At 66.4% G+C, this 111,287-nt stretch carries 109 protein-coding genes and 5 tRNA genes (2 of these 114 cut by a window edge); 61 read left to right on the forward strand and 53 right to left on the reverse strand.

The window, feature by feature from the left end:
* Positions 1–379, forward strand: partial view of a universal stress protein gene (locus NFH66_RS08050; protein WP_349609698.1) — the 3' portion only. Its footprint begins 401 nt before the window's first position; the window shows 379 of its 780 coding nt (coding positions 402–780); its start codon lies off the left edge, out of view; its stop codon occupies positions 377–379.
* Positions 380–381: 2 nt separating this feature from the next.
* On the opposite strand, the gene NFH66_RS08055 is transcribed toward NFH66_RS08050, so the two are convergent.
* Positions 382–828, reverse strand: a complete 447-nt coding sequence (locus NFH66_RS08055) for a CopD family protein (protein ID WP_349609700.1) — start codon at positions 826–828, stop codon at positions 382–384.
* Between the two features lie 150 nt (positions 829–978).
* On the opposite strand from NFH66_RS08055, the gene NFH66_RS08060 reads away from it, so the two are divergent.
* From NFH66_RS08060 to NFH66_RS08075, 4 genes are all read left to right on the forward strand, one after another.
* Complete coding sequence (locus NFH66_RS08060) at positions 979–2,538, forward strand: PD-(D/E)XK nuclease domain-containing ATP-binding protein (protein ID WP_349609702.1); 1,560 nt, start codon at positions 979–981, stop codon at positions 2,536–2,538.
* A gap of 48 nt (positions 2,539–2,586) precedes the next feature.
* Positions 2,587–3,051, forward strand: a complete 465-nt coding sequence (locus tag NFH66_RS08065) for a hypothetical protein (RefSeq protein WP_349609704.1) — start codon at positions 2,587–2,589, stop codon at positions 3,049–3,051.
* A 78-nt stretch (positions 3,052–3,129) separates the two neighbouring features.
* Positions 3,130–3,600: a tellurite resistance TerB family protein gene (locus NFH66_RS08070; RefSeq protein ID WP_349609706.1), complete on the forward strand. Its 471-nt coding sequence runs from the start codon at positions 3,130–3,132 to the stop codon at positions 3,598–3,600.
* 322 nt (positions 3,601–3,922) lie between these two features.
* On the forward strand, positions 3,923–5,167 hold the full coding sequence (locus NFH66_RS08075) for an NAD(P)/FAD-dependent oxidoreductase (RefSeq protein WP_349609708.1): 1,245 nt from the start codon (positions 3,923–3,925) through the stop codon (positions 5,165–5,167).
* A 78-nt stretch (positions 5,168–5,245) separates the two neighbouring features.
* Here NFH66_RS08075 and NFH66_RS08080 read toward each other — a convergent pair whose 3' ends face one another.
* Positions 5,246–5,665 (reverse strand): hypothetical protein, encoded by a 420-nt coding sequence (locus NFH66_RS08080; RefSeq protein ID WP_349609710.1) that lies wholly within the window; start codon positions 5,663–5,665, stop codon positions 5,246–5,248.
* 263 nt (positions 5,666–5,928) lie between these two features.
* On the opposite strand from NFH66_RS08080, the gene pyrC reads away from it, so the two are divergent.
* The 3 genes from pyrC (at position 5,929) to NFH66_RS08095 (ending at position 8,644) form a co-directional block, all read left to right on the forward strand.
* Complete coding sequence (pyrC, locus tag NFH66_RS08085) at positions 5,929–6,969, forward strand: dihydroorotase (protein WP_349609712.1); 1,041 nt, start codon at positions 5,929–5,931, stop codon at positions 6,967–6,969.
* A 119-nt stretch (positions 6,970–7,088) separates the two neighbouring features.
* The gene (locus NFH66_RS08090; protein WP_349609714.1) at positions 7,089–7,376 is read left to right on the forward strand and encodes a helix-turn-helix transcriptional regulator; all 288 of its coding nucleotides are present in this window, start codon (positions 7,089–7,091) and stop codon (positions 7,374–7,376) included.
* 2 nt (positions 7,377–7,378) lie between these two features.
* Positions 7,379–8,644, forward strand: coding sequence for a type II toxin-antitoxin system HipA family toxin (locus NFH66_RS08095; RefSeq protein WP_349609716.1), 1,266 nt, complete (start codon positions 7,379–7,381; stop codon positions 8,642–8,644).
* Here NFH66_RS08095 and mtnN read toward each other — a convergent pair.
* From mtnN to folD, 3 genes are all read right to left on the reverse strand, one after another.
* Positions 8,641–9,378, reverse strand: coding sequence for a 5'-methylthioadenosine/S-adenosylhomocysteine nucleosidase (gene mtnN, locus NFH66_RS08100; RefSeq protein WP_349611688.1), 738 nt, complete (start codon positions 9,376–9,378; stop codon positions 8,641–8,643). The two genes, NFH66_RS08095 and mtnN, sit on opposite strands and share 4 nt — an antisense overlap.
* Positions 9,378–9,842, reverse strand: a complete 465-nt coding sequence (locus NFH66_RS08105) for an S-ribosylhomocysteine lyase (protein ID WP_349609718.1) — start codon at positions 9,840–9,842, stop codon at positions 9,378–9,380. The genes mtnN and NFH66_RS08105 overlap by 1 nt, the downstream gene beginning before the upstream one ends.
* Positions 9,843–9,908: 66 nt before the next feature.
* Complete coding sequence (folD, locus tag NFH66_RS08110) at positions 9,909–10,766, reverse strand: bifunctional methylenetetrahydrofolate dehydrogenase/methenyltetrahydrofolate cyclohydrolase FolD (RefSeq protein WP_349609720.1); 858 nt, start codon at positions 10,764–10,766, stop codon at positions 9,909–9,911.
* Positions 10,767–10,946: 180 nt separating this feature from the next.
* Between folD and NFH66_RS08115 the strand changes: the two genes are divergently transcribed.
* From NFH66_RS08115 to NFH66_RS08165, 11 genes are all read left to right on the forward strand, one after another.
* A tRNA-Pro gene (locus NFH66_RS08115) sits at positions 10,947–11,023 on the forward strand.
* 69 nt (positions 11,024–11,092) lie between these two features.
* A tRNA-Arg gene (locus NFH66_RS08120) sits at positions 11,093–11,169 on the forward strand.
* Positions 11,170–11,214: 45 nt separating this feature from the next.
* Positions 11,215–11,289: transfer RNA gene (locus NFH66_RS08125), tRNA-His, on the forward strand.
* Positions 11,290–11,345: 56 nt separating this feature from the next.
* Positions 11,346–11,420: transfer RNA gene (locus NFH66_RS08130), tRNA-His, on the forward strand.
* 321 nt (positions 11,421–11,741) lie between these two features.
* Positions 11,742–13,103, forward strand: coding sequence for a trigger factor (gene tig, locus NFH66_RS08135; protein ID WP_349609722.1), 1,362 nt, complete (start codon positions 11,742–11,744; stop codon positions 13,101–13,103).
* Positions 13,104–13,199: 96 nt separating this feature from the next.
* Positions 13,200–13,820: an ATP-dependent Clp endopeptidase proteolytic subunit ClpP gene (gene clpP, locus NFH66_RS08140; protein ID WP_349609724.1), complete on the forward strand. Its 621-nt coding sequence runs from the start codon at positions 13,200–13,202 to the stop codon at positions 13,818–13,820.
* A 109-nt stretch (positions 13,821–13,929) separates the two neighbouring features.
* On the forward strand, positions 13,930–15,210 hold the full coding sequence (gene clpX / locus NFH66_RS08145) for an ATP-dependent Clp protease ATP-binding subunit ClpX (protein WP_349609726.1): 1,281 nt from the start codon (positions 13,930–13,932) through the stop codon (positions 15,208–15,210).
* A 264-nt stretch (positions 15,211–15,474) separates the two neighbouring features.
* Positions 15,475–17,880 (forward strand): endopeptidase La, encoded by a 2,406-nt coding sequence (gene lon, locus NFH66_RS08150; protein ID WP_349609728.1) that lies wholly within the window; start codon positions 15,475–15,477, stop codon positions 17,878–17,880.
* A gap of 177 nt (positions 17,881–18,057) precedes the next feature.
* Positions 18,058–18,330, forward strand: a complete 273-nt coding sequence (hbs, locus tag NFH66_RS08155) for a non-specific DNA-binding protein Hbs (RefSeq protein WP_349609730.1) — start codon at positions 18,058–18,060, stop codon at positions 18,328–18,330.
* A gap of 162 nt (positions 18,331–18,492) precedes the next feature.
* A complete protein-coding gene (locus tag NFH66_RS08160) occupies positions 18,493–20,307 on the forward strand; it encodes a SurA N-terminal domain-containing protein (RefSeq protein WP_349609732.1) in 1,815 nt (604 codons plus the stop codon).
* Between the two features lie 199 nt (positions 20,308–20,506).
* Positions 20,507–21,565, forward strand: coding sequence for a CobW family GTP-binding protein (locus NFH66_RS08165; RefSeq protein ID WP_349609734.1), 1,059 nt, complete (start codon positions 20,507–20,509; stop codon positions 21,563–21,565).
* On the opposite strand, the gene NFH66_RS08170 is transcribed toward NFH66_RS08165, so the two are convergent.
* Positions 21,540–22,301, reverse strand: coding sequence for a UDP-2,3-diacylglucosamine diphosphatase (locus NFH66_RS08170; protein WP_349609736.1), 762 nt, complete (start codon positions 22,299–22,301; stop codon positions 21,540–21,542). The two genes, NFH66_RS08165 and NFH66_RS08170, sit on opposite strands and share 26 nt — an antisense overlap.
* Positions 22,302–22,380: 79 nt before the next feature.
* Positions 22,381–22,878 (reverse strand): peptidylprolyl isomerase, encoded by a 498-nt coding sequence (locus NFH66_RS08175; RefSeq protein WP_349609738.1) that lies wholly within the window; start codon positions 22,876–22,878, stop codon positions 22,381–22,383.
* Between the two features lie 363 nt (positions 22,879–23,241).
* On the opposite strand from NFH66_RS08175, the gene NFH66_RS08180 reads away from it, so the two are divergent.
* The 4 genes from NFH66_RS08180 to NFH66_RS08195 all read left to right on the forward strand — a co-directional run bounded on the left by NFH66_RS08180 (position 23,242) and on the right by NFH66_RS08195 (position 28,293).
* Positions 23,242–24,954 carry a glutamine--tRNA ligase/YqeY domain fusion protein gene (locus NFH66_RS08180; protein WP_349609740.1) on the forward strand — a complete coding sequence of 571 codons (1,713 nt, stop codon included), beginning with the start codon at positions 23,242–23,244 and terminating at the stop codon, positions 24,952–24,954.
* 1 nt (position 24,955) lies between these two features.
* Positions 24,956–26,428, forward strand: coding sequence for a cysteine--tRNA ligase (gene cysS, locus NFH66_RS08185; RefSeq protein WP_349609742.1), 1,473 nt, complete (start codon positions 24,956–24,958; stop codon positions 26,426–26,428).
* A gap of 399 nt (positions 26,429–26,827) precedes the next feature.
* A complete protein-coding gene (locus NFH66_RS08190; RefSeq protein WP_349609744.1) occupies positions 26,828–27,991 on the forward strand; it encodes a type II toxin-antitoxin system HipA family toxin in 1,164 nt (387 codons plus the stop codon).
* A complete protein-coding gene (locus tag NFH66_RS08195; RefSeq protein ID WP_349609746.1) occupies positions 27,991–28,293 on the forward strand; it encodes a helix-turn-helix domain-containing protein in 303 nt (100 codons plus the stop codon). Before NFH66_RS08190 ends, NFH66_RS08195 begins: the two co-directional genes overlap by 1 nt.
* Positions 28,294–28,402: 109 nt before the next feature.
* Here the strand turns inward: NFH66_RS08195 and NFH66_RS08200 are convergent, their stop codons facing one another.
* A complete protein-coding gene (locus tag NFH66_RS08200; RefSeq protein ID WP_349609748.1) occupies positions 28,403–29,380 on the reverse strand; it encodes a DUF1853 family protein in 978 nt (325 codons plus the stop codon).
* Positions 29,381–29,474: 94 nt separating this feature from the next.
* On the opposite strand from NFH66_RS08200, the gene osmF reads away from it, so the two are divergent.
* The 8 genes from osmF (at position 29,475) to NFH66_RS08240 (ending at position 39,194) form a co-directional block, all read left to right on the forward strand.
* A complete protein-coding gene (osmF, locus tag NFH66_RS08205) occupies positions 29,475–30,386 on the forward strand; it encodes a glycine betaine ABC transporter substrate-binding protein OsmF (protein ID WP_349609750.1) in 912 nt (303 codons plus the stop codon).
* Between the two features lie 4 nt (positions 30,387–30,390).
* Entirely contained in the window at positions 30,391–31,572 is a 1,182-nt protein-coding gene (locus NFH66_RS08210; RefSeq protein ID WP_349609752.1) for an ABC transporter permease, read from the forward strand.
* The gene (locus tag NFH66_RS08215; protein WP_349609753.1) at positions 31,569–32,543 is read left to right on the forward strand and encodes an ABC transporter ATP-binding protein; all 975 of its coding nucleotides are present in this window, start codon (positions 31,569–31,571) and stop codon (positions 32,541–32,543) included. The genes NFH66_RS08210 and NFH66_RS08215 overlap by 4 nt, the downstream gene beginning before the upstream one ends.
* Positions 32,540–33,268 carry an ABC transporter permease gene (locus NFH66_RS08220; RefSeq protein ID WP_349609755.1) on the forward strand — a complete coding sequence of 243 codons (729 nt, stop codon included), beginning with the start codon at positions 32,540–32,542 and terminating at the stop codon, positions 33,266–33,268. The genes NFH66_RS08215 and NFH66_RS08220 overlap by 4 nt, the downstream gene beginning before the upstream one ends.
* A 168-nt stretch (positions 33,269–33,436) precedes the next feature.
* Entirely contained in the window at positions 33,437–34,660 is a 1,224-nt protein-coding gene (locus NFH66_RS08225) for a thiamine pyrophosphate-dependent dehydrogenase E1 component subunit alpha (RefSeq protein ID WP_349609758.1), read from the forward strand.
* A 1-nt stretch (position 34,661) separates the two neighbouring features.
* Positions 34,662–35,639: an alpha-ketoacid dehydrogenase subunit beta gene (locus NFH66_RS08230; protein ID WP_349609759.1), complete on the forward strand. Its 978-nt coding sequence runs from the start codon at positions 34,662–34,664 to the stop codon at positions 35,637–35,639.
* 37 nt (positions 35,640–35,676) lie between these two features.
* Entirely contained in the window at positions 35,677–37,356 is a 1,680-nt protein-coding gene (locus NFH66_RS08235; RefSeq protein WP_349609760.1) for a dihydrolipoyllysine-residue acetyltransferase, read from the forward strand.
* Between the two features lie 5 nt (positions 37,357–37,361).
* On the forward strand, positions 37,362–39,194 hold the full coding sequence (locus NFH66_RS08240; protein WP_349609761.1) for a protein kinase domain-containing protein: 1,833 nt from the start codon (positions 37,362–37,364) through the stop codon (positions 39,192–39,194).
* A gap of 89 nt (positions 39,195–39,283) precedes the next feature.
* On the opposite strand, the gene NFH66_RS08245 is transcribed toward NFH66_RS08240, so the two are convergent.
* From NFH66_RS08245 to NFH66_RS08260, 4 genes are all read right to left on the reverse strand, one after another.
* Complete coding sequence (locus NFH66_RS08245; RefSeq protein WP_349609762.1) at positions 39,284–39,820, reverse strand: winged helix DNA-binding protein; 537 nt, start codon at positions 39,818–39,820, stop codon at positions 39,284–39,286.
* Between the two features lie 2 nt (positions 39,821–39,822).
* The gene (locus NFH66_RS08250; protein WP_349609763.1) at positions 39,823–41,118 is read right to left on the reverse strand and encodes a TRAP transporter large permease; all 1,296 of its coding nucleotides are present in this window, start codon (positions 41,116–41,118) and stop codon (positions 39,823–39,825) included.
* 16 nt (positions 41,119–41,134) lie between these two features.
* On the reverse strand, positions 41,135–41,686 hold the full coding sequence (locus NFH66_RS08255; protein ID WP_349609764.1) for a TRAP transporter small permease: 552 nt from the start codon (positions 41,684–41,686) through the stop codon (positions 41,135–41,137).
* Between the two features lie 79 nt (positions 41,687–41,765).
* On the reverse strand, positions 41,766–42,770 hold the full coding sequence (locus tag NFH66_RS08260; RefSeq protein WP_349609766.1) for a TRAP transporter substrate-binding protein: 1,005 nt from the start codon (positions 42,768–42,770) through the stop codon (positions 41,766–41,768).
* Between the two features lie 202 nt (positions 42,771–42,972).
* Here NFH66_RS08260 and NFH66_RS08265 point away from each other — a divergent pair, with 202 nt between their 5' ends.
* The 3 genes from NFH66_RS08265 to NFH66_RS08275 are packed head-to-tail and all read left to right on the forward strand — an operon-like array spanning position 42,973 to position 45,406.
* Positions 42,973–43,734, forward strand: a complete 762-nt coding sequence (locus NFH66_RS08265) for a 5-oxoprolinase subunit PxpA (protein WP_349609768.1) — start codon at positions 42,973–42,975, stop codon at positions 43,732–43,734.
* Complete coding sequence (gene pxpB / locus NFH66_RS08270; protein WP_349609770.1) at positions 43,731–44,465, forward strand: 5-oxoprolinase subunit PxpB; 735 nt, start codon at positions 43,731–43,733, stop codon at positions 44,463–44,465. Before NFH66_RS08265 ends, pxpB begins: the two co-directional genes overlap by 4 nt.
* On the forward strand, positions 44,462–45,406 hold the full coding sequence (locus NFH66_RS08275; protein WP_349609772.1) for a 5-oxoprolinase subunit C family protein: 945 nt from the start codon (positions 44,462–44,464) through the stop codon (positions 45,404–45,406). Before pxpB ends, NFH66_RS08275 begins: the two co-directional genes overlap by 4 nt.
* A 6-nt stretch (positions 45,407–45,412) precedes the next feature.
* On the opposite strand, the gene NFH66_RS08280 is transcribed toward NFH66_RS08275, so the two are convergent.
* Complete coding sequence (locus NFH66_RS08280) at positions 45,413–45,625, reverse strand: YlcI/YnfO family protein (protein WP_349609773.1); 213 nt, start codon at positions 45,623–45,625, stop codon at positions 45,413–45,415.
* 164 nt (positions 45,626–45,789) lie between these two features.
* Here NFH66_RS08280 and sugE point away from each other — a divergent pair, with 164 nt between their 5' ends.
* Positions 45,790–46,110 carry a quaternary ammonium compound efflux SMR transporter SugE gene (sugE, locus tag NFH66_RS08285; protein WP_349609775.1) on the forward strand — a complete coding sequence of 107 codons (321 nt, stop codon included), beginning with the start codon at positions 45,790–45,792 and terminating at the stop codon, positions 46,108–46,110.
* A gap of 15 nt (positions 46,111–46,125) precedes the next feature.
* Here sugE and csiR read toward each other — a convergent pair whose 3' ends face one another.
* Both csiR and NFH66_RS08295 read right to left on the reverse strand, forming a co-directional pair.
* Positions 46,126–46,830, reverse strand: a complete 705-nt coding sequence (gene csiR / locus NFH66_RS08290) for a DNA-binding transcriptional regulator CsiR (RefSeq protein WP_502878645.1) — start codon at positions 46,828–46,830, stop codon at positions 46,126–46,128.
* A 122-nt stretch (positions 46,831–46,952) separates the two neighbouring features.
* Positions 46,953–48,686 carry a SulP family inorganic anion transporter gene (locus tag NFH66_RS08295; protein WP_349609776.1) on the reverse strand — a complete coding sequence of 578 codons (1,734 nt, stop codon included), beginning with the start codon at positions 48,684–48,686 and terminating at the stop codon, positions 46,953–46,955.
* Positions 48,687–48,846: 160 nt separating this feature from the next.
* On the opposite strand from NFH66_RS08295, the gene NFH66_RS08300 reads away from it, so the two are divergent.
* Positions 48,847–50,121, forward strand: a complete 1,275-nt coding sequence (locus NFH66_RS08300) for an O-acetylhomoserine aminocarboxypropyltransferase/cysteine synthase family protein (RefSeq protein ID WP_349609778.1) — start codon at positions 48,847–48,849, stop codon at positions 50,119–50,121.
* Between the two features lie 86 nt (positions 50,122–50,207).
* On the opposite strand, the gene rarD is transcribed toward NFH66_RS08300, so the two are convergent.
* Positions 50,208–51,131 (reverse strand): EamA family transporter RarD, encoded by a 924-nt coding sequence (gene rarD, locus NFH66_RS08305; RefSeq protein ID WP_349609779.1) that lies wholly within the window; start codon positions 51,129–51,131, stop codon positions 50,208–50,210.
* 130 nt (positions 51,132–51,261) lie between these two features.
* Here rarD and NFH66_RS08310 point away from each other — a divergent pair, with 130 nt between their 5' ends.
* Both NFH66_RS08310 and NFH66_RS08315 read left to right on the forward strand, forming a co-directional pair.
* Complete coding sequence (locus tag NFH66_RS08310; protein ID WP_349609780.1) at positions 51,262–52,077, forward strand: amidohydrolase; 816 nt, start codon at positions 51,262–51,264, stop codon at positions 52,075–52,077.
* Positions 52,077–52,775 (forward strand): pseudouridine synthase, encoded by a 699-nt coding sequence (locus NFH66_RS08315; RefSeq protein ID WP_349609782.1) that lies wholly within the window; start codon positions 52,077–52,079, stop codon positions 52,773–52,775. Before NFH66_RS08310 ends, NFH66_RS08315 begins: the two co-directional genes overlap by 1 nt.
* On the opposite strand, the gene NFH66_RS08320 is transcribed toward NFH66_RS08315, so the two are convergent.
* The 7 genes from NFH66_RS08320 to gloB form a co-directional block, all read right to left on the reverse strand.
* Positions 52,772–54,304 (reverse strand): GGDEF domain-containing protein, encoded by a 1,533-nt coding sequence (locus tag NFH66_RS08320; RefSeq protein WP_349609783.1) that lies wholly within the window; start codon positions 54,302–54,304, stop codon positions 52,772–52,774. The two genes, NFH66_RS08315 and NFH66_RS08320, sit on opposite strands and share 4 nt — an antisense overlap.
* A gap of 322 nt (positions 54,305–54,626) precedes the next feature.
* Positions 54,627–56,213, reverse strand: coding sequence for an ABC transporter ATP-binding protein (locus NFH66_RS08325; RefSeq protein WP_349609784.1), 1,587 nt, complete (start codon positions 56,211–56,213; stop codon positions 54,627–54,629).
* Positions 56,206–57,300 carry an ABC transporter permease gene (locus NFH66_RS08330; protein WP_349609786.1) on the reverse strand — a complete coding sequence of 365 codons (1,095 nt, stop codon included), beginning with the start codon at positions 57,298–57,300 and terminating at the stop codon, positions 56,206–56,208. Before NFH66_RS08330 ends, NFH66_RS08325 begins: the two co-directional genes overlap by 8 nt.
* A gap of 4 nt (positions 57,301–57,304) precedes the next feature.
* Positions 57,305–58,378 carry a microcin C ABC transporter permease YejB gene (locus NFH66_RS08335; protein WP_232911160.1) on the reverse strand — a complete coding sequence of 358 codons (1,074 nt, stop codon included), beginning with the start codon at positions 58,376–58,378 and terminating at the stop codon, positions 57,305–57,307.
* Positions 58,379–58,423: 45 nt separating this feature from the next.
* Entirely contained in the window at positions 58,424–60,301 is a 1,878-nt protein-coding gene (locus tag NFH66_RS08340; RefSeq protein ID WP_349609787.1) for an extracellular solute-binding protein, read from the reverse strand.
* A gap of 142 nt (positions 60,302–60,443) precedes the next feature.
* Positions 60,444–61,631 carry a transglycosylase SLT domain-containing protein gene (locus tag NFH66_RS08345; protein ID WP_349609788.1) on the reverse strand — a complete coding sequence of 396 codons (1,188 nt, stop codon included), beginning with the start codon at positions 61,629–61,631 and terminating at the stop codon, positions 60,444–60,446.
* Positions 61,632–61,704: 73 nt separating this feature from the next.
* Entirely contained in the window at positions 61,705–62,472 is a 768-nt protein-coding gene (gene gloB, locus NFH66_RS08350; protein ID WP_349609789.1) for a hydroxyacylglutathione hydrolase, read from the reverse strand.
* Between the two features lie 68 nt (positions 62,473–62,540).
* Between gloB and NFH66_RS08355 the strand changes: the two genes are divergently transcribed.
* Genes NFH66_RS08355 through nudC form a run of 3 tightly spaced genes read left to right on the forward strand, consistent with a single transcriptional unit; the run spans position 62,541 to position 64,904 of the window.
* Positions 62,541–63,383 (forward strand): class I SAM-dependent methyltransferase, encoded by an 843-nt coding sequence (locus tag NFH66_RS08355; protein ID WP_349609790.1) that lies wholly within the window; start codon positions 62,541–62,543, stop codon positions 63,381–63,383.
* 10 nt (positions 63,384–63,393) lie between these two features.
* Positions 63,394–64,134, forward strand: coding sequence for a DNA polymerase III subunit epsilon (gene dnaQ / locus NFH66_RS08360; protein WP_349609791.1), 741 nt, complete (start codon positions 63,394–63,396; stop codon positions 64,132–64,134).
* Positions 64,134–64,904 (forward strand): NAD(+) diphosphatase, encoded by a 771-nt coding sequence (nudC, locus tag NFH66_RS08365; RefSeq protein WP_349609792.1) that lies wholly within the window; start codon positions 64,134–64,136, stop codon positions 64,902–64,904. Before dnaQ ends, nudC begins: the two co-directional genes overlap by 1 nt.
* A gap of 47 nt (positions 64,905–64,951) precedes the next feature.
* Here the strand turns inward: nudC and NFH66_RS08370 are convergent, their stop codons facing one another.
* The gene (locus NFH66_RS08370; protein WP_349609794.1) at positions 64,952–65,263 is read right to left on the reverse strand and encodes an SCP2 sterol-binding domain-containing protein; all 312 of its coding nucleotides are present in this window, start codon (positions 65,261–65,263) and stop codon (positions 64,952–64,954) included.
* A gap of 144 nt (positions 65,264–65,407) precedes the next feature.
* Between NFH66_RS08370 and sohB the strand changes: the two genes are divergently transcribed.
* Positions 65,408–66,457: a protease SohB gene (gene sohB / locus NFH66_RS08375; RefSeq protein ID WP_349609795.1), complete on the forward strand. Its 1,050-nt coding sequence runs from the start codon at positions 65,408–65,410 to the stop codon at positions 66,455–66,457.
* 32 nt (positions 66,458–66,489) lie between these two features.
* Here sohB and NFH66_RS08380 read toward each other — a convergent pair whose 3' ends face one another.
* Positions 66,490–66,816, reverse strand: coding sequence for an ArsR/SmtB family transcription factor (locus tag NFH66_RS08380; RefSeq protein WP_349609796.1), 327 nt, complete (start codon positions 66,814–66,816; stop codon positions 66,490–66,492).
* Positions 66,817–67,069: 253 nt separating this feature from the next.
* On the opposite strand from NFH66_RS08380, the gene NFH66_RS08385 reads away from it, so the two are divergent.
* The 3 genes from NFH66_RS08385 (at position 67,070) to NFH66_RS08395 (ending at position 70,679) form a co-directional block, all read left to right on the forward strand.
* Positions 67,070–69,001 (forward strand): propionyl-CoA synthetase, encoded by a 1,932-nt coding sequence (locus NFH66_RS08385; protein WP_349611691.1) that lies wholly within the window; start codon positions 67,070–67,072, stop codon positions 68,999–69,001.
* Positions 69,002–69,171: 170 nt separating this feature from the next.
* Positions 69,172–69,855, forward strand: a complete 684-nt coding sequence (locus NFH66_RS08390; protein ID WP_349609797.1) for a 7-cyano-7-deazaguanine/7-aminomethyl-7-deazaguanine transporter — start codon at positions 69,172–69,174, stop codon at positions 69,853–69,855.
* Positions 69,856–69,890: 35 nt separating this feature from the next.
* Complete coding sequence (locus NFH66_RS08395) at positions 69,891–70,679, forward strand: alpha/beta fold hydrolase (RefSeq protein WP_349609799.1); 789 nt, start codon at positions 69,891–69,893, stop codon at positions 70,677–70,679.
* Positions 70,680–70,682: 3 nt separating this feature from the next.
* Here the strand turns inward: NFH66_RS08395 and NFH66_RS08400 are convergent, their stop codons facing one another.
* Positions 70,683–71,957 carry an ABC transporter substrate-binding protein gene (locus tag NFH66_RS08400; RefSeq protein WP_349609801.1) on the reverse strand — a complete coding sequence of 425 codons (1,275 nt, stop codon included), beginning with the start codon at positions 71,955–71,957 and terminating at the stop codon, positions 70,683–70,685.
* 145 nt (positions 71,958–72,102) lie between these two features.
* On the opposite strand from NFH66_RS08400, the gene NFH66_RS08405 reads away from it, so the two are divergent.
* The 10 genes from NFH66_RS08405 (at position 72,103) to NFH66_RS08450 (ending at position 78,077) form a co-directional block, all read left to right on the forward strand.
* Complete coding sequence (locus NFH66_RS08405) at positions 72,103–73,809, forward strand: potassium/proton antiporter (RefSeq protein WP_349609802.1); 1,707 nt, start codon at positions 72,103–72,105, stop codon at positions 73,807–73,809.
* Between the two features lie 74 nt (positions 73,810–73,883).
* Positions 73,884–73,973 (forward strand) — tRNA-Ser (locus NFH66_RS08410).
* Between the two features lie 103 nt (positions 73,974–74,076).
* Positions 74,077–74,631: a YaeQ family protein gene (locus tag NFH66_RS08415; protein WP_349609803.1), complete on the forward strand. Its 555-nt coding sequence runs from the start codon at positions 74,077–74,079 to the stop codon at positions 74,629–74,631.
* Between the two features lie 105 nt (positions 74,632–74,736).
* Entirely contained in the window at positions 74,737–75,261 is a 525-nt protein-coding gene (locus NFH66_RS08420; protein ID WP_349609804.1) for an NUDIX hydrolase, read from the forward strand.
* 41 nt (positions 75,262–75,302) lie between these two features.
* Entirely contained in the window at positions 75,303–75,977 is a 675-nt protein-coding gene (locus NFH66_RS08425) for a Bax inhibitor-1/YccA family protein (protein WP_349609805.1), read from the forward strand.
* 73 nt (positions 75,978–76,050) lie between these two features.
* Positions 76,051–76,443: a sulfurtransferase complex subunit TusD gene (gene tusD / locus NFH66_RS08430; RefSeq protein ID WP_349609806.1), complete on the forward strand. Its 393-nt coding sequence runs from the start codon at positions 76,051–76,053 to the stop codon at positions 76,441–76,443.
* 12 nt (positions 76,444–76,455) lie between these two features.
* Entirely contained in the window at positions 76,456–76,830 is a 375-nt protein-coding gene (gene tusC / locus NFH66_RS08435) for a sulfurtransferase complex subunit TusC (RefSeq protein ID WP_349609808.1), read from the forward strand.
* Positions 76,831–76,841: 11 nt separating this feature from the next.
* Positions 76,842–77,129: a sulfurtransferase complex subunit TusB gene (gene tusB / locus NFH66_RS08440; RefSeq protein WP_349609809.1), complete on the forward strand. Its 288-nt coding sequence runs from the start codon at positions 76,842–76,844 to the stop codon at positions 77,127–77,129.
* Positions 77,129–77,482, forward strand: a complete 354-nt coding sequence (locus NFH66_RS08445) for a TusE/DsrC/DsvC family sulfur relay protein (RefSeq protein WP_349609811.1) — start codon at positions 77,129–77,131, stop codon at positions 77,480–77,482. Before tusB ends, NFH66_RS08445 begins: the two co-directional genes overlap by 1 nt.
* Before the next feature lie 7 nt (positions 77,483–77,489).
* Positions 77,490–78,077 (forward strand): acyl carrier protein phosphodiesterase, encoded by a 588-nt coding sequence (locus tag NFH66_RS08450; protein ID WP_349609812.1) that lies wholly within the window; start codon positions 77,490–77,492, stop codon positions 78,075–78,077.
* Here NFH66_RS08450 and NFH66_RS08455 read toward each other — a convergent pair.
* From NFH66_RS08455 to NFH66_RS08505, 11 genes are all read right to left on the reverse strand, one after another.
* A complete protein-coding gene (locus NFH66_RS08455; RefSeq protein ID WP_349609813.1) occupies positions 78,061–79,272 on the reverse strand; it encodes a molybdopterin molybdotransferase MoeA in 1,212 nt (403 codons plus the stop codon). The two genes, NFH66_RS08450 and NFH66_RS08455, sit on opposite strands and share 17 nt — an antisense overlap.
* A gap of 77 nt (positions 79,273–79,349) precedes the next feature.
* On the reverse strand, positions 79,350–79,871 hold the full coding sequence (gene moaB / locus NFH66_RS08460; RefSeq protein WP_349609814.1) for a molybdenum cofactor biosynthesis protein B: 522 nt from the start codon (positions 79,869–79,871) through the stop codon (positions 79,350–79,352).
* Positions 79,864–80,202, reverse strand: a complete 339-nt coding sequence (locus NFH66_RS08465) for a DUF1244 domain-containing protein (RefSeq protein WP_349609815.1) — start codon at positions 80,200–80,202, stop codon at positions 79,864–79,866. Before NFH66_RS08465 ends, moaB begins: the two co-directional genes overlap by 8 nt.
* 86 nt (positions 80,203–80,288) lie before the next feature.
* Entirely contained in the window at positions 80,289–81,347 is a 1,059-nt protein-coding gene (locus tag NFH66_RS08470; protein ID WP_349609817.1) for a formate dehydrogenase subunit gamma, read from the reverse strand.
* Between the two features lie 12 nt (positions 81,348–81,359).
* A complete protein-coding gene (fdh3B, locus tag NFH66_RS08475; protein WP_349609818.1) occupies positions 81,360–82,013 on the reverse strand; it encodes a formate dehydrogenase FDH3 subunit beta in 654 nt (217 codons plus the stop codon).
* A gap of 55 nt (positions 82,014–82,068) precedes the next feature.
* Positions 82,069–84,921 carry a molybdopterin-dependent oxidoreductase gene (locus NFH66_RS08480; RefSeq protein WP_349609820.1) on the reverse strand — a complete coding sequence of 951 codons (2,853 nt, stop codon included), beginning with the start codon at positions 84,919–84,921 and terminating at the stop codon, positions 82,069–82,071.
* A gap of 26 nt (positions 84,922–84,947) precedes the next feature.
* Complete coding sequence (locus NFH66_RS08485; RefSeq protein ID WP_349609822.1) at positions 84,948–85,151, reverse strand: twin-arginine translocation signal domain-containing protein; 204 nt, start codon at positions 85,149–85,151, stop codon at positions 84,948–84,950.
* 107 nt (positions 85,152–85,258) lie between these two features.
* The gene (locus tag NFH66_RS08490; RefSeq protein WP_349609824.1) at positions 85,259–85,909 is read right to left on the reverse strand and encodes a TorD/DmsD family molecular chaperone; all 651 of its coding nucleotides are present in this window, start codon (positions 85,907–85,909) and stop codon (positions 85,259–85,261) included.
* Positions 85,910–85,913: 4 nt separating this feature from the next.
* Complete coding sequence (locus NFH66_RS08495; protein WP_349609826.1) at positions 85,914–87,632, reverse strand: 4Fe-4S dicluster domain-containing protein; 1,719 nt, start codon at positions 87,630–87,632, stop codon at positions 85,914–85,916.
* Positions 87,633–87,687: 55 nt separating this feature from the next.
* Positions 87,688–88,302, reverse strand: coding sequence for a DUF3306 domain-containing protein (locus tag NFH66_RS08500; RefSeq protein ID WP_349609828.1), 615 nt, complete (start codon positions 88,300–88,302; stop codon positions 87,688–87,690).
* The gene (locus NFH66_RS08505; protein WP_349609830.1) at positions 88,299–88,730 is read right to left on the reverse strand and encodes a DUF3305 domain-containing protein; all 432 of its coding nucleotides are present in this window, start codon (positions 88,728–88,730) and stop codon (positions 88,299–88,301) included. The genes NFH66_RS08500 and NFH66_RS08505 overlap by 4 nt, the downstream gene beginning before the upstream one ends.
* Positions 88,731–88,825: 95 nt before the next feature.
* Here NFH66_RS08505 and NFH66_RS08510 point away from each other — a divergent pair, with 95 nt between their 5' ends.
* Positions 88,826–89,677, forward strand: a complete 852-nt coding sequence (locus NFH66_RS08510) for a formate dehydrogenase accessory sulfurtransferase FdhD (protein WP_349609832.1) — start codon at positions 88,826–88,828, stop codon at positions 89,675–89,677.
* On the opposite strand, the gene NFH66_RS08515 is transcribed toward NFH66_RS08510, so the two are convergent.
* Positions 89,678–90,310 carry a helix-turn-helix domain-containing protein gene (locus NFH66_RS08515; protein ID WP_349609834.1) on the reverse strand — a complete coding sequence of 211 codons (633 nt, stop codon included), beginning with the start codon at positions 90,308–90,310 and terminating at the stop codon, positions 89,678–89,680.
* A 106-nt stretch (positions 90,311–90,416) separates the two neighbouring features.
* The gene (locus tag NFH66_RS08520; protein ID WP_349609836.1) at positions 90,417–91,406 is read right to left on the reverse strand and encodes a histone deacetylase family protein; all 990 of its coding nucleotides are present in this window, start codon (positions 91,404–91,406) and stop codon (positions 90,417–90,419) included.
* A gap of 114 nt (positions 91,407–91,520) precedes the next feature.
* Between NFH66_RS08520 and NFH66_RS08525 the strand changes: the two genes are divergently transcribed.
* Positions 91,521–94,268: a bifunctional acetate--CoA ligase family protein/GNAT family N-acetyltransferase gene (locus NFH66_RS08525; RefSeq protein ID WP_349609838.1), complete on the forward strand. Its 2,748-nt coding sequence runs from the start codon at positions 91,521–91,523 to the stop codon at positions 94,266–94,268.
* Between the two features lie 89 nt (positions 94,269–94,357).
* Here NFH66_RS08525 and pdxH read toward each other — a convergent pair whose 3' ends face one another.
* From pdxH to NFH66_RS08540, 3 genes are all read right to left on the reverse strand, one after another.
* On the reverse strand, positions 94,358–94,999 hold the full coding sequence (gene pdxH, locus NFH66_RS08530; protein WP_349609840.1) for a pyridoxamine 5'-phosphate oxidase: 642 nt from the start codon (positions 94,997–94,999) through the stop codon (positions 94,358–94,360).
* A gap of 122 nt (positions 95,000–95,121) precedes the next feature.
* Positions 95,122–95,469 carry a branched-chain amino acid transporter permease gene (locus NFH66_RS08535; RefSeq protein WP_349609842.1) on the reverse strand — a complete coding sequence of 116 codons (348 nt, stop codon included), beginning with the start codon at positions 95,467–95,469 and terminating at the stop codon, positions 95,122–95,124.
* Positions 95,466–96,161 (reverse strand): AzlC family ABC transporter permease, encoded by a 696-nt coding sequence (locus tag NFH66_RS08540; protein ID WP_349609844.1) that lies wholly within the window; start codon positions 96,159–96,161, stop codon positions 95,466–95,468. The genes NFH66_RS08535 and NFH66_RS08540 overlap by 4 nt, the downstream gene beginning before the upstream one ends.
* Before the next feature lie 124 nt (positions 96,162–96,285).
* On the opposite strand from NFH66_RS08540, the gene NFH66_RS08545 reads away from it, so the two are divergent.
* Complete coding sequence (locus NFH66_RS08545) at positions 96,286–96,969, forward strand: cytochrome b/b6 domain-containing protein (protein ID WP_349609846.1); 684 nt, start codon at positions 96,286–96,288, stop codon at positions 96,967–96,969.
* A 71-nt stretch (positions 96,970–97,040) separates the two neighbouring features.
* Here NFH66_RS08545 and NFH66_RS08550 read toward each other — a convergent pair whose 3' ends face one another.
* The 9 genes from NFH66_RS08550 to metH form a co-directional block, all read right to left on the reverse strand.
* Positions 97,041–97,514: a c-type cytochrome gene (locus NFH66_RS08550; RefSeq protein WP_349609848.1), complete on the reverse strand. Its 474-nt coding sequence runs from the start codon at positions 97,512–97,514 to the stop codon at positions 97,041–97,043.
* A gap of 77 nt (positions 97,515–97,591) precedes the next feature.
* The gene (locus NFH66_RS08555; protein ID WP_349609850.1) at positions 97,592–97,996 is read right to left on the reverse strand and encodes a DUF2069 domain-containing protein; all 405 of its coding nucleotides are present in this window, start codon (positions 97,994–97,996) and stop codon (positions 97,592–97,594) included.
* A complete protein-coding gene (wrbA, locus tag NFH66_RS08560) occupies positions 97,993–98,616 on the reverse strand; it encodes an NAD(P)H:quinone oxidoreductase (protein WP_349609852.1) in 624 nt (207 codons plus the stop codon). Before wrbA ends, NFH66_RS08555 begins: the two co-directional genes overlap by 4 nt.
* 35 nt (positions 98,617–98,651) lie before the next feature.
* The gene (gene arsC / locus NFH66_RS08565; protein ID WP_349609853.1) at positions 98,652–98,999 is read right to left on the reverse strand and encodes an arsenate reductase (glutaredoxin); all 348 of its coding nucleotides are present in this window, start codon (positions 98,997–98,999) and stop codon (positions 98,652–98,654) included.
* A gap of 67 nt (positions 99,000–99,066) precedes the next feature.
* Positions 99,067–99,510: a gamma-glutamylcyclotransferase family protein gene (locus tag NFH66_RS08570; RefSeq protein WP_349609855.1), complete on the reverse strand. Its 444-nt coding sequence runs from the start codon at positions 99,508–99,510 to the stop codon at positions 99,067–99,069.
* Positions 99,511–99,567: 57 nt separating this feature from the next.
* Positions 99,568–100,110 (reverse strand): DUF934 domain-containing protein, encoded by a 543-nt coding sequence (locus NFH66_RS08575; protein WP_349609856.1) that lies wholly within the window; start codon positions 100,108–100,110, stop codon positions 99,568–99,570.
* Complete coding sequence (locus tag NFH66_RS08580; RefSeq protein WP_349609858.1) at positions 100,103–101,755, reverse strand: nitrite/sulfite reductase; 1,653 nt, start codon at positions 101,753–101,755, stop codon at positions 100,103–100,105. The genes NFH66_RS08575 and NFH66_RS08580 overlap by 8 nt, the downstream gene beginning before the upstream one ends.
* Before the next feature lie 120 nt (positions 101,756–101,875).
* On the reverse strand, positions 101,876–103,204 hold the full coding sequence (locus tag NFH66_RS08585) for an MATE family efflux transporter (protein WP_349609860.1): 1,329 nt from the start codon (positions 103,202–103,204) through the stop codon (positions 101,876–101,878).
* A gap of 50 nt (positions 103,205–103,254) precedes the next feature.
* Entirely contained in the window at positions 103,255–106,974 is a 3,720-nt protein-coding gene (metH, locus tag NFH66_RS08590) for a methionine synthase (protein ID WP_349609862.1), read from the reverse strand.
* Between the two features lie 331 nt (positions 106,975–107,305).
* On the opposite strand from metH, the gene nfuA reads away from it, so the two are divergent.
* Positions 107,306–107,896, forward strand: a complete 591-nt coding sequence (nfuA, locus tag NFH66_RS08595; protein ID WP_349609864.1) for a Fe-S biogenesis protein NfuA — start codon at positions 107,306–107,308, stop codon at positions 107,894–107,896.
* Between the two features lie 128 nt (positions 107,897–108,024).
* Here the strand turns inward: nfuA and NFH66_RS08600 are convergent, their stop codons facing one another.
* Positions 108,025–109,044 carry a DNA-binding protein gene (locus tag NFH66_RS08600; RefSeq protein ID WP_349609866.1) on the reverse strand — a complete coding sequence of 340 codons (1,020 nt, stop codon included), beginning with the start codon at positions 109,042–109,044 and terminating at the stop codon, positions 108,025–108,027.
* 402 nt (positions 109,045–109,446) lie between these two features.
* Here NFH66_RS08600 and NFH66_RS08605 point away from each other — a divergent pair, with 402 nt between their 5' ends.
* The gene (locus NFH66_RS08605; protein WP_502878673.1) at positions 109,447–110,628 is read left to right on the forward strand and encodes a tyrosine-type recombinase/integrase; all 1,182 of its coding nucleotides are present in this window, start codon (positions 109,447–109,449) and stop codon (positions 110,626–110,628) included.
* A gap of 27 nt (positions 110,629–110,655) precedes the next feature.
* Positions 110,656–111,081, forward strand: a complete 426-nt coding sequence (locus tag NFH66_RS08610; protein ID WP_349609870.1) for a SufE family protein — start codon at positions 110,656–110,658, stop codon at positions 111,079–111,081.
* Between the two features lie 3 nt (positions 111,082–111,084).
* On the opposite strand, the gene yidD is transcribed toward NFH66_RS08610, so the two are convergent.
* On the reverse strand, positions 111,085–111,287 hold the 3' portion of the coding sequence (yidD, locus tag NFH66_RS08615; RefSeq protein ID WP_502878646.1) for a membrane protein insertion efficiency factor YidD. The gene runs 151 nt beyond the window's last position; only the last 203 of its 354 coding nucleotides appear in the window; its start codon lies beyond the right edge, outside the window; it ends in the stop codon at positions 111,085–111,087.

Here is a 111,287-nt window from a genome sequence, read left to right on the forward strand (position 1 = left end):
GGTATTGGGCAAGGCGGGGCTCTCGGCGCGCTGGGGCAGTCGCCTGGGCTCCACCAGCCGGCGGTTGCTCCTGGAGGCGCCCTGCACGGTGGTCATCTGGGACGAGCGCCATCCGCCGGAGCCGGGACCGCTGCGCTATTTTCGCGGCGAGGTGCCGGTGTTGCCCTGGGGCGAGACGCCGAAGGAGGCGGTGCGCCGCCATCCGCTGTTCCTGGGCCGCGAGGAGCTGGCGCCCATGGATGCCCCGGCCCTCGAGCGCTTCCTGGCCCGCGCCCGCCGCGGCGCCCTGGCCATCATCCGCAGCCGCCTGGTCACTCTGCTGGAACAGGACGCCGACCTGCTGGCGCGCATTCCGGTGCCCATCGTGGTGGTGCCGTGAGCTCACATCCCCCAACTGACCCGGAACGATAACCCGGTGGCCACGAAGGCCACCGAGAGCAGGGTGACCGCGGCGATATGCCAGCCCATCAGTGGCAGGGTGGCGGCGGAAAGCCGCGGAATGACCCGGAAGCGGGCGTGAGCGGCGACCAGGGCGGTGAGCAGCAGAAGCAGCAGCTTGATGCGGATCAGGTGGGCGATGGGGCCGGCGTCCATGTCGAACCATAGCGAAAGCGACGGCACCTTCTGCCAGGCCAGCCACAGCCCGGTGGCGATCTGCACCACCAGCGCCGGCATGCCGAGCCTCTCGTAGCCCTGCTCGAACCAGTGCAGCGAGGCGACGTCGCGGCCCCTCAGTACCCGCGGCAGGATGGTGAAGGCGAGCACCAGGTGGCCACCGGTCCAGATGGTGGCACCGAGCAGGTGCAGGAGCAGCAGGGTGGCGGTCATGGCGCCCTCCGTGGCGAGAATGGTTTTCGCTTATTCTATCGGGATGTCCTGGTCTGGCTATCTCTCCAAGGGGGTAGGGCCAGCAGCATGGTGTGCCTGTTGCGCATGATATGCTGGTGTACAGCGCCACCGGTTTTGCCAGGAGACGTCATGCCTACCGCTGTCCCACGGAAGTTGCCCATCGGGATACAGACCTTCGCCGATATCATCGAAGGAGGTTACTACTACGTTGATAAGACGCCGCAAATCCACCGCCTGGTGGAGGAGGGGAAGTACTATTTCCTTTCTCGCCCACGTCGTTTCGGCAAGAGCCTGCTACTGGATACCCTGGCGTGTCTGTTCGAAGGGCGTGAAGCATTGTTCCGTGGCCTGTATATCCACGATAAGTGGGAGTGGCAGCGGCGACATCCAGTGATTCGCCTCAGCTTCGGTGACGGCGTACTACGAACCCGAGAGGAACTTGACCTGCGCATCGGCGAGTTGCTGCGGGCCGAAGCCGAACGGCTGGGCGTCACCTTGCAGAACACCTCCATCGCCGGGCGATTCAGAGAGTTGATCGAGGAGGTGCACGAATGGCATGGCGAGCGGGCAGTGGTGCTGATCGACGAGTATGATAAGCCGATCCTCGACAATCTGTTGGCGCCGGAGCGCGCCCGGGCGCTACGCGAGGGGCTGAAGAACCTCTATAGCGTGCTCAAGGATGCTGATCCCCACCTGGCATTCGTGCTGCTCACCGGGGTGTCCAAATTCAGCAAGGTAAGCCTCTTCTCGGGGCTCAATAATCTCAACGACATCACCCTGGATGCCCCCTACGCGACACTGTGCGGCTATACCGATGAGGATATTGAGGGGGTATTCGCCGCGGAGCTACCCGGGCTCGACCGCGAGGCCATCCGCCAGTGGTACAACGGCTACCGTTGGGGGGGCCAGGAAGTGACACCGGTCTACAACCCCTTCGACGTGCTGTTGCTGTTCCAGAAGCGTCAGTTCGGGCCCTACTGGTTCGAGAGCGCCACTCCCACCTTTCTGGTCGAGCTGCTCAGGGAGCGCGGTGTCTTCACCCCGCGGCTTGAACAGTGGGAGGCCGAGGCGGCATTACTGGGGCGTTTCGATGTGGATGACATTGCCACCGAAGCGTTGCTGTTTCAGGCAGGCTACCTGACGGTGAAGGCGGTCGAGGAGCCGCTGCTGGGGTATCGGCTGTATACGCTGGGCTTTCCCAACCAGGAGGTCGAGACCAGCCTGAGCCAGGCGCTGCTGCCGGTGCTGGGCGTGGAGGAGTCGCCGCGTCACCGCAAGAGCCTGTTCACGCATCTGCGCGACCATGACCTGGCGGGTCTCGAAGCGCATCTCAAGGCGCTCTATGCCGGTCTGCCTCATGACTGGTATCGCAACAACTCCATCGCCAGGTACGAAGGGCACTATGCCAGCGTCTTCTACAGCCACTTTGCTGCCCTGGGTGTTCAGGTCATGGTGGAGGATGCCAGCCATCATGGCCGTGTCGACATGGCCGTTGAGGCCTTCGGGCATTGCTATTTGTTCGAGTTCAAGGTGGTGGAGCAGCTGCCCGAGGGGCGAGCCCTGCAACAGCTCAAGGCTCGAGGCTACGCGGACAAGTACCGCGGGAGTGGGCAGCCCATCCACCTCATCGGCGTTGAGTTCTCCCGCGAGGAGCGCCAGATTGTGGCTTTCGAGGTGGAGAGCTTGTAGCCGCCGCTATGGCACAATACTTCTTTTGTTGTTCGACAAGGATCGCCAATGGCGTATGTGCTGGTGATGGGCGGACTCGCCCTCTCGGTAAGCTTCACCCTGGGCTGGGCACTATGGCGCCTGGGCCGTGCCGCCCTGGGCTGGCTTGGTGGCGGCCCCGCCACGGGCAAGTCGAAGGTCAAGCCACGCGCCCGCAAGCCCGCGGCCAGGAAGCCGGCCGCCAGCAAGGCGGCGACCCCGCGCAAGACGACCGCCCGGCAGCCGGCCAAGGCGCCCCGCGAGCCCTGGGGCCTTACCCACTGGCTGGCGGCGCGCCACTCCCTGCTGCCCCTGGCGAGCCTGGCAGTGATGCTCTATGCCCTTGGGCGTATCGTGGTGTTCGGTCTCCAGCACCGTCCGGTGGAAGCCCCGGCATCATTCGCCCAGGTCGTCGAGGTGGTGGGCTGGACGGCGGCGGTACTGCTGGGCCTGGCGCTGGTATCCCTGCTGGCCCGCTGGCGTTGCCGCGCTTAACTCCCCCTTGGGGTCAGACCCCTCAATTCACTTAGGGGTCTGACCCCAAGGGCAATCCCAAGGGCAACGGAGGAATTCATGCTAGCCAGTATTCAGCGTTTCTTTCAGGAGATGCTCGCGGAGGACGCTGGGGGTGGGCGTGAGGCGCCCAGCCTGGAGCTTGCCGCGGCGGCGCTGCTGTGTGAGGTGATGCGTGCCGACTACGAGGTGAGGCCGGAGGAGCTGGCGACCCTGCGCGGGCTGCTGCGCGACCATCTGGCGGTGAGCGCTGACGCCCTCGATGAGCTGATGACGCTGGCCCAGGAGGAGGTCGACAGCGCCGTGGACCACTACCAGTTCGTCTCCCTGGTCAAGCAGCACTACGCCTACGACCGGCGCTGCGAGCTGGTGCGAATGATGTGGAGCCTGGCGCTGGCCGATGGTGAGCAGCACCCCCTGGAGGAGCACCGCATCCGCCAGCTGGCCGACCTGCTGCACGTCAGCCATGGCGACTTCATTCGTGCCAAGCTGCAGGTTCAGGAGGCGAACGGCGCCGCGGGCGGCGAGTGAGGTGGCGTGACGGGGTGGCCCTTCCTGCCACTCCTCCCTGTTATGTTTTATTTAACACCATAGTAGGCCATGCTGGTATTGGAGTCGATGGACTGAGCTTTTTGTTATTCCCGGATTATCCATCTATAAACAGGTCGAAATACGGGAATAAAATATGCCTGAATGGGGTTCTTTGGCCTCCTTGCCTGCGGGTGCGGCGCTATGATGCGTCAGGTGTTCAGCTGCCGTGTCGCCGCTCGACCGGGAAGCGCTGGAGCGTCTATCGTTGAGACAGGTCTCGCCACATGGTGAGGCCTGCGTCCTTTTCCAGGAGGTGTTGGTGATGTCTCGTGAAATCGTGGTATTGGGTGCCGGCATGGTCGGCGTATCGGTGGCCTGGCATCTGGTGCGCCAGGGCCATTCGGTGACGCTGGTGGATCGCCGCGAACCCGGCCGCGAGACCTCGTTCGGCAATGCCGGCATCATCCAGCGCGAGGCGGTGCGCCCTTATGCCTTCCCGCGCGACCTCGGCACCCTGCTGCGGGTGCTGCCCAACCGCGAAGTGGATATTCGCTATCGCCCCGCGGGCATGGTCGGCGCGGCAAGCCCGCTGCTGCAGTACTGGATGAACTCCGGCAAGTCCCGCTACGCCAAGATCGTGCCGGCGTATGCCTCGCTGATCATGCGCTGCCTGGAGACCCATGCGCCCATGGTCGAGGCCGCCGGGGCCGATCATCTGGTGCGTCGCGATGGCTGGCTGGAGCTCTATCACACCCAGAAGGCCCTCGATGAGTGTGTTGCCGAGGCACGCGAGAACCACGAGCGCTTCGGGGTCGAGTTCGAGGTGCTGGATGCCGCGGGCCTGTATGCCAAGGAGCCGCACCTGAAGCCGGGGCTGGTGGGTGCCATCCATTGGACTCAGCCGTGGACGGTGGCGGACCCCGGTGCCCTGGTGCAGGCCTATGCCGAGAACTTCCAGCAGCAGGGCGGGCGCTTCCTGAAGGCCGAGGTCAAGGGTGTCGAGAAGGTCGGCAGCGGCTGGGAGGTGAGCACCGGGGGCGAGACGCTGAAGGCCGAGCAGTTGGTGGTGGCCATGGGTCCCTGGAGCGACAAGCTGATCGCGCGCCTGGGTATCTCGGTGCCGCTGTTCGTCAAGCGCGGTTATCACATGCACTACGCCAGCGCCGACGAGAATGCCCACCTCAACCACTGGATCATGGACGCCGAAACCGGCTTCTTGCTCGAGCCGATGCGTGCGGGCATTCGCCTGACCACCGGGGCAGAGCTGGCCGACCTGGATGCGCCGCCGAAGTTCAAGCAGCTCAAGGCGGCGGAGCAGGCCGCCGGGAAGATCTATCCGTTGGGTGAGCGCCTCGACCCGGAGCCCTGGAAGGGTGCGCGCCCCTGCCTGCCGGACATGAAGCCGATCATCGGCCCGGCGCCCGGGCAGGAGGGGATGTGGCTGGCCTTCGGCCATGGTCACCAGGGCTTCACCCTGGGGCCGGTGACCGGGCTGCTGCTGAGCCAGATGATGGCCGGGGAGACCCCCGAGGTGGATATGGCACCATTTAGCGCCACCCGGTTCTGAGGCGCGTCCTGGCGGAGGGGCTGGCCGTAGAAGCGCCGCTACGCCAGGTCGAATCCCGGGCGATGAAGGCGGGGTATGCTATGCCTTGCGATGCTGCTTGACCTTGTGGGTACCCAGCTTGACCAGCATGGTGACGATGAACACCAGCCATCCGGCGGTGGCCACCACGTTGAAGAGCAGCATTTTCTGAACGCCGTTCAAGGGCGTGAAGATCAGCTCGAAGGTGATCCCGAACAGGAAGGCGAGGAATAGCGGCAGCGCCAGGATGTGCATCCACATCTCGGTGCGCCGCTTCCTGACGTGATAGCGGCGCAGCAGGACCCGCGTCGGGCGGTGCACGAAGGTGACCAGCACGACGGTGCCGAGCAGCAGTAGGGCGGCCAGCATGGGCTCCAGGTTGCCCAGGTGGGCCGACAGGCTGATCGACCAGTAGACGACCAGCCACATCAGGCCGGCCAGGGTGGCGGCCAGATCGGCATAGTAGCGAACCTTGGGCATCGTCTCCCCCTCATGAAAGCTGGCCGCGTGAAGAGTGGCGGAATGATACGGGATTTTCCTGCCCCCTGGCGAATTCGCGCTAACGCATGCAACGCAGCCCGCCGCCCAACCCAGGACCAGCGCTGGATCGGCGGCGCAGGGTGGCGCCGAGGTGGCGATCGGCGAGCTGGCGATCGGCTACTGGCAAGGCGCCAGGCGCTGCCCGGGGCGGTGCCTTCCGTTATACTGGCGCCCTGACGCAACCCGCCACCACAGGATCCGCCGTGACTACCCTGACCCTGACTCGCCCCGACGACTGGCATCTTCACCTGCGCGACGACCAGGCGCTGGCCGCCGTGGTCGAGGCTTCCGCCCGCCAGATGGGCCGCGCCATCATCATGCCCAACCTGACGCCGCCGGTGACCACCACCGAGCAGGCGCTGGCCTATCGTGAGCGGATCCTGGCGGCGCTGCCCGCGGGCAGCCGCTTCGAGCCGCTGATGACGCTCTATCTCACCGACAACACGCCCGCCGAGGAGATCGAGCGTGCCCACGCCAGTGGCCTGGTGCAGGCGGTGAAGCTCTATCCCGCCGGCGCGACCACCAACTCCGCCTCCGGGGTCACCGATATCACCCTGTGTGATGCGGCGATTGGCGCGATGGCGCGCCTGGGTGTCCCGCTGTTGATGCATGGCGAGGTGACCGACGCCGAGATCGATATCTTCGATCGCGAGGCGGTGTTTATCGACAAGGTGCTGAAGCCGCTGCTGGAGCGCCATCCGAGCCTCAAGGTGGTGTTCGAGCATATCACCACCGCGGATGCCGCCGAGTTCGTGGCCGCGGCGCCGGCCAATGTGGGGGCCACCATCACCGCCCACCACCTGCTGTTCAACCGCAACCATATGCTGGTCGGCGGCATCCGCCCGCACTACTACTGCCTGCCGATCCTCAAGCGCGAGCGGCATCGCCAGGCGTTGCTGGCGGCGGCCACCTCGGGCAGCCCGAAGTTCTTCCTGGGTACCGACAGTGCGCCCCATGCCCAGGGCGACAAGGAGAACGCCTGCGGCTGCGCCGGCGCCTATACCGCACCGGCGGCGATCGAATACTACGCCACGGCCTTCGAGCAGGCGGGTGCCATCGAGCGTCTCGAGGGCTTCGCCAGCCATCATGGCCCGGACTTCTACGGCCTGCCGCGCAACGCCGATACCATCACCCTGGTGCGCGAGCCCTGGCGGCTGCCCGAGTCGCTGCCCTACGCCGATGGCGCCCGCATCGTGCCGCTGATGGCCGGTGAGACGCTGGAGTGGAGGCGGGTCGACGAATAACCGCCTACTAAGCCTTCACCGGGATGGTGTGGTCGCCGCCTGGCTGTCGGCTTTCGTCATAGCAGTGCATCATATATGTTGCTATTGTTAGGAAAAGGCAGCGTATATGGTGTATTTCCATGAGCCTCCATGATGACCTAGAGCATCGCCGGCGTGACCTAGGGTTGACTCAGGCACAACTCGCCGAGCGAATCGGCGTAACGCGCCAGCAATACCAACGCCTGGAGCGTGGCGGTAATCCGCGCCTGGATACCCTTCGGCTGGTGGCCGACGGCCTCAATGCGCGCCTGGTGCTGATTCCTCTGGAGAAGTGGTACGCCGTCAAGGCACTACTCGATGGAGAGAAAGAAGGCGGCACCCCTCTCGATGAGGATCCTTGGCAGGGTTTGCTTGGCAAGGAGGAGTAAGGGTGGATGGCGAAAGTGTCGAAATGCTGTCCCTCTGGATTCACGGCTATCGCATTGGCTGGCTGGCCGGTTATCGCGGTGGGCGGAATGTACTGGTATTTGATGATGAATGGCGTCTCGACGAGGGGCGCCCCAGCTTGACGCTATCGCTGATGCCCTCGGCGCCCCATGGTCGACGCTTGATGCAGGAGCCCTGGATGCGGCGGCAGCGGCTTCATCCCTGGCTATCCAACCTGCTTCCTGAGGGAGCGCTGCGTCACTGGCTGGCCGCCGAGCTCAAGGTACATCCTGACAGTGAGTTTCCTCTGCTGGCTGCACTGGGTCATGATCTACCGGGTGCTCTGGAAGTTGCTTCCGTGGCACCCGATGAGATGCCGGCCTGGGTGCTGGCTCAGCGGTTGAGTGTGGTGCCTCAGCCGCGGAGGGTGACCGTGGGGCGCGGGTTCTCGCTGGCCGGTGTACAGATGAAGTTTTCCATGCGCGAGCAGGATGGGCGCTTCTTCGGCGCCGATGAGGCACTGCCTGGTGACTGGATCCTCAAGCCGCCATCACCACATCACCCCTGGCTCGTTCAGAACGAATACTCCGCCATGCGTCTGGCGCAGGCGGCTGGCATCACGATTCCGGACATTCGCCTGGTCCCGCTCGAGTCTCTGCACGGCATGCCCCGCATCAATTTGCCAGATGAGCCGCTGGCCTACGCGATCAAGCGATTCGACCGCGAAGGTCGTGAGCGGGTACATGCCGAGGATTTTGCGCAGGTGTTTTTTCGATATCCCCACGAGAAGTATGACGGATCTAACTACGAGCAGATCGGGCGGCTGCTGCGCGAGTTCTCGGCTGATGGGTTGAGCTGCGTGCTGGAGATGGCGCGCCGGCTGCTGGTCAACGTGCTATTGGCCAATGGCGATGCTCACTTGAAGAATTGGAGCCTCTGGTATCCGGATCGTTTTACGCCCCGGCTGTCGCCCGCTTATGACATCGTGATGACCAGGGCCTATCTGCCCGATGAGCATGGAGCCGCCTTGAACCTGAACGGCAAGAAGCGCTGGGACCTGCTGGGGAGAGAGGATTTTCGGCACTGGGCCGACAGGGTGGGTGTAAGCTGGTCGCTCGTCTCGAATGTCATCGATGAGACCATGGCGACGGTCCGAAGCAGGTGGCCCGTTCTATTGGCGACGCTGCCCATGGCAGAAGAGCACCAGTGCCTCCTGAGAGAGCACTGGCGTCGTCTATCGCCGGAGTGGCGGGTCGAACCGCAGCGCTAGGCGCTTGCGGCCATTGCGGCACCGCGCTGCTGGTCGCCCAGGCGCGCCACCATCGCCTCGATCATCTTCGAGGAGTGCAGGGCGGCCTTCTCCAGGAACTGCTCGAAGGAGAGGTGGTTGTCACCGCTGCCGGCGATGTCGGAGAGGGCGCGGATCACCACGAAGGGGCAGGCGTAGAGGTGGCAGGTCTGGGCGATGGCCGCGGCCTCCATCTCGGCGGCGAGCATGCCGGGGAAGCGTTGGCGGGTCTGGGCCACCAGGTTGGGGCAGGCCATGAAGACATCGCCGGTGGCGATCAGCCCCTCGACCACGTTGACCTCGCCCAGTGCCTCGACACACTCCCGGGCCAGCTGGACCAGGCCCTCGTCGGGCAGGTAGGCCGCCGGCATGTCGGGCACCTGGCCGTGCTCGTAGCCGAACACCACGGCGTCGACATCGTGGTGGCGCACCTCGCTGGAGACGACGATATCGCCGATCTCAAGCCCTTCGCCGAAGCCACCGGCGGAGCCAGTGTTGATGATCGCCTCGGGCCGGTACATGTCGAGCAGCAGGGTGGTGCCGACGGCGGCATTCACCTTGCCGATGCCCGATTGCAGGATCACCACCTCGACGCCATGCAGCAGGCCGCTATGGAAGGTGTTGCCGACATGGGTGTGGGTCTCGCGCTTCTCGAGCAGGGAGGCGAGGCGCGCCACCTCCTGGCTCATGGCGCCGATGATGCCGATGCGCTTCATCATGCGAACACCTGGTTCCATTCGTCGCGCTTGGCCAGGAAGCCGCGCGCGATCTGCTTGGCGCCCTCCAGGCTGTGGCTGGCGGCCCAGCCGCACTGCACCTCGTTGCAGGCCGGCACTTCGCTGGCTGCGAGCACATCCTCGAGGGTCTTCTCGAGCAGCTCGAGCACGCCGTCGTAGTCGTCGTGGTTGATCATCGCCACGTAGAAACCGGTCTGGCAGCCCATGGGGCTGATATCGACCACCTTGTCGGAGTGGTTGCGTGACAGCTCGGCCATCAGGTGCTCCAGGGAGTGCAGGCCGGGCATCTCCATATGATCCTGGTTGGGCTGGCAGATACGCATGTCGTACTTGTGGATGGTGTCGCCACGCTCGCCGGTCTTGATGTCGGCCAGGCGCACATAGGGGGCCTTCACCTTGGTGTGGTCCAGGTTGAAGCTCTCGACGTTCATCTTGTCGCTCATGGGATCCTCATTCTGCTGTGGGGTCAGACCCCTAAGGGAACTGGGGGGTCTGACCCCTAGGGGAAATTAGCTGGCGTCGTGGAGGTCGGCGGCCTGGAGGGTGTTCTCCAGCAGGCTGGCGACGGTCATGGGGCCGACCCCGCCGGGGACGGGGGTGATCCAGGCGGCGCGCTCGGCGGCGGCGTCGAAGTCGACGTCGCCGACCAGGCGGCCATCCGCCTGGCGGTTGATGCCCACGTCGATGACGATGGCGCCCTCCTTGACCCACTCGCCCTTGACCAGGCCGGGCTTGCCGACCGCGACGATCAGGACATCGGCGCGGCGCACGTGCTCCTCGAGGTTGCGGGTGAAGCGGTGGCAGACGGTGGTGGTGCAGCCGGCGATCATCAGCTCCAGGGACATGGGGCGGCCGACGATGTTGGAGGCGCCGACCACGGTGGCGTCGAGGCCGCGGATCGCCAGGCCGCTCTCCTCGAGCAGCGTCATCACGCCCTTGGGCGTGCAAGGGCGCAGCAGCGGCAGGCGCTGGGCCAGGCGACCCAGGTTGTAGGGGTGGAAGCCGTCCACGTCCTTGTCCGGGCGGATGCGCTCGAGGAGGGGGCGGGCATCGAGCTGCTCGGGCAGCGGCAGCTGGACCAGGATGCCATCCACGGTCGGGTCGGCGTTGAGGCGGTCGATCAGCGCCTCGAGCTCGCCCTGGGTCGTGTCAGCGGGCAGCTGATGACGGAACGATTCGATACCGGCCTCGACACAGGCGTTGTGCTTGTTACGCACATAGACCGCGGAGGCGGGATCCTCGCCGACCAGTATGACGGCGAGGCCCGGCACTCGCCTCCCGGCCTCGCGGCGCGCCTGCACTTGGCGGGCGACCTGCTGGCGAACACGGGCGGCTATGGCTTTGCCATCGATTAGTTGCGCGGTCATCGAGGGTCCTCTGGGTGGCCGGAAAATAGGGAAGGCGTGATTTTCGCATGCCGGGCCTTCGAAACAAAGCAGGCGATAGGGGAGGGGGCAGGTATTTGCTTGACGGTGGGGGAAATTCACGTAGAATACGCAGCGCTCGACGAGGCCTCTGCGGCGGCGTCCAGCCCGCTGGATCGACGTCGGAGTGTAGCGCAGTCTGGTAGCGCGCCTGCTTTGGGAGCAGGATGTCGGGGGTTCGAATCCCTCCACTCCGACCACAACTTATTGAATGCCTAGTGGTTTTCTTGGCAATCAGGGTTGCGGCGAGGCGACCTGGAACGTAGAATGCGCCCATAGCTCAATTGGATAGAGCAACGGCCTTCTAAGCCGTAGGCTGCAGGTTCGAGTCCTGCTGGGCGCGCCAGCCGGGTGCGGTAGCAGGAAGTCGATGCGAGCAATTGTCGATGTGGTGGATGTAGCTCAGTGGTAGAGCCCCGGATTGTGGCTCCGGTGGTCGTGGGTTCGATCCCCATCATCCACCCCACCTCGGCATCTTTAGGCAAGTGGTAGTTCTAGTAGCACGTCAGTCGCAAGGCAATGGTGGATGTAGCTCAGTGGTAGAGCCCCGGATTGTGGCTCCGGTGGTCGTGGGTTCGATCCCCATCATCCACCCCATGCCTTGACTCCTCAGCAAGACCCCTCAATGACCCTTCGTCAGTTCTCGTTCATCAGTTCTCGATAGAGTTCCGTCGATAGCTCGTTATCGGTCAATACCCCCTATCCAGTCGTTGCGGTTTTCAGCGCACGGTTTATAGTCCGCGGTCGCCCAGGCGTCGGCGTTTTTGGCGTGGGATGTGTCGCCGAGCCTTGTAATCACTCGCGTCGCCCCCATTTCTCTCGCCATGGCGCTTGCCAGTGCCGGGCGGGATTCATAAAATCCCCCCTTTGAATTTTCATTCACGCAACACGATGCCCCCAGTCGGTAGAGGACATTTCATGCAAGTTTCCGTCGATACGACCTCCCAGATCGAACGCCGCATCACGGTCCAAGTACCGGCCGCCGAGATCGATGAGGCCGTCAATGCCCGTCTCAAGGATGCCGCCAAGAACGTTCGTATGGACGGTTTTCGTCGGGGCAGGGTGCCGATGTCGGTGATTCGTCAGCGCTACGGCAGCGACGTGCGCAACGAGGTGGTGGGCGAGGTGATGCGTGAGCGCTACGTGCGCGCCATCTCCGAGAACGAGCTCAACCCGGCCGGCTTCCCGCAGATCGAGCCTACCGTCAACGAGACGGGCAAGGATCTCGAGTTCGTGGCGACCCTGGAGGTCTACCCGGAAGTCGAGCTGGCGCCCATCGAGGGCGCCGAGGTCGAGCGTCCCGTGGTCGAGGTGACCGAGGCCGACGTCGACGAGATGATCGAGACCCTGCGCAAGCAGAACGCCACCCGTGAAACGGTCGAGCGTGCCGCCGAGGATGGCGACCAGCTGACCATCGACTTCCAGGGCTTCCTGGGCGATGAGCCCTTCGAGGGCGGTAGCGCCGAGGGTCACGACCTGGTGATCGGTTCCGGCAGCTTCATCCCCGGCTTCGAGGAGCAGCTGGTGGGTGCCCAGGCCGGCGAAGAGAAGGAGATCAAGGTCACCTTCCCCGAGGACTACCAGGCCGAGAACCTGGCCGGACAGGAGGCCACCTTCAAGGTCACGGTTCATGCGGTGAAGGGCCAGACCCTGCCCGAGATCGATGCCGAGTTCGTGCAGAAGTTCGGTGTCGAGGACGGCGATCTCGACAAGTTCCGCGCCGAGGTCAAGAAGAACATGAGCCGCGAGGCCAGCCAGGCCGTCGACAACCGCGTCAAGCAGCAGGTGCTCGGCGCGCTGCAGAAGGCCAACACGATTCCGGTGCCCCAGGCGCTGGTCCAGCAGGAGACCGACGGCCTCAAGCGCCAGGCCGCCCAGCAGTTTGGCCTGGGCGAGGACTTCGATGTCTCCCAGCTGCCCAACGAGCTGTTCGCGGAGCAGGCCAAGAGCCGTGTCGAGGTAGGCCTGCTGCTGGCCGAGGTGATCAAGTCCAACGCGCTGGAGGCCAGCGACGACGAGATCCGTGCCAGGGTCCAGGAGCTCGCCGAGCAGTATCAGGAGCCCGAGCAGGTGGTCGAGCACTACATGGGCAATGAGCAGCTCAAGACCCAGGTCAAGTCCGCTATCCTCGAAGAGAAGGCCGTGGACGTGCTGCTGGCCCAGGCCACCGTCAAGGATGTCGAGATGTCCTACCAGGACGCGCTGGCCGCGGCCCAGCAGCAGGCAGAGGCCGACGAGGAAGAGGGCAGCGAGGAGGCCGGCGAAGAGCGCCAGGCCTGATCGATGCCTCCGCGCCCCGGCTCATGCCGGGGCGCCGTTTCACTTCGCTTCCCTTCATCGTCGCTTCCATTCATCGGATGCAAGGACAACACGCAGATGAGCAACGAGTTCGATATCCAGAATGCCGGCGGCCTGGTGCCCATGGTGGTCGAGCAGAGCGCGCGCGGCGAGCGTGCCTACGACATCTATTCCCGCCTGCTCAAGGAGCGTGTGATCTTCCTGGTGGGTCCGGTGGAAGACTACATGGCCAACCTGGTGGTGGCGCAGCTGCTGTTCCTGGAGTCCGAGAATCCGGACAAGGACATCCATCTGTACATCAACTCGCCGGGTGGCTCGGTGACCGCCGGCATGTCGATCTACGACACCATGCAGTTCGTCAAGCCCGACGTCTCCACCGTGTGCATCGGTCAGGCGGCGAGCATGGGCGCGCTGCTGCTGGCCGGTGGCGCGGCGGGCAAGCGCTTCTGCCTGCCCAACTCGCGGATGATGATCCACCAGCCGCTGGGTGGCTACCAGGGCCAGGCCTCGGACATCGAGATCCACACCCGTGAGATCCTCGGTATCCGCGACAAGCTCAACCGCATCCTGGCGCACCACACCGGCCAGGATATCGAGACCATCGCCCGGGATACCGATCGTGACAACTTCATGGACGGCAGCCAGGCCGCCGAGTATGGCCTGATCGACGCCGTGCTGGATAAGCGGCCCACATCCTGATAGCGTGATTCCCATTACATGCTGATTGTTCCCGGCGGCGAAGGCCGCCGTTGTGAGCTCGGTGGTGCCGGCCGCGGCAAGCATCACCAACATGAAAAGAGGTAAGCGAATGGCCGACGGCAAAGGCAAGGACGACGGTGGCAAGCTGCTCTACTGCTCGTTCTGCGGCAAGAACCAGAACGAGGTGCGCAAGCTCATTGCCGGCCCGTCCGTCTATATCTGTGATGAGTGTGTCGACCTCTGCAATGACATCATTCGCGAGGAGGTGCTCGATGCCGATGCCGAGAGCGACGACGAGCGCCTGCCGACGCCTCGCGAGATTCGTCACACCCTCGACGATTATGTGATCGGTCAGGACCGCGCCAAGATGGTGCTGTCCGTTGCGGTCTATAACCACTACAAGCGCCTGAGCTCCGACGTGAAGAAAGATGACGTCGAGCTTGGCAAGTCGAACATCCTGCTGATCGGCCCCACCGGCAGCGGCAAGACGCTGCTCGCCGAGACCATGGCGCGGCTGCTCAATGTGCCGTTTACCATCGCCGATGCCACCACGCTGACCGAAGCGGGTTACGTGGGCGAGGATGTCGAGAACATCATCCAGAAGCTGCTGCAGAAGTGCGACTACGATGTGGAGAAGGCCGAGCGCGGCATCGTCTACATCGACGAGATCGACAAGATCTCGCGCAAGTCGGATAACCCCTCCATCACCCGTGACGTGTCGGGGGAGGGCGTGCAGCAGGCGCTGTTGAAGCTGATCGAGGGTACCACCGCCTCGGTGCCGCCCCAGGGCGGGCGCAAGCATCCGCAGCAGGAGTTCCTGCAGGTCAACACCGCCAATATCCTGTTCATCGTCGGCGGCGCCTTCGCCGGGCTCGACAAGGTGATCCGCGACCGCGCCGAGAAGGGCGGTATCGGCTTCAATGCCGAGGTCAAGAGCAAGGATGACAGCAAGCCGGTGGGCGATATCCTGGCCACCGTCGAGCCCGAGGATCTGGTCAAGTTCGGCCTGATTCCCGAGTTCGTCGGGCGTCTGCCGGTCATCGCGACGCTGGCCGAGCTCACCGAGGATGCGCTGATCGAGATCCTCACCGAGCCGAAGAACTCGCTGGTCAAGCAGTACGCCAAGCTGTTCGAGATGGAGAACGTGGAGCTGGAGTTCCGCGATGACGCCCTGCGCGCGGTGGCCGCCAAGGCCATGGCACGCAAGACCGGCGCCCGCGGCCTGCGCTCGATCCTCGAGTCGGTGCTGCTCGACACCATGTATGAGATCCCCTCGCTGGAGGGTGTCAGCAAGGTGGTGATCGACGCCTCGGTGATCAGCGGCGAGAGCGAGCCGCTGCTGATCTACTCGCAGCAGCAGGATGCCGCGAGCGACGGTACCGGCGGCTGATCCATTGGGGCTTACTACGGGAGCCCCCTGTCTCCAGCGCCGGCCCGTCCGGTGGGAGGCATGGGGGCTCCCGTTTTTTGGGGTATTGGCAGAACAATGTGACGCCGGCCTCCCACAATGAAGCTCGACCTCCCACGACGCATTGCCGAGCTGGCACACGCCGCTGGCGATGAACGGCCTTTTGCCGGCCGGCCGTCTTGCAAAGTCTCCCGGTCGCCCCCATTCCCAGGGGCATCCCTTCGATTTCCTTGAGGTACGTCTGCGATGCAGCAGAACGCTGAACAGACCCTGAGTCTGCCCCTTTTGCCGCTGCGGGATGTGGTCGTCTACCCGCAGATGGTCATTCCCCTGTTCGTGGGTCGCGAGAAGTCGATCCAGGCGCTGGACGCCGCCATGAGCGCAGACAAGCGTGTGCTGCTGGTCGCCCAGCGCGAGGCCAGCAAGGATGACCCCGACTCCGATGATCTCTTCGCCATTGGCACCGTGGCCGAGATCATGCAGCTGCTCAAGCTGCCCGATGGCACCGTCAAGGTGTTGATCGAGGGTGTGTCGCGCGCCGATGTCGGTGAGCTGCACGCCGGCGAGACCTACACCCGCGCCGAGGCGCTGCTGCGCGAGAGCGTGCCGCTCACCGAGCGTGAGCAGGAGGCGCTGGTGCGCGTGCTGCTCAACCAGTTCGAGCAGTACGTCAAGATGTCCAAGAAGGTGCCCAACGAGGTGCTCAACTCGCTCTCCGGCATCGAGGACCCCAGCCGCCTGGTAGATACCATCTGTGCGCACCTGTCGTTGAAGATCGACGACAAGCAGCAGCTGCTGGAGATGGACAGGGTCCGCGATCGTATCGAGCACCTGATGGCGCTGATCGAGTCCGAGATCGACCTGCTGCAGGTGGAGAAGCGTATCCGCTCGCGGGTCAAGGACCAGATGGAGAAGTCCCAGCGCGAGTACTACCTCAACGAGCAGATGAAGGCCATCCAGAAGGAGATGGGCGAGCTCGAGAACGTGCCCAACGAGGCCGAGAAGTACGAGCAGGCCATCGAGGAGTCCGGCATGCCCAAGGAGGCCCGCGACAAGGCCGTCCAGGAGCTGGGCAAGCTGAAGATGATGTCGCCCAACTCTGCCGAGGCCACGGTGGTGCGCTCCTACCTGGACTGGATGGTGTCGGTGCCGTGGAAGAAGCGCACCCGGGTCAAGCATGACCTGGTCCATGCCCAGAAGGTGCTGGACGAGGATCACTACGGCCTTGACGAGGTGAAGGCGCGCATCCTCGAGTACCTGGCGGTGCACAAGCGGGTCAAGAAGCTCAAGGGGCCGGTGCTGTGCCTGGTGGGTCCGCCCGGCGTGGGCAAGACCTCGCTGGGCAAGTCCATCGCGCGTGCCACCAACCGCAAGTACGTGCGCCTGGCACTGGGCGGGGTGCGTGACGAGTCCGAGATCCGTGGCCACCGGCGCACCTACATCGGTTCGCTGCCGGGCAAGGTCATCCAGCGCATGTCCCGCGCCGGGGTCAAGAACCCGCTGTTCCTGCTCGATGAGGTTGACAAGATCGGCATGGACCATCGCGGTGACCCGGCCTCGGCGTTGCTCGAGGTGCTCGACCCGGAGCAGAACGATACCTTCAGCGACCACTACCTGGAGCTGGACTACGACCTCTCCGAGACGCTGTTCATCTGTACCGCCAACTCGATGAACATCCCGGGGCCGCTGCTCGACCGCATGGAGGTGATCCGCCTGCCCGGCTACACCGAGGACGAGAAGCTGGCCATCGCCACGCGCTACCTGGTGCCCAAGCAGCTCAAGGCCAACGGCTTCAAGGATGACGAGCTGGCGTTCTCCGATGAGGCGCTGCTCGAGCTGATCCGCTACTACAGCCGCGAGGCCGGGGTGCGCGAGCTGGAACGCCAGATCGCCAAGGTGTGTCGTAAGGTGCTGCGCGTGCGCCTCGAGAAGGAGAGCCAGGAGGGGGCCCAGCCACCGATGCTGCTGGCCGCCGCGGATATCGAGGAGTATGCTGGGGTGCGCCGCTACAGCTACGGGCTGGCCGATCAGGAGGATCAGGTCGGTCGCGTCACCGGGCTGGCCTGGACCTCGGTGGGGGGTGAGCTGCTCAGCATCGAGTCGGTGGTGACCCCGGGCAAGGGGCGCGTCAACAAGACCGGCTCGCTGGGCGACGTGATGAAGGAGTCGGTGAGCGCCGCCCACACCGTGGTTCGCGCCCGAGCGCTCTCCCTGGGCATCGACCCCGAGCGCTTCGAGAAGGAAGACCTGCATATCCACGTGCCCGAGGGCGCCACGCCCAAGGATGGCCCCAGCGCGGGTATCGCCATGGTCACTGCCATGGTTTCTGCCTATACCGGTCGGCCGGTGCGCTGCGATGTGGCCATGACCGGCGAGGTCAATCTGCGCGGCGAAGTGATGCCCATCGGTGGCCTGAAGGAGAAATTGCTGGCCGCCAGGCGCGGTGGTATAAAGACCGTGCTGGTACCCGAGGAAAATCGCCGGGACCTCAAGGAGGTGCCGGATAATATCAAGGAGGCTCTCGATATCAGGCCGGTACGCTGGATCGACGAGGTGCTTGCGGTGGCATTAGCTAAAAGGAATGAGGAATCCGAGGGGGAGGCCCGTTCCGAAGATGCCGCTTCATCACAGTCAATGATCAGCACGCATTGAGATCAATTTCCCCACCATTATTTTGCTCAAAGCCTGATATGGTGGGGCTTTGCCCCGAATGTTGCTTGACAGCGCTTTCTCCGCATTGCTATAAATTACCTCATGCTGTGATCGTGCTTGTCGGTTGAAATGCCGGTTCGATTGGAGCCAATTTCCGAAAAAGTCAAGGGGTGAAGTGTGAACAAGTCTGAGCTGATCGAAGCCATCGCCGCGTCTGCCGATATTCCCAAGGCTTCTGCCGCGCGTGCCCTGGATGCCATGGTGGAAGCCGTGACCGATAGCCTCAAGAAAGGCGACAGTGTTTCCCTCGTCGGCTTCGGTACCTTCCTCGTGAAGGAGCGTGCCGCGCGTACCGGTCGCAACCCCCAGACCGGCCAGCCAATCGAGATCAAGGCGGCCAAGGTACCCGGTTTCAAGGCCGGCAAGGCGCTGAAGGATTCCGTCAACTGATCCTGGGTCAATCTGGAGATGCGCGCCGCCCGCGCCGCTGACGGTTGACCGCCGATGGTTGATTGATACAGGCGCATCGCCCCCGGCGGTGCGCCTGTCTTCGTTTTACGGACTCCAGTCCCTACTCGCTATCCATTTCGAGGCAACACTTCCGAGGCCAGCATGCTGCAAAGTATTCGAGACCGCTCCCGAAGCTGGGGAGCCAAGATCATCGTCGGGGCAGTGGTCGTGACCATGGCGCTGTTCGGCGTTGAGTCGCTGGTGGGCCTGTTCGGCAACAGCGGTGACGAGGTCGCCGAGGTCAACGGTGAACCGATCATGCGCCAGGAGCTCGAGCTGACCGTACAGCGGGCCATCCGCAGCGGTCAGGTGCCCCCCGAGCAGGAGCGCGCGCTGCGTGGCCAGATGCTCGATGAGCTGATCACCGACAAGGTGCTGAGCCAGTATGCCGAGCAGGGTGGGTTGCACCTCTCCGAGGCGCAGCTCGACCAGATCATCGTGTCGCTGCCCGAGTTCCAGGACCAGGAGGGGCGTTTCGACAGCGAGCTGTTCCGCAACCGCCTGGCCAGTGCCGGCTACACGCCGGTGGGCTTTCGCGACCAGCTGCGTCGAGACATGAAGCAGCAGCAGCTGCAGCAGGGGCTGGCGTTCAGCGACTTTAGCCTGCCCAGCGAAGAGCGGCGCCTGGCCGAACTGCAGCGCCAGACACGGACCTTCCGCCACGCGGCCCTGGATGGCAGCTCGCTGGAGGAGATCGTCCCCTCCGAGGCGGCCATCGAGGCGTACTACGCGGAGCACCAGGACAACTTCCGGCGGCCCGAGCAGGTGCGCCTGAACTACGTGGTGCTCGACCGCCAGGCGATGGCCGAGCAGGTGGAGGTCGACGAGGAGGCGCTGCGCGACGCCTGGCGCGAGCAGACCGCCGGCGCCGATCGCCGCCTCTCGCACATCATGCTGAGCTTCGGCGCCGAGCGTACCCGCGAGGAGGCGATGGCTGAGCTGGAGGAGGTGCAGGCGCGCCTCGCCGAGGGGGAGCCCTTCGCCGAGCTGGCCGCCCGGGTCTCCGACGACACGGTCTCCGCCGAGCAGGGGGGCGACCTGGGCGTGGTCAGCCGCGGCTTCTTCGGCGATGCCTTCGACGAGGCCGCCTTCTCCCTGGGCGAGGGCGAGGTGTCGGAGATCGTCGAGACCGACAACGGCCTGCATTTGCTGACCGTGACCGCGCTGGAGCGCGAGCCGTTCGAGTCGATGCGTGACGACCTGCGCCGCGAGCTGGCCCTGAGCCGGGTCTCCGGCGAGTTCAACGACAGGGCCCAGCAGCTGATCGATGAGAGCTTTGCCGCCGATGACCTGGCGAGCGTCGCCGAGGACCTGGGGCTCGAGCTTCAGACCAGCGACTGGGTCTCCCGCGACGCCGCCGAGGGTGTGCTCTCCGAGCCGGGTGTGATGGCCCAGGCCTTCAGTGCCGATGTGCTCGAGGAGGGCTACAACAGCGAGGTGATCGAGCTGGATAACGACCGCCGCCTGGTGCTGCGCGTGGCCGAGCACCGCGAGGCGACCACCCTGCCGCTGGTTGATGTGCGCGACGCGGTGGCCGCTGAAGTCGAGGCCGGGCTGCGGCGCGACGCGCTGCGTGCCCGGGCCGATGAACTGGTCGCCGCGCTGCGCGACGGCGAGTCGGTCGAGCTCGACTGGCAGCAGGCCGAGGCGGTCAGCCGCCAGCAGAGCCAGGGCCTGTCGCGCACCCTGGTGGACGCGGCCTTCCGACTGCCGACTCCGGAGGGGGAGTCCCCCGCGTATGGCCGGGTGGTCGATGGCGAGCGTGCCGTGATCATCGCCCTTCAGTCGGTCGGTGAAGGCGAGGTCGATGAGCAGGTCGAGCAGTTCGTCGCCTCCATGGCCGAGCGCCTGCGCGCTCAGGCCGCCATCCAGGGGCTGGTCGAGCACCTGCGCAGCGCGGCGGAGATTCGCCGCTAGGACCTGCGGCAAGCGGCAGCGACAAGGAGCAAGCTTCAAGGAATCCCCTTGGCTTGCTCCTTTTGCGTGGCTCGGCTGACTCCTTGCCCCCTTGCCCCCTTGCCGCTTGTTCCTTGATCCCTTGATCCCTTGACCCCTTGATCCCTTGATCCCTTCAGAAATGTTATCATGTAACATTATGACCCCCGAGAGGATCCTTATGCCCGCCCCCCTGGTCAATATTCCCGTCCACCTGATCACCGGCTTTCTGGGCAGCGGCAAGAGCACGCTCATCCACCACTTGATCGAGCAGAAGCCGCCCGGCGAGCGCTGGGCGGTACTGATCAACGAGTTCGGCCAGGTGGGCATCGACCAGGCGATGTTCGAGTCCCGCGATGACCTGGTGGTCAAGGGGCTTCCCGGGGGCTGCCTCTGCTGCCAGCTGGCTTTCGTCCTGCAGGCGACCCTGGTCAACCTGCTCCATCGCCACCGGCCCGACCGGGTGATCATCGAGCCTTCGGGGCTGGGGCATCCGGCGGGGCTGCTGGAGGTGCTGCGTGGGGAGGCCTTCGCCGAGGTGCTCGACGTGCGTAGCGTGGTGGCCCTTCTCGATCCTCGCCGCCTGGACGATCCGCGTGCCCGGGAGCACGAGACCTTCCGTGACCAGCTCGCCATGGCCGATGGCGTGGCCATGACCATGATCGACCTGGCCACGCCGTCCCAGTTGGCCGCGGCGCGGCAGTGGCTGGAGCGGCTGTGGCCGCCCAAGGGCTGGATTCTCGAGGCGCCCGGCGCCGAGCTGCCCCTGGCGAGGCTGACGGCGGGGGAGCGGGAGGTGTCAGCCCGGCGGGTGGCCGAGAGCGCTACCCATCGCCGGCTGCGACCGGCGGCCGGCGACGCGCATGGCATGCAGGGCGTGGTGCTGGAGGCGTTTGCCGAGGCGCTGCCCGAGCCGGGCAGGCCCCGGCGGGAGGCCGGCCGCGCCCTGGGCCACGCCACCCTGGGGTGGCGCTGGCATCCGCGGGACCTCTTCGATCTGGATCGCCTGGGCGAGCGCCTGGGTGGGTTGCCGGGCTCCCTCCGGGTGAAGGGGGTCTTTCACACCGCTGCCGGCTGGAAGCTCTACAATCGCGCCGATGGTGCGGTGAGCCTCACCGACAGCGCCTGGCGGCGCGACTCGCGTCTCGAGGTCATCGGCCAGGCGGGGGAGTTGCCCGACGCCGAGTCGCTGGAGGCGCTGTTGCAGAGCTGTCTCAGCGGTCCAGTGGAAACGCCTTGAGCCGCGGCGCACCGCCGTCGACCACGATCTCCCAGCCCTTGGCGGGCTGCCAGTCGCCCAGCACGATACGCTGTGCGGGCTGGCCGTCGACCTCGAGCTCATGCACCGCGGGGCGGTGGGTGTGGCCGTGGATCAGCGTGGTGACGCCGTATTCGGCCATCACCCTGACCACCTCCTCGGGCGTCACGTCCATGATGTCCTCGGCCTTGTTGGAGTTGGCCTCGCCGGACTGGGCACGCAGCTGGCCGGCCAGGGCGATGCGCTGGTCGATGGGCATCGACAGCACCTGCTGCTGCCACAGCGGATGGCGGGCCTGGGCGCGGAAGGCCTGGTAGGCCTCGTCGCGGGTGCACAGGGTGTCGCCGTGCATCAGCAGTATCGGCTGGCCGCCGAGTTCGACCACGCTGGGCTCCGGGAGCAGGGTGGCGCCGGCTTCCCGGGCGAAGCGCTCGCCCAGCAGGAAGTCGCGATTGCCGTGCATCAGGAAGATCTCGGTGCCGTCCTCGGCCAGGCGCTTCAGCGCACGGGTGATGCGCGCGGCCAGGTCGGCATTGCCGGTGGGGTCGGCACCGGCGAGGTCCAGCAGGTCATCGCCGATCCAGGCCTCGAAGAAGTCACCGAGGATATACAGGGCATCGCTGCCGCAGGCGCGCTCTTCCAGCCAGCGCAGGAAGCCCTCGGTGATCTCGGGGGCGCCGGGCTGGAGGTGCAGGTCGGAAATCAGCAGGGTGGCCATGGTGGTGGGTTCCCGGGTCGTGCGTCGCAGGGCAAGACGCCCGCACGGGGCGGGCGCCGGAAGGGGCAGGGCAGGCGGATCAGGCTTCCTTCACGTAGGCCTTTTCGATCAGCACGTCCTGGGCCGGCACGTCGGCGTGCATGCCGCGGCGGGTGGTCTCGACGTTCTTGATCTTCTCGACCACGTCCATGCCGTCGACCACGCGCCCGAACACGCAGTAGCCCCAGCCCTGGATGGACTTGCCGCTGTGGTTGAGGAAGGTGTTGTCGGCGACGTTGATGAAGAACTGGGCGGTGGCGGAGTGCGGATCCTGGGTGCGCGCCATGGCCAGGGTGCCCTTGTCGTTGGCCAGGCCGTTGTCGGCTTCGTTCTCGATCGGGTCGCGGGTCGGCTTCTGGTTGAACTCCTCGTCGAAGCCGCCGCCCTGGATCATGAAGCCCTCGATCACGCGGTGGAAGAGGGTGCCGTCGTAGAAGCCGTCGCGCACATACTGTTCGAAGTTGGCGGCGGTCTTGGGGGCCTTCTCGTGGTCGAGCTCGACGCTGATGTCGCCGTAGGTGGTCTGCAGAACGATCATGGGTAAGTTCCTGAGTGTTAAAAGGGCTTCGCCTTGGCGTTGCCCGTGGGCGTGGCGCTATAATACCGGTTTTGCTTCCATGCGCGAAGCGAGCAAGGGGGGCACATCGGCGTTGGGCGGCCGGCGTTGCCTGTAGCGAGAGGCGCCGGGGACAGGCCGAAGAGGAGGTCCTACGCCAGGGATGGCGTCGGTAGCGCCCAGGGAGGGGTTCACAGCGCCTCCTCGCAGGCCTGTCGCCGGATCAGCCTCGAGCGATGCCGTGCATGTGACTTCCCCCGGCGCCCCTGGTTTCATGGCCGCCAGCTGCCTTGCACTTATGCCACCAGGCCCGCACCCTTCAATTCAGAGGTCGATTTTCCCACTATGTCCACCGACACCACCAGCGCGCCGAACTTTATTCGCAATCAGATTCGTGACGAGATCGAGGCCGGCCGCGACGGCAAGATCGTGACCCGCTTCCCGCCGGAGCCCAACGGCTTCCTGCATATCGGACACGCCAAGTCGATCTGTCTCAACTTCGGGCTGGCCGAGCAGTTCGGTGGCGACTGTCACCTGCGCTTCGATGACACCAACCCGGCCAAGGAGGAGCAGGCCTATATCGACGCGATCAAGGAGGACGTCAGCTGGCTGGGCTTCGAGTGGGTGGGGGAGGTGCGCTTCGCCTCCGACTACTTCGACCAGCTCTACGCCTGGGCCCAGCACCTGGTGCGCGAGGGCAAGGCCTATGTCGACGACCTCTCGCCGGACGAGATCCGCGAATACCGCGGCACCCTGACCGAGCCGGGTCGCCCGAGCCCCTATTGCGAGCGGAGCCCCGAGGAGAACCTCGATCTGCTGGAGCGCATGCGCGCCGGCGAGTTTGCCGAGGGCGAGAGGGTGCTGCGGGCGAAGATCGACATGGCCTCGCCCAATATCAACCTGCGCGATCCGATCCTCTACCGCATTCGCCACGCCACGCACCACCAGACCGGCGACAAGTGGAAGATCTACCCCTCCTACGACTTCACCCATGGCCAGTCCGACGCCATCGAGGGGATCACCCACTCCATCTGCACCCTGGAGTTCGAGGATCACCGTCCGCTCTACGAGTGGTTTCTCGACAACCTGCCGGTGCCGGCCAAGCCGCGCCAGATCGAGTTCGCGCGCCTGAACCTCAACTACACCCTGACCTCCAAGCGCAAGCTCAAGCTGCTGGTGGATCAGGGCATTGTCGATGGCTGGGACGATCCGCGCCTGCCGACCATTTCCGGGATGCGGCGGCGCGGCTATACGCCGGCCTCGATCCGCAAGTTCTGCGAGATGATCGGGGTGACCCGCGCCGACGGCGGCCTGGTGGATATCGCCATGCTCTATCACGCCATTCGCGCCGACCTCGAGGACAATGCGCCGCGGGCCATGGCCGTGCTCAAGCCGCTGAAGGTGGTGCTGACCAACGTGCCGGAGGGTCATGAGGAGATCTATGAGGTGCCCGGACACCCGGCGCGGGAGGATATGCCGGTGCGCCGCGTGCCCTTCACGCGCGAGATCTATATCGACCAGGACGACTTCATGGAGGAGCCGCCCAAGAAGTTCTTCCGCCTGGCACCGGGCAAGGAGGTGCGGCTGCGCAACGCCTATGTGATCCGCTGCGACGAGGTGATCAAGGACGCTGCCGGCGAGGTCACCGAGCTGCGCTGCTCGGTGGACTGGGACACCCTCGGCAAGAATCCGGAAGGGCGCAAGGTCAAGGGCGTGATCCACTGGGTCAGCGTCGAGCATGGCGTGCCCATGGAGGTGCGACTCTACGACAACCTCTTCCTCGAGGAGCAGCCGGACAAGGACAAGGATGCCGATTTCCTGGAGCACCTGAACCCCGAGTCGCTGGTGGTCTGCCAGGCCGTGGGCGAGCCGAGCCTGGCCGGGACAGAGGCCGAGAGCCGCTTCCAGTTCGAGCGCATGGGCTATTTCTGCGCCGACCGTCATGCCGCCGCCGAGGGCCGCCTGGTGTTCAACCGTACCGTGGGGCTGAAGGACGGCTGGGCCAAGGTTCAGAAGAAGGACGGCCAGAAGAGTGACCAGGACAAGCAGAAGGGTTGATATGCAGATCTACAATACGCTGAGCCGTCGCAAGGAAGCCTTCACGCCCATCGAGCCGGGCAAGGTGCGGATGTATGTCTGCGGCATGACGGTCTATGACTACTGCCACCTGGGGCATGCCCGGGTGATGGTGGCCTTCGACGTCATTACCCGCTATCTGCGCCATCGGGGCTATGACGTCACCTATGTGCGCAATGTCACCGATATCGACGACAAGATCCTGCGCCGGGCCGACGAGAACGGTGAGACGATCGCGTCGCTGACCGAGCGCATGATCGCGGCGATGCACGAGGACGAGGCGCGCCTTGGCGTGCTGTCCCCGGATCATGAGCCGCGGGCGACCCGGCATATCGATGACATCCTGGCCATGATCGAGGTTCTGATCGCCAAGGGATACGCCTACGCGGCCGATAATGGCGATGTCTACTACCGTGTGCGCCGCTTCGAGGGCTACGGCAAGCTCAACAACCGTGACCTCGACGAGATGCGTTCGGGAGCACGTGTGGAGGTGGACGAGCACAAGGAGGACCCGCTCGACTTCGTGCTGTGGAAGGCCGCCAAGCCCGGCGAGGCGAGTTGGCCATCGCCCTGGGGCGAGGGGCGTCCCGGCTGGCATATCGAGTGCTCGGCGATGTCGAAGTGCTGCCTGGGCGAGACCTTCGATATCCATGGCGGCGGGCCGGACCTGACCTTCCCGCACCACGAGAACGAGATCGCCCAGTCCGAAGCGGCCAACGGCAAGCCATTCGTGAATACCTGGATGCACGCCGGGGCGGTGCGGGTGAATCACGAGAAGATGTCCAAGTCGCTGGGCAACTTCTTCACCATTCGCGAGGTGCTCGAGCACCATGACCCCGAGGTGGTGCGCTACCTGCTGGTGGCGAGCCACTACCGCAGCGCGATCAACTATGCGCCGGAGTCCCTGGCCGAGGCCCGCAAGTCGCTGGAGCGTTTCTACAACTCACTCGAAGGGCTGTCACTCGAAGGGCTGTCACTCGAAGGGCTGGCTCTTGAAGAGCTGTCACTCGAAGGGCGGTCACTCGAAGGGCCTTCCCTTGCAGGCGTGGAGTCGGTAGGTGAGGTGGATAGCCGCTTCGACGCGCGCTTTACCGCCGCCATGGATGATGACTTCAACACCCCCGAGGCGCTCTCGGTGCTCTTCGACCTGGCCCGCGAGCTGAACCGGGCGAGGAAGGAGGCGCCCGCGCAGGCCCCGGCCCTGGCCGCCGAACTCAGGCGCCTGGGGGGCATCCTCGGCCTGCTGCAGCAGGACCCGGCGACCTTCCTCAAGGCCGGTGCCGCTGAGCTGCCGCTCTCCGCGGCGGAGATCCAGGCCAAGATCGACGCGCGCGCCGCGGCCAAGCAGGCCAGGGACTTCGCCGCCGCCGACGGCATCCGCGACGAGCTGGCGGCGCTGGGCATCATCCTCAAGGATTCCCGGGAAGGCACCAGCTGGGTGTTCGAGAAGCCCTGATCACTGCCGGTTTTCAAGACCGGTACATCCAAGCCTCATGCCGACGCCCGGCTCCCTGAAGCGACTCGCAGGGAGCCGGGCGTCGGCAGTTTCTCGCTATCGATTATGTGCATTTACCTGCGCAAGAAAGCAGGATTCCATGGAAAGTGTGCGTGATACTTCGCATAATATATGACGTGTTGTCATATTTGAGTGGAATGTTGCACATTGACTGCCTCGAAGCTTACCTTGCAAATCCATTTCGACGAGGCCTGGCATGATGCTGCCCAGGTTTCACTGCCAGATCCGGAGCGCGGGAGCCATGGCGTTTCCAGGCTTCGCTATGCAACGGACTATGCCATCGAGTGGATGTTTCACGATGACATGCATGCCTGCAGCCTGTTGCTTCCGGTAGAGTTGATGCTGACGCATGAGGCACCGCGTTGGTTCGGCTTCCTGGAGGACATCATGCCGGCGGGAGCCAGTCGTCGCTTCTGGGTGGACTACCTCGGCATCCATCACCTTTCGACTGGGCGCCAGGATGCGGAGCTCCTGGCTCGTGGGACCATTGCGCCGGTCGGCAACCTGCGTATCAAGGAGGCAGTGCCCGACGAGCGTCTAAGAGATAGCCTGGGAGAGCGGCGCTTCCCGGTGCAGAGCGTAGTGGAGCGGGATGTCGACTTTCTGGAGTACGCTCAGCAGATGGGGGCGGCCAGCGGCGGGGCGACCGGGGCCGGTGGCGAGGCACCTAAGCTGTTGCTCCGGCTCACTGCGGACGAGCAGGTCTGGATCGATACCTGGCAGGAAGATGCTCACCGCCCGGATCTGCCGATGCTGGTGAAGTTTCCCCGCGGAAGCCGCTCAGCCGACGACTGCGATATTCTGCGTGCCGAGTACCACTACTACCAGGAGCTGGCGTCACTGGGCATCGATACCATCGAGACGGGGGCCATGAGACTGATGGAAGGGGAGCGCTACCCCTCTCTCTGGCTGCCGCGCTTCGATATGCGCCACCAGAACGGTGTCTGGACTCGCTACGGCCTGGAATCCGTCTACTCCCTGCTGGGGGCGGCGCCCGGCACCTTTTTGCGCCATGGTGAGACGCTTCGCCGGTTGGTGGGCCTGCTGCAGGCGCAGTATCGTGTCCAAGAGCTTGGAGGACCCTTCGATGTACCGGCCTTTGTCATCGAGTGGGTGCGGCGCGATTTGCTCAACATCGCGTTCGGCAACTCCGACAACCATGGCCGCAATACCGCGCTGCTGAAGCGCCCTGACGGCATCTGGCTCTCACCAGTCTACGATTTCGCCCCGATGCGTGCTGACCCCGAAGGCGTCACGCGTACCACCCAGTGGGGGCCACCGCTCGAGGCTGGGGGCGAATACGACTGGTACGCCGTTGCGAAATCTCTGTCGGATCTCATGGAGCCCGAGCAGCTGATGGAGGCGCTCCGGCAGCTGGCGTGCGATCTCGAGGGGCTCGATGAGCGTCTGGCCTTGCGCGGTGTTCCCTCGCGAATCCTGGATATGCCCACGGTAGGACTGCGCACGCTCAGTACGCGCTTCAAGCGCTGGGGGTTATTGTGATGCCACGCCATGTCGATGACCGTGAAGCGGCGCTGGTGGAGTTGCTCCAGCGCTTCTATGCAAGCGAGCTGACCGATGGCCAGCTGTTGCGTGCCCTGCGCCGGGACGTGCTGGGACTTTCCCAGACCCGCTATGCAGACATCGTGGGTATCAGCCGGCGCACCCTGTCGGATCTTGAGGGAGACAAGGGCAATGTCACCCTGGAGGTGAAGAATCGTGTCTACCGGCCCTTGGGGCTGGAGGTCAGCCTGCTGCCGCGCAAGCGCAGCCTGTTGGCGCAGGCGTTGAACATCAGTGAGTAAGTCAATTGGGAGCCCGCTTGGATTACACCCCCTTTCGCTATGTCACTGCCGAGAAGGCCGAGCTCTAATCGAGACCCGTGCTGAACGATCTGCGGCTGCCGCCGGAACGTCAGTTGTCGGGATAGGGCGGCAGCGGTATCTGCCTTGGCCAGTCGTCGGCGACCAGGAAGAGTCGCCGCCAGCCCGTGTCGGGGTGCCAGAGGGCGATCTGCACCGGGGCGGCCGGGACCCGGAAGTGTTCGCTGAGCTGGGACTCCAGGTCGTGCAGCGGTGGCAGGCGCTCGGGCCGGGGCAGGGCGAGCCAGTGGGGCTTGTGTAGCCATGCGCCATGGGTATCGCGGGGTAGGGTTTCGTGGAAGCGCGACCAGTCCGGCCAGCAGAGCCAGCGGCCGCGCAGGTGGTCGGGGCTCGCCTCACGGGGCGGTGGCAGGGGGCGGTGCCAGGGGGCGAAGAGCACGCCGGGCATGGCCACCCGGGGTTCCAGGCTCGCCAGCTCGTCGCGCCCATGGTGGTGCCAACCCAGCTTGGCCCTAATGGCGTCGCGTGTCTCCGGCAAGTCGGTCAGTCGTAGCTGGTGGCGGTGCAGGTGCTCGCGCTTGCCGGCCAGGCTGTCGGCGCCGCCGGGGCCTATCCAGCGCGCCTGGCTGTCGGGCTCCCCGGGTCCCTCGCAAAGCCCCAGATAGAACTTGATGGCGACCTCGAGGTGGGTGATCGAGGCCTCGCCATGGCGACGGTAGAGCAGGTCCAGCTCGCCGAGCGTCAGCTTGCCACTCATGATGCGCAGGTTATGGGCGAGCAGCTCGGTGCCCGGCGCCCAGGCCAGCAGGAACTGCCAGAGCCGCTCGTGGTAGAGCCCCATGCGGCCATTGAGCGTATTGCCGACACACCGCTCCAGCGGCTGGGGCCAGGCTTCGAGGGTATCCAGCCAGCGGGCGGTGCGGTCGTCATCTTCCAGGCCCAGTGTCGCCCGGCTCGGGCGGCCCGGCCAGGGCATCTGGATCAGGTCGGGGGCCAGCAGCAGCCACGCCAGGTCCCGGACCAGCGGATGGTGGCAGCGATCCAGCAGGGGCAGGGCATCGGTGGACATGCAAGCATCCTGTGCGTTGGTGGTGGCGCTGCAGGTAATCCCTTGTTTCCTTATACTCAGACTACATTCATGACCTGTCAGGTGGTAATCCGCCATGCGACGTCCCCTGCTTTGCCTCACCACTCTCGCCGCCGCCGTTGGACTTGGCGCCACGCCTCTGCATGCCCAGGAGCCGGTCACGGTCTCTTCCAAGATCGATACCGAGGGCTCGGTGCTGGGCGAGCTGATCATACAGCGCCTCGAGGCCGGCGGCGTCGAGGTGGAGGAGCGTCTGCAGCTGGGTGCCACCAGCATCGTGCGCGAGGCACTGCTGGCCGGCGAGATCGACCTCTACCCGGAGTACACCGGCAACGGCGCCTTCTTCTTCGACATGACCGACAGCGATGTCTGGCACGACCCCCAGGCCGCCTATGAGACGGTCCGCGAGCGGGACGTCGAGAATGGCCTGACCTGGCTGACGCCGGCCTCGGCCAACAACACCTGGGCGATCAGCCTGCGCGGCGAGCTGGCCCGCGAGCATGGGCTGGCGACCCTGGAGGACCTGGCGGCCTTCCTGGCCGAGGGCGGAGCGCTCAAGCTCGCCGCCAGTGCCGAGTTCGTCGAATCCGAGCAGGCGCTGCCGGCCTTCCAGCAGGCCTACGGCTTTACGCTGGGCGACGACCAACTGCTGGTGCTTTCCGGAGGCAATACCGCGTCCACCATGCGCGCTGCCGCCCAGCAGACCAGCGGCGTGAATGCCGCCATGACCTATGGCACCGACGGTGGCCTCAAGGCGCTGGATCTGATGGTGCTGGAGGACACCCTGGGCGTGCAGCCGGTCTACCAGCCGGCGCCGGTGGTGCGTGACGAGGTGCTGGAGGCCTGGCCGGAGATCGAGGGCCTGCTGGCGCCGCTCTTTGCGGCCCTGGATCTCGATACCCTGCAGCGGCTCAACGGTGACGTGGCGGTGAACGGTCGCGCCCCGGCCGACGTGGCCGCCGACTTCCTCGCCAGCCTGGAGGAGTGAGCGGGTGCCGCGCAGGCACGCGCCCATCAACCGGGTGGTGCCGGCGCTGGCGCTGGTCGCACTGGCGACCTGGCTCGCGCTGCCGCTGGGGAGTGTCGCCCCCAACCGCATCGTGCCCGGTACCGCCTACACCCTCGTCGCGGCCATCGGCTGGCCGCTGGCGCTGGCGAGCTGCCTGCCGCTGCTCGGCCTGCTGGCGCTGGCCTGGCGGCCTGGCAGGCTCGGCTATCGTCTGGCGCTTGGCCTAACCCTGTTGCTGCTGCTGGCGCTGCCGGGCTGGCTGGCGTTGATGGCGCAGCAGCGCCTCGACCCTGAGCTGCCCCAGGCGCGGCTGGGCATCGGGGCGGCCTGGTGGCTTGCGCTGTTCTGGCTCTGCCTGCTGCTGGTCGAGCTGCGGTCTCGCCTGGCGCTTGCCGGGTGGCGGCTGGCGCTGCTGATGTTGCCGGTCGTGGGGGGCTGGTGGCTGATGGCCGGCTGGCTCAAGCCCCTGGCCCTCTGGCAGGAGCTGGCGGGCCGCCGCGATGCCTTCCTCGAGGCGCTGGTCGACCACCTGCTGCTGGTGGGCGGCGCGGTGGGGACGAGCCTGGTGGTGGGGGCCGGGATTGCCCTGGCCATGCGCCAGAACCCTCGCGTCGAGCGTCTCGGCTTCGCGCTCCTCAATTTCCTGCAGACCATTCCCAGCCTGGCGCTGTTCGGCCTGATGCTGGCGCCCCTGGCCTGGCTCGCCTCTCGGTTCGAGTGGCTCGCCGCGCTGGGGGTGAGCGGCATCGGTTGGGCGCCGGCCTTCCTGGCGCTGCTTGGCTACAGCCTGCTGCCCATGGTGCGCAACACCTTCGTGGCGCTCTCCGCGGTGGACCCCGGCGTGCTGGAGGCGGCACGCGGCATGGGCATGAGCCGTGGCCAGGTGTTTCGCCAGGTGCGCCTGCCGCTGGCCCTGCCGGTGGTGCTCGAGGGGGTGCGCATCACCACGGTCCAGGCGATCGGCTTGACCGCCGTGGCGGCATTGATCGGCGCCGGGGGGCTGGGCACCTTCATCTTCCAGGGGTTGGGGCAGGCGGCCATGGACCTGGTGCTGCTCGGCGCCCTGCCGATACTCGCCATGGCACTGGCCGCCGATGCCCTGCTGGGCGCGCTCGGCCGGCGCCTCGACCCGCGTACCGACCTGGCCCCGGGAGCCACCCCATGATCGAGCTCAAGAGCGTCACCAAGCGTTTCGGTGGCGAGACGGCGGTGGATGCCATCTCGTTGACGATCAAGCGGGGCGAGCTGTGTGCCCTGGTGGGCACCTCGGGCTGCGGCAAGTCCACGACCCTGCGCATGATCAACCGCCTGATCGAACATGATGGCGGCGAGATCCATATCGATGGGCGCCCGATTCGCGAGTTCGACGGGCGGATCCTGCGCCGGCGGATCGGCTACGCCATCCAGAGTACCGGGCTCTTTCCCCACTGGAGCGTGGCCCGCAACATCGGCCTGGTGCCGCGGCTGCTCAAGTGGCCGGCGGCCCGGGTCAACGAGCGCGTCGAGGAGCTGATGGCGCTGCTCGGGCTGCCGGTCGAGCAGTTCGCCGACAAGTACCCCTCTCAGCTGTCGGGTGGCCAGGCCCAGCGCGTCGGGGTGGCCAGGGCGCTGGCGGCGGATCCCGATATCCTGTTGATGGATGAGCCCTTCGGTGCCCTGGACCCGATTACCCGCGAGGGACTACAGGCCGAGCTGCGCGACCTGCAGTCACGCCTGCAGAAGACCATCGTCTTCGTGACCCACGATATGGATGAGGCCCTGGCGCTGGCGGACCACCTGGTGGTGATGAATGCCGGGCGCATCGTCCAGCAGGGCAGGCCGCTCGAGCTGTTGCGGGCGCCGGCCGATGACTTCGTGGCGTCGCTGCTGGGGGGCGACGATCGCGGCCTCAAGGAGGCCGCCATTACCCGGGTCGCCGAGCGCATGCGAGCGCTCTCGCCGCGCCTGCTGCCCCAGGCCCGGGTGCATCGCGACGCCACCCTGCGCCAGGCCCTGGCGGTGATGTTTCGCGAGCATGCCGACAGGCTGGCGGTGGTCGACGACGAGGCGCTGCCGGTCGGCGAGATCTCGCTGCGGCGCATCGTCGGTGCCGGCCGCGCAGATCGGCCTGAGGACGAGGGAGGCAGTGATTCGTGAACAGGTCCCTGGTGAGGCGCTGGTCGGCGCCGCTGGTATGGCTCGCCGTGCTGCTGGTCCTGGCGCTGGGGGGCGAGTGGCTCGAGCCGCTGCTGCGCTGGAGCGAGCCCGAGGCGCGTCGGGTGCTCTACCCCCAGGCCGATCTGCTGACCCTGCTGGCGCGCCATGTCCAGGTGGTGGCCATCGCCTCCGGCCTGGCGGTGGTGATCGGCGTCGGTGCGGCGATCCTGGTCACGCGGCCGGGCGGCCGTGATTTTCTGCCGCTGGTGGCGCAGTTTGCCGCCATGGGGCAGACCTTCCCACCGGTGGCGGTGCTGGCCCTGGCGGTGCCGGTGCTGGGCTTCGGCACCTGGCCGATCATCGTGGCGCTGCTGCTCTACGGGCTGCTGCCCATCGTGCGTAATACGCTGGCCGGACTCGAGGGGCTCGACCCCGCGGTGCAGGAGGCCGCCCGTGGCATGGGCATGGGCGGCGGCCAGCGGCTATGGCAGGTGGAGCTGCCCCTGGCGGCACCGATCATCCTCGCCGGCATCCGCACCTCGGTCACCGTGAACATCGCCACGGCGGCGCTGGGGGCCACCGTGGGGGCGAGCAACCTCGGCGCGCCCATTATCGCCGGCATTGTCAACGGTAACACCGCCTATATTCTCCAGGGAGCTGTCCTGATCGGACTGTTGGCGCTGGCGGTGGACAGCTTCTTTGCACGACTTTTGCTCGCAAGGTAGCAAGATCATCTGTCACTATCGACGAAAGAAGGAGTCCTTTCGGCTGTCGATATCCGTCAGTTTACGTTAACGTCGCCTGGGGCTGGGTTGACCCCTCGGGAGCGATCCTCCTGGCAAGGGACGTGACAAGCGACAACACTGCCCTCAAAAGGGGTAGAGGATGCCAAGATGACAACGACACAAGATATCCATTCGCCGCAGTTCTTAAGCGGCGATGAGTTCTCCATTCCCACCTTCCGCCTGCTCCAGCAGGACGGCACCCTCTTCGAGGGCGCCGAGGCGCCCGAGCTCGAGCGTGACCAGGCGTTGAAGATCTATCACACCATGGTGGCCACCCGGGTGCTCGACGAGCGCATGATGGCGGCCCAGCGCCAGGGGCGGCTCTCCTTCTACATGCAGTGCACCGGCGAGGAGGCCGCCGTGGTGGGGGCGGCGGCGGCGCTCGACGATGCCGACATGATCATGGCCCAGTACCGCGAGCAGGGAGCCCTGGTCTACCGTGGTTTCAGCTACGACGAGTTCATGAACCAGCTGTTCGGCAACGAGCTCGACTACGGCAAGGGTCGCCAGATGCCGATCCACTACGGCTCGCGCAAGCTGCACTACATGACCATCTCCTCGCCGCTGGCCACCCAGATCCCCCAGGCCGCCGGCTACGCCTATGGCCAGAAGCTCGCCGGCGAGGGCTATTGCACGCTGTGCTTCTTCGGCGAGGGCGCCGCCTCCGAGGGCGACTTCCACGCCGCCCTGAACATGGCGGCGGTGCATGAGGTCCCGGTGATCTTCTTCTGCCGTAACAACGGCTATGCGATCTCTACCCCCTCCATCGAGCAGTTCGCCGCCGATGGCGTGGCGCCGCGTGCCTTCGGCTACCGCATGCACGTGATCCGCGTCGATGGCAACGACATCCTGGCGGTGCTGTCGGCGACCCGCGAGGCGCGGCGCATCGCCGTGGAGCACAACAAGCCGGTGCTGATCGAGGCGATGAGCTACCGCCTGGCGGCCCACTCCTCCTCGGACGACCCCTCGGGCTACCGCTCGAAGAAGGAGGAAGAGGCCTGGCGCGAGAAGGATCCCATTCTGCGCATGCAGCACTGGCTGATTGCGCAGGGCTGGTGGAACGATGACGAGGAGAAGGCGCTGCAGGAGGCGCTCCGTCGCGAGGTGCTCGAGACCATGAAGCGCGCCGAAAAGCGTCCGCCGCCCCCACTGGATAGCCTGGTCAGCGATGTCTATGCCGACGTCACCCCGGCGTTGCAGCGCCAGCTCGACCGCCTCAAGACCCATATCCGCCAGTATCCCGAGAGCTACCCGAAGGGGGCGCGCTCCCTGGACCCGGACGTGAAGGTCCGCGATGACGCCAGCAACCCAGACGTCCAAGGAGGGGAGTGAGATGCCGACCATGAACATGTTGCAGGCGATCAACAATGCCCTGGATATCGCCATGGCCGAGGATGACAAGGTGCTCTGCTTCGGCGAGGACGTCGGCATCTTCGGCGGTGTCTTCCGCGCCACCAGCAACCTGCAGGAGAAATACGGCCGTGCGCGCTGCTTCAACACGCCGCTGGTGGAGCAGGGGATCCTCGGCTTCGCCAATGGCCTGGCCGCCCAGGGCTCGGTGCCGGTGGCGGAGATCCAGTTCGCCGACTACATCTTTCCGGCCTTCGACCAGATCGTCAACGAGACCGCCAAGTTCCGCTACCGCTCGGGTGACCTGTTCAACGTCGGCGGCCTGACCATCCGCACCCCCTATGGCGGCGGCATCTCGGGCGGGCTCTACCACTCCCAGTCGCCGGAGGCCTACTTCGCCCATACCCCGGGGCTCAAGATCGTGGTGCCGCGCAACCCCTACCAGGCCAAGGGGCTGCTGCTGGCGGCGATCCGCGACCCGGACCCGGTGCTGTTCTTCGAGCCCAAGCGGCTCTATCGCGCCGCCATCGGCGAGGTGCCCGAGGAGGATTACCAGCTGCCCATCGGCGAGGCGGAGGTGACCCGCGAGGGTACCGACGTCACCGTACTCGGCTGGGGCGCGCAGATGGAGGTGATCGAGCGCGCCGTGGAGCTGGCCGAGAAGGAGGGCATCTCCTGCGAGGTGATCGACCTGCGCTCCATCCTGCCCTGGGACGAGGAGAGCGTGGTGGAGTCGGTGCTCAAGACCGGGCGGCTGGTGATCACCCACGAGGCGCCGCTGACCGGCGGCTTCGCCGGCGAGATCGCCGCTACCGTGCAGGAGCGCTGCTTCCTCTACCTGGAGTCGCCCATCGCCCGGGTGACCGGCCTGGATACGCCCTTCCCGCTGACCCTGGAGAAGGAGTACCTGCCGGACCACCTCAAGGTGTTCGAAGCGATCAAGGCCAGCGTGGCCTTCTGATCCGATATCGGAAGCGACCAGTCGAGGAGACGACGAGATGAGCGATTTCATGCTGCCCGATATCGGCGAAGGTATCGTGGAGTGCGAAGTAGTGGAGTGGCGCGTCGCCGAGGGCGACGTGATCGAGGAGGACCAGCCGGTGGTCGAGGTGATGACCGACAAGGCGCTGGTGGAGATCACCGCGCCCGAGCCGGGGCGTGTCACCCGCCTCTATGTGGCCCAGGGCGACATCGCCAAGGTCCACGCCCCGCTCTTCGCCTATGAGGCCGAGGACACCGCGGGCGACGAGCCGGCTGACCGCCCGGCGCCCGAGGCCCGGCCGGCATCCGCGGCCTCGTCGGCGGCCCCGGCGCCCAGCGCCGCCGAGCCGGAACGCGACGGCGAGCCGGAACGCGACGGCGAGCCGGGCGAGGCGTCGGCGAAGGACTTTATCCTGCCCGATATCGGCGAGGGCATCGTCGAGTGCGAGGTGGTGGAGTGGCGCGTCGCCGAGGGCGAGCGGATCGAGGAGGACCAGCCGCTAGTCGACGTGATGACCGACAAGGCGCTGGTGGAGATCACCGCCCCCGAGGCGGGGGTGGTGCACCACCTGCATGTCGCCCAGGGCGAGGTCGCCCGGGTCCATGCGCCGCTGTTCGCCTATGTGCCGGAGGGTGCCGATGACCAGGCGGCTGCCGATTCCGCACCGGCGGCGAAAGACCAGGCGACCCCCACCGCGGCGGCCACTCGCCGGGTCGAGTCCTCTGCGCCGGCCACCACGGAGTCCCCTGAGGCGCAGGGGCGCGGCCCCTATGGCCGGATTCCGGCGGCCCCCGCGGTACGCCGCCTGCTGCGCGAGCACGGCCTGGCCGTGGAGCATGTGCCCGGCAGTGGCAAGCAGGGGCGCGTGCTCAAGGAGGATGTGCAGCGCTATCTTGAGAAAGGCAAGCTCGCGCAGGGCGAGGCACAGCCGTCCCGCGGCAGGCCCGCCGAGGAGCGCGAGGCGAGCGGGCCCGTGGCGGCGCCTCGCCCCGAGGAGGAGGTGCGTGTGGAGCCGCTGCGCGGGGTGCGCGCGGTGATGGCTCGGCGCATGGTGGAGGCGGCCAGCACCATTCCCCACTTCCAGTATGGCGAGGAGATCGATGTCACCGAGCTGCTGGCGCTGCGCGAGCGGCTCAAGCCCCGGGCCGAGGGCGTGCGCCTGACGCTGATGCCCTTCTTCATGAAGGCGATGGCGCTGGCGGTGCGCGAGGCGCCGATCCTCAATGCGCGCCTCAACGAGGCGGTCGACGAGATCCACTACCTGTCCTCGGTCAACGTCGGCATGGCGGTGGATAGCCGTGCGGGCCTGCTGGTGCCCAACGTCAAGGGGGTGGAGCGCCTCTCCCTGCTGGGCATCGCCGGAGAGGTGGCGCGGCTGACCGAGGCGGCGCGAGCCGGCAAGGTGGCCCAGGAGGATCTCAAGGGGGGCACCATCAGCATCTCCAATATCGGCGCCCTGGGCGGTACCTATGCAGCCCCGATCATCAACGCCCCGGAGCTGGCCATTGTCGCCATCGGCAAGACCCAATGGCTGCCGCGCTTCGATGCCGAGGATCGGGTGGTCAAGCGGGCGATCATGACGGTGACCTGGGCGGGCGATCATCGGGTCATCGACGGCGGGACCATCGCGCGGTTCTGCAACGCCTGGAAGGGTTATCTGGAAGCGCCCGAGACGATGCTGCTGAACTTGAGCTGATGGCCATGCCCCAGGCGCCCTTGCAGCAGTTCTATATTCCCGAAGAGCAGTCGATCTACCTGCTCAGCCAGGACGACGCCCGCAAGCTCAAGGCGTGGGTGGCGCTCTGCCAGGAGCAGCTGGAGCAGCTCGGCTACCGGAATATCGAGCTGGTCGGCAAGGGTGCCTATGGGTTCGTCTTCGCCGGCGTCACCGCCCTGGGGGACGAATACGTCTTCAAGTTCACCCGGATCAACCTGCCCCAGCACCTGCAGGACCGCCTCGAGGAGGAGGCCTTCATGCTGGAGCAGGTCGATCATCCGCGGGTACCGCGGCTGATCGCCTATCAGCGGGTGCGCCACCAGTCGATCCTGGTGATGCAGCGAGCGCCGGGGTTGAACCTCGAGGAGGTCTCCCTGCGCGAGGGGCGCCTGTCGCCGCGGCTGATCGTGCGCATCGCCGACCAGATCGCCGATATCCTGCGCGCCCTGCGGCGCGAGGCGGGGCCCGCCGGCAAGCCCATCGTGCATGGTGATATCAAGCCCTCCAACCTGGTCTTCGATGGCCGCGACGAGAGCATCGCCCTGATCGACTGGGGCTCCTCGGTGTTCGCGCAGCTCGACGCCAACCAGCAGTTCGTGGCCGCCAACGTCATGGAGCTGATGTCCGACAACCTGCAGCAGACCAACGCCCGACTGGGGGATGTCTATTTCATCGGCGAGGAGCAGCTCAATGGTGCGCTCTCCTCGCCGCGTTTCGACGAGCAGGGGGCCGCCGGTGCCCTCTATGCGCTGGCCTCGGCGCAATCCTGCCGTTTCGGCCATCACGCCATTCCGGCCACCTCGCTGGGGCTGCCGGTGGAGTTCGCGCGCATGCTCGACGGCATGCTGGATCCCGACCCGCGCCTGCGCGCGAAGGCCGGCGACCACTTCATCCGCGAGATGCCGCGCCTGGCACGCACGGTGATGATCGACCTTCCCGAGGCGGCCGAGGTGGCACTGGTGCCGGTATGGGGACGCCCCGCCAGCCGCGAGATCGATACCGTGGTGTACAGCTCGCGCAAGGCCTTCCTGCGCGAGGAGGGCGCCCCCGAGACCCTCAACGACGTCAATGACGTGCAACTCGACCGCTACTACAAGAACTTCATGCAGGGCATGGGGGAGACCGAGAAGGCGTTCCTCGCCGCGGTGAGTCGACTCGGCCGGTACCCGGTGGTGGGGGGGCTGGCGGTACGCTGGGAGAGCGACGGGGTATATATCGATACCACCCTGAACCTGCACGATCCGGCGCTGAAGCCGGCCTTCATCGCCGCGGTCAACAACATGGTCAACCTGGCCCGGGCCATCTATCGCCAGGGAATCTTCAAGAGCTGCCTGTTCAATGCCCGCGACACCCTGCACCTGGAGCGCGAGGGGCCGGAGCAGCCATTCGTGATCAAGCCGGACATGCGGCTGCACTATGAGGTCAGCGCGGTGCCGGAGCTGGAGGACCGCACGCGGCTGCATAGCTACTTCGAGGATGGTCCCGACCCCGAGGAGTTTCTGGTGTTGCCCGAGGCGATCATCACCTCTCTGGAGGCCCTCAACGATATCCACCACACCGGCATGATCATCTTCGAGGCGCTGCCGGCGCACCTCAAGATCCACAGCTACTACCGCCTGCTGGACTCCTCCCGGGAAGCCGAGTTCCGCGCCCGGCTGGAGGAGATCCTCGCTGCCGTGGGGCTGATCGAGGGACTCGGCGTCTCCGGCTTCATGAAGATGCCCTACAAGGACACCCGCTTCTTCCCGCACGTGGAGCGTCAGCCCGAGCGGTTCTACCCGCGCAACCCGCGCCAGCTCCTGGACTCGCCCGACTGATGCAAGGTCGCGGATGCCGTGAAGGTGGCGCTGCCCGCATGGCGAAAATCATCGCGCAAGGCGCCGGAAGGCCTCGGGCGAGCAGGGGGCTATAGGGACGCCGCCGCTCGGGCGGCCTGGTCGTAGAGCCCCGACATCGCGCGCAGCATGCCGGCCAGCCGGCTGGTCTCCTCGGGTTCGATACCCAGCGAGGAGAGCGACTCGATCAGGCAATCCTCGCGAATCTCGGCATAGCGCTGGCAGGTGCTGCGCCCGACATCGGTGGTCCTGAAGAAGGTCTCCTTGCCGTGCTTCTCGCCGTGAACCAGGTCGAGCTTGGCGAGCTTCTTGAGCGCGTAGGTCACGGTATGGCTGTCCTCGACATTAAGTACCAGACAGATGTCCGAGAGACGCTTGGCGCGCTTGCGATGGTTGACGCTGTGCAGGACCAGCACGTCCAGCGGCCCCAGCTCCGGGTAGCCGGCGGCGGTCATGCAGCGCACCATCCAGCGAGTAAAGGCGTGGGAGGCGATGATCAGCCCGAACTCGAACTCCGACTGCTCCTGGGCCCGATGCGAGAGATGCTCCGAGGAGACGATGGGGCCGCTGGTGCGGCCCTTCGGTGAGGCGGTGGAAGATGATGACATGGCTAGTGGCTCATGGCGCTGGGCAGATAGGTGACGATGGCAGGGAACAGGCTGATCAGCACGACCCCGAGCATCATCAGGAAGAAGAACGGCATGGCGGCCCAGGCGATGGAGAGGATGTTGCGGCCGGTCATGCCCTGGAGCACGAACAGATTGAAGCCCACCGGCGGCGTGATCTGTGACATCTCCACCACGATCACCAGGAAGATGCCGAACCATATCAAGTCGATACCCGCCGCTTCCACCATGGGCAACATGATCGAGGTGGTCAGCACTACCACCGAGATACCGTCGAGGAAGCAGCCCAGCAGGACGAAGAAGAGGGTCAGGGCGGCCAGCAGCATCCAGGGCGACAGGTCCATGGTGCCGATCCAGGCAGCCAGGTCGCTGGGCAGGCCGGTGAAGCCCATGGCAGCAGTCAGGAACGAGGCGCCGGCGAGGATGAAGGCGATCATGGTCGAGGTACGCACCGCGCCGAGCAGGGCATCGCGGAAGGTGGTGCGGTTCATGTTGCCCTGTACGCGGGCCAGGATCAGCGAGAGTACGACACCCACGGCGGCCGCCTCGGTGGGGGAGGCCAGGCCGGTGTAGATGGAGCCGATGACGCCGACGATCAGCGCCAGCATGGGAATCAGGCGGCGTGCGCGGCGCAGCTTCTCGGCCAGTGGCAGGCTCTCCTCGGCGGGCGGGACGCGATCCGGATAGCGCCAGGACCACAGCATCAGGTAGAGGCCGAACAGCGAGATCAGCATCAGGCCAGGCAGGATACCGGCCATGAACAGGCGCGAGATGGACTGGTCGGTGGCCACGCCGAACACGATCAGGATGATCGACGGCGGAATCAGCAGCCCCAGGGTGGCGGAGCCGGCCAGGGTGCCGATGATCAGGCTCTCGTCGTAGCCGCGGCGGGTCAGTTCGGGAATGGTCATCTTGCCCATGGTGGCGCAGGTGGCCGCCGAGGAGCCCGAAACGGCGGCGAACAGTCCGCAGCCCACCACGTTGGTATGCAGCAGGCGGCCGGGGATGCGCTGCATCCAGGGCGACAGGCCGGTGAACATGTCATCGGCCAGGCGCGAGCGGAACAGGATCTCGCCCATCCAGATGAACATCGGCAGGGCGGTCAGCTCCCAGCTGTAGCTGGAGCCCCAGATATCCGAGGCCATGACATCGCCGGTGGGGATCGAGGTGAACTGGGAAAGGCCCAGCCAGCCCAGGGCGAGTAGCGAGAAGCCTACCCACACGCCGCTGCCGAGCAGCAGCAGCAGGGCGCCGAAGAGGACCAGCATCATGATAAGCATAGGGTGTCTCCGGGGCTCACTCGTGGCCGCTGTCGTCGATGGTGAAGTCGTGTGGCGCGCGCACGGCGGCGGTCAAGGTCTGGAAGAGGCATTCGATCAGGGACAGGCAGAAGATCACCACGCCGGCGAGCATCGCCGACTGGGGGATCCAGAGCGGAATGCGCAGTAGCCCGTAGGAGGTCTCGTTGAAGGCGATGCTGTCGTCGAGCAGCCAGTAGAGGTTCCAGGCCAGGTAGAGCGCAAGGGCCAGGGCGACGGAGAGACAGAAGACCTCGACCCAGGCACGCACTGCCGGGGGCAGGCGGCCGATCAGCAGGGTGACGCGGATATGGCCGCCGTGCACGAAGGTATAGGCGAGTCCCAGGAAGCTGGCGCCGACCAGCAGGAAACCGGAGATCTCGGAGAGGCCGGGAATCGCCAGGCCGATGCGGTCGCCACCGATGGCGGTAGCGATCTTGTCGATGATGCGACCCACGATCTGGGCGCTGATCAGCAGGCAGATCAACGTCAGGCAGGCGGCGGCCAGATAACCGCCCAGGTTGTAAAGTGAACGTAGTCGATAGGTCATGGGTGTTATCCAATGGACGGTTCAGCCGTGAAAGGCTCAGGACCGCCCCGGACGCTGGCCCGGGGCGGTCGGGGCGGGGTTACTCCCTGGCGCTCTGGTAGGCCTCGAGGATCGCCTGACCCTGCTCGCCGGCGCTTTCGACCCACTCCTGGGTCATGGTCTCACCCACTTCCTTGAGCTTTGCGGCCAGTGCCTCGCTGGGCTCGTCGACCACGATGCCATTCTCCTCGAGCACCGCGAGGGCGTCGTCGGTCTCCTGGCGGCTCATCTCCCAGCCGCGGGTCTCGGCCTCGGCGGCGGCGTCGAGCAGTGCCTGCCGGGTGGCCTCATCCAGGCGCGAGAAGGCCTTCTCGCTGACGATGATCATGTTCTTGGGCAGCCACAGCTGGGCGTGGTTGAAGTGGCTCAGGTAGTCCCAGGCCTTGGTGTCGGCGCCGGTGGCCGGCGAGGTGATCATGGCCTCGACGCGACCGGTGCTGAAGGCGGTGGGGATGTCGGGAACCTCCACCTGGGTGGGCACCGCGCCGGTGAGCTGGGCGATGCGCTCGCTGGCGGTGTTGTAGGCACGCATGCTCAGGTTCTTGAGGTCGTCGCCGCTCTCGATGGCCGTGTTGGTGTAGATCCCCTGAGGCGGCCACGGCACGGCAAACAGCAGGCGCAGGCCCTGCTGCTCGAGCTCCTCGGCGATGATCTCCCGCGAGGCCTCCCACAGATCCCAGGCCTCTTCATAGCTGGCGGCCAGGTAGGGCACCGAGTCCACCTCGAAGATGGGGTTCTCGTTGGCCAGTCGGGACATGATCAGCTCGCCCATGGGCACGATGCCGCGGCGCACGGAGTTCTTGATCTCGGCATGGCCGATCAGCGATCCGTTGGAGTGCACGGTGATATCCAGTTCGCCGTCGGTGGCCTCGCGCACGTCGTCGGCGAACTCGCGGATGTTCACGGTGTGGAAGGTGCGATCCCCATAGGGGGTGGGCATGTCCCACTCGGTGGTCGCCTGGGCAGTGGTGCTCAGGGTGGCCAGGCTGACGCCGAGGGCCGCAGCGGTGGCCAGGTGGGGAAACCGGGATTGGATAACAGGCATCGAGATGTCCTCGTGTAATGATCGTTGTTGTGCAGCTCGCATGGCAGATGTCACCGACTACGCTTTCAGAGTGTAGTGGGTGGAAGGCCGTGAGGTTAGGCGCTGGCCGTTTGGTGAGTCAACGATATCTAGACGAATGGATGATGTGTTATCAGCAAAACGTTGATAAATTCACTGTATTGTTTTCGATCAGGAGGCTCCTATGCGGTTACGTCCCTTGCTGCTCAATGCCGACATGGGCGAGAGCTTCGGCCCCTGGGTGATGGGGATGGATCACGAGGTGATGCCCCACGTCGACCTGGCCAACGTGGCCTGCGGCTTTCACGCCTCGGATCCCGACGTGATTCGTATGACGGTTCGCCTGGCCGCCAAGCATGGGGTCCGGGTAGGCGCGCATCCCGCCTACCCGGACATGGTGGGCTTTGGCCGCCGCTCCATGGCCTGTTCGACGGAGGAGGTGGAGAACCTGGTGCTCTATCAACTGGGTGCGCTCTACGGGCTGTGTCGAGCCGAGGGCGTATCGGTGAATTATGTGAAGCCCCATGGCGCTCTCTATAACGACATGGCACGCGACCCCGAGCTCATGGGCGCAGTGATGAGGGCGATACTCGCCTTCGACCCCGACCTGCCGCTGATGACCATGGCCACCCGGGACACCCGGGCGGTGCGTGAACTGGCCGAGGCACAGGGCATCACCCTGTGGTTCGAGGCCTTCGCCGACCGCGCCTACGACAGCGAGGGCAGGCTGGTCTCCCGCCGCGAACTGGGGGCGGTGCACCACGACTGTGAGGTGATTGTCGATCAGGCGGTACGCATTGCCAGCGGCAAGCCACTTGTCGCCAGCGACGGCAGTGAACTGATACTGGCCGCCGATACCCTCTGCGTGCATGGCGATAATCCCGAGTCCATCGCCGCGGTGAAGGCGATACGCGAGGCCCTGAACCGGCTCGGGGCCGAGGCATGAGCCGCGGGATGGGCCGTGAGGCGCGCCTGCCACGCATCGAGTCGGCCGGCCTGGATGGCTGGATGGTGCGGCTCTTCGAGCGAATCGATGAGCAGAACCTGGCCTGGCTGGGCGCGCTGGGACGCCGCTGCGAGGTCGAGTTCGGTGCAGCGCTGGTCGACCTGGTGCCGTCCTACACCACCCTGCTGGTGGTGTTTGATCCACTTCGGCTCGCGCCTGCCTCGGCGAGGCAACGCCTGGCGGCACTGCTGGTGGATCTCGAGCCGGGGGAGGCGGCCGCGGCCGGAGAGGTGCGTGAACTGCCCACCTGGTACGACCCCAGCGTGGGGCCGGATCTCGAACGCATCGCCCTGCATACGGGCATGCGCGTGGAGGAGGTGATTGATCGTCATGCCGGCCGGGAGTATCGCGTCTTCGCGTTGGGCTTCGCGCCCGGTTTCGCCTTCATGGGGCTGCTCGATGAGCGCCTCGAGACGCCCAGGCTCGACACGCCGCGCCAGAGGGTGCCGGTCAACAGCGTGGCCATCGCCGGCCGGCAGACCGCCGCCTATCCGGCGGTGTCACCGGGGGGCTGGAACCTGCTGGGACGCACCTCGGCACGCCTGTTCGATCGCCACCGTGAGGGCTTCAGCCTGCTCAAGGTGGGCGACCGGGTGCGCTTCGTGCCGGTGGACCTGGCCACTTTTGAGCGCCAGGGCGGCGATGCGACGCCGGTGGAGGGGCGGGCATGAGTAAATATACCGTTATCGGGCTTCGCGTCGAACGTGCCGGCCCTCTGGCCCTGTTGCAGGACGCTGGTCGGTTCGGAGTGCGCCGCCTTGGCGTGACCCAGGGCGGGCCGGCCGACCTGCACGGCTGGGCCTGGGCCAACCGCCTGGTCGACAATGCCTGGGGCACCCCGGCGCTGGAGATCACCTTCGGCGGTCTCAAGCTGGTTGCCGAGCGTGATCTGACGATCGCGGTGGCGGGGGGCGACCTGAGTGCCACCCTGGAGGGGAGGCCTCTTCCCCTGTGGCAGCCGGTAAGCCTGCGGGAAGGCCAGGCCCTGGCATTCGCTGCGCCGCGCAACGGCCTGAGGGCCTATCTGGCCGTGGCAGGGGGCTTCCAGGCCGAGCCGGTGCTGGGCAGCGTGAGCTGCGTGGTGCGTGAGGGGCTGGGCGGTTTCGATGGAAGTGGCGGCAAGCTCGCGGACGGTGACCGTCTGGCGGTGACCGCCGATGCTGGTCGACGCGTCCAGGAAAAGGGGTTACCCGCGGCGGAATGCCCGGACTATGCCTCGCCGGCAACGCTGGCGTTGCTGCCGGGTGCCCAGGTGGCGGATTTTACCGGTGACAGCCTGTTCGCCGCCTTCAACCGTCCCTGGCGGGTGGATGATCGTGCCGATCGCATGGGGGTGCGCCTGACTGGACCGAAGCTGGCGTGCCGGATCGGTTCGTTGATCTCGGAAGGGATCGGACTGGGGGCGGTGCAGGTGCCCCCCGACGGGCAGCCCATCGCGCTGCTCAACGACCGTCAGACCATCGGCGGCTATCCGCGGCTGGGAGCGCTGACACCGCTGTCGGCATCGCGCCTGGCCCAGTGTCTGCCGGGCCAGGAGGTGCGCCTGGCCGCCACCACGCTGGAGCGCGCGCTTTCCGGGCAACGCCGCTTCCGCGACGCCGTGGCCGGCTGAACGCCCTCAGGCGCCCAGGCCGCTCTCGCGCAGCAGCTGGTCGATGCTGGTGGGCGCCCGGGAAGCCTGGCCTCCCTCCATCAGCAGCTCGGCCTCGAGTGCCGCGACGCCTCTTTCCAGGCAGCGTTCGATAAGTAGCGTCTTGCTCAGGCCGGTGGTCTGGACGAGGTGCTCGAGACGTTCATCCAGTTCACGCGGGAGTCGCAGTAGATGAGGCATGTCACGTTCTCCATTATTAGAGGCTTGCCGTGTTACCCGACATTGGCCATCCTTGCAGGCCTTCATGTCGCTACCATGACAGATTTTAAGGAGTGTGGCACCGGGACGACCCGGCTTGCCTTCCACGTTGCGGGGACGGCCTCGCCGGGATAGGAAGAACGACGATGGGATTTGCCTGGACGATGCTGGTCGCGGCGGGGCTGCTGGAGGTGGCCTGGGCAGTGGGGCTCAAGGCCTCGCAGGGCTTCACCCGGTGGTGGCCGAGCCTGTTCACCGTGACCACCATGCTGGTGAGCTTCTATCTGCTGGCCCAGGCCATGAAGACACTGCCGCTGGGCACCGCCTATGCGGTGTGGGTCGGCATCGGGGCAGTGGGTAGCGTGCTGCTCGGCATCCTGATCTACGGAGACAGTGCCTCTCCGCTGCGCCTGGCCAGCCTCGCACTGGTGCTGGTGGGGCTGGTGGGTCTCAAGCTGGCGGGGTAAAGCCTGCACAGTTGATCATGTCAGCCCCTGCTGGCGCATCGCCTCGCTGATGATCGGCACCGGCGTCATCAGGTGCTCGCGCATCATGGCGGTGGCGCGTTCGCTGTCGCGGGCCAGGATCACCTCGACCAGCGCGGCGTGCTCGCGGCGCTTGCGCTCCAGGGCCGCCTCGGAGAGCACTGTCTCGCGCAGCCAGAGGTGGCGATAGCGCTCCACCTGGTCGAACAGGCTCTGGCGGATCTGCAGCAGGTGTGATGACTGGCAGCCGCTGACGATGGCGCTGTGGAACGCCTGGTGGCGGGTGTCCCAGACGTCGAGCAGCTCCTCGGGGGTGTTGACCTCCATCACCTTGGCGAGAGTGTGGGCGCGAGCCAGGATCTCGGCCTCCCAACTGTCGTCGCCACGCTCGATGGCCAGCCCGAGCAGGAGCCCCTCGAGCTGGGCCCGGGCGTCGTAGAGATCGGCCAGCTCGGCCATCGACATCGGTGCCACCCGGAAGCCGCGCTGGCTGATGGCCACCACCAGGCGCTCCGCTACCAGCTGGGAGAGCGCCTCGCGCAGGGGGCCGACGCCCAGGTCGTAGCGCTCCTTGAGCCGGCTCATCAGCAGTTTCTCGCCGGGCTTGAAGACGCTGCGGATGATGTCCTTCTTCAGGTGGTGGTAGGCACTGATCCCGAGATTCTCGCGGGCCGCCGGGATATCGAGGGGCATGGTATCCATGATGTCGTCATTTTGTCCGTGTGCCTGACATGATAGCCGAATATCGGTACTCCCGGTAATGCCTCTCACCGTTCCGCCCGTGACTCCCCGCTCCAGGCCAGGGGCTTGCGCCCGCGCCAGAATCACTCTTCGCCGCCGTCCACTTCCACCGGGCTGGGCTTGAGCGCCTGCCAGGCCGCATAAGTGCTGAGAAATACCCGGCCGGTCAGGTCATCCAGGAAGTCGCTGCGCTTCAGGCGGTCCATCACCGGGCCCTTGACCTCGGCCAGGTGCAGCGTGACTTGTGCCTCGTGCAGGCGCTCGTTGATGGCATCCAGGCTCTCCAGCGCCGAGGCGTCGATCAGGTTGACCGCCGAGCAGATCAGCACCACGTGTTCCAGGCCGGGTTGGCGGGCCACCATCTGCAGCACCGTGTCCTCAAGGTAACGGGCATTGGCGAAGTAGAGGCTCTCGTCGATGCGCAGGAAGGCGACATCGGTCAGCGTCTCGACCTCGTGACGCCGCATGCTGCGGAAGTGCTCGGTGCCGGGAATACGTCCCACCACGGCGCTGTGGGGGCGGCTGGTGCGATACAGGAAGAGACCGATGGAGAGCACCACGCCGCTGATGATGCCGGCCTCGACCCCCTCCGCCAGCGTCAGCAGGATGGTCACCGCCATGGCCGAGAAGTCGCTGCGTGAGTAGCGCCAGGTCTGGCGAATCAGCGGGATATCGACCAGGGTGAGAATCGCCACGGTGATGGTGGCGGCCAGGGTGGCGATGGGCAGGTGGTGCAGCAGCGGCGTGAACAGCAGTGTCGCAAGGCCGATGCCCAGGGCCGCGAAGAGCCCGGCCAGCGGTGTCTGGGCCCCCGCCTCGTCATTGATCACGGTGCGCGACAGTCCGCCGGTGACCGGCATGCCGGCGGTGAAGGCCGCGGCCAGGTTGGCGCCACCCAGGCCGACCAGTTCCTGGTTGGGGGATATCCGTTGGCGGCGCTTGGCGGCGAGCATCTGGGCCATGGAGATCGACTCCACGAAGCCCACCACACTGATCAGCAGGGCCGGAATCAGCAAGACGCGCCACAGGGTGAGATCCAGGCTCGGCAGGGTCAGCGGCGGCAGCCCGGCGGGAATGGCCCCGACCACGGCGACGCCGCGTTCGGCGAGCCCCAGGTGCCAACTGAGCAGGGTGGTGGCGACCACCGCCAGCACCGGGCCGCTGCGCGCCACCAGGCCGGCGGTGGAGGCGGCGAGCCCCAGTCGCGTCAGCAGGCGGCTGGCATGGCGGCGACTGGCGATCAGCAACAGCAGGGTGCCCAGGCCGATCGCCAGGGTGGGCCAGTGCAGCCGATGGAGCTGCCCGGCGATGCTGGCCAGCAGGTCGAGGGCGTTGTAGCCGCTGGCCGAGATCCCGGCCAGGTGGGCCGTCTGGCCGATGGCGATCAACACCGCGGAGGATGAGAGGAAGCCGGCGATCACCGGGTGGCTCAAGAAGTTGGCGAAGAAGCCCAGGCGCAGCAGGCCCATGGCGACCAGCATCGCACCGGAGAGCAGCGACAGCACCAGCGCCGCTTGTACATAGGCCTCGCTGCCCGGCGTGGCCACATTGGACAGCGCCGCGCCGGTCATCAGCGCGATGATTGCCACCGGGCCGATCGCCAGGGTGCGGCTGGTGCCGAGCAGGGCATAGAGCCCGGCCGGCAGCAGGCTGGCGTAGAGCCCCACCACGGCGGGCAGCCCGGCGAGCAGGGCATAGGCCAGCGACTGGGGGATCACCATCACGGTGACGATCACGCCGGCCAGCAGGTCGGCTCCCAACAGGCGTCGATTATAGTGGGGCAGCCAGGTCAGTATCGGCAGATGGCGCTTGAGCATCCTGTCCTTGCTCGGCTTGGGGAAATAAGCCATTAGCCTAAACGATATTAGTGCTCGCGTTCAGGGTTGGTTAGCATCGAATGAAACAGGCTTGCCGGCCAGGCCTGTGTTGGCCACGACAAGACCCATACACGCCCCTCACAACATGCAAGGACACGCCATGAAGCCCGAAACCATCGCTCTCCATCACGGCTACGCCCCCGACGACCAGCACGCCGTGGCGGTGCCGATCCATCAGACCACCTCGTTTTCCTTCGACAGTGCCCAGCACGCCGCGGATCTGTTCGACCTCAAGGTCGAGGGCAATATCTACTCGCGGATCATGAACCCCACCTGCGGCGTGCTCGAGCAGCGGGTCGCGGCGCTGGAGGGCGGCATCGCCGGCCTGGCGGTGGCCTCGGGCATGGCGGCGATCACTTACGCCATCCAGACCATCGCCGAGACGGGGGACAATATCGTCTCGATCAGCGAGCTCTACGGCGGTACCTACAATCTCTTCGCCCATACCCTGCCGCGCCAGGGCATCGAGGTGCGCTTCGCCGACAAGGCGGACCTCGCCGGCCTCGAGGGGCTGATCGACGAGCGTACCAAGGCGGTGTTCTGCGAAAGCGTCGGCAACCCCTCCGGTGGGGTGGTCGACATGGAGGCACTGGCCGAGGTCGCCCATCGCCACGGCGTGCCGGTGATCGTCGACAATACCGTGCCCACCCCCTTCCTGTGGCGGCCCATCGAGCATGGCGCCGATATCGTCATCCACTCGGCCACCAAGTATATCGGTGGGCACGGCACCACCGTGGGTGGGGTGATCGTCGACTCCGGCAAGTTCCCCTGGGCCGACAACGCCGAGCGCTTCCCCCTGCTCAACCAGCCGGATGTCTCCTACCACGGCGTCTGCTATACCCGTGATCTGGGCGAGGCGGCCTTTATCGGGCGCGCCCGTGTCGTCCCGTTGCGCAACATGGGGGCCGCGCTCTCCGCCCAGGCGGCCTGGCAGCTGCTGCAGGGCCTCGAGACCCTGGGGCTGCGCATCGAGCGCATCTGCGACAACGCCCAGCGTATCGCCGAGTACCTGCAGGGCCACGCCGCCGTGACCTGGGTGCAGTATGCGGGTCTCGAGGATCACAAGGACCACGCCCTGGCGCAGAAGTACATGGGCGGGCGCGCCTCGGGCATCCTCAGCTTCGGCATCAAGGGCGGCCGCGAGGCCGGCGCGCGCTTCTACGACGCCCTGGGGCTGGTGCTGCGCCTGGTCAATATCGGTGACGCCAAGACCTGCTCGTCGATCCCGGCGGCCACCACCCACCGCCAGCTCAATGACGAGGAGCTGGCCAAGGCGGGCGTGACCGCGGACATGGTGCGGCTCTCCATCGGCATCGAGCATGTCGACGACATCATCGCCGACCTCGACCAGGCGCTGGCGGCGAGCCAGGCTTGAGATCCCCTGTAGGACCGATGCTCCGACGGCTGCAGTAGGAGGGATGCTCCGCATCGCGACTGGAGGGCGAAGCCCTCCCATGCAGTTTATTGCCTTGCCGGCTGCGTGACCTCTCGCGGCCGGCTCTGCCATGCCGACCAGGAGTAGAGGGCGAGCCCCGTCCAGATCAGCACGAAGGTAGCCAGCTGAACGCCCGAGAGCGGCTCGCCGAATGCCAGCAGGGCGATCAGAAACTGGATGGTGGGGTTGATGTACATCAGAAAGCCCAGGGTCGCCAGGCGCAGCCGCCGGGCGGCCCCAGCGAAGGCGAGCAGCGGCAGGGCGGTGATCACCCCGCTGGCGATCAGCAGCAGGGTGGTGCGTGTATCGCCCAGGAAGTGGGAGAGCTCCAGGTGGCTCAGCCAGCCCAGGGCGATCAGCCCCAGCGGCAGCAGCAGCAGGGTTTCCACGAACAGGCCCGAGAGGCCGTCCAGCGGCACCTGCTTGCGCAACAGGCCGTAGGTGCCGAAGGAGAAGGCCAATGCCAGGCTGATCCAGGGGAGCTGGCCCAGCATCACCAATTGCATGACGATCGCCAGCGCGGCCAGTGCCACCGCCGCCGCCTGCAGTCGGTGTATGGTCTCGCGCAGCACCAGCATCCCGAGGGCCACGTTGACCAGCGGGGTCATGAAGTAGCCGAGGCTCGCCTGGAGCACGTGGCGGGTCTCCACCGCGTAGATGTAGAGCCCCCAGTTCAGGGCGATCAGCAAGGCACAGCCCAGCACCCGGCCCAGGCGGCGGGGCTGGCCCAGGGCCTGGCGGATCGGCGCCCAGCGCCCGAGCAGGGTCACGAGTCCGACCAGGAACAGGCAGGACCACAGTACCCGGTGGATCAGGATCTCGAAGGCGGGCACTCCCTCGAAGAGGGCGAAGAACAGCGGGAAGCAGCCCCACATGCCGTAGGCGGCCAGCCCGAACATGACGCCCTGGCGGGCCTCGCGATCGGCAGGGGGGGAGGTGGTGGTGGTCATTGGGGGTCTCGTGGCGAAACAATCTGTCAACTTAGCAGGCTATTGGGTGCCATTCCATGGCGCCGGCTGACGCTGGTTGCCACTCTGGGGTAGTCTGGGCGCCAACATCCTCACCGCAAGGGGAAGAAAGATGAGCGAGTTGAGAACGACCCTGGTGCAGTGTGACCTGCGCTGGGAGGAGCCGGCGGCCAACTGCCGGATGCTGGAGGAGACCCTGGGCGGTCTCGGCGGCGACCAGACCGACCTGATCGTGTTGCCGGAGATGTTCGCCACCGGCTTCACCATGAACTCCCGCGAGATGGCCGAGCCCATGGTGGAGAGCGCGACCGTGGCCTGGCTGCGTGAGCAGGCCTGGCAACGCGGCTGCGTGGTCACCGGCAGTGTGGCGATCGTCGAGCATGGCAATTACTTCAACCGCCTGGTGTGGGCGCGGCCCGACGGCTCCATCGCCACCTACGACAAGCGCCATCTCTTCCGCATGGCCGGCGAGCACGAGCGCTATGCCATGGGACACGAGCGAGTGATCGTCGAGCTCAAGGGCTTTCGCATTCTGCTCAGTGTCTGCTACGACCTGCGCTTTCCGGTGTGGCTGCGTCAGCAGCCCGACCCGAGCGAGCACTTCGAGTATGACGCCCTGCTGTGCGTAGCCAACTGGCCCGCGCCGCGGCGCCACCCCTGGCGAGTGCTGCTGCAGGCCCGGGCCATCGAGAACCTGTGCCCGGTGATCGGCGTGAATCGCGTCGGCGAGGATGCCAAGGGGTTGCCCTATGCCGGCGACTCGATGCTGGTCGATGCCAAGGGAGAGGCGCTGATCGACGAGCCCGAGGGTGTGGCCTTCGTCAGGACCGCCAGCCTCTCTCTCGAGGAGTTGCAGGCGTTTCGTGAAAAGTTTCCCGCCTGGCGCGATGCCGACCATTTCCGCCTGGCGGATGGGGTGGGCAACTGATGCGCCTCGACCGTTTCCTGAGCGAGTCCACCGAGCTCACCCGCAGCCTGGCCAAGAAGGCGATGCATCGCGGCGAGGTCAGCGTCGATGGCGAGGTCATCAAGAACCCGGCCACCCAGTTGGGCGAGTCCAGCCGGGTGACCTGGAATGGCCGGCCACTCGCCCTGGTGGGGCTGCGCTACGTGATGCTGCACAAGCCGGGCGGTGTGGAGTGTAGCGCACGGCGCAGCCTCTATCCGCGGGCCATCGACCTGATCGAGCTGCCCATGATCGAGCGCCTGCAGACGGTGGGGCGCCTGGATGTGGATACCACCGGACTGGTGCTGCTGAGCGATGATGGCCAGTGGTCGCATCGGGTCACCTCGCCCAAGCGTCGCTGCGGCAAGGTCTACCGGGTGACCCTGGCCGACCCGCTGGAGGGGAGCGCCCTCGATGACGCTGTCGCGCGCTTCGCCGAGGGGCTGCTGCTCGACGGCGAGGAGAAGCCCACTCGCCCGGCCGAGCTCGCCATGCGCGAGCCGACCGTCGCCGAGCTGACCCTCTTCGAGGGCAAGTATCACCAGGTGAAGCGGATGTTCGCGGCCATCGGCCATCTCGTCGTGGCCCTGCACCGTGAGTCCATCGGCCCGCTGTCGCTGGGCGAGTTGGCCGAGGGGGAGTGGCGCGAGCTGAGCGTGGAGGAGGTCGCGGCCTTCTAGCCGGCGGTGGTTGCTGGCGGCAGGGTATCGGCGGTGAGCGCAGACCAGGTGGCGCTGCGATTGCGCCCTTGGTACTTGGCCTGATAGAGCGCCTTGTCGGCGAGCCCCAGCAGGGCGATGGGTTCCCGGGCATGGCAGGGGTAGGTCGCCACGCCGCATGACAGCGTGATATTGGGCAGGGGGATGTTCCCGTGGCGCAGCACGAGCTCGCTGGCCCGGGTGACGAGCTCCCGGGCGCGAGTCTCGGCGCGCTCGGTAGTGGCGCCGGGCAGCAGCGCCACGAACTCCTCGCCGCCCAGCCGGCATACCACATCGGCATTGCGGAAGTGGCTCTGCAGTAGCCCGGCCACCGCCATCAGCACGCTGTCTCCCGCCTCGTGGCCATACTGGTCGTTGATCTGCTTGAAGTGATCCAGATCGATCATGATCAGCGACAGCGGCGCCCCTTCGCGGTCGGCGCGACTCGCCTCGTGTTGCATCAGCTCGTCGAAGTAGCGGCGATTCTTGAGCCCGGTGAGCGGGTCCTCGTAGGAGAAGCCTTCGAGCTTGCGTACCAGGCAGTCGAGCTTGGCGGTGCGCTCGCGTACCTGCTCCTCGAGGCGCCGATTGAGGCGCGATAGCTGGCGCTGGGTGCGGCGGTAGTGCCACAGCGATACCCCCACGATGGCCAGCGAGAAGGCCAGCAACCCCAGGCTGACCGGCACCTTGCGCCAATCCAGCAGGCCATGGGCAACCGCCATGTCCGCCATCAGCAGCCCCGCCATCAACGCGAAGCTGCCGATGATCCAGCGCTGCTCGGTTTCCAGGCGACGGAAGTGCCAGGCGGCCAGGGCCAGCATCAGCGGCAGGGTGATCGACAGCATCAGGTCGAAGGGAGGAAAGGTGCTGGCCACGATCACCAGGCCCAACTGGCTGAGCCCCAGTGCGGCGACAAGATAGACCAGATGCAGTCGCCACAGCATGCCCATGAAGCGTCGTGGTGTTCCCGAGAGCCAGTGCGTCAGCAGCAGCCCCATGCCCACCGGCAGCGTGAAGTAGCCGGCGGCGGCCAGGCTGTCCCACAGCAGCGCCCGGTCGATGAGCAGCTGGCTGAATTGGGTCTCGGCGAGGATCATGGTACTGGCCGCCAGCGAGAAGAGGGCCACGGCCCCCAGGCTCTGGCGTTGCGCCCCGATGAGCGCGAAGCTGCCGGCGAGCAGGGCCAGGAGTAGCGAGAAGGCGCTGATCACCACATCGTCCCAGGAGCGCTGCACGATCAGCGTCAGCACATCCAGGCGATCCGTGACCCTAACCTCGCCCCACAGGCCGATATCGGTGTAGTCGGAGAAGGCCCTGACGTGAAGCGTCTTGCCGGCGAAGTCCTCCGGTAACTCGAGCATGTGCCAGGGCCAGCCGGCAAAGCGGCCGCGGCCCTGCTCGTCGAACTCGCCGTACTGGTAGAGCGGCTCCCCGTCCAGGAAGAACTGGGCGATCAGGTCGATGCTGTAGATGTAGATCACCGGGTCGCGCCACTCCCCTGCGAGAAGCACCGTGCGTAACCACAGGTGCTCCTGGCCGGCACGGCCTGGGGGGGTTGGAGGGAAAGTCGATGGCCTGCCATTCGTTGCTGCCGGCGTCATCCAGCCAGGCGGGGGAGCCCGAGGCATCCCGAGGAGAGTCTCCCCAGCGCCACTCCCAGCCGGCCAGGTCCCTGGGCGGCGCCGTGGCGGCAAGCAGTGCACCGGATAGCAGCAGGCCCAGCAATACGGTGACAGCCAGGATCAAGGGGCGCATCGGACACCCATTGGTGAGAAGGATGCGCGAGTATAGGCCAGGGAACGGACCGTAGCCCTGTTCGAATGGAGGGGGACATCAACGTATGCCGGGTGCCAGGCCGGCGGCCTTGACCAGGGCCCGGGTATAGTCGCTGCGCGGGTTGGCCAGTACCTCGAGGCACTCTCCCTCCTCGATCATCTCGCCCTCCTTGAGCACCATGATGCGGTGGGCCATGGCGCGTACCACGGCCAGGTCATGGCTGATGAAGAGGTAGCTCATGCCGTGGCGTGCCTGGAGGTCGCGCAGCAGGTAGACCAGCTGCTTCTGCACGGTGCGGTCGAGTGCCGAGGTGGGCTCGTCGAGCACCAGCAGGGCGGGCTCGAGGATGATCGCCCGCGCCACGGCGATGCGCTGGCGCTGGCCGCCGGAGAACTCGTGGGGATAGCGGTCGGCGCAGTCGGCCGGCAGGCCCACTTCGCGCAGGGTATCGGCCACCCGGCGGCGCACCTCGGAGTGTGCCAGCTCGGGGTGGTGGAAGCGTAACCCCTCGCTGACGATATCGGCGACCGGCAGGCGCGGGGAGAGCGAGCCGTAGGGGTCCTGGAAGACGATCTGCACGCGCTGGCGCATGCGTCGCAAGGCGCTGCCGGAGAGGCCATCCAGGCGGGTGCCATCGAGGTGGATCTCGCCGTGACTCTCCACCAGGCGCAGCAGCGCCATGGCCAGGGTGGTCTTGCCGGAACCCGACTCGCCGACGATGCCCAGGGTCTCGCCGCGATCGAGGGTCAGCGACAGTGGCCGCACCGCCTCGAAGGCGGGCGGACGCGGCATGAAAAGCTTCTTGGGGCGCTGGAAGCGCACGCCCAGGCGTTCGGCGCGCAGCAGCGGTCGCCCCGTGCCGGCCGGCACGGGGCGACCCTCGGGTTCGGCCTCAAGCAGGGTACGGGTGTAGGCGCTCTGGGGGGAGGTGAAGACGCGCTCCACCGGCCCCGTCTCCTGCTCGCGCCCCTGGAAGAGCACGCAGACCCGGTCGGCATGCCGGCGCACCAGGTTGAGGTCGTGGGTGATAAACAGCATGCCCATGCCGTGGTGGTCGCGCAGCTCGGCGAGCAGGGCGAGGATCTCCTGCTGCACGGTGACGTCCAGCGCGGTGGTGGGCTCGTCGGCGATCAGCAGCTCGGGGTTGTTGGCAATCGCCATGGCGATCATCACCCGCTGGCGCTGGCCGCCAGAGAGCTGGTGGGGCCAGGCGTCGACCAGCTCCTCGGCACGCGGCAACTTCACCTGGGACAACAGTTCGATCACCCGGGTACGTGCCGCGCGGCCGGAGAGCCCCTGGTGCAGGCGCAGGGTCTCGCCGATCTGCTTGCCCACGGTGTGCAGGGGGTTGAGCGAGGTCATCGGCTCCTGGAACACGAAGCCCACCCGGCCGCCGCGCAGGCCTTGCCAGTCGCGGTGGCGCAGGCGCGCGAGGTCGGTGTCGACCAGGGTTCGACCGCCGCTGACGCTGGCATTGCCCGGCAGCAAGTTCATGGCCCCCAGTGCCGACACGGACTTGCCGGAGCCGGACTCGCCTACCAGGGCCAGGGTCTCGCCGCGCCCGACGCTGAGGCTGAGCCGATCCACCACGGTGACGCCATCGAAGGCGACGGAGAGCTCCTCGAGACGCAGCAGGTCAGGCATCGGCGGGGCTCCTCTCGACGGCCGGGGCCGGGGTGGCGTGCTGGATATGGCGGGGGTCGAAGGCGTCGCGCAGCCCCTCGCCGATAAATACCAGCAGTGACAGCATCAACGACAGGCTGACAAAGGCGGTGATGCCGAGCCAGGGGGCGTGCAGGTTGTTCTTGCCCTGGGCGACCAGCTCGCCCAGCGACGGCGAGCCCGGTGGCAGCCCGAAGCCCAGGAAGTCCAGCGCGGTGAGGGTGGTGATGGCGCCGGTGAACAGGAAGGGAATGAAGGTCAGGGTGGCGACCATGGCGTTGGGCAGCACGTGGCGCCACATGATCAGCCGCGGCGTCAGCCCCATGGCCCGGGCGGCGCGTACATACTCCAGGTTGCGTGCGCGCAGGAACTCGGCGCGCACCACGTCGACCAGGCCCAGCCAGGAGAACAGCAGCATGATCCCCAGCAGCCACCAGAAGCCGGGCTGCACGAAGCTGGCCAGGATGATCAGCAGGAAGAGCACCGGTAGCCCCTGCCAGATCTCGGTGAAGCGCTGGCCGATCAGGTCGGTCTTGCCGCCGAAGTAGCCCTGGGTGCCCCCCACCAGCACGCCCATGGCCAGCGAGCCGGCGGTCAACACCAGGGCGAAGGCGACCGACAGGCGGAAGCCGTAGATCACCCGGGCCAGCACATCGCGCCCCTGGTCGTCGGTCCCCAGCCAGTGGCGGGTGTCGGGCGGCGCCGGTGAGGGGCGCATCATCTGCATGTCCAGGGTCTGGTAGGAGAACGGGACCGGTGGCCACAGCGCCCAGCCGTGCTCCTCGATCTGGGCGCGCACGAAGGGGTCGTGATAGTCGGCGGTGGTGGGCAGGAAGCCGCCGAACTCGGTCTCGGGGTAGTCCACCAGCAGCGGCACGTACCACTCGCCCTGGTACTGCATCACCAGCGGCTTGTCATTGGCGATCAGCTCGGCGGCGAGGCTCACCACGAACAGCGCGGCGAAGATCCACAGCGAGACCCAGGCGCGGCGATTGGCGCGGAACACGCCGAAGCGGCGCCGGGTGATGGGCGAGAAGCGTTGCGCCAGGGGCGTTGCAGCATGGGCCATCGGCTCAGGACTCCCGTGTCTCGAAGTCGATGCGGGGGTCCACCCACACATAGGTCAGATCGGAGACCAGCTTCAGCAGCAGGCCGATCAGCGTGTACAGATAGAGGGTGCCGAAGATCACCGGGTAGTCACGCTGCATCACTGCCTCGAAGCCGAGCAGGCCGAGCCCCTCCAGCGAGAAGATCACCTCGATCAGCAGTGACCCGGTGAAGAAGATCGACACCAGCGCGCCGGGCAGGCCGGCGATGATGATCAGCATGGCGTTGCGGAACACGTGGCCGTAGAGCACGCGCTGGTCGCTGGCGCCCTTGGCCCGGGCGGTGAGCACATACTGCTTGTGGATCTCGTCCAGGAAGCTGTTCTTGGTGAGCATGGTCAGGGTGGCAAAGCTGCCGATGGTCATGGCGATCACCGGCAGGGTGATGTGCCAGACATAGTCCTTGACCTTGCCCCAGGCCGAGAGCTCGTCGAAGTTCGGCGAGGTGAGCCCGCGCAGCGGGAAGAGGTCCCAGTAGCTGCCGCCGGCGAATAGCACGATCAGCAGGATCGCGAACAGGAAGCCGGGGATGGCGTAGCCGACGATCACCAGTCCCGAGGTCCAGACGTCGAAGCGCGAGCCGTGGTGCAGCGCCTTGCGAATGCCCAGCGGGATGGAGATCAGGTAGACCAGCAGGGTAGTCCAGAGCCCCAGCGATACCGACACCGGCAGGCGTTCGATCATCAGCTCGATCACCGGTCGGTCGCGGAAGAAGCTCACCCCGAAGTCGAAGGTGGCGTAGTCGGCCAGCATGCCCAGGAAGCGCTCGTGGGCCGGCTGGTCGAAGCCGAACTGCGCCTCGAGCTGCTCGATGAAGCGCGGATCGATGCCCCTGGCGCCGCGGGACTCGTCCTGAACCACCACCTCGCCGCCGCCGGTATCGAGGCGCGTACTGGACATGCTGTCGACACCTTCGAAGCGGGCCAGCATCTGGTCGATGGGCCCGCCGGGGGCGGCCTGCACGATGATGAAGTTGAGTAGCATGATGCCCAGCAGGGTGGGGATCATCAGCAGCAGGCGACGCAGGACATAGCGGCTCACGTTCGCGCTCCTCCCCGGTTGCGGTTGTCACGGGTCGACATGCCCCTAGCCTCCCTGCTGTCGGCGTTCGATGGTCGCCGCGCGTTCGGGGTCCACCCACCAGGCCTCGAGGTCCATGCCGTATTCGGGGGATGGCTCCGGCCAGCCGAACTTGTCCCATACCGCGAGTCGCGTCTCGCCGGAGTGGTAGTGGGGGATGACGATGAAGCGATGGCGCAGCACGCGGTCCAGGGCGCGGGTGAGGGTGTTGAGCGTGTCACGGCTGTCGGCGCGGATCAGACGGTCGACCAGGTCGTCCACCACCGGGTCGGCCAGGCCCATCAGGTTGCGGCTCTGGGGCACCTCGGCATAGTCGCTGGTCCAGAACTCGCGCTGCTCGTTGCCGGGGTTGTTGGACTGCGGGAACTGTCCGACCACCATGTCGAAATCGAAGCTGCGCAAGCGGTTGAGGTACTGGTTGATATCGACGATGCGGATGGTGCCACGGATGCCCAGGCGTGCCATGTTGCGCAGCATCGGCTGGACCACCCGCTCCATGCCGGTGTCGTAGAGCAGTACCTCCAGCTCCAGCGGCCGTCCCGAATCGGCATCCACCAGGCCGCCGTCGCGGACTTCAAAGCCTGCCTCGCGCAGCAGGTCCAGGGCCAGGCGCAGCCGCTCGCGCAGTGTCTCGGGATGATCCATGGGCAGCGGTTCGCTGAACACGTCGTCGGGAAGCGCGTCACGCCAGGGCTCCAGCACCTCGAGCTCGGCGTCACTGGGCAGCCCCTCGGCGGCCATCTCGGAGTTCTGGAAGAAACTCTCGGTGCGCCGGTAGGCGTCGTAGAAGATGTTGGCGTTGAGCCAGGGGAAGTCGAAGGTCAGCGCCAGGGCCTCGCGGACCCTCGGGTCCTGGAACGTCTCCTTTCGCAGGTTGAAGATAAAGGCCTGCATCGGTGCCGGCTGGCCATCGGGCACGCTGACCTTCTTCACCAGCCCCTCCTCGAAGGCCGGGAAGTCGTAGCCGGTGGCCCAGGTGGCGGCACGGGCATCGACGCGGTAGTCGAGGATACCCGCCTTGAAGGCCTCCCAGGCGATGTCGCGGTCGCGGTAGTAGTCGTAGATGAGGCGATCGATGTTGTGGCGCCCTCGCTTCGCCGCAAGGTCGCGCCCCCAGTACTCCTCCACCCGCGCATAGACGATGCGCCTGCCCGGGTCGACCTCGGCGATGCGATAGGGTCCGGAGCCGGGGTGGGCATCGAGGGTCGGGGAGCTGAAGTCGCGCCCTTCCCAGTAGTGCTTGGGCAGCACCGGCAGCTGGCCGACGATCAGCGGCAGCTCCCGGGAGTGACTGGACGCAAAGTCGAAACGCACCGTGTCCTCGTCCAGGGCGGTGACGCTCTCCACGTCGGCGTAGTAGGCGCCGTAGAAGGGGTTGCCCTGCTCGGTCAGCAGGCTGAAGCTGAAGACCACATCTTCGGCGGTCACCGGCTCGCCGTCGTGGAAACGCGCCTCGGGCCGCAGGTCGAACTCGATCCACTCGCGTTCGGGGTCCAGCCGGATGCCCTCGGCCAGCAGGCCGTAGAGCGAGAAGGGTTCGTCGGGATTACCCTCCAGGAGGGTGTCGTAGATACGCGAGACGCCGGCCGCCGGCGTGCCGCGGATGATGAAGGGGTTGGTGGAGTCGAAGCTGCCGCCTACCGCCGCCTGAGTCAGGGTGCCGCCTCTGGGTGCCTCGGGATTGACGTAGGGGAAGTGCTCGAAGCCTGCAGGGAGTCCGGGCTCACCGTAGAGGGCCAGGCCGTGGACGGTGGCCACCTCCTCGTCGGCCGGGGACTGGGCCACGGCCGGCAGGCCGCTCAGGCTCAACAGGCCAGCCAGCAGAATGGCAGCGGGCCGGGCGAAAAGCGTAACGGCAGCGGGCCGGCGTGAAGGTATTGGCATTCTGACATCCCGTGTCGACAGTGACGCCGGCCAGTGCCGGCGTCGTACCCACTAGGCTTCGCCGGTTAAGGTGTCAGCCCCGGGCGCGAAAGACAATCCCCGCCTCCTGCTCGGTGGGGCCATCCACGGCCCCGGGGGGCATTCAGCGCGAGGCGAGGCTGCGCGTCGGCAGCTCGAGCGCCTGTCCGGGCTGAATCAGGTTGCCGGCGATGCCGTTGGCCTGGCGCAGCTCGGCAACGCTGATGCCCTGGCGAGCGGCGATATCCGCCAGGGTATCGCCGTGGCGCACTACGTAGCGCGAGTCCTGAGCCGTGTGCGGGATCGTCGGGGCGTCGAGGCGGGCCAACATTTCGTCGGCTCGCTCGATGGGCACCAGCAGTACCCGGTCGTTGCCGGGCCGGATGGCACCGCCGGTCACCCCCGGGTTGAGCTCGGCGATGGTGACCTGGGAGACGCCGGCGAGGCGGGCGACCTCGTCCAGGCGCATCGGGCGCTCAACGGGGATCTTGGCGAAGGCCGGGGCGTCCTCGATCTCGGGGAGGGCGACCTGGTAGTCGTCAGGGGCGTTGATGATGGCGGCGATGGCCTTGAGCTTGGGGACGTAGTTCATGGTCTCCCGCGGCAACGAGAGGCTCCAGTAGTCGCCTCCCTTGCCCTGGGCAATGGCCCGGCGACGGGCCTTGTTGACGGTGCCGGCACCGGCATTGTAGGCCGCCAGGGAGAGCTCGATGTCCCCCTCGTACCACTGGTCCGCCTGTTGCTCGATATAGTCCAGGGCCGCATAGGTGGAGGCCACCACGTCGAGGCGTCCGTCATAGCCGTGCTGGCGGGAGAGCCCCAGGGAGTCGCCGGTGCGTGGCATGAACTGCCACAGGCCGGCGGCGCCGCGGTGGGAGCGTGCGCCCGGGTCGAAGGAGCTCTCGATGAAGGGGATCAGGGCGATCTCCCCGGGCAGACCCCGCTCCTCGACCTTCTGGGTGATCCAGGCCAGCCAGGGGCGGGCACGCTCGGTGATTTCGGCAATGTTGTGCGGGGACTGGCGATAGTGATCGATCCAGGCCTGCACGCGTGGATCGTGCAGGTCGTTCTGCCACTGGAAGCTGTCGCGCAACCGGCTCCAGGCGTCACGGGTCTCCAGCGCCAGGGCGTCCCAGAAGTGCTGGGTCATGTTGCCGGGGGCGGGCTGAATGGCGCCGTGCTGTGCGGTGCCGGTGTGGCCGCGTTCGAGTGTGGCGGCCTGGCTGTGGGCGCCGGCGGTCATCAGGGCGCCCAGAAGGGCAGCGCTGCTGGCGAAGGCGAATAGCCTGCGGCGAGTGGTGTGGTAGGTCATCCGGAAGTGTTCCTCCAAGGCGCGTCTAGGCCGTCCGATCGTGTCGGAGGCATGGGGCGTCCAGGGATCGAGTTCAGAAGTTATCCTTCCAGGCGCGCAGGGTGGCGAAGGTCGCCTCGTCGCTGTCGACGTCGCCATGGGCCGAGGCGGCCTGGCGTACGCCGGCATCTGCCACGCGCAGGAAGGGATTGATGCGTTTCTCGCGGGCCATGGAAGTGGGCAGGGTGGGGCGTTCAAGCTCCCGTGCCCGCTGGCACTCCTCCATGGCCTGGGCCACGTCCGGGTTGTGGGGGTCGGCGGCCAGTGCAAAGCGCAGATTGGCCTGGGTATATTCATGAGCGGCGAACACAAGGGTGTCGTCGGGCAGGGCAGCAAGCTTTTCCAGCGAGGCGTGCATCTGCTCTGGCGTGCCCTCGAAGAGGCGGCCACAGCCTGCGCTGAACAGGGCATCGCCACCGAACAGCAGCGGCGGGATGCCGGCGGTGAAGAAGGCGATATGATCCAGGGTGTGCCCGGGTACCGCGATCACCTCGAACAGCCGTCCCATGACGCGAACCTCATCCCCTTCGGTCACCGGGGTATCGATGCCGCCGATGGACTCGTTGTCGGGCCCGATCACTCGCGGGGAATAGCGCTCGATGAGCTCGGCAAGGCCGCCGGTGTGGTCCCGGTGATGATGAGTGATCAGGATCGTGGAGAGCGTCAGCGACTCGCGTTCGAGAAGCTCGATGACCGGGGCGGCATCGCCCGGGTCTACCACGCACACGTCGGGGGTCGTGTCCTGGCGCAGAAGCCAGATATAGTTATCGCTAAAGGCGGGAATCGGTGTCACGCTCAACATGGGCTGAGTGTCCTGAATGGGCATGAACGGTTCGCAAAATCCAGCCAATATGAAGAGCAGGGAGGGACATGTCAACCGAGACCAGCGCTCAGCGCCTCGCCGCGCTGTACCGAGAGGGCCAGGCCTTCTGGTCCTCACCGGCGGGTCAGGCCGTGCGTCACGCCGAGCGAGCCTGCCTGGGGCCGGCCTGCGAGAGGCTCTTCGGCGTGCACAGCCTTGAACTCGGTTTCGGTGATCTGCTGGCCGACATGTGCCCGGTGCGCCATCCACTGAGCTGGGCCCCCACCCGCGAGCTGGCAGAGACATCCTCCACCCTGGTCTGCGCTCCCGATGCGCTGCCGCTCCCCGATGACAGCCTCAGCCTGGTGGTGGTGCACCATCTGCTGGAGGTTGCCCCGGACCCCCACCACATGCTTCAGGAGGCGGCGCGGGTGACCGCCGACGAGGGGCGGCTCATCCTCTTCGGCTGGATGCCGTTCTCCGCCGGGGGCATGGGGCGGTTGTCGCCGGCCCGGCGACGGGCGCTGCCGTGGCGGGGCCAGTGGCGCGCTCCCGGACGCCTGCGGGACTGGCTGGCGTTTGTCGACTTCGAGATCGAGCGGGTAGACTACTGCGCTTTCCACCTGCCCGGCCGGCTGCCCCGCAATACGCTGTTCGAGACCCTGGGGCGCCGTCACAACCTGCCGTTGGGCGACAGCTACATGATCCAGGCGTGCCGCCGGCCGCAACTGATCCAGACCCGGGGAGGCCGGCTGCGCTTCACCGCGCCCCTGGGGGGCTCGGCGTTGGGTGCCGCCCGCCTGGCACGGTCCAGGAGAGAGGAAAGCGAGAGGTTGAGTGAGGCGATGCCGGCGGACTCCCACCGGTCATCCGCCCTTGAAGCCATCGACAGTCACCGACAGCAGGCGTGAGAGAGTAGCGATGCGTCAGATCGTTCTTGATACGGAAACCACGGGTATCGACCCCAGGGAGGGCCACCGGCTGATCGAGATCGGCGCGGTGGAGATGGTCAACCGCCGGCTGACCGGACGGACCTACCATCAGTTCATCAATCCCGAGCGCGAGATCGAGGAGGAGGCGATCTCGGTACACGGCATCACCAATGAACGGGTCGCCGATGAGCCGCGCTTCGCCGAGATCGTGGATGACTTCTGGGCCTTCATCGAAGGCGCCGAGCTGGTGATCCACAACGCCCCCTTCGACGTGGGCTTCATCGACCACGAGTTGTCGATGCTCCATGGCGTCCGTGGCGAGTCACGCCTGGGGCCGGTTGCCGAGCACTGTCGCATCCTGGATACCCTGCAGATGGCCCGGGACAAGCACCCCGGCCAGCGCAACAACCTGGACGCGCTGTGCAAGCGCTACGATATCGACAACGGCCACCGTGTCCTCCACGGCGCCTTGCTCGACGCCGAGATCCTGGCCGAGGTCTACCTGGCCATGACCGGCGGGCAGACCGCGCTGCTGCTCGACTCCTCCATGGCCACGGAGGGTGGCCGGCAGGCGGGGATCCAGCGGCGTCCGGTGGAGCTCTCCGGCGGACAGTTGCGGGTGTCGATGCCCAGTGACGAGGAGCTCGCCGCCCATCGCCAGAAGCTGGCGCGGATCCGCGAGGCGGCGGGCGAATGCCTGTGGGATGGTATCGAGGGGATCGTGCACTGATGTTGCGCCGCGAGCTGCCCCTGGATGCCCGGCAGGGCCACGTGATTCGCCTGGCCGAGGGGCGTATCGCCCCGGCGCCCGATGGCGGCGTGCTGCAGCCGGTGATGCCCTGGGAGGCGCGGATGCAGCCGCTGGGCTACTGGCAGGATGTGCCGCTGGCACTCTCCCTCGAGGCGAGTGCCGGCAGCGACTGGCCGACGGCCCGGGACTGGCTGGCACACCTGCCCGAGTCGCGCTTCCCGTTGGTCTCCACGGCCCTCCAGGTGGGCGCCTGGTTGCGTGACCATCGGTTCTGCGGCCGTTGCGGGGCACCATCCGAGCGACTCGACGCCGAGTTCGCGATGCACTGTCACGCCTGCGGGCACCGCAACTATCCGCGCATTTCGCCCTGCATCATTACCCTGGTGAGCCATGGCGAGGCCCTGCTGCTGGCGCGCAGCCCACGCTTCCCGCCGGGGCGCTACTCGACGCTGGCCGGCTTTATCGAGCCGGGAGAGTCGGCGGAGGAGGCGGTTCGCCGCGAGATCTTCGAAGAGGTGGGGCTCGCCGTGGGGCGGGTTCGCTATTTTCGCAGCCAGGCCTGGCCCTTCCCCCACTCACTGATGCTGGGGTTCTTCGCCGAGGCGGCCAGTCGGCGCATCCGCATCGATGGCGTGGAGATCGCCGATGCCGCCTGGTTCTCCCCACGCCAGCTGCCTCAGCTGCCGCCGCTCTATTCGATCTCCCGGGCGCTGATCGAGACTCACCTGGCCGAGGTGGCGGCCCGCTAGCGTGGCGACGGGGCATCGCGGCTCGCGCGGCACACCGCCGCGGGTCGTCAGTTGGCGGGAAACAGGCTGGTCAGCTTGGTGGCCAGCATCACGTTGCCGGTGGCCTTCAGCTTGCCGGTCATGAAGGCGGTCATGCCGTTGACGTCGCCGGTCATCAGCCCCTTGAGTGTGGCGGTGCTCATGGACAGGCTGACGGACGGGTCGTCATGCACACCCTCCTCGACGCCCAGCTCGCCATCCCGGATGACCAGGTAGTGGCTGTCGGCATCATCGAAGTGGAACTGGAAGACCTCGTCCATGCCGCTGGCGGCCTGGGGGGCGAAGCGGGAGATCAGCGTGTCGAGGGTGGACTGGCTCATGCATGGCTCCTGATGGGGTGGTTGACCTCGGGAGCCTATTTAAAACGATTGTTTAAATCAAGCGGCCCGATACGCCGCTGACTCAAGCAAGCGGCCGGAGGCCGCCCACGATATCGAGCGGCCGGGGCCGCAGAGGAGGCGACGATGGGAGATTGGCTGGCGGATTTCGGACTGTTCCTGGCCCAGTTGCTGAGCCTGGTGGTGATCGTCGGACTCGCCGTCGCGGTGCTGGCCAAGCTGCGCGGCGAGACGGGCAGTGACTCGCGGCTCAAGCTCGAGGAGCTCAATCGGGGGCACGCTGCCAGAAGGCGGCGGTTGCGCCTGGCGGCTACTGAACCGGGGGCGCGCAAGCGCCTGGTCAAGGCGTTTCGTCGCGAGGACAAGAAGCGTGACAAGGCGGGCAAGACGGAGAAGGGCGAGCAGGGGCAGGGCCGACCGACGGTCTGGCTGCTCGACTTCCACGGCGATATCCGGGCCAGCGGTACCGGCCGTTTCGCCGAGGAGATATCGGCGGTGATCGCCGCCGCCGAGCCGGGGGACGAAGTGGTGGTGCGCCTGGAGTCCGCCGGCGGCCTGGTGCATGCCTATGGGCTGGCGGCCGCCGAGCTGGATCGCCTGCGCGAGGCGGGGCTTGCCACCACGGTCTGCGTCGACAAGGTGGCCGCGAGCGGCGGCTACCTGATGGCATGCGGTGCAGACAGCGTCCGGGCGGCCCCGCTGGCGGTGCTGGGGTCGATCGGCGTGGTGGCCCAGGTGCCCAACGTGCACCGCCTGCTCAAGCGTCACGACATCGATGTCGAGGTGCTGACCGCCGGGCGCTACAAGCGGACCCTGACGGTGCTCGGCGAGAATACCGATGAGGGGCGCGAGAAGTTCCTTGACGACCTGGAGACGACCCACGAGCTGTTCAAGCGCCACGTGGCGAAGCGTCGCCCGGCACTGGATATCGAGTCGATCGCCACCGGGGAGATCTGGTATGGCAGTGAGGCCCTCGACAAGGGGCTGGTCGACGCCCTGGGGACCAGCGAGGCCTACCTGGTGGAGCGCATGCGCGAGGCGAGGGTGATCCGGGTAAGGCTGGAGCGGCCCCGTCGATTCGCCGAGCGCCTGGGGGTGGCGGTATCGGCGGGGGTCGAGCGCGCACTGCTGCGCGGGGCAGAGGTACTCGATGCCAGCCGCTGGTGGCAGCGCTAGCCTTGGGGATGGCGGCCTGGGCTGCGGCCGTTTCAGCCGTCGGCCATGCCGAGGTTGACCAGGGTGGCGATGATGGCCCTGGCGCTATCTCCCTGCAGTGAGTAGTAGATGGTCTGGGAGCTGCGTCGCGTGGTCACCAGCTCCTCGCGGCGCAGGATCGCGAGGTGCTGGGACAGCGCCGACTGGCTCAGGGCCAGGTGTCCATTGAGTTCGGTCACCGACAGTTCGCCTGCGTCGAGCAGGCAGAGGATATGCAGTCGATTGTCGTTGGCCATGGCCTTGAGCAGGGCAGTGGCGCGATCGATGGCGCCGCTTCCCCCCTCGATGAGTCTTGCTGCCTCGCGGCTGGGCGTGTGCATGGCGTGTCCCCGCGCTGCGCGTGAGTGAAGAGACCGGATCGGACGCCGTGGGCGTCGTGACCGTATATTGGGCTTTACTCAAGCATAGTCTAGTTCGGATTGCGCGTGCGCGTTGAATAGTCGTTTTCGATGCTTCGGTCTCATCGTCGTTGTTGACAATAATGCTCCGGGCCCTGCATCTTTCGTCGAAAATTAGCCTATCGTATGAGGGTGCTCCAGATCCTGTGCTTTACAGTGTCAACAATCATCCGCACTGGACCGTGACAGGAACGCCATGAGCACCTACGCCAACGAATTCCGCCGTTCGATCGACCATCCCGAGGCCTTCTGGGCCGAGCAGGCCCGCCGCATCCCCTGGTTCAAGGAGCCCCAGCGCATCCTCGACTACGACGAGGCCAATCACGCGCGCTGGTACGGTGATGGCGAGCTGAACATCGCCTACGCCGCCCTCGACCATCACGTCGAACAGGGCAGGGGGGAGCAGCCGGCCCTCCTCTGGGATTCCCCGGTAACCGACAGCAAGCGCACCCTGACCTATCGCGAGATGCGTGACCAGGTGGCGGCCTTCGCCGGCGCGCTCAGGGACCTGGGCGTCGAGAAGGGCGACCGGGTGGTGATCTACATGCCCATGGTGCCCGAGGCACTGGTGGCCATGTACGCCTGTGCCAGGCTCGGTGCCGTGCACTCGGTGGTGTTCGGTGGCTTCGCCCCCCATGAGTTGGCCGTGCGAATCGAGGATGCCACTCCCAAGGTGGTCGTGGCGGCTTCCTGCGGCGTCGAGGTCAACAAGGTCCTGCCCTACAAGCCGATCATCGATGAGGCCATCGAGCAGAGTGCCCACAAGCCCGACGCCTGCGTGATCTTCCAGCGCGAGCAGCATGTCGCCGATCTGGGGCAGCGCGACCATGACTGGGCAACCCTGGTGGAGAAGGCGGCGCCCGCCGACTGCGTGGCGGTGAAGGGTACCGATCCGCTCTACGTGCTCTACACCTCCGGCACCACCGGCAAGCCCAAGGGCGTGGTACGCGATACCGGTGGCTACGCGGTGGCCCTGGCCTACTCCATGGACGTGATCTACGACGTGGCCCCGGGCGAGGTGTTCTTCTCGGCCTCGGACGTTGGCTGGGTGGTCGGGCACTCCTATATCGTCTATGCGCCACTGCTGCGCGGGGCCACCAGCGTGGTCTACGAGGGCAAGCCGGTAAAGACGCCCGATGCCGGCGCCTTCTGGCGGCTGATCGAGGAGTATCGGGTGAAGAGCTTCTTCACCGCGCCGACCGCCTTCCGTGCCATCAAGAAGGAGGATCCCGACGGCAAGCTGCTGGCGGAGTACGACATCTCCAGCCTCAAGGCGCTGTTCCTGGCCGGCGAGCGCCTCGATCCGCCCACCTTCCACTGGCTCGACGACCTGCTTGACGTGCCGGTGATCGATCACTGGTGGCAGACCGAGACCGGTTGGCCGATCGCCGCCAACCTGCACGGCCTGGAGCCGATGCCCACCAAGGCGGGTAGTGCCACCGTGCCGGTGCCGGGGTTCGATGTGCAGATCCTCGATCGCGAGGGCGAGCGGGTCGCGCCCATGGAGCAGGGCAGCGTGGTGATCAAGCAGCCCATGCCGCCGGGTTGCCTGACCGGGGTGTGGGGTGACCCGCAGCGTTTCCACGCGGCCTATATGGCGGCTTTCCCGGGCTACTACCTGACCGGGGATGGTGGCTATGTCGATGAGGATGGCTACCTGTTCATCATGGGACGCACCGATGACGTCATCAACGTTGCCGGCCACCGCCTCTCCACCGGCGAGATGGAGGAGGTCGTGGGCGCGCACCCTGCGGTGGCGGAGTGCACCGTTATCGGTATCCATGATGCGCTCAAGGGACAGTTGCCGGTGGGCCTGGTGATTCCCAAGGACGGCTTCGGTGGCCGCGAGGTGGAGCTGGAGGAGGAGTTGATCGCCCTGGTGCGCGAGAAGATCGGCCCCATCGCCTGTTTCAAGCAGGTGTTGGTGGTGGACCGTCTGCCCAAGACGCGCTCCGGCAAGATCCTGCGCAAGCTGCTGCGCAATATCGCCGACGGCAAGGAGTTCGGTATCCCCTCGACCATCGATGATCCGGCGAGCCTGGAGGAGATTCATGAGGCCATGAAGGCCCGCGAGGTCGGCGCCGCCCACGCCGCCCGCCAGGTCTGACAGGCCACTCACCCGGCGAGGAGAGCACGCCGCCTCATGGGGCGGCGTGCTGCGTTGGCGGGGCATGGCCAGGGGGCGAGCCACCCCGTATAATGCGCCCGCACCGGCCCGATGGCCGGTGCCTTCTTGCATGAGGGTTCCCTCACCCCTCCACCAAAAAAGGACCCGAGATGTTCGTGCTTTCCGACTCCCAGTATCGCCGCTGCCTGGCGCTGCTCGTCACCTTCCATATCGTCGTGATTGCCGCCAGCAACTACCTGGTGCAGTTGCCCTTCACGCTGTTCGGCTACCACACCACCTGGGGCGCCTTCAGCTTTCCCTTCATCTTCCTGGCCACCGACCTGACCGTGCGCCTCTTCGGCAAGGGCCCGGCTCGAGCCATCATCATGCGGGTGATGCTGCCGGCGCTGGTGATCTCCTATGTCGTCTCGGTGGTGTTCCCGCGTGGCGGCTTCGCCGGCATTGAGGCCCTGGGCGAGTGGAACCTGTTCGTTGCCCGCATCGCCGTGGCCAGCTTCATGGCCTACGTGCTGGGGCAGCTGCTCGATGTCCACGTCTTCGATCGCCTGCGCCGTCTGCGCGCCTGGTGGGTGGCGCCGGCGATCTCCACGGTGGCGGGCAATCTGGCCGATACCTTCGCCTTCTTCTCGATCGCCTTCCACAACAGCCCCGATGCCTTCATGGCGGCCAACTGGCTGGAGATCGCCTGGGTCGACTACGTGATCAAGCTGATCATCAGCCTGCTGTTCTTCCTGCCGCTCTACGGGGTACTGCTGGCCTGGCTGAGCCGTCGCCTGGTGGCGGTCACCGGGAGCGACGATCTCGCACCCGAGGTGGCGCGCGCCCGTTACTGATACGCCAACCGACACTCCTGGACGAGGACTACCTCATGCCTATCGAGCTCAATTACCTGGATACCGGTGGCGCTGGCACGCCGCTGGTGGTCATCCACGGCCTGTTCGGCAGTGCCGACAACTGGCGCTCACATATCAAGGCCTGGGAGTCCAGTCGCCGGGTCGTGGCGGTGGACCTGCGTAACCATGGTCGTTCGCCGCATGTCACCGGGATGGGCTATGCGGAGATGGCCGGGGATGTGCTGGCGCTGCTCGACCGCCTGTCTATTCCGTGTGCCCATCTACTCGGCCACTCCATGGGCGGCAAGGTGGTGATTTCCCTGGCCCGTCTGGCGCCCGAGCGTGTGGCGTCGCTGATCGTCGGCGACATCGCGCCGGTGGCCTATGGACATGACCACGACAGCGTATTCGCGGGGCTGCGTCGGGTGGTGGAAGGGCGCCCGGCCAATCGCCGCGAGGCTGATGCGTTGCTGGCCGAGCATGTCAGCGAGAAGGCCGTGCGACTGTTCCTGGCCACCAACCTGGTGCGCGGCGAGGCAGAGGGCATGGCACTGCGCCTGGGGCTGGACGAGATTCAGGATGACTACGAGTCGATCATGGGGGAGCCGGCCGGCAGCGAGCCCTTCACCGGGCCGACCCTGGTGCTGCGAGGCCGCGATTCTCACTATGTCGCCGATGAGCACCTGCCGGCACTTCATGAGGTGCTGCCGGAGGCCCGGCTGGTGACGCTGGAAGCGGGGCACTGGCTGCATGCCGAACAGCCCGACGCCTTCCGTGAGTCCATCGATGAATTCCTCGCGGCCGTGGAGTCGGGTGCCGCCTGACGCTCAGTCGGCGCCGAGGTCCACCGCAAGGCGTTCCAGCCGGCTGATCGATTCGATCAGCCCGTTTTCGTGGAGGTAAGCCTCGACCTGGCTGTAGCGCCGACTGTCCAGCGCCGCGGGCTGGGCGCTCAGGCGCATCAGGGTGGCGATCCAGGCGTCACGGTTGGCGGCCGTATCGAGGGTCGGCTCCAGTTCGACCAGGGCCTCCCATGCCCTCTCGGGGTGCTCGATCATCCATAGGGTGGTATCACGCAGGATATCGACCAGTTCGATGATGGGCTCCCGGAGACGGGACAGGCGGTCGCGGTTGGCCACGAGAATCAGCCCGTCGTGGAACGGGATGCCATGCTCCTCGACGTTGAGCAGGCGGGTCGACACGCCGCGATCCGCCAACTGGCGCTGCAGTGTCAGGCGTAGCGGTGTCACCAGGCCGTCCAGGGATTGCTCGGTCATGGCGGTGGCCAGGGCGAAGCCAGTCTCCACCAGGTTGACCTCACCGCGGGCGATGCCGTGGGGGGTGATCAGGGCAGGAAACAGGATGTCGCGGCCATCCTCGGTGGCGTGCCCCAGGGTGAGCCCGGCGAGCCCCTCCGGTCCCTCTACGCCGCTGGATTCGCGCACCAGTATCCCAGCAAGCGGCGTGTCGACCAGGGTCGCCACGCGTATCGGCGACTTGCCGCGGTCGACCTGGAGATGCAGCTGCAGCTGATGGGTGAGGGCCAGGTCGACAAGGTTGGCATTCAGGAGCCGCAGCGGGGCGCCGGGATCCGCCGGGGTCCTGATCGTAAGCTCCAGCCCTTCGCGCTGGGGAAGCCCGTTGCCTGCCGCCAGGATCAGGGCGGCGTGGTGCGGACTGGGGTACCAGTCGAGCATGATCGTCAGTGACTCGAGCGGCGGGGGTTCCAGCGGCTCGGCGGGCGCGTGGGTGACACTTGGGATCGACGCGTCGGGCTCGCCGGGCGTGGCCTCGTCATCGCTAGGCGGCCCCTCGACCTCGGGCAAGTTCGTGGGCGTCGCCTCCTCCCCGGCGGAGGCGTTGAGATCGGGTACCACGACATCGCCCTCCAGGCTCGGCGGAGCATCGGGTACCTCGAGGCCTTTCCCGGTGGAGGCGTTGAGGTCGGGCACCATGACATCGCCCCCCAGGGTCACCGGAGCATCGGGTGCCTCCAGGCCTTCCTCTGCCCAGGTCGGGGAGGGTAACAGCGCCAGGGCCAGCAGCAGGCACAGGACGAGACGCGAGCGTCGCCAGGGCACAGGGGCAGGGGGGTTGGGCATTCACGGGCTCCGCGACGAGTAAGGGGGCGCTTGGCCGGAGCCCAGTGTATCCGCGACGCCGACCGTGTTGCCAGTTACGCGCCACCGGCATCGCCTAGTCATGGGCGGCATGCGATAATGAAAGGCCAGCCATTGCGAGGATGCCATGGACGTCATCAATACCCTGTTCTTCTTCACCGGGCTGCTGATCGCCTTGAGCGTGTTGGGCAGTCGACTCTCCACTCTGTTCGGGCTTCCCTTGCTGCTGATCTTCCTCGGCCTGGGAATGCTGGCTGGAGAAGAGGGGGTGCTGGGCATCCAGTTCGACAACTATCCCCTGGCCTTTCTGATCAGCCACCTGGCCCTGGCCATGATTCTCCTCGATGGCGGGCTGCGCACACGCCTGAAGACCTTCCGCGTCGCTTTCAAGCCGGCCCTGACCCTGGCGTCTGCGGGTGTCTTCATCACCGGGGGGCTGGTCGGCCTGTTTGCCATGTGGATATTCGACCTCGGCCTGGTCGAGGGCCTGCTGGTGGGAGCCATCGTGGGGTCTACCGATGCGGCCGCGGTATTCTCGATGCTCAGCGGGCGAGGGCTGAATCTCAACGAGCGGGTCGGGGCGACCCTGGAGATCGAGTCCGGCACCAACGATCCCATGGCGATCTTCCTCACCCTGGTCCTGGTGGAGATCCTGGTCGGCGATATCGGCGGGCCCATGGAGACCATGCTGATGCTGATCCAGCAGTTCGGCCTCGGCCTGGTGATCGGGGTGGGTGCCGGCTGGTTAAGCGGTCGCCTGCTGCGCTGGGTCGATCTGGCGCCCGGGCTCTACTCCCTGCTCGCCCTGTCGCTGGGGTTCTGCATCTTTGGCCTGACCAGCTTTCTCGGTGGCAGCGGCTTCCTGGCGATCTATCTGGCGGGCCTGATGATCGGCAACCAGAAGGGGCGCCACCTCAACTATATTCTGCCGGTCCATGATGGCCTGGCCTGGCTCAGCCAGATAGGGCTCTTCCTGGTGCTGGGGCTGCTGGTCTCACCGTCGGACCTGCTGCACTATGCGCTGCCTGCGACCCTGGTGGGGCTGATGCTGATCTTCGTGGCGCGCCCCTTGGCGGTACTCGTTTCGCTCAAGCCCTTCTTCAAGTTTCGCTGGCGCGAGCTCGGCTTCATCTCCTGGGTTGGCCTGCGTGGGGCGGTCCCGATCGTGCTGGCGATCTTCCCGGTGATCGGTGGCGTGGAGGGGGCGGCGCTCTACTTCAATGTGGCCTTCGCGGTGGTGCTGCTCTCGCTGCTGGTGCAGGGCGGTACGCTGTCGCTGATGGCGCGCTGGACCCGGGTGCTGATACCGACGCCGGTCAGCCCCAACCATCGCGGCCCACTGGGGATTCTGCCCGAGAACGATTACGAGATGTTCGTCTACCGGGTCGAGAACGAGGATCTCGCCGATGTTCCCATTCGCCTGCTGCGCTTTCCCTCCGGAGCCCTGATCTCGGCCCTCTTTCGTGAGCACGCCATGCTGCATCCCAAGGGCAGTACACGCTTGCAGCTGGAAGATGTGCTCTGCGTGATCGGTCGCAGCGAGGATCTGCCGGCGCTGAACCGACTCTTCAATGGAGAGGCCAAGCTCAAGCAGGAGCGCGCCTTCTTCGGCACCTTCACCTTCGAAGGGGAGGCCAGGATGCAGGATATCGCCGATGCCTACGGGCTGACCCTGAGCCCCGGTGAGCGCGAGATGAGCCTGAGCGAGTTCGTCTCGTTGCGCGTCGGTGGCCATCCGGTGGTGGGCGACGATGTCGACTGGCATGGCATCCATTGGGTAGTCAGCGAGATGGATGGCAATCGCGTGACCCGAGTCGGCCTGCGGCTCTACTGATGGCCGCTAAGGCCTTGATCGCGTTTGGCTCTTGACCGAGGCGCGAAAGCTGGTAATATTCACCGCCGTAAGCCGGAGGGATGGCAGAGCGGTTGAATGCACCGGTCTTGAAAACCGGCAAGGGTTAACGCCCTTCCAGGGTTCGAATCCCTGTCCCTCCGCCATGACACTAGGAAAAGCCACTGTTTACAGTGGCTTTTCTTTTTTGGATAGGCAGCAGTGCCCTGGAGCATGGCTGCTATGCAAGGTTTCCTCGAGGCCACCTGAATGGCACTGAAAGCCACGATCTTCAAGGCAAGGCTCCAGATTGCCGACATGGACCGCCACTACTATGGCGAACATGCTCTCACCCTTGCCCGCCATCCGTCGGAGACCGACGAGCGCATGATGCTCCGCGTGCTGGCTTTCGTTCGGCATGCCCATGAGGACCTTGCCTTCGGCCGCGGGGTCAGCACCGACGATGAGCCCGATCTATGGATCCGGAGCCTGAGCGGTGAGATCGAGCTTTGGATTCAGCTGGGGCAGCCGGATGAGCGTGAGATTCGCCGTGCCTGCGGCCGCGCGCGTCAGGTGGTGCTCTATACCTACAGCGGCCAGGGTGCCAGGATCTGGTGGGAGCAGCTTGGCGGAAAGCTGGCGAGCCTGGATAACCTCACCGTCTACGACATCCCCCCGGAGAGCGTGGCAGTGCTGGGTCAGCTGGCGGGGCGCGGCATGGAGCTCAATGCCACCATTCAGGATGATGCCATCTGGTTGGCCAATGCTCAGACGGCGGTAGAGGTCAGCGTCGTGGCCCGCCAGGCCCCCGGCATGAGCCGCTAGCGCGCGAGCTGGAGCCTGGGCGGGTGTCACCCGCGTCGCCATCGCCTTGCATCGCACGCAGGTGGCTTGCAGAGTGGGGGCTCCCCCTGCCGCCGTGAGTCCCGCATGTCGATGCCCGAAGACCCGCATGCCTTGCCCCGTCCGATTCCTGCGGTGTCCAGCGCCCTGATCTGGAACGACCGCCTGCTGATGGTGCGTCGAGCCCAGGCGCCCAATGCCGGGCGGCTGGCGCTTCCGGGTGGCAAGCTGGAAGCCGGCGAGACGCTGCAGGCCGCCGCCGAACGCGAACTGCTCGAGGAGACGGGGCTGCAGGCTCGTGCCGGCGAGGTCTTCACGGCAATCGATGTGTTCGACCATGAGGCCGACGACCGCCTGCGGGCCCACTATGTGATCATCGTCCTGCGCATGGAATGGCAGGGTGGCGAGGAGGGCGCCGCCAGCGATGCCAGCGAGCTGGTCTGGCTGGATGAAGAGGCACTGGAGGCCGCAGGTAGCGATGTCTGTTCCACAGCAGCGGGTGTTGCCAGGGCCTTGCTGCGGGGGGGCACATTTGGGGGCATGAGTGCAGAAACAGCGTTGAGTGCTGTTCCCTCAAGCTCTTGCGTGCGGAACTTCCAGGCGGCATGCTAGTCCACTGGCAAGATCAATTGACGACAGGGAGCACAGGATCAATGGCCTATCAAGAGTCACAGATGACCCGCGAGGAGACCCAGACCCGGGTGGCCAGCATCAACAAGGTGCTGCGCAACACCTATGGGCTGCTGGCCATGACGCTGCTCTTCTCCGCCGTGACCGCCGGTGCCGCCATGGCGATGGGCATCGAGCGCCTGAACATTTTCGTGTTCTTCATTGGCGCCTACGGACTGATGTTCCTGGTCCACAAGACAGCTCACTCGGCGATGGGGCTGCTCGCTACCTTCGCCTTCACCGGCTTCATGGGCTTCACCCTCGGCCCGATTCTCAACGCCTACCTGGCGCTGCCCAATGGTGCCGCCCTGGTGATGAACGCCCTGGCCATGACCGGCCTGACCTTCATCGGTCTCTCCGCCGTGGCGCTGGTGACCAAGAAGGACTTCAGCTTCCTCGGCAACTTCATGATGGCTGGCGCCATCGTGCTGGTTCTGGCCATGCTGGCCGGCCTGATCTTCCAGATCCCGGCCCTGATGCTGATGGTTTCCGCCGGCTTCGTGCTGTTCTCCTCCGCGGCGATCCTCTACCAGACCAGCGAGATCGTTCACCGCGCCGGGGAGACCAACTATATCCTGGCCACCATCACCCTCTATGTGTCGATCTATAACCTCTTCGTCAGCCTGCTCTCCCTGCTTGGCATCATGAGCAGCGACTGACCGAGGCTACGACAGGCCAACGACATGGCTGGCCCCGCCTCGGCGGGGCCAGCCTGTTTTCAGGAGACCCCGGATGCGTTACGCCATCCTTTTGCTCGATGCCCCCTATACCAGCCAGGCGGCCCACTCGGCGCTGCGCTTCACGCGTGCGTTGCTGGCCAAGGGCCATGTCATCGACGGGGTGTTCTTCTACCATGACGGAGTGCATAACGCGGCCCGGCTGGCCGCACCGCCCCAGGACGAGCCCCACCTGGTCGATGCCTGGGCCGAGCTGGGCCGCGAGCATGCCGTGCCCCTGCAGGTCTGCATCGCCGCCGCCCTCAGGCGCGGCCTGCTCGACGAGCAGGAGGCCGCACGACACGGCAAGCAGGGTTGCAGCGTCGAGCCCCCCTTCGAACTGACGGGGCTGGGCCAGTTGATCGATCTTGGCCTGCGCTGTGACCGCCTGATCACCTTCGGTCCTTGAGGAGAACCGCGGATGCAAGACGATACTCGCTCAGGTGACTTGCTGGTGATCCTGCGCCATGCGCCCCACGGGTCCAGCTGGCTGAAGGAAGGACTGGATTTTGCCCTGGTGGCGGCGGCCTTCGACCGGCGGGTGACGCTGCTGTTCATGGGTGAGGGCATCACGGCGTTGCTCGAGGGGCAGCAAGTGGGGCCGCTGGGACAGAAGGGCACGGCACCGACACTGGCCATGCTGGAGATGTACGATATCGACAGGCTGCTGGTGGAGGCCAAGGGGATGGATACGCTGGGCCTGAGCGACGAGCAGCTTATGCTGCCGGTCCAGGGCGTTGGCGCTGACGAGATCGCCGAGCTGCTGGCAGCCCACCCCCTGGTTCTGAACTTCTGACGAGATACGCCATGTTGCTGCATACCCTGAATCGCTCTCCGCTGTCCCCCGTTCTCGACCAGGCACTGGCGGGAATGGGGCCGGACGACCTGCTGCTGCTGATCGAAGACGGCGTCATCGGTGCCTTGCCGGCGCAGCAGGCGCGTTACGAGAGTGTGTCCGGACGCCTTTACGCCCTGCATGAGGACCTGGCGTCACGCGGGTTGCTCGCGTTATGCGACCCGGCGGTCCGCGTCGTCGATATCGAGGGTTTCGTGGCATTGACCGCGGAGTGTGAACGCACGGTGAGCTGGTACTGATGGCAAGCACGGAAATATACCGTTATCTATCGTTGGCCAACCGAGATGTCCCGCTCGACCCCGAGGGATATCTGGTCAACATGGGCGACTGGTCGGCGGAAGTTGCCGAGCGTCTGGCCGAGGAGGAGGGCATCGCGCTGAGCGAGGAGCATTGGGAGATCATACACGTGCTGAGAGCGTTCTATGCGCGTTTTGAGCAGGCCCCGGCGATGCGTCCCCTGGTCAAGGCGGTAGGTCAGGCGCTGGGCCCCGACAAGGGGCGCTCCGTTTACCTGATGAAACTCTTCCCCGGTAGTCCCCCCAAGGTGGGGGCGCGGCTGGCGGGGCTGCCCAAGCCCACCAACTGCCTGTGAACACGTCATGAACTTCCTGGCCCATGCATGGCTGGCGCGCGGCGGGGGCGACGACTTCCTCTACGGCAACCTGATCGCCGACGGGGTGAAGGGAAGCAACCTCAACGACTGGCCTGCCGAGGTCGCGCGTGGGATTCACCACCACCGCCGCGTCGATGCCTTCGTGGACAGCCACGCGGTGACCCGCGCCATCCTGGCGCGTTCACCGCGCTCGGGTAGACGCTACGTGGGGATCGCCCTGGACCTCGTATGGGATCATTTCGTGGCACTGGAGCCAGGTGTCGCGGAGCGGGACTCGCCCCTGGTCACGCGTAGCTATCGGTTGCTGGCACGGCGCTCGGCGCCATCACGCCTTGCAGCAATGATGCCGCTGCTGGTGGAGCAGGACTGGCTGCGGTGCTATGCCGACTTCTCCTTTACCTGCCGCGCGATCGGCGGCATCGGCCAGCGGCTCTCCGGACCCAACCGCCTGGTGGAGCTGGTCCCCTGGCTGGAGGCCGAGTATCCGGTCCTGCGCGATGATTTCCAGCGCCTGTGGCCGGCGGTGCGCGAGGCGCTGGAGGTGGTGCCCGGCCCGCCTAGGCGTCGTTCCTGAGCCACAGGCAAGTCACGCGGTCACCCGGTGAAAGGGTGGTCTCGCGGGGAATGACCGCCAGGGCATCGGCCTCGATGCACGAGGAGAGCACCGCCGAATTCTGGTCGGCGAAGGGTTCGGCATGCACGCCCTGGTCGTCGAAGCGCAGCGTGACGCGCATGTAGTGGGCCCGTGGGCCGGTGCGGGTCGAGAAGCCGCTGCGTGCGGAGAGCTCGGGCAGCGAGAGCAGCGCCGGGCAGCCCAGCATGCCGCCGACCAGCGGCCTCAGGAACAGCCAGGCACCCACGAAGCTCGATACCGGGTTGCCCGGCAGCCCCACGAAGCGTGTCTCAGCGTCTCCCCGGAGAATCCGGCCCAGGGCCAGTGGCTTGCCCGGGCGGATCGCCAGTCGCCAGAGGTCCAGCCGTCCCAGGCTCTCCACGGCCGCCTTGACGTGATCCTCTTCGCCGACGCTGACACCGCCGGTGGTCACCACGATATCTGCCTGGCTGGCGGCGTCGGCAAGCATCTCCCGGGTGGCCGCGGGGTCGTCGGGGATCGATGCCATCATCACCGGCGTGGCGCCGAAGCGTTCCAGTAACCGGCGGAGCATGGGTCGGTTGGAGTTGTAGAGCTGGCCCGGCCCCAGTGGCTTGCCGGGGTCGATGATCTCGTCGCCGGTGGAGAGCAGGGCGACCCGAGGCCGTCTGCGCACCTCGACTTCGGTGATCCCCTGGCCGGCGAGATGGCCCAGAGCGGCGGCCTCCAGGCGCTGGCCGGCCTTGAGCAGCGTGCTGCCATGCGCGACGTCCCGCCCGCGGCGACGGATGCTGTCGCCTGGCGTGACGTCATCGGGAATCAGGGCGGTGTCACCCATCACCTCAACGCGTTCCTGCATCACCACGCAGTCGGCGCCCGGGGGAATTTCGCCGCCGGTGAAGATGCGCGCGCAGCTGCCGGGCGCCAGGGGCTGGGCGGGGGTCCCGGCGGCGATGCGCTGGCTGACGGGCAGCCGACGGCCAGCGTCGCGATGGTGCAAGGCGTAGCCATCCATGGCGCTGTTGTCGAAGGAGGGTACGTCGAGCCGCGCCGTGACCTCCTCGGCCAGCACGCGACCGGCCGCCTCGTCACACGGCACTCGCTCACTGTCCAGCATGCCGACGCCCTGCAACAGGGCCTCCAGTGCCGCGGTGATAGGCTTGAGTTCGCTATCCATGCTGGCCTCGCTCGGGAATCACCAGGTTGGCCTGAAGGTATCGAGAGCAGCAGGGTTTGTGACGGGTTCTTCTCATGTCAGGCATGCTGGCCTCGCTCGGGAATCACCAGGTTGGCGAAATTGCACGGCTTGTGCCGGCTGTCCAGTTGCTCGGCGAGGATGCCATCCCAGGCGGTGCGGCAGGCGCCGGTGGAACCCGGCAGGCAGAAGAGCACGGTGGCGTTGGCCAGCCCCCCCAGGCAGCGGCTCTGCACCGTGGAACTGCCGATCTCCTGCCAGGAGAGGTGGCGAAACAGCTCGCCGAAGCCCTCGATCTGCTTGTCGAGCAATACCGAGACCGCCTCGGGAGTGGAATCGCGTCCGGTGAAGCCGGTGCCGCCGGTGGTCAGGATCACCTGGACCGCTTCGTCGGCGATCCAGCCGGCCACCACGGCGCGGATGCGATAGACGTCATCGGGCACGATGCGTTTCTCGTGCAGGCGGTGGCCAGCCGTGGTCAGGCGCTCGACAAGTGCCTGGCCACTGCGATCGGTCTCTTCGGTGCGGGTGTCGGAGATCGTGAGCACGGCGATGGAGAGGGGGATCATCGGTTCAGCCATTCTGTGCCGACTCCTCGCTGTTCTGCCCGGTGCGGGCCTGGCGTGCCTCGAAGGCGGCCTGCTGTTCCGGGGTGGCCTGCTGCTGATACTTCTCCTTCCACTCGGCGTAGCGCATGCCGTAGACATACTCGCGCGCCTGGTCATAGTCGAGTTCGGCGCCGTGCTCCTCGGCGGCGGTCACCAGCCACTTGGAGAGACAGTTGCGGCAGAAGTCGGCGAGGATCATCAGGTCAATGTTCTGCACTTCCTTGTGCTCGTCCAGGTGACGCAGCAGGCGGCGGAAGGCGGCCGCCTCGAGTTCGGTGCGTGTCGTCTCGTCCAGGTGTTGCATGGGGATCACTCCATCCGGTGGTAGGTATCCAGAATAACAAAAGACACCGCCCGCAGGCGGTGTCGAAGGTGGCTCGATCAATCACGCTAGGCGGAGCTCTGCGGCGAGGAGCCTCCTGTCGCTCCCTTGCTGCCGGTGGCGAGCTGCTCTTCGGGCACGGCACTCTCCTTCACCTCCTCGTACCAGAGGTTGTGGTGCTCCTTGGCCCAGGTCTCGTCGACATAGCCAGTGGCCATGCCCTCGAAGGAGCCCTCGGTGCCCAGGGTGCCGATGTAGATATGGCCCAGCGCCACGGCGGTGAGGCCCAGTGCTCCGATACCATGCACCAGGTTGGCCCACTGCATGGTGTCGCGTGCCTGGCCATAGTTGGGGAAGTCCAGGACCAGGCCGCTGATGATGACCGCTACCCCGGCGGTGGCGAGCAGCCAGTACCAGACCTTCTCGCCGGCATTGGCGAAGCCTGCGTCGGGATGCCCCTTGCCGACCAGGCCGCCACCCTTGCGGAACCAGTCGATGTCATGCTTCTTCGGCAGGTTGTGCACCAGCAGCTTGGCCAGCAGGATCAGCAGCAGGATACCGAAGAGCGGCCCCAGGTAGTTGTGCACCAGCTTGGAGGCCGACACCATGGCGCCCCAGGCGCCGGCGCCGAACAGCGGGTAGAACACGTGCTTGCCGTAGAGGAGGGTGAGCCCCGACAGGGCGAGCAGGATGAACAGCGTGGCCACGCTCCAGTGCAGTGAGCGCGACACGGCGCTCCAGCGCAGCAGTTTCCTGCCCGTGCGTGGCTCATCCAGCTTCTTGCGGCCCACCATCAGGTAGAAGAGCGTGATCATCACCAGCATGCCGCCGATGACGATCAGGCCGTAGGGTGACACCCAGCGGTTGCGCCACTGCCGCCAGGTCTCGCCGCTGGCATTGACCAGGTTGTAGGTGGAGTCGAAGCGGCTGTCGCGATAGTTGGCATCGACCTCGCCGCTACGTACCTGGCGCCAGATGTCGGCGTCCACTGCCGGTACCGCGAAGGCCGCCTCGCCCTCGGGATCTGCCTGGGCCTGGGCGCTCTGGGAGAGAGCCAGCCCGAACGCCAGTATCAGCGCGAGCAGGCCCAGCCGCCAGAGCGACCGCCATTGTATGGTGTGGCTCATGGGATCACCTCCTCAGCCCTGCTGGCTGGCATCGTAGGCCAGCGAGTCGGCCGCCGAGACATCCGGCCGACCGGCGCGGGTACGCTGTTGTTCACGGCGCGGATTGCCCGACCAACCGCCATCCTTGTGGCCGCGCTGGACGACACGCTGGCGGAAGATGTCGGCGACTTCCTGGGCATCGCCGGCCAGCAGCGCCTTGGTGGAACACATCTCGGCGCACAGCGGCAGCTTGCCCTCCGCGATGCGGTTGGCGCCGTACTTCTGGAACTCCTCCTCCTTGCTCTCCGCCGGGCCGCCGGCACAGAAGGTGCACTTGTCCATCTTGCCGCGTTCGCCGAAGGCATTCTGCTGGGGGAACTGCGGGGCGCCGAAGGGGCAGGCGTAGAGGCAGTAGCCGCAGCCGATGCACAGGTCCTTGTCATGCAGCACGATGCCGTCGTCGGTCTTGTAGAAGCAGTCGGTGGGACAGACTGCCATGCAGGGCGCGTCGTCGCAGTGCATGCAGGCAACCGAGATCGAGACTTCCTCGGGTTCGCCGTCGTTGAGTGTGACGACCCGGCGGCGCTGGATGCCCCAGTCGGTCTCGTTGGCGTTCTTGCAGGCGGTGACGCAGCCGTTGCACTCGATGCAGCGCTCCGCGTCGCACATGAATTTCATCTGGGCCATAGTAGTCTCCTCGTCGCGGGGCGGGCCGGGCCCGCCCCGCGTGTTTCGTCAGGCGTCAGGCGCGCTCGATGCGGCACAAGGTGCACTTGGTTTCCTGCATCTGGGTCACCGAATCGTAGCCGTAGGTGGTGGCCGTGTTGGCCGCCTCGCCCTGTACGTAGGGGGCCGAGCCCTCGGGATAGCGGTCGTGCAGGTTCTCGCCCTGGAACATGCCACCGAAGTGGAAGGGCATGAACACCACTTCCCGCGCCACGCGGTTGGTGACCAGCGCCTTGACCCTGACGCGCCCACCTTCGGCACCCTCGACCCAGACGTCATCGCCCTCGGCGATGCCCAGGTCGTTGGCCAGCGCCGGATTGATCTCGACGAACATCTCCTGCTGCAGTTCGGCGAGCCAGGACATGGAGCGAGTCTCCTCGCCGCCGCCCTCGTACTCCACCAGGCGCCCTGTGGTCAGGATGATCGGGTAGTCCCCGGTCACATCCTGTTCCTGGATGCTCTTGTAGAGCGTCGGCAGGCGGTAGTGGGAGGCCACGTCGTCCCAGGTCGGATAATCCTCGACCAGGTCCCGGCGGCTGGTGTAGAGCGGCTCGCGGTGCTTGGGAATGGGGTCGGGGAAGGTCCAGACGTTGCAGCGCGCCTTGGCGTTGCCGAAGGGCGCACACTCGTGGGCGATGGCCACACGCTGGATGCCGCCGGAGAGGTCGGTCTTCCAGTTCTTGCCCTCGGCCTCGGCCTGTTCCTCCGCGGTCAGGTCGTCCCACCAGCCCAGGTCCTTGAGCATCTCGGCGGTGAACTCGGGGTAGCCGTCCTCGAGGTCTGAACCGGCACTGAAGGAGCCATCGGAGAGGATGCTCTGGCCGTTGTGCTCGATGCCGAAGCGGGCGCGGAAGGTGAGGCCGCCCTCGGAGACCTTCTTGCTGGTGTCGTAGAGGATCGGGGTGCCGGGGTGGCCCATCTCGGCAGTGCCCCAGCAGGGCCAGGGCAGGCCATAGTAGTCGCCGTCGACGGGGCCGCCCTCGGCCTTGAGGTCACGGAAGCTGAAGGTATGCCAATTCTGCTGGTGCGCCTTGAGTCGCTCCGGACTCTGACCGGTGTAGCCCACGGTCCACATGCCGGCATTGAACTCGCGGGTGATGTCCTCGATCACCGGCTCGGTGCCCTTGACCTCGATGTTCTTGAATAGCTGGTCGGCAAAGCCCAGCTTGCGCGAGAGCAGGTACATGATCTCGTGGTCGGGCTTGGACTCGAACAGCGGGTCGATCACCTTGTCACGCCACTGGAGCGAGCGGTTGGTGGCAGTGACGCTACCCGTGGTCTCGAACTGGGTCGCCGCCGGCAGCAGGTAGACACCATCCTGGCGGCCATGCATGACGCTCGCCACGGTGGGGTAGGGGTCGACGATGACCATCATCTCCAGCTGCTGCATGGCCTTCTGCATCTCGGGGCCGCGGGTCTGGGAGTTGACGGCGTGGCCCCAGTAGAACATCGCCTTGAGCTGGGTGCGCTGGGTAATGTTCTCGTCATCCTCCAGCACCCCGTCGATCCAACGCGACACCGTGATGCCGTTGGTATACATGGGCTGGCCGTCGGCGTACTCGGTCTGGTCGAAGCGGCCCTTGAGCCACTCGTAGTCGAGGTCCCAGACCCGAGCCCAGTGCTTCCAGGCGCCCTCGGCGAGGCCGTAGTAGCCGGGCAGCGAATGAGACATCAACCCCAGGTCAGTTGCGCCCTGGACGTTGTCGTGGCCGCGGAAGATGTTGGCCCCGCCACCGGACTTGCCGACGTTGCCAAGCGCAAGCTCCAGCGCACAATAGGCACGCGTGTTGTTGTTGCCGGTGGTGTGCTGGGTGCCGCCCATGCACCAGACCACGCAGCCCGGGCGGTTCTTCGCCAGGCGCCGTGCAGTGTCATAAACTTCCTGGCCTGGAACGCCGGTGATGCGCTCCACCTCGCTGGGCGGGTAGTTGGCCACTTCGGCGCGCACCTCGTCCATGGCATAGACGCGCTGGTCGATATACTCGCGATCCTCCCAGCCGTTTTCGAACACGTGCCATAGAATGCCCCAGATCAGGGCAACATCCGTACCTGGGCGGAAGCGAACGAACTTGTTCGCTTTGGCAGCCGTACGTGTGAAACGCGGATCGGCAACGATGATGTCGCAGTTATTCTTCTCCTTCGCCAGCAGGATATGCTGCATGGCGACCGGATGAGCCTCGGCGGGATTGGAGCCGATAAACAGGATTGACCTGGCATTCTGGAGATCGTTGAGCGAATTGGTCATCGCCCCGTAGCCCCAGGTGTTGGCCACGCCGGCCACGGTTGTGGAGTGGCAGATGCGTGCCTGGTGGTCGGTATTGTTGGTACCGGCCAGGGCAGCGAACTTGCGCATCAAGTAGGCCTGTTCGTTATTGAACTTGGCCGACCCCAGCCAGTAGATGCTGTCAGGGCCATGCTGTTCGGTAAGGTCGAGCACCTTGTTGCCGATTTCCTCGATGGCGTCCTCCCAGCTCTGGCGTTGCCACTCGCCACCCACCAGTTTCATGGGGTACTTGAGGCGTCGACTGGAGTGACCGTGCTGGCGCAGCGAGGCGCCCTTGGCGCAGTGGGCGCCGCGGTTAAAGGGGTGGTCGAAGGCCGGCTCCTGCTTGGTCCACACTCCTTCCTGCACTTCGGCGTAGACGCCGCAGCCCACCGAGCAGTGGGAGCACACGGTACGCCTGGTCTCCACCGGGGCGTCGGAATATGCCGTTTTCTCGGCCGCCTCGGCGCGGCGCATCATGGGGGTGCCCATGAAGCCGGCGGCGGCCAGGCCGCCGGTGGTCGCGCCGCTCCGCTTGAGGAACTGGCGACGGGAAATGCCCAAGCCCTGGGGCCGCTGGGACTGTGTCTTACGAGTCAGACGCATGACATCTCTCTCCTCGCTGGCGGCCGTCAATCACGCAGGGTGGCGTAGTAGGCCCGGATATGGGGAGTTTCGTGGTAGTGGCTGTCGGCCTTCGGGGGGGCGGCCTTCGCCACGTTGTCGGCCTGGGCCAGGGTCACTTGGCCCACGGCGGCAGCGGCACCCACGGCGGCGGTGCCGGCGCCCAGGGTCTTCAGGAAGCGCCGGCGCTCCGGGTTGCTTGTCGCGCGCATGGTGGTCTCCTCTTTCATGCTCTTCTCGGGATGCTCTTCACGGGATGTTCTTCTCGTTTATGTTGTGATGGCCGCCCACCGGCCTCGTTACCTGGGCTCCTGGCGGGTCAGGGCTCGATGATCCTGACGGGGGTGCGCTCTGCCTCTGCGGCCAGCTGGGTTCGCTCCCGCGAGATGAAGCACACGCCCAGCTCTCCTGTTCGAGCATAGAAGGCGTTGTCGACTCGGGCCAGATCGCCCAGACAACGCTCCGTCCATGGTGCAAGGTGCGTCATGAAGAAGGTGGCGGTTGCCGGTGAGCGGTCATCGACCAGCATGGCCATGATCTCGAGCATGGCGGCCAGGTGGTCCTCGGGATCACGGCTGGATTCGCTGCGCTCGAAGCCCAGTCGGCGCAGGTCCTCGCGCAGCGATACCAGTGCCTGGTCCATCAGTTCGCCGTTGCGGTACCAGGAGGCGTAAGGGGTGATCTCGCCCTGGATCACCCCCACCAGATGGCGGAAGTGTGCGCGCTCGAGCGTGCCCGGGTCGGCGGCGGCGGCGGCATGGCCAAGGGCCACCAGGGCCGAGGCAACCGGATCTCGGCTCTCCCCGTCCGCCCCTTCGATCTCGATGCCGGCGAGCCATGCCAGCAGCTCCCCATCGGCGGGTTCGCGCAGCAGGCGTGCCAGCAGCCGATACAGGTCTGCCCGCAGTGCCTGCTGCTCAGCCGTCGCTTCCTCCGGGGCCAGCATCTCCTGATCCATCTCCTGGCTCATGGCGTCATACCTTCAATTGGGATTCGGGGTCGCGGACCATGCTCTGGTACACATCCTTGACGCGGCAGTCCTCGCACATCTCCAGGCGCGCGGCGGCGTCGCCGGCGAAGTAGGGGTGCTCGGCCAGCTTCGCCTTGATGGTGGCGATGGTGGCCGCGGTGGCGAAGGGCTTGCCGCAGCGCGTGCAGCAGAAGGGCGCTTCCTCGTGGCGAACCTGTCGCTCGGTGCGACTCGCAGCGGCCAGGAAGCCGGGCGCCAGGCGAATGGCATCCTCGGGGCAGGCCTCGACGCACAGGCCACACTGGACGCAATCGGCTTCGCGATAGCTGAGCAGCGGGGAGTCATCACCGGTAGCCAGGGCCGGCGTGGGGCAGTTGCTGACACAGGCGAAGCAGAGTGTGCAGGCGTCGCGGTCGATCTCAAGCCCGCCATAGGCGGCACCGGGTGGCATGCGATGGCGTTGTCCGTCGGCCTTGCCGAGTGCCGTCAGGCGCGCCAGCACCTCCTCGAGGCGGTCCCGCTTGTGCTCGGCGGTGAGGGCCAGCGGTTCGTCGACGAGCGGTAGATGCACCGGACAGGCGTCGCGGGCGGCGTGGTCACCACGCTGGATGCATTGGATGCGGTCCGGCGCATGGCCCAGCGCCGCGAGAAGGGTGCGCGCCTGGACGATCTGGTCGTCGATAAAGGCTGCCAGGCTTGCGGGTAGCTCGGGATGCACCTGAATACGCACCTCGGCGGCGCCAGCGGCCAAGGCGGTGAGCCACTGGTCATGGCCGGCATTGCCAAGCTCCTCGAGCGGGACGTCGAGCACACAGCCCGCCGGCTCATCCTCGGCCTCCAGGTCGCCGGCCTCGACGAAGCGCATCACCGCTGCCTTGCCGCCGGCCTGGCGATAGGCGTCCACCCAGTTGTCCAGCGCCTCCTGTTGACGCGCCGATTCCGGCAGGCGGAACTGGATGGCGCCAGTGGGGCAGGCGCTGGAGCAGCTGCCGACACCCTGGCAGAGGTAGGGATCGATCTCGATACGCGACTCGATGCGACCCTTGTGACTGGCAATGGCGTCGGCGGGGCAGACCTCGAGGCAGCGTGTACAGCCGACATTGCCCGAGGCGGAGTGGGCGCAGAGGTCGGTGTTGATCTGGAGGTAGCGTGGCTTGTCGAACTCGCCGAGCAGCTCGGCGAACTCGTCCAGGGCCTCAGCGCACCCCGGCCCTCTCCAGGCGAGGTGGCGATAGCCGGGAGGCGGCAGCTCGAGCTCGAGAGCGGGGGTGTGACCCAGGTCGAGGATCAGGTCGGCATGGCGACGGCCGAGCAGCGCCAGCGCCAGGTCGAGCCGTGCATCCGGGCCGTGCAGGCCGATGCCGAATCGCCCCAGGTAGCCCTCGATGCGCAGCTGGCCCCGCTGGGTGGGTGTCAGGGTCTGGCAGGGTAGCCACCGGGTGTTCTCCAGCAGCGCCTCGACCTCGGCGTCGTCGAGTCCGGCGGCGTCGCTGCTGGGCTCGGTTATCAGCAGGGCGATGGCGGCAAGCCCTCGCCCCTTGAGGCGGTCCGCCGCCTGGCGCACGCTGACCTCGTCACCCAGGAGCAGGGCGTGGCCGGCACTCGCGTAGGTGACAGTGGCGGGGGTCAGGTTGACCGGCCAGGAGACACGCTTGCTGGCCGCCTCGCGGGCGCTGCGATTGGTAGCGTCGTCCACGCATACGGCGTCAATGGATGATGTCATGCAGCCTCACGGTCGTGGTATAGCGTTTATTGTCGTTATTCGTGAATAGTTAAGATCAGGATTGGCTAAATTTATTATCGCCGCCGCTGGCCTCTGCGTCTAATCGATTCTCCGCGGGCGCTTCGCGCCGCGGCCGGGCCTCGGCTATGGTGTCATCCCGGTCGTCACATTCGGCGGCGTCCGCTGGCCGGGCCTCCGCCAGGGCTTCTTGCTCCTCGGCTTCTTGCTCCTCGGCCTCCGGCGCCATCGGTGCCTCCTCGCTGGGGCGGGTCCAGCGCCGTAGCTGCTCTGCCACGTCCCGGGCCAGGGGTTTCAGCACCTCGCGATAGTTCTCGTCGTAGTCATCGAGCCCGTCGCGGACGCCGTAGTTACCGGAGGACCACAGGCAACGCAGGGCGCGCCGCCGCAGTTGGCTGCTGACACCCTGCTTGAGGTAGGCGGTAAAGTCGGCGCCGGGAGGCAGGGCGTCGGGGTCGGGCAGGGTGTGGTCGAGGCTGCCGGGCGGTGCCTCGGGCTCGGCTGCCACGTCCGGCTGCGCCTCGCCGGCGGCCGCGTTCTCGGCGTGCTCGGAAGAAGTGTGCTCGGAAGAAAGTGGCACGGGGTCCCGGTCGGGCTCGTCGGGTGCTTCGACCCCCCGTTTGCGGCGTGACCAGCGTTCGAGGCGACTCATGGCGTCATCTCCCGGGCGCGGCCGGCGCCCTTGCGCTTCTTCTTGCGCCCCTCTTCCGGCGCCTCGCCGTGGTGGGCCAGGAAGGCTTCGAGCCAGGCCTGGATCGCCACCGGCATCGCTACGTCCAGCACCTGCTGTTCGCCATCCATCCAGCTGGCGGCGACGTCCTGGCTGGCAGTGATCGCCGAGGGGACAGGAGGCTCGCCGGCATCGCCACAGCGCACGAAGAGCCGCGGGGTAGCGGAGGTCAGGTTGAAGCGATAGGCGGCGCGCTCGGTCATGGTGAGCTGCAGGGTCAGCGTCCAGGGCCCGGCGTCGCCAGGGGTCAGCTCGCGGATAACGTGACGACGCGAGACGAACCCCTTGATGTGGGTCGTTACTTCGTCCAGCGCAAGGCTTACGCTGCGGTGGTTGGTTACGGCTGTCATTGGGCGTCTCTCAACCATGGGTAAGTCCATTAAAGACTTTCAGTATCGGCAATGCCATCATGACCGGGCAATGTCTTTCCAGGAGCCCGCACCGGATGTCACCGATCAGCCTCAGCCGTGCCCGCCTGCCTGCCACCCTGGAGATCGAGGTCCTCGACGAGTATGGCGACCCGCGCCGGCAGGCGATCGCCGCCGAGCGCCCGCTGACGCTCTACCTCAACAAGCGCGAGATCGTCACCCTGATGACACTGGGCGCCGACCCCGAGGCGCTGGTGGTGGGTTACCTGCGCAATCAGGGCTTGCTCGAGCGACGCGAGGATCTGGAGGCGGTGCATGTCGACTGGGAAGTGGAGGCCGCCGCGGTGGTGACCCGGCACCTGCCCGAGGACCTCGACGAGCGCCTGGGACATCGCACCGTCACCACAGGCTGCGGCCAGGGCACGGTGTTCGGTCGCATACTGGACGCCGTGCCCCGGCACTCCCTGCCGGATACCCCGGTGCGTCAGTCGGTACTCTATGCCCTGCTCGAGAACCTGGGAGCCCATAACGAGACCTACCGCAGCGCCGGGGCGGTGCACGGCTGCGCGCTGTGCCGCCAGGAGGCAGTGCTCGACTTCGTGGAGGACGTGGGGCGCCACAATGCGGTGGATACCCTGGCGGGGCGCCAATGGCTGGGGGAGAGTGAGACCAGCGGGGCGGATATCTTCTATACCACCGGCCGGCTGACCTCGGAGATGGTGATCAAAGTGGCCCAGATGGGCATCGGGGTGCTGGTGTCGCGCTCCGGGGTGACCCAGAAGGGGGTGGAGCTGGCGGAGCGCTTCGGGGTCATGCTGGTGGCCCGGGCCAAGGGTCGCCATTTCCAGGCGATCCATGCCCACCGGCGCCTCGAGCTCGACGCCATCCCGCCTCGACGGCCCGGTGACAGGCGGCGGGAGAATGCCTGATCAGGCGGCCTCGCTGCGGGTACATACCGACAGTACCACGGCATCCTCGCTGCTGGTCGAGACCAGCGCATGGCCCATGGCGCTGTCGAAGTAGATGCTGTCACCGCTCTCCAGCCCCAGCGGCTCGTAGAACTCGGTATACAGCAGGATCTCGCCCTCCAGCACCATCAGGAACTCCTCGCCGTCGTGGCGGACCCACTCGCTGAACTCGTCGAAGTGGCGTGCCCGCACGATGGTCTTGAAGGGAATCATGCGCTTCTGGGCCAGTTCGCAGCTGAGCAGCTCGTGCTCGTAGGTTGGGGTCGGGTGCAGTTCGCCCTGGCCGCGCCGGGTCAGGTCGCGCCGCCCCGTGGTGCGTGCCTGCTGGCGAGGCGGTGAGAGCAGCTGGGGAAGGTCGATTCCCAGCCCGCCGATCAACTTCTGGACCGCGGTGAAGGTGGGGGAGATCTGGTCGTTCTCGATCTTCGACAGGGTCGAGCGTGCCAGGCCGGTGCGTTGGCTGACGTCTTCCAGCGTCCACTGGTTGGCCAGGCGGATCTCACGCAGGCGTTCGCCGAGGCGCAGCGGCTCGACGAAGGGCTTGCGTCCGGAGGCGATGCGCAGGGCGGCATCCTGATCGTTGGTTGCTGTCATGGCGCGGGTTCACTATAGGAAACAGGTTTTCCCGAGCTTATCACAACGCCACCGGGTGCCGGGTATCCCGTGCGCCGACCGATTCGTCACCCATGGTGCATGGGGATTAGCTGCGGCCGCCCGGGGCGGCGGTGGGTTCGGCGGCCTGACGGTCGGCAGCGTCATCGCTGAGCGGCAGTCCCAGTAGCGCCTTGACATGGGCATCCACACAGCGTCCCAGCGACTCCAGGTGATAGCCGCCCTCGAGTACCGATACCAGTCGCCCATCGGCATAGAGCTCGGCGATCTCCAGTGCCATCCGGGTCACCCAGTGGAAGTCCTCGTCCTCGAGGCAGAGCTCTGCCATCTCATCCTCACGGTGGGCATCGAAGCCCGAGGAGAGCAGTACCAGGTCGGGCTTGAAGCGGTGCAGGGCGGGCAGCCAGTCATCCTCGACCGCGCGGCGGAAGGTGGCGCTGTCGGTGCCGGCGGAGAGCGGCGTGTTGATGACGTTCTGCCATTCGCTGCGCAGGTAGCGCCAGGGGTAGAAGGGGAACTGGAAGCTGGTACAGACCAGCACCTCGGGGTCGTCCTTGAAGATGTCGATGGTGCCGTTGCACTGGTGGACATCGAAGTCGAGGATGGCAATGCGCCGCGCGCCGTACTTCTTGCGGGCGTAGGCGGCTCCCACCGCGACATTGTTATAGAAGCAGAACCCCATGGCATCGGTGGCTTCGGCGTGATGACCGGGCGGGCGCACCGCGCAGAAGACATTGTCGGCCTGCTGGCGAAACACCTGATCGACGCCACGGATCACCGCCCCGGCGGCGACGCGGGCCGCCTTGAGGCTGTCGGGGTTCATCATGGTGTCACTGTCGAGGGTGACGATCCCCTGTTCCGGCACGCACTTATCCAGGGCGCGCAGGTGGCGAACCGGATGGACCAGGGCGAGCTCTTCCTCGGTGGCCGGCCGCGCTTCCGACTGCATGGTCTGCTGCAGGGTGCCCGACAGGGACAGGCGGGCCCGGATCGCCTCCAGGCGCAAGGGGCTTTCCGGGTGCTCCGGCCCCATATGGTGGAGGTGGCAGTCGGGATGGGTGATATAACCGGTGATCATGGCGCTCTCCGTGCTGACTGGGATCACTTTACTTGGGCCAAGCCCTTGCCAGACAGTGTCAATAGGTCGTACACAGTAGGCATCAATTCATGCGCCAACAGCCGGGAGATTGCCTTGAGCACCCGTTTCCTCCGCCACTTCTTCGAACCTCGCACCATCGCCGTGATCGGCGCCTCGGAAAAGTCGGAATCCCTGGGGGGCATCGTCATCCGTAACCTGCTGGAGGGGGAGTTTCCCGGCACGATCTGGGCGGTGAACCCCAAGGGTTACAGCAGCGTGCATGGCCAGCCGGCCTTCTCGCGTGTCTCCCAGCTTCCCGAGGTGCCCGACCTGGCGGTGATCTGCTCACCGGTCGAGACGGTACCGGGCCGTATCGCCAGGCTAGGCAGCTTCGGCTGCCGCGCCGCTCTGGTGCTCTCCGGTGGCTCGCATCTCGACGAGGAGCGTGATGGCAAGGCCTCGATCCGCAGCCGCATGCTGGAGGCGGCCCGCGCCTCCGGCATACGGGTTCTGGGTCCCGAGTGCATGGGGCTGATCGTCCCCGGACGGCGTCTCAACGCCTCCTATGCCAACCAGGTCATCAAGCGCGGCAAGGTCGCCTATCTCGGTCAGTCGGGCATGCTGGGCACGGCGATGATCGACTGGGCGGCGGGCCGCGGGGTGGGCTTCTCCCACCTGATCACCCTGGGGGATAGCGTCGACGTGATGCTTCCCGACCTGCTGGATTACATCAACCAGTACTCGCCGACCCAGGCAATCCTGCTGCATCTCGAGAAGGTGATGGATGCCCAGCATTTCATGACCGCGCTGCGCGATGCCTCACGCAACCGTCTGGTGCTGGCGATCAAGAGCGGGCGCACCCCCGAGTCCGACCTCACCGGGCTACCGCCAACCCCGGGGATTGCCAACCGCGACCAGCTGTTCGATGCCGCCTTCTCCCGGGCCGGCGTGGTTCGCGTGCATGACTCCGACGAGCTGTTCGACGCCCTGATGACCCTGTCACGCATGAAGCCCCTGCGTGGCGACCGACTGGCGATCGTCTCCAACGGCCTGGGGCCGGCGATGCTGGCCATCGACAAGCTGATCAACGCCGGCGGCAAGCTGGCGGACTTCAGCGAGAAGACGCGTGACGCCCTGCGTAGTGGCGGCCTGGATATCAGCAAGCCCGGCGAGAACCCCGTCGACCTGGGGGGCAACGCCACGCCAGAAATGATGGTGGATGCGTTGGAGATCGTCGCCGCGGATCCCGGTGTCGATGCGGTGCTGGTGGTGCATGCCCCCACTCGCCTGGCGCCTTCCAAGGTGACTGCCCAGGCGCTGGTGGCCAACCGCAAGCGGTTCCGCCGCAACCTGTTGACCAGCTTCATGGGCCTCGAAGAGGCCTTCTCGGCTCGCCACGAATGCAACCTGGCAGGGATCCCCACCTATGTGTCGCCCGAGCAGGCGGTGAAGGCCTTCATGCACATGGTGAACTTCCAGCGCGTCCAGGCGCTATTGCAGGAGACGCCCCCGAGCCTGCCGTTCTCCACCACCCGCGAGAGTCGTGTCCGCTGCCGCAAGCTGATCGAGACGGTGAAGGCCGAGGGGCGCGAAACGTTGACCCACTCCGAGACCGCCCAGGTGCTGGAGGCCTACGGCATTCCCGTGGCGACCCGGCGCTATGTGACGACAGCGGAGGAGGGTGCCGCGGCAGCGGAGGCGTTCGAGGGCAGCATGGCCCTCAAGGTGATCCACGAGGGCAACTGCCGACCGTTCCGCTATCGCAAGCATCCTCACCGCCTCTCCGCCGGCCTGCTTCAGGACCTGAGGACGCCGCAGCAGGTAGCAGAGGGTGTCGAGTTGCTGGGCGAGAAGATCGCCGAGAAATATCCCGCCTTCGAGGTGCGTGAGTATTGCCTGCAGCCCATGCAGCGCGGCAAGCACTCCATGCAGGTGTGCGCCGGCATTACCCGCGATCCGGTGTTCGGCCCGGTGGTGGTGTTCGGCATCGGCGGCTACAAGGTCAATATCCTGGCCGACCGCCAGGTGGCGCTGCCGCCGCTCAACATGCGCCTGGCCGAGGACACCATCGAGCACACCCATGTGGCGCGCCTGATCCATGAGCACTCCCGCGACCCGCGCCGCGATATCGACAGGCTTTGCCAGCTACTGGTCAAGCTGTCGCAGATGGCCAGCGACCTGCTCGAGCTGCGTGGCCTGGAGATCAACCCGCTGCTGCTCAATCGCGATGACATGGTGGCGGTGGACTTCGCCATGGATCTCGGCCAACCGGCGCGCTTCGCGATCATGCCCTATCCCGAGGAGCTCAGGGAGTGGGTCACGCTCAATAACGGCTGGGACGTCGAGGTGCGCCCGATCCGCGCCGAGGATGCGCCGCTGATCACCAGCTTCCATGGGCAGCTCTCCGAGGAGAGCATCCGCTTCCGCTACTTCCACAACAAGGCAGACCTGACACAGCGCGACCTGTCGATGCTCTCGCATATCAACTACGACCGGCAGATGGCCTTTATCGCCGAGCACCTGCTGGAGGATGGCAGGAAGGAGATGCTGGGCGTGGTCAGGGTCTGGAACGACCCCGACAACATCCGCACCGAGTTCTCGGTCATCATCCGCGACGACCTGCAGGGCCTGGGCATCGGCAGCCTGCTGATGAACAAGATGATCAATTACTGCCGCAGCGTCGGCACCCTGGAGATGATCGGCAAGATCATGGTCGACAATCACCCCATGCGCGCGCTGATGAAGCACCTGGGCTTCAAGCAGCGCTACAACATGGAGGAGCAGGTGGTCGACGCGGTGCTGCGCCTCAATGAACCCGAGAGCGACTGGCAGCGCCACCGCCTGGAGAGCCTGCCGGACTGAGGGCTCGGGATGACTCTCGATCATGCCGCCCTGGGGTCAGGCCGCGGCGGCATCGATCCGGCGGATAGCGCGTACCGTGATGGGCCGGCTCAGGGCGCCAGGCGGAAGTGGTGCCAGTCGCCGTCGCGGCGCTCGAAGCGGATACGGTCGTGGAGGCGGCTGGGCTGACCCTGCCAGAACTCCACCATCTCGGGGATGACGCGGTAGCCCCCCCAGTGCACCGGGCGCGGGATCTGCTGCCCCTCGTAGGCCTGTTCGAAGCGTGCCTGACGCTCCTCGATCCAGGTGCGATCCGGGATGACCACACTCTGGGTGGCGATCCAGGCGCCGAGCTGGCTGGCCCGGGGACGACTGGCGAAGTAATCGTCGGACTCCTGCTCGCTGACCTCCTCGACACGCCCCTCGATGCGCACCTGGCGAGCCAGCGATGGCCACCAGAAGGTCAGGGCGGCGTGGGGAACATTGGTCAGTTCACTGCCCTTGTGGCTGTGGTAGTTGGTATAGAAGACGAAACCCTGCTCATCGATGCCCTTGAGCAGCACCACTCGCGCGTGGGGTCGCCCCTGGTTGTCCGCGGTGGCCAGGGTCATGGCGTTGCCGTCGAGGCCCTCGCTCTCCAGCGCCAGGGCCAGCCACTCCTCGAACAGCTGCATGGGGTCATCGGTAACCTGGGCCTCGTCGAGCTGGCCGCCTTCGTAGTCACGGCGGATATCGGCAATGTTGCGTGTCATCGTGCTGAACTCTCCTGAAATCTCTGTGCATGTTCGCCGCTTCGAAGACGTAGCTCAACACCTGTTTTGCCGCGCGGTAATATTTTCTGGCGCTATACATGATGTCGAGCCCGTTGCGATCCTCACCACATCCAGCCAAGCTGGACCATGGCCATATAGGCGCCGGTGCCGCCGATGATCGACAGCAGGGCGTTGCGCCGCCACAGGTGCAGGAGGGCGACGATGATCGCGGCCGCGATCATCGGCCAGCCGCTCGCACCGGCGTTGAGCCGGCCATCGAGCAGCGGGCGAAAGTCGCGCAGTGAATAGATCACCAGGATCATCATCACCGTGGGGGGCAGGTAGCGCCCCAGGTGCAGGATCAACGGGTGGTCGGCGTGCCTGGCCAGGGCCACGAAGGGGATGACCCGGGTAGCGAAGGTCGCCAGGGCGCAGACGCCGATGAACAGCAGCAGTGACAGGGTGCTCATGCGCGTGCCTCCTGGTGCTGGACGTGGCGATAGTGCAGCAGCAAGATCAGGCTGGCCGCGCCGATGGCGCCCAGCAGCAGATGGCGGTCAGGCAGCAGCAGCAGGGCACCCAGCCCGGTCAGCATGGCGATGGCGAAGGGCAACCAGCGGCGCAGGCGGCGCGCCTGCTCGAGGGTGAGCACGATGAATAGCGCCGTGAGGGCGAACTCGATGCCCCGACTGTCAAAGGAGAGCGTGGTGCCTGCCAGCACCCCGGCGATGGAGCCCAGCACCCACCAGGCCTGGTTGAGCAGGCTGACCCGGAAGGCTAGAGTCTGGTCGCCGGCGCGCTCGGCGGGCAGGCTGGTGATCAGCGAGTAGGTCTCGTCGGTGAGGGCGAAGATCAGGTAGGGCTTGCGCCAACCGGCCCCTTGGAAGCGCTTGAGCAGCGAGAGACCATAGAAGAGGTGCCGGGAATTGAGCATCAGGGTGGCCACGGCCAGTTCCATGAGTCCGGCGCCGGCGGCGAGCAGCGCAACGGCGAGAAACTGGCCGGCGCCGGCATAGATTACCAGCGACATCATCACCGCCGCCCACCAGGGCATGCCGACCTCCACGGCGAGGATCCCGTAGGCGGCTCCCAGCGGCAGGTAGCCGAACATCACGGGCAGGGTAAGCTTCCCGGCTTCCTTCCAGGCATACGGTAATGACACGGTGATAGACTCCTTACCGGCAGTAGGCTGATGCGATGGCCAGCATTGCCATTTATGGTAAGGCAAATCCACCGGCTTGGCAGCTCATGACAAGATACTCATCTGAAAAATGCAGGGAGGCAAGATGACTCGACTGTTGGTTTGGGATATCCCGGTTCGCCTTTTTCACTGGTCCCTGGTGGCCCTGGTGGGGCTCTCGTTCTACACGATGAAGACCGAGGGCGCGCCCTTCGTCTTTCCGGTCGAGATCCATGCCCGCGCGGGTTACCTGCTGCTGGGACTGCTGCTGTTTCGCTGGCTCTGGGGGCTGCTGGGCAGCCCTCATGCGCGTTTCGCCAGCTTCCTGCGCTCCCCCGGCAGCATGATCGACTATGGCCGGCGCCTGCTCGGCGGCAGACCGCCCGCGTTCGCCGGCCACAACCCCCTGGGCGGCGCCATGGTCCTGGTCATGCTGCTGTCACTGTCGTTCCAGGCGGTCAGCGGCCTGTTCATGACCGATGATATCTTCTTCAAGGCGCCGCTGAACGGCTGGGTGGGCGGTGATACCGTCGATATCCTCATGGCGCTCCATCACCTCAACGCCAACCTGCTGGTGCTGCTGATCGCCGGCCATCTGTTGGCACTGGTGGTACACCGCTTGAAGGGAGAGCGGCTGGTGGGCGCCATGATCACCGGCCGCAAGGCACTCGAACGGCGTCCCGAGGATGAGCCCGGCGCTGGCCTCGAGCGTCGTACGGCGAGCCTGTGGCTGGCCCTGGTCCTGGTCGTGCTCTGTGCCCTGCCAGTGATCTGGCTGTGGTACGCATGAGCCGAATGCGCGACGGGGCGGCCTGAAGGCCGCCCCGTCGCATTCACATCCAGGTGGGTGTCCGGGTATGACTACTCGGCACGGAAATCGTCGTGACACCCCTTGCAGCTGTTGCCCACGGCGCCGACCTGGCGGCGCAGGGCGTTGAACTCCTCGCCGTCCTCGACCATCTGGGCCAGGGTGGCGGCCTCCTGCTTGAATGTCTCCTGCTTCTCCTCGAAGCCTTCCCAGTCATCGGCAATCTTGGCCAGGGCGTCGGTCTCGGCATCATGGTCGTCGCCCTGCAGGGTGCCTTCCATGAAACCTTCCCAGGGCAGGTGGGCAACGGCTGCCAGGTTGTTGGCCCGGGTAGCAAACTCTTCCGCGTCATACTCGATATCGCCCTGGGCCATGTCGCCCATGGGACCCAGCTGCCAGGCCATCACACGCAGGGCCGACTGGCGATAGTCGATGGCATCCTCGGGTTCTGCGGCCTGGACGGCGAGCGGCAGGGCAAGCGCGGCCGACAGGCCGAGGGCGATAAGGGGACGGAACGTCACGGTCATCACGAACTCCTTTCGTCAGTATTGGCTTAAGCGGCTTGATGTGCATCAAGCCGCTCCAAGCCTAGCATGTCCGCGGTTCAGCTGCCGTTGGCGGTGCCTCGCAGCTGTCGGCTGCGAAAGCGAGCATAGCCGGTGCAGCCGGCAAACAATGCCAGTGACACCACCGCCTCGACCACGCCACGCAGGCCCTGCCCGGGAAGGGTGGCGACCATCACGCCCTGGGCGAAGTAGAGGAGGCTGACGAAGGCCAGCCAGGCATGGCCACGGGGGCGACGACCGATCAGCGACGGCAGGAAGAGCACCAGCGGTAGCACGAAGGCGATGATGGGCACCAGTGGGCCGGTGTCGCCCTCTATCTGCATGCCACGATAGATCATCATGGCCATCAGCGCGGCGTAGCTGCCGAGTACCAGCCGGCGCATCTTGGCGGTCAGGACATCGAGCCCCTTGTCCTTCTCCATCCGCTCCAGTGCGGCCCTCATGAGTCGCTCTCCCGCAGCGTGGACAGCGCCAGGGCGAGGCGAGCCAGCCGGCGTCCCTGGGCGTACGCCAGGCTTCGCTCATGCTCATCGAGGGGCAGGTCGCTGCGTTTACCAGCCAGGTGGCTGGCACCATAGGGCGTGCCCCCGCTGGTGGTCTCCATCAGCTCGGTCTCGCTGTAGGGCAGGCCGGCATAGACCATGCCGTGGTGCAGCAGCGGCACCAGCATGGTCAGCAGCGTCGCCTCCTGGCCACCATGCAGGCTCGAGGTCGAGGTGAAGGCGGTGGCCGGCTTGTCGATCAGCGCGCCCCCCAGCCATAGCTCGCTGGTCCCGTCCAGGAAGTGCTTGAGGGGCGCCGCCATGTTGCCGAAGCGAGTGGGGCTGCCGATGGCCAGGCCGGCGCAGTGTCGCAGGTCGTCCAGGCTGGCGTAGACCGCCCCCTCGGCAGGGATCTCGGGGTCCACCGCCTCACAGGTGGCGGAGACCGGTGGTACGGTACGCAGGCGCGCCTCGACACCACGCAGGGACTCCACGCCGGCAGCGAGGCGCTCGGCCATGGCGCGGGTGGCGCCGTGCCGGGAGTAGTAGAGGATCAGCACGTAGGGCAGGGAAGCGCTCATCTAAGCTCCAGAAAGCGGGGGGTTGAAAGGGAAGCTCACGCCAGCAGCGCAAGGATATCCTCGGGAGGGCGACCGATCACGGCCCGCTGGCCATCGTCGGCGATCGGCCGCTCCATGACCCTCGGGTGGACGAGGAGCGCCCGGATCACTTGCTCCGGGTCACTGGCATCGGCGGCAAGGGCCTTCCACTCGGCCTCCTTGGTGCGCACCAGGCGCTCCACACCGCCCTCCAGCCGGTCGATCAGGACGCGCAGCTCTGCCTCGTCCAGGGGCTCGTCAAGATAGCGACGCACCGCGACCTCGACACCACGCTCCTCGAGCAGGGCCAGGGCCTGGCGTGACTTCGAGCAGCGCGGGTTGTGCAGCAGGGTAATCCGGGTCATGGGGCTCCTCGGCAAGATGGCCAATTGGCGACGGTTCGCGGCATTGTAGCAAGGGCGACGGGGTGGCTCACGGAGAAGCCGCTGCCGGCGAGGCCTCGGGCAGGCGACGATAGACCCAGGCCTCGCTGCCGTCGGCGAGGGTGAGCCGGACTCGCTGGTAGCGAATGCCCAGCCGCTCGTAGCGGTCGAGCCGGGCAAGCTCCTCGGCGGCGACGGTCAATACCTCGCCCGGCACACGCTCGCCGGGGGCCGGCTCGAGGTCCAGCCCGCTCCGTTGCCAGTCCTCGAGGTAGGCGGGTCGGGTCTCGACCCGGTCGCCGATCACGATCCAGCGCACCGGCGGCACGCGCAGGGTGCCATAGACGAAGACCTCATGGGGGCCCTCGCCGATGGGATCGAGATGCTCGGGGCGTTCGTAGGTGAAGGGGCTGAGCATGGTCAGCCATAACCACCCCGCTGCTGCCAGCGGGGTGCCGATGAGGAGGGTGGTGAGCAGGTGTCGGGGTCGCATGGGTCTCTCGTCAGCGGATCGACCCATCCTGCCACGCAGCGGTGGCGTGGTGCGAGGTCAGGCGACAGCCGGCTCGCGCGCGGCCTGGCGCTGTTCGCGCTCGCGGCGCCGGAACAGCGGCTCGGGCTGGTCCACCGCCGGCTGGTAGGCGCGGCTGAAGACATTCAGGTTGCGCAGGGCGTCCTCCAGCCACTGGTCCTCGCGCAGCGAGAAGCCGTCGAAGCCGCAGCGGCGCATGAAGAAGAGCTGGTCGACCAGCACATCGCCGATGGCGCGAATCTCGCCCCGATAGCCGTGACGCTCGCGCAGCAGCCGCGCCAGGCTGTAGCCGCGACCGTCGGTGAACTTCGGGAAGTCGATGGCAATCAGGGGTGCCGCGGCGAGGCGGGCGGCCAGGGCGTCATCGAGCTCGGTATCGGCGGCAAGCCAGGGAGCGCGCGCTTCGCCAGGCTCGCCCTCGAGCCACTCGCTCAGCGGCACGATGGCCGGCGTTCCATCCGCCGGGTGGCCCTCGCGGATCAGCTGCCAGTCATCGACGGCCGGCTGGCCACGGAACAGGTAGGGGCGTTGGCTTGCGGAGTGGGGGGCCTGATCAGGCATAGACGCGCTCCTTGAAGGGCTTGAGACCGATGCGACGATAGGTGTCGAGGAAGGTCTCGTCGTCGCTTCGCTCGCTGACGTAGACCTTGAGTAGGGTATCGATGACTCCGGGAACCGCCTCGCGGCTGAAGGAGGGGCCGAGGATCTTGCCCAGCGATGCCGCATTGCCCTGGGCGCCGCCAAGCGAGACCTGGTACCACTCCTCACCCTTCTTGTCGACGCCCAGGATGCCGATGTGCCCGACATGGTGATGACCGCAGGCGTTCATGCAGCCGGAGATATTGAGCTCCAGCGGGCCAAGGTCATAGAGGAAGTCCAGGTCCTCGAAGCGTTCCTGGATGGCCTGGGCGACCGGGATCGACTTGGCATTGGCCAGGGCGCAGTAGTCCCCCCCCGGGCAGCAGATCAGGTCGGCCAGGGTGCCCACCGTGGGGTTGGCCAGGCCCAGCGCTTCGAGCTCGTGCCACAGCGCCTCCAGGCGATCCATGGGCACATCGGAGAGCACCAGGTTCTGCTCATGGGTGACGCGCAGCTCGCCGAAGCTATACTCGTCGGCGAGATCCGCGATCTGGTGCATCTGCTCGGCGGTGACGTCGCCGGGCGAGTGGCCCCTGCGCTTGAGCGACAGGGTAACCGACGCGTAGCCGGGCACCTTGTGACCGTGGACGTTGTTGGTCATGAAGCGGCCGAAGGCGCGATTCTTGCCGCGCAACGCCTCGATAGCGGCGATGGCCTCGTTGGTAACGGGGCGCCGCTCGGGATCCACGAAGTGGGCTGCGACCCGCGCGATGCTCTCCCGGGTCAGGGTCTGGGGGCCATCCTTGAGATGAGCCCACTCCTCCTCGACGCGGCGGCGGAACTCCTCGACCCCCAGCGCCTTGACCAGAATCTTGATGCGCGCCTTGAACTTGTTGTCGCGGCGGCCGAACTGATTGTAGACCCGCACCAGCGCCTCGAGGTAGGTGAGCAGGTGCTGCCAGGGCAGGTCGTCGCGGACCACCTCGCCGATCATCGGGGTGCGGCCCAGGCCGCCACCGGCCAGCACCCTGACGCGCACCTCGCCCTGGGCGTCACGCCACAGCCGCAGTCCCACGTCGTGGACCTGGATCGCCGCGCGATCCTCGGCGGCGCCGGTCACCGCGATCTTGAACTTGCGCGGGAGGTAGGCGAACTCGGGGTGGAAGGTGGACCACTGACGGATCAGCTCGCACCAGGGGCGAGGATCGACCTCCTCGTCTTCGGCCACGCCGGCGAACTGGTCGGTGGTGGTGTTGCGGATATCGTTGCCGCTGGTCTGGATGGCGTGCATCTGCACGCTGGCGAGCTCGGCCAGCATATCCGGCACGCTCTCGAGCTTCGGCCAGTTGAGCTGCAGGTTGGTGCGGGTGGTGAAGTGGCCATAGCCACGGTCGTAGTCGCGGGCCAGGTCGCCCAGCTTGCGCAGCTGATAGGCGGCCAGCATGCCATAGGGGATGGCGATGCGCAGCATGGGAGCGTAGCGTTGGATATACAGGCCGTTCTGCACCCGCAGCGGCAGGAACTCCTCTTCGCTCAGGCGCCCGGCAAGATAGCGCTCCATCTGGTCGCGGAACTGGGTCACGCGTTCGTTGACGAGGGTCTGGTCGTGGGAATCGTAGCGGTACATTCAGCCATCCTGCTGCAGTGAAAGTGGCAGTGCCTAGCCGTGTACCATACGCGGGGTTGTATATTATTTAAAAGAATAAAAAGTCATAGTTTTTATTCTTAAAGTAATTAGAGGCGTGTCCTACAGGCAGAGCCGCTGCCAGTGCCGGCGCTGCCAGATCGCGGCAAACCACAGCGAATTGAGGATGCGATAGGCGAGCTGTACCCACCAGATGCCTAGCAGCCCCTGCTCGAACCAGACGCCTACCAGCCAGGCCAGCGGCAGGAACAGCAGCCACTGCAGCGACAGGGTCGCGGTCATCACCGTACGGTTGGCACCGGCGCCCAGCAGCGCCTGGGCGAGCACCAGTGCCGCGGCGTCGAGCACGATCATCAGCGCCGTCAGGCGCAGCGGCAGGCGGGCCAGCTCGACCAGCGCCGGATCATGCAGGAAGAGGGCGAGCACGGCGTCGGGAAACAGCGCCATGGGCAGCGCGATCACCGCCAGGCAGAGCCAGGCCAGGTGGACCACCTCCCAGCCCCAGCGATGGGCATCGCCATGCTCCTCGCGCCCCAGTGCCTGGCCCACCAGGCTCATGGCGGCCATTCCCAGTCCTACGCCGGGCAGGATCAGCAGCAGCGAGAGATTCACCAGCACGTGGCCCACCGCCACGCTGGCCGTGCCGACCTGGCCCAATATCCAGAACAGCACCGCGTAGCCCGCCGCGAACCAAAGCTGCTGGAAGGAGTGGGGCCCGGCCAGGCGCAGGGTGGTCAGGAGGGTGAGGCGGCGTGGCAGCCCGGCCAGGAAGCCGCCGGGCCGGGCATGGCGAAGGCTTGCCCAGGCCCAGATGACGAGCCCGCCGAACAGCGACAGGGTGGTGCCGGCGCCGGCACCGGCGGCCCCCATGGCAGGCAAGCCCAGATAACCGAAGATCAGCCCCAGGCTCGCCATCACGTTGATGGCATGCATCGCCAGCATGATGCGCAGGTAGAGGCCGGTCTGCTGGATACCGTTCCAGTAGCCGCGAAAGCAGAAGATCATGGCCACGGCAACGAGGGAGAGCACGCGCCAGCGAAAGTACGCCACCGCCTCGGCGTTGACTGCCGGGTCCTGGCTGATCAGTGCGATCAGCGCCGGTGCCTGCCACAGGCAGAGCATCGTCAGCGGCAGGGAGAGCCCCACGGCAATGACCAGGCCGGCATTGAGCGGCATGGCGAGGCGCGTCCAGGCCTGTTCACCGTGGCGCCGGGCGGTCTGGGCCTGGACCCCGGAGGAGAGCCCGAACACCAGGGCGGTGATCATGAAGATCATGTAGCCTCCGATGCCCACGCCGGCCAGGGGGACCTCGCCCAGTGAGCCCACCATGGCCGCATCGATCAGGTTGATCAGGCTCTGGGAGAGCATGCCGGCGATGATCGGCAGGGCGAGGCGCAGGATGGTGCGGCGGCGTGTCGAGGGAGGCAGCATGGCGGTCCGCAGCAGGAAGAGGGGCGGGCCGCCGGGCGGCCCGCTGCGGGTCAGGCGGGGTCGTAGGAGAGCACCGGCGTCAGCCAGCGCTCCATCTCCTCGAGACTCATGCCCTTGCGGCTGGCCAGGCTCTCCACCTGTTCACGGGTAATCTTGCCGGTGGAGAAGTATTTCGACTGCGGGTGCGAGAAGTACCAGCCGGCCACGGCGGCCGCCGGCCACATGGCGAAGTTCTCGGTCAGGGTGATACCGGCCGCCTGGGTGGCGTCGAGCAGCCTGAACAGGGTGGGCTTCTCGGTGTGGTCGGGGCAGGCCGGGTAACCCGGTGCCGGGCGGATGCCCTGGTACTTCTCGGCGATCAGCGCATCGTTGTCCAGCGTCTCCTCGGGCACATAGCCCCAGAACTCCTTGCGCACCCGTTCATGGAGGCGCTCGGCGAAGGCCTCGGCCAGGCGGTCGGTGAGCGACTGCACCAGGATGGCGTTGTAGTCGTCGCCGGCGGCCTTGTACTGCTCGGCCAGCGCTTCCACCCCATGGCCGGTGGTCACCGCGAAGCCGCCGATCCAGTCGGGCTTGCCGCTCGGCTCTCCCTGGTCGTCGTAACGGGGCGCCACGAAGTCGGCCAGGCTGTAGCAGACCCCGTCGCGGTTCTTGGTGGTCTGCTGGCGAATATGGTGCAGGCGCTCGATCACCGTCTCGCGGGACTCGTCGGCATACACCTCGATGACGTCGTCATCGACGCTGTTGGCGGGCCAGATGCCGATCACACCGCGCGCCTCCACCAGCTTCTCGTCGATCAGCTTGCGCAGCATCGCCTGGGCGTCCTGGAACAGGCTGCGCGCCGCCTCGCCGACCTTGGCATCATCGAGGATCTTCGGGTACTTGCCGGCCAGCTGCCAGCTCATGAAGAAGGGCGTCCAGTCGATACGCTCGACCATCTCCTCGAGGTCGTAGTCATCGAAGGAGAGCGTACCCGTCATGGCCGGCCGCGGCGGGGTGTAGGCGTTCCAGTCGAGGCGACACTTGCGCTCCCGGGCCTGGGCGTAGGTCAGGTCGGCGGCCTTGGGGCGACGCTTGGCGTTGCGTTCGCGAACCTTCTCGTACTCCGCACTTATTTCTGCCACGTAGGCCGGCTTGAGGGTGGGCGAGAGCAGCTTGCTGGCAACCCCCACGGCGCGTGAGGCATCGGACACGTAGATCACCGGCTGGGCGTACTGGGGCTCCACCTTGACCGCGGTGTGGGCCTTGGAAGTGGTGGCACCACCGATCAGCAGCGGAAGCTCGAAGCCCTGGCGCTGCATCTCCTTGGCGACGTGGACCATCTCGTCCAGCGACGGCGTGATCAGGCCCGAGAGGCCGATGATATCGGCTTTTTCTTCCCTGGCCGTCTGCAGGAGCTTCTCCGCCGGCACCATCACGCCGAGGTCGATCACCTCGTAGTTGTTGCACTGCAGGACCACGCCGACGATGTTCTTGCCGATATCGTGGACGTCGCCCTTGACCGTGGCCATGACGATCTTGCCCTTGGCCTGGGTGTCGGCGCTCTTCTCCGCCTCGATGTAGGGGATCAGGTAGGCCACCGCCTGCTTCATCACCCGCGCCGACTTGACCACCTGGGGCAGGAACATCTTGCCGGCGCCGAACAGGTCGCCGACCACGTTCATGCCGTCCATCAGCGGCCCTTCGATCACCTCGATCGGGCGCTCGGCACGTTGCCTGGCCAGCTCGGTGTCTTCCTCGATGTAGGCGGTGATCCCCTTGACCAAGGCATGTTCGATGCGCTTCTCCACCTCCCAGGAGCGCCACTCGAGATCTTCCTTCTTCGCCGGGCCGCCGCCGTCTCCCTTGTACTTCTCGGCCAGGTCGACCAGGCGTTCGGTGGAGTCGCTGTGGCGGTTCTGAACCACGTCCTCGACCGCCTCGCGGAGTTCCGCGGCCAGGTCATCGTAGACCGCCAACTGACCGGCATTGACGATGCCCATGGTCAGCCCGGCGCGAATGGCATGGTAGAGGAATACCGAGTGGATCGCCTCGCGCACCGGGTTGTTGCCACGGAAGGAGAAGGACACGTTGGAGACGCCGCCGGAGACCATGGCATGGGGCAGGTGCTCACGAATCCAGCGGGTGGCCTCGATGAAGTCCACGGCGTAGTTGTTGTGCTCCTCGATGCCGGTGGCGATGGCGAAGATGTTGGGGTCGAAGATGATGTCTTCCGGCGGGAAGTCGAGCTCATCGACCAGGATACGGTAGGCGCGCTGGCAGATCTCGGCCTTGCGCGCGAAGGTGTCCGCCTGTCCGGCTTCGTCGAAGGCCATCACGACCACGGCGGCACCATGGCGGCGGCAGATGGTGGCCTGCTCGCGGAAGGCGTCCTCGCCCTCCTTCATGGAGATGGAGTTGACCACCGCCTTGCCCTGGATGCACTTCAGTCCCGCCTCGATGATCTCCCACTTGGAGGAGTCGACCATGATCGGCACCCGCGCGATATCGGGCTCGCCGGCGATGAGGTTGAGGAAGCGCACCATCGCTTCCTGGGACTCGAGCATCCCCTCGTCCATGTTGATATCGATGATCTGGGCGCCGTTCTCCACCTGCTCCAGGGCCACCTCCAGGGCGGTGGTGTAGTCCTCATCGACGATCAGCCGCTTGAAGCGCGCCGAACCGGTGACGTTAGTGCGCTCACCGACGTTGACGAACAGCGAGTCGGGCCCGATGTTGAAGGGCTCGAGGCCCGACAGCCGGCAGATCTGGGGAATCTCGGGCACGCGGCGCGGCGCCATGCCCTGGATGGCGCGATGGATGGCGGCGATATGTTCGGGAGTGGAGCCGCAGCAGCCGCCGATGACATTGACCAGGCCGCTTGCGGCGAACTCGGCGACGATGGTCGCCATCTCCTCCGGGGTCTGGTCATACTCGCCGAATTCGTTGGGCAGGCCCGCGTTGGGGTGGGCCGAGACGAAGGTCTCCGCCTTGGTCGAGAGCTCCTCGATGTAGGGGCGTAGCTCCGCGGCACCCAGCGCGCAGTTGAGACCCACCGTGAGCGGCTTGGCGTGGCGCACCGAGTTCCAGAAGGCCTCGGTGGTCTGGCCGGAGAGGGTGCGGCCGGAGGCATCGGTGATGGTGCCGGAGATCATCACCGGCAGGCGTTCGCCGCGCGCCTCGAACAACTCCTCCAGGGCGTAGATCGCTGCCTTGGCATTCAGGGTGTCGAAGATGGTCTCGATCATGATCAGATCGGCGCCCCCCTCGATCAGCGCCTCGGCGGCCTCGTAGTAGTTCTCGCGCAGCGCATCGAAGGTGACGTTGCGCTTGGCCGGATCGTTGACGTCCGGGGAGAGCGAGGCGGTGCGCGAGGTCGGCCCGAGGACCCCGGCCACGTAGCGGGGGATGCCGGTCTCGGCGCCCACCGCATCGCACACCTCGCGCGCCAGGCGGGCCGCCTCGCGGTTGAGCTCGGGCACCTGTTCTTCCATGCCGTAGTCGGCCTGGGAAAGACGCGTGCTGTTGAAGGTGTTGGTCTCGACGATGTCGGCGCCGGCCTCGAGGTACTCGCGATGGATGCGCGAGACCAGGTCGGGGCAGGTCAGCACCAGCAGGTCGTTGTTGCCCTTGAGGTCGCTGGGCCAGTCGGCGAAGCGCTCGCCGCGGAACTCCTCCTCGGACAGCCGGGCGTTCTGGAGCATGGTGCCCATGCCTCCGTCGAGCATCAGGATGCGACGTGAGAGGCTGTCGTGAAGCGAGGCGGTCTGGGCGGTGGGAACAACGGCCATGGGCGTTTCTATCTCCAGCGAAGAGGCATCGGGGTTCTGGCCGGCAGCGGTGCGCCTGGGGCGTCTTGTCTCGTGGAAGCGCTGCGGGCATGGGCGGCCTGCCGAGGTGCGGCGGGTCGCCGGGCAAACGTCATATTCTAGCAAAAGGCGGCGTACCGGGGCAGGGGCGCGACGCGAGCGTCTTTCATGTCGTGCGTGACCGGGCTTCATACAGCGGTGGAGGTAAAACCGAGTGCGGTAGTCGGGATTGTCAGGGTTGGGACAGTCGCTTACCATAGTGGCAGATCCTCATCCCGGCCAGACCGCGCCGGGCTCGACCAGCGAGAGAGCAATGAGCGAGAGCATTCAGATCACCGACAGCGCCCAGGAGTACCTCGCCGAGCTGCTCGAGAAGCAGAACGTCGAAGGTATCGCGGTACGCATCTTCATCACCCAGCCGGGCACCCCCTATGCCGAGACGTGCCTGGCCTACTGCCGGCCCGGCGAGGAGGAGCCGAGCGACGAGAAGCTGGAGCTGCCCAAGCTCGGTGTTTTCCTGGACAAGAACAGCCTGCCGTTCCTCGAGGAGGCGGTGGTCGACTTCAATGCCGACCGCATGGGTGGCCAACTGACCATCAAGGCGCCCAACGCCAAGATGCCCAAGGTCAATGCCGACAGCCCGCTGGAGGATCGCGTCAACTACATCCTGTACAGCGAGATCAACCCCGGGCTGGCGGCTCATGGCGGCGAGATCAAGTTGGTCGAGCTGACCGAGGAGAAGGTGGCGGTACTGGCCTTCGGCGGCGGCTGCCAGGGCTGTGCGGCGGTGGACCTGACCCTCAAGGAGGGCGTCGAACGCACCCTGATGGAGCGTATCCCGGAGCTGGGCGGCATCCGTGATGTCACCGACCATACCGACACCACCAACGCCTACTATCGCTAGCGGCAGCCCGGGCGCTGCGCGTGTCGATCGCTCACCCCTCGGGCCTCCATAACTCACCCCTCGGGCCTCCATAAACAGAAGGGCCCCGCCAAGTGGCGGGGCCCTTCTGCTTGCTGGGCTCGGTAACTTCACGAGGCGTGATTAGGCGTCTCGTTCTCCATGCCATCCTGCTCTTCCTCGCGTTTGGGCGTCGGCGTCTGCCACAGGCAGCGATGGAGCTGCTCCTCCAGGCTCCTTAGGCGCTGCGCCTGGTCCTCCAGGTGGCGCTTCTGCTCGTCGATTCGCGCCTGCAGCAGCGCCTGCTCGTGGTGACGGGTATCGGCCAGCGCTTCGGCCTGGCGCCGTGCCCAGTCGCTCTCCCGATGACGCTTCTCCTCCTCGGCGAGTTGCGTTCGCGCCGCCTGCAGTTGCGCCTCCTGCCGGGCGAGCCGCTTCTCCAGCTGCTCCTCCCGACCCGCCGCCGCCTTCTCCTGGGTCAGTCGCTCCTGGCGCGCCTGGTCGAGCAGCGCCATCAGGCGTGCCTCGGCGCTTTCGTGACGCTGTTCCTCCCGGCCCAGTCGCTCGCGATGCTCGGTCTCGAGGGTCTGCATGGCCTGCTGATGGGCGTCGGCCACACGGCTGGCCTCGGCGCGGTGGCGCTGCAGTAGAGACTCGGCCTCGGCCAGTCGTGTGGCGAGGCGATCCTCGGATTTGCGCAGGGTCTCGAGCTGCGCCTGGCGAGTCGCCAGCTCGGCACTCAGCGCCTCGAGCCGCTGCTCGGTGCCGGCGAGGTGGCTGGCCAGCGCCGTTTCGCGCTGCCGGGCATCCTCTGCCTCGCGGTGCGCGCCGGCAGCGGCATCCAGGGCTTCCTCGACCCTGCGGTCGGCCTCTTCACGGTAGTGGCCAAGCACCTCGTTGGCGCTCTCCTGGGCCTGTCTCCAGAGCCCCTCGGCCAGCTCCTGAAGGGCGGCCGGCATGCCGCGGGGTGGAGGAACATCACGATTCTCCTCGCGCTGCTGTCGCCAGTTACGCAGATGATCGCTGATCGTGGTGAAGCTACCGGTCCCCAGTATCTCGCGAATCTTCTGCACGCTGGGCGCATCACCACGGGACAGCAGCTCATCGATGGCTCGTTGTACGTCTTCGTAGGTCACGCCGATGCGCGCCATAAGGCTCTCCTTCCTTGTACCACCCCTTCCGGATCGATATGCGGCGCAGCATAGCGGTATTAACGAGGAAATGGAAGATAATTACATTATACGTAATACGTAAATTACATTATGAAAAGAAGGATAAAAGCAAGATTACGCGGCTTATCTTGATTTTCTATGGCTATGACAGGCAAGCTGAGCCACAAGGAGCAAGGAGCAAGGAGCAAGGAGCAAGGAGCAAGGAGCAAGGAGCAAGGAGCAAGGAGCAAGGAGCAAGGAGCAAGGAGCAAGGAGCAAGGAGCAAGGAGCAAGGAGCAAGGAGCAAGGAGCAAGGAGCAAGGAGCAAGGAGCAAGGAGCAAGGAGCAAGGAGCAAGGAGCAAGGAGCAAGGAGCAAGGAGCAAGGAGCAAGGAGGGCGACGATGAGGCATGCAGAAGATGAACGGGGCATCGGAGGGTTGCCAGGGCCGGTGGCGGGGCGGTTGTCACCCACAGGAGGGCAGGATGCCTATATCGCCGCGACCAGCGACGCCGAGGCGGTGGCGCGCTGGCTGGCCGAGTACCGGGGAAGCCCCAGGACGCTGGCCGCCTATCGCCGCGAGGCCGAGCGGCTGCTGCTGTGGCTGGATGAACAGGCGCTGGGGTTGGCCGAGGTGCGCCGCGACCACCTGGAGGCCTTCGAGGCCTTCCTCGCCAACCCGCGCCCCCGAGGCCGCTGGGTGGGGCCGCCGCGGCCGCGCGAGGCTGAGGACTGGCGGCCGTTTCGCGGGCCGCTGTCGCCGGCCAGCCGCCGCCAGAGCCTGGTGATCCTGCAGGGAATGTTCTCCTGGCTCGCCGAGGCGGGCTGGGTGGCCCACAACCCCTTCCGGCTGATGCGCGACAAGCGACGGCGCCTGGACAACCGCCAGGGCGGCATCGAGCGCTATCTCGAGGCGCCGCTGTGGGGGTGGCTGTGGGGCTGGCTCGGCCGGCCGGTGGAGGAGGGCGCCTCACCGCGAGTTCGCTTCGAATGGGCCCGGCGGCGCTTCGTGTTCGGCTTCGCCTACCTGCTCGCCCCGCGCATCGCCGAGATGAGTGCGGCGCGTATGGGCGACTTCCGGCGGCGCGAGGGGCGTTGGTGGTGGGAGGTGGTAGGGAAGGGCAGCAAGGCGGCGCGTATCCCGGTGCCGCCGGACATGGTGACGTTGCTGATCGAGTGGCGAGGCGAGCTGGGCCTTGCCGGCGAGCCACAGCCCGACGACGATAGCCCGCTGCTGCGCGCCCTGGATGGCCGGCGCGGCCTCGGCGACAACCGCCTCTACCGACTGATCCGCGAGACCTTCCGCGAGGCCGCTGCGATGCTCGAGCAGGAGCAGGGCGATGCGGCTCGCCCCTGGGCGCTGCGCCTGCAGCAGGCCACGCCCCACTGGCTGCGCCATACGGCACTCACCCACCAGGCCCAGGCCGGGGTGGAGCTGCGCTATCTGGCGGCCACGGCGCGCCACTCGCGGCTCGACACCACCGCCCGCTACCTCCACGCCGAGGACGAGGCCTGGCATCGCCAGCAATCCCGCCATGGACTGGCCCGGCGGGGGGCGGACGAGGGCGGGGGCGAGCCGGTATAATCGCCGCATTCATCACGAGGAGATCCCATGACCACCGAAGCGACCGCGGAGCAGGCCCAGCAAGCGCTGCTGGAAGAGTTCGAGATGTTCGACAACTGGATGGACCGCTACCAGTACATCATCGACATGGGCAAGGCGCTGCCGGCCTTCCCGGAGGCGTTGAAGCGCGACGAGCTGAAGATCCAGGGCTGTCAGTCCAACGTCTGGATGCATCACGAGCGCCAGGGCGAGGTGCTGCACTTCGACGCCATCTCCGACGCCGCCATCGTCTCGGGGCTGATCGCCGTGCTGATGCGCATCTACAACGATCGACCGGCCACCGAGATCCGCGATACCTCACCCCATTTCCTCGGCGACCTGGGGCTCGACAAGCACCTGTCGCCGACGCGCAGCAACGGCCTCAACGCCATGCTCAAGCGCATCTACGAGGTGGCCGAGCAGGAAGCGGCCTGAGGCTCAGCGCTCTCGGTCGTCATGCGCCGGCGTCCGGGGGCGGAAGTTCTCGTCGAGCTCGGGATCCTCGCGGCACAGCGCCTCGCTGGGGCCTCCCGGTACGGGGTCGAGGCCACCCTCGCAACCCGGGTGGCAGCGAGCGATGCGGTGTGCGGCCATCAGCCCTCCCTTGAGAGGGCCATGCACCCGGATGGCCTCCACGGCAT

This window comes from Halomonas sp. H10-9-1, assembly GCF_040147005.1.
In the GTDB taxonomy this organism is placed as follows: domain Bacteria; phylum Pseudomonadota; class Gammaproteobacteria; order Pseudomonadales; family Halomonadaceae; genus Halomonas.

Coding starts and splice junctions, on each gene's coding strand:
- lon (WP_349609728.1), top strand. CDS start 15,475: ATGCAGCAGAACGCTGAACAGACCCTGAGTCTGCCCCTTTTGCCGCTG.
- NFH66_RS08240 (WP_349609761.1), top strand. CDS start 37,362: ATGCCCCAGGCGCCCTTGCAGCAGTTCTATATTCCCGAAGAGCAGTCG.
- mtnN (WP_349611688.1), bottom strand. CDS start 9,378: ATGAAGCGCATCGGCATCATCGGCGCCATGAGCCAGGAGGTGGCGCGC.
- nudC (WP_349609792.1), top strand. CDS start 64,134: ATGTTGCGCCGCGAGCTGCCCCTGGATGCCCGGCAGGGCCACGTGATT.
- NFH66_RS08245 (WP_349609762.1), bottom strand. CDS start 39,820: ATGTCATCATCTTCCACCGCCTCACCGAAGGGCCGCACCAGCGGCCCC.
- NFH66_RS08160 (WP_349609732.1), top strand. CDS start 18,493: ATGCTGCAAAGTATTCGAGACCGCTCCCGAAGCTGGGGAGCCAAGATC.
- NFH66_RS08585 (WP_349609860.1), bottom strand. CDS start 103,204: ATGCTGCCTCCCTCGACACGCCGCCGCACCATCCTGCGCCTCGCCCTG.
- NFH66_RS08235 (WP_349609760.1), top strand. CDS start 35,677: ATGAGCGATTTCATGCTGCCCGATATCGGCGAAGGTATCGTGGAGTGC.
- NFH66_RS08550 (WP_349609848.1), bottom strand. CDS start 97,514: ATGACCGTGACGTTCCGTCCCCTTATCGCCCTCGGCCTGTCGGCCGCG.
- dnaQ (WP_349609791.1), top strand. CDS start 63,394: ATGCGTCAGATCGTTCTTGATACGGAAACCACGGGTATCGACCCCAGG.
- rarD (WP_349609779.1), bottom strand. CDS start 51,131: ATGACCACCACCACCTCCCCCCCTGCCGATCGCGAGGCCCGCCAGGGC.
- csiR (WP_502878645.1), bottom strand. CDS start 46,830: ATGGATACCATGCCCCTCGATATCCCGGCGGCCCGCGAGAATCTCGGG.
- NFH66_RS08505 (WP_349609830.1), bottom strand. CDS start 88,730: ATGACAGCCGTAACCAACCACCGCAGCGTAAGCCTTGCGCTGGACGAA.
- NFH66_RS08580 (WP_349609858.1), bottom strand. CDS start 101,755: ATGTACCGCTACGATTCCCACGACCAGACCCTCGTCAACGAACGCGTG.
- NFH66_RS08610 (WP_349609870.1), top strand. CDS start 110,656: ATGACCACCGAAGCGACCGCGGAGCAGGCCCAGCAAGCGCTGCTGGAA.
- sohB (WP_349609795.1), top strand. CDS start 65,408: ATGGGAGATTGGCTGGCGGATTTCGGACTGTTCCTGGCCCAGTTGCTG.
- NFH66_RS08325 (WP_349609784.1), bottom strand. CDS start 56,213: ATGCCTGACCTGCTGCGTCTCGAGGAGCTCTCCGTCGCCTTCGATGGC.
- gloB (WP_349609789.1), bottom strand. CDS start 62,472: ATGTTGAGCGTGACACCGATTCCCGCCTTTAGCGATAACTATATCTGG.
- NFH66_RS08330 (WP_349609786.1), bottom strand. CDS start 57,300: ATGGCCCATGCTGCAACGCCCCTGGCGCAACGCTTCTCGCCCATCACC.
- NFH66_RS08575 (WP_349609856.1), bottom strand. CDS start 100,110: ATGCCTGATCAGGCCCCCCACTCCGCAAGCCAACGCCCCTACCTGTTC.
- tusC (WP_349609808.1), top strand. CDS start 76,456: ATGCAAGACGATACTCGCTCAGGTGACTTGCTGGTGATCCTGCGCCAT.
- NFH66_RS08255 (WP_349609764.1), bottom strand. CDS start 41,686: ATGACCTATCGACTACGTTCACTTTACAACCTGGGCGGTTATCTGGCC.
- NFH66_RS08600 (WP_349609866.1), bottom strand. CDS start 109,044: ATGGCGCGCATCGGCGTGACCTACGAAGACGTACAACGAGCCATCGAT.
- fdh3B (WP_349609818.1), bottom strand. CDS start 82,013: ATGGCCCAGATGAAATTCATGTGCGACGCGGAGCGCTGCATCGAGTGC.
- NFH66_RS08230 (WP_349609759.1), top strand. CDS start 34,662: ATGCCGACCATGAACATGTTGCAGGCGATCAACAATGCCCTGGATATC.
- NFH66_RS08065 (WP_349609704.1), top strand. CDS start 2,587: ATGGCGTATGTGCTGGTGATGGGCGGACTCGCCCTCTCGGTAAGCTTC.
- NFH66_RS08195 (WP_349609746.1), top strand. CDS start 27,991: ATGCCACGCCATGTCGATGACCGTGAAGCGGCGCTGGTGGAGTTGCTC.
- NFH66_RS08500 (WP_349609828.1), bottom strand. CDS start 88,302: ATGAGTCGCCTCGAACGCTGGTCACGCCGCAAACGGGGGGTCGAAGCA.
- NFH66_RS08465 (WP_349609815.1), bottom strand. CDS start 80,202: ATGCAACACCTGGACGAGACGACACGCACCGAACTCGAGGCGGCCGCC.
- NFH66_RS08105 (WP_349609718.1), bottom strand. CDS start 9,842: ATGAGCGACAAGATGAACGTCGAGAGCTTCAACCTGGACCACACCAAG.
- NFH66_RS08170 (WP_349609736.1), bottom strand. CDS start 22,301: ATGGCCACCCTGCTGATTTCCGACCTGCACCTCCAGCCCGGCGCCCCC.
- NFH66_RS08225 (WP_349609758.1), top strand. CDS start 33,437: ATGACAACGACACAAGATATCCATTCGCCGCAGTTCTTAAGCGGCGAT.
- NFH66_RS08090 (WP_349609714.1), top strand. CDS start 7,089: ATGAGCCTCCATGATGACCTAGAGCATCGCCGGCGTGACCTAGGGTTG.
- NFH66_RS08450 (WP_349609812.1), top strand. CDS start 77,490: ATGAACTTCCTGGCCCATGCATGGCTGGCGCGCGGCGGGGGCGACGAC.
- NFH66_RS08415 (WP_349609803.1), top strand. CDS start 74,077: ATGGCACTGAAAGCCACGATCTTCAAGGCAAGGCTCCAGATTGCCGAC.
- NFH66_RS08260 (WP_349609766.1), bottom strand. CDS start 42,770: ATGCCTGTTATCCAATCCCGGTTTCCCCACCTGGCCACCGCTGCGGCC.
- NFH66_RS08075 (WP_349609708.1), top strand. CDS start 3,923: ATGTCTCGTGAAATCGTGGTATTGGGTGCCGGCATGGTCGGCGTATCG.
- clpX (WP_349609726.1), top strand. CDS start 13,930: ATGGCCGACGGCAAAGGCAAGGACGACGGTGGCAAGCTGCTCTACTGC.
- arsC (WP_349609853.1), bottom strand. CDS start 98,999: ATGACCCGGATTACCCTGCTGCACAACCCGCGCTGCTCGAAGTCACGC.
- NFH66_RS08495 (WP_349609826.1), bottom strand. CDS start 87,632: ATGACATCATCCATTGACGCCGTATGCGTGGACGACGCTACCAATCGC.
- NFH66_RS08510 (WP_349609832.1), top strand. CDS start 88,826: ATGTCACCGATCAGCCTCAGCCGTGCCCGCCTGCCTGCCACCCTGGAG.
- NFH66_RS08200 (WP_349609748.1), bottom strand. CDS start 29,380: ATGTCCACCGATGCCCTGCCCCTGCTGGATCGCTGCCACCATCCGCTG.
- NFH66_RS08345 (WP_349609788.1), bottom strand. CDS start 61,631: ATGACCTACCACACCACTCGCCGCAGGCTATTCGCCTTCGCCAGCAGC.
- NFH66_RS08470 (WP_349609817.1), bottom strand. CDS start 81,347: ATGAGCCACACCATACAATGGCGGTCGCTCTGGCGGCTGGGCCTGCTC.
- NFH66_RS08070 (WP_349609706.1), top strand. CDS start 3,130: ATGCTAGCCAGTATTCAGCGTTTCTTTCAGGAGATGCTCGCGGAGGAC.
- NFH66_RS08165 (WP_349609734.1), top strand. CDS start 20,507: ATGCCCGCCCCCCTGGTCAATATTCCCGTCCACCTGATCACCGGCTTT.
- NFH66_RS08310 (WP_349609780.1), top strand. CDS start 51,262: ATGAGCGAGTTGAGAACGACCCTGGTGCAGTGTGACCTGCGCTGGGAG.
- metH (WP_349609862.1), bottom strand. CDS start 106,974: ATGGCCGTTGTTCCCACCGCCCAGACCGCCTCGCTTCACGACAGCCTC.
- NFH66_RS08445 (WP_349609811.1), top strand. CDS start 77,129: ATGGCAAGCACGGAAATATACCGTTATCTATCGTTGGCCAACCGAGAT.
- moaB (WP_349609814.1), bottom strand. CDS start 79,871: ATGGCTGAACCGATGATCCCCCTCTCCATCGCCGTGCTCACGATCTCC.
- NFH66_RS08300 (WP_349609778.1), top strand. CDS start 48,847: ATGAAGCCCGAAACCATCGCTCTCCATCACGGCTACGCCCCCGACGAC.
- NFH66_RS08485 (WP_349609822.1), bottom strand. CDS start 85,151: ATGCGCGCGACAAGCAACCCGGAGCGCCGGCGCTTCCTGAAGACCCTG.
- NFH66_RS08370 (WP_349609794.1), bottom strand. CDS start 65,263: ATGAGCCAGTCCACCCTCGACACGCTGATCTCCCGCTTCGCCCCCCAG.
- NFH66_RS08520 (WP_349609836.1), bottom strand. CDS start 91,406: ATGATCACCGGTTATATCACCCATCCCGACTGCCACCTCCACCATATG.
- NFH66_RS08295 (WP_349609776.1), bottom strand. CDS start 48,686: ATGCTCAAGCGCCATCTGCCGATACTGACCTGGCTGCCCCACTATAAT.
- cysS (WP_349609742.1), top strand. CDS start 24,956: ATGCAGATCTACAATACGCTGAGCCGTCGCAAGGAAGCCTTCACGCCC.
- tusD (WP_349609806.1), top strand. CDS start 76,051: ATGCGTTACGCCATCCTTTTGCTCGATGCCCCCTATACCAGCCAGGCG.
- pxpB (WP_349609770.1), top strand. CDS start 43,731: ATGAGCCGCGGGATGGGCCGTGAGGCGCGCCTGCCACGCATCGAGTCG.
- osmF (WP_349609750.1), top strand. CDS start 29,475: ATGCGACGTCCCCTGCTTTGCCTCACCACTCTCGCCGCCGCCGTTGGA.
- nfuA (WP_349609864.1), top strand. CDS start 107,306: ATGAGCGAGAGCATTCAGATCACCGACAGCGCCCAGGAGTACCTCGCC.
- NFH66_RS08395 (WP_349609799.1), top strand. CDS start 69,891: ATGCCTATCGAGCTCAATTACCTGGATACCGGTGGCGCTGGCACGCCG.
- clpP (WP_349609724.1), top strand. CDS start 13,200: ATGAGCAACGAGTTCGATATCCAGAATGCCGGCGGCCTGGTGCCCATG.
- NFH66_RS08315 (WP_349609782.1), top strand. CDS start 52,077: ATGCGCCTCGACCGTTTCCTGAGCGAGTCCACCGAGCTCACCCGCAGC.
- NFH66_RS08490 (WP_349609824.1), bottom strand. CDS start 85,909: ATGAGCCAGGAGATGGATCAGGAGATGCTGGCCCCGGAGGAAGCGACG.
- NFH66_RS08265 (WP_349609768.1), top strand. CDS start 42,973: ATGCGGTTACGTCCCTTGCTGCTCAATGCCGACATGGGCGAGAGCTTC.
- NFH66_RS08190 (WP_349609744.1), top strand. CDS start 26,828: ATGCTGACGCATGAGGCACCGCGTTGGTTCGGCTTCCTGGAGGACATC.
- NFH66_RS08215 (WP_349609753.1), top strand. CDS start 31,569: ATGATCGAGCTCAAGAGCGTCACCAAGCGTTTCGGTGGCGAGACGGCG.
- NFH66_RS08250 (WP_349609763.1), bottom strand. CDS start 41,118: ATGCTTATCATGATGCTGGTCCTCTTCGGCGCCCTGCTGCTGCTGCTC.
- tig (WP_349609722.1), top strand. CDS start 11,742: ATGCAAGTTTCCGTCGATACGACCTCCCAGATCGAACGCCGCATCACG.
- NFH66_RS08060 (WP_349609702.1), top strand. CDS start 979: ATGCCTACCGCTGTCCCACGGAAGTTGCCCATCGGGATACAGACCTTC.
- NFH66_RS08455 (WP_349609813.1), bottom strand. CDS start 79,272: ATGGATAGCGAACTCAAGCCTATCACCGCGGCACTGGAGGCCCTGTTG.
- folD (WP_349609720.1), bottom strand. CDS start 10,766: ATGACCGCGCAACTAATCGATGGCAAAGCCATAGCCGCCCGTGTTCGC.
- NFH66_RS08175 (WP_349609738.1), bottom strand. CDS start 22,878: ATGATCGTTCTGCAGACCACCTACGGCGACATCAGCGTCGAGCTCGAC.
- NFH66_RS08080 (WP_349609710.1), bottom strand. CDS start 5,665: ATGCCCAAGGTTCGCTACTATGCCGATCTGGCCGCCACCCTGGCCGGC.
- pdxH (WP_349609840.1), bottom strand. CDS start 94,999: ATGACACGCAACATTGCCGATATCCGCCGTGACTACGAAGGCGGCCAG.
- NFH66_RS08275 (WP_349609772.1), top strand. CDS start 44,462: ATGAGTAAATATACCGTTATCGGGCTTCGCGTCGAACGTGCCGGCCCT.
- NFH66_RS08545 (WP_349609846.1), top strand. CDS start 96,286: ATGACTCGACTGTTGGTTTGGGATATCCCGGTTCGCCTTTTTCACTGG.
- NFH66_RS08390 (WP_349609797.1), top strand. CDS start 69,172: ATGTTCGTGCTTTCCGACTCCCAGTATCGCCGCTGCCTGGCGCTGCTC.
- NFH66_RS08405 (WP_349609802.1), top strand. CDS start 72,103: ATGGACGTCATCAATACCCTGTTCTTCTTCACCGGGCTGCTGATCGCC.
- NFH66_RS08055 (WP_349609700.1), bottom strand. CDS start 828: ATGACCGCCACCCTGCTGCTCCTGCACCTGCTCGGTGCCACCATCTGG.
- sugE (WP_349609775.1), top strand. CDS start 45,790: ATGGGATTTGCCTGGACGATGCTGGTCGCGGCGGGGCTGCTGGAGGTG.
- NFH66_RS08515 (WP_349609834.1), bottom strand. CDS start 90,310: ATGACAGCAACCAACGATCAGGATGCCGCCCTGCGCATCGCCTCCGGA.
- NFH66_RS08605 (WP_502878673.1), top strand. CDS start 109,447: ATGAGGCATGCAGAAGATGAACGGGGCATCGGAGGGTTGCCAGGGCCG.
- NFH66_RS08535 (WP_349609842.1), bottom strand. CDS start 95,469: ATGAGCACCCTGTCACTGCTGCTGTTCATCGGCGTCTGCGCCCTGGCG.
- NFH66_RS08420 (WP_349609804.1), top strand. CDS start 74,737: ATGTCGATGCCCGAAGACCCGCATGCCTTGCCCCGTCCGATTCCTGCG.
- NFH66_RS08480 (WP_349609820.1), bottom strand. CDS start 84,921: ATGCGTCTGACTCGTAAGACACAGTCCCAGCGGCCCCAGGGCTTGGGC.
- NFH66_RS08355 (WP_349609790.1), top strand. CDS start 62,541: ATGTCAACCGAGACCAGCGCTCAGCGCCTCGCCGCGCTGTACCGAGAG.
- NFH66_RS08280 (WP_349609773.1), bottom strand. CDS start 45,625: ATGCCTCATCTACTGCGACTCCCGCGTGAACTGGATGAACGTCTCGAG.
- NFH66_RS08180 (WP_349609740.1), top strand. CDS start 23,242: ATGTCCACCGACACCACCAGCGCGCCGAACTTTATTCGCAATCAGATT.
- wrbA (WP_349609852.1), bottom strand. CDS start 98,616: ATGAGCGCTTCCCTGCCCTACGTGCTGATCCTCTACTACTCCCGGCAC.
- NFH66_RS08570 (WP_349609855.1), bottom strand. CDS start 99,510: ATGCGACCCCGACACCTGCTCACCACCCTCCTCATCGGCACCCCGCTG.
- tusB (WP_349609809.1), top strand. CDS start 76,842: ATGTTGCTGCATACCCTGAATCGCTCTCCGCTGTCCCCCGTTCTCGAC.
- NFH66_RS08555 (WP_349609850.1), bottom strand. CDS start 97,996: ATGAGGGCCGCACTGGAGCGGATGGAGAAGGACAAGGGGCTCGATGTC.
- NFH66_RS08400 (WP_349609801.1), bottom strand. CDS start 71,957: ATGCCCAACCCCCCTGCCCCTGTGCCCTGGCGACGCTCGCGTCTCGTC.
- NFH66_RS08380 (WP_349609796.1), bottom strand. CDS start 66,816: ATGCACACGCCCAGCCGCGAGGCAGCAAGACTCATCGAGGGGGGAAGC.
- NFH66_RS08340 (WP_349609787.1), bottom strand. CDS start 60,301: ATGCCAATACCTTCACGCCGGCCCGCTGCCGTTACGCTTTTCGCCCGG.
- NFH66_RS08425 (WP_349609805.1), top strand. CDS start 75,303: ATGGCCTATCAAGAGTCACAGATGACCCGCGAGGAGACCCAGACCCGG.